General features: G+C 73.4%; 106 protein-coding genes and 1 pseudogene (1 of these 107 running past the window's edge). 57 read left to right on the top strand and 50 right to left on the bottom strand.

Features of this window, described 5'->3' with window-relative positions:
- Nucleotides 1-970: the 5' portion of an L-rhamnose isomerase gene (gene rhaI / locus ACF1AG_RS17215; protein WP_391809971.1), read on the bottom strand. The gene continues 191 nt to the left of window position 1, outside the view; the window shows 970 of its 1,161 coding nt (coding positions 1-970); the start codon lies at nt 968-970; its stop codon lies off the left edge, out of view.
- Between the two features lie 262 nt (nt 971-1,232).
- Between rhaI and ACF1AG_RS17210 the strand changes: the two genes are divergently transcribed.
- From ACF1AG_RS17210 to ACF1AG_RS17170, 9 genes are all read left to right on the top strand, one after another.
- Nucleotides 1,233-2,747 carry a sugar ABC transporter ATP-binding protein gene (locus tag ACF1AG_RS17210; protein WP_391809970.1) on the top strand — a complete coding sequence of 505 codons (1,515 nt, stop codon included), beginning with the start codon at nt 1,233-1,235 and terminating at the stop codon, nt 2,745-2,747.
- A 124-nt stretch (nt 2,748-2,871) separates the two neighbouring features.
- Entirely contained in the window at nt 2,872-3,912 is a 1,041-nt protein-coding gene (locus ACF1AG_RS17205; RefSeq protein WP_359600607.1) for an ABC transporter permease, read from the top strand.
- Complete coding sequence (locus ACF1AG_RS17200) at nt 3,905-4,915, top strand: ABC transporter permease (RefSeq protein WP_391809969.1); 1,011 nt, start codon at nt 3,905-3,907, stop codon at nt 4,913-4,915. The genes ACF1AG_RS17205 and ACF1AG_RS17200 overlap by 8 nt, the downstream gene beginning before the upstream one ends.
- Nucleotides 4,916-4,942: 27 nt before the next feature.
- On the top strand, nt 4,943-6,025 hold the full coding sequence (gene rhaS, locus ACF1AG_RS17195) for a rhamnose ABC transporter substrate-binding protein (protein WP_359600609.1): 1,083 nt from the start codon (nt 4,943-4,945) through the stop codon (nt 6,023-6,025).
- Between the two features lie 35 nt (nt 6,026-6,060).
- Nucleotides 6,061-6,381: an L-rhamnose mutarotase gene (locus ACF1AG_RS17190; protein WP_359600610.1), complete on the top strand. Its 321-nt coding sequence runs from the start codon at nt 6,061-6,063 to the stop codon at nt 6,379-6,381.
- 110 nt (nt 6,382-6,491) lie between these two features.
- Entirely contained in the window at nt 6,492-7,511 is a 1,020-nt protein-coding gene (locus tag ACF1AG_RS17185) for a LacI family DNA-binding transcriptional regulator (protein ID WP_359600611.1), read from the top strand.
- Nucleotides 7,512-7,625: 114 nt separating this feature from the next.
- On the top strand, nt 7,626-8,927 hold the full coding sequence (locus ACF1AG_RS17180; RefSeq protein ID WP_391809968.1) for an alpha/beta fold hydrolase: 1,302 nt from the start codon (nt 7,626-7,628) through the stop codon (nt 8,925-8,927).
- A gap of 63 nt (nt 8,928-8,990) precedes the next feature.
- The gene (locus ACF1AG_RS17175; protein ID WP_359600613.1) at nt 8,991-9,734 is read left to right on the top strand and encodes a PIG-L deacetylase family protein; all 744 of its coding nucleotides are present in this window, start codon (nt 8,991-8,993) and stop codon (nt 9,732-9,734) included.
- Between the two features lie 5 nt (nt 9,735-9,739).
- On the top strand, nt 9,740-10,633 hold the full coding sequence (locus ACF1AG_RS17170) for a sigma-70 family RNA polymerase sigma factor (protein ID WP_391809967.1): 894 nt from the start codon (nt 9,740-9,742) through the stop codon (nt 10,631-10,633).
- 178 nt (nt 10,634-10,811) lie between these two features.
- Here the strand turns inward: ACF1AG_RS17170 and ACF1AG_RS17165 are convergent, their stop codons facing one another.
- Entirely contained in the window at nt 10,812-12,335 is a 1,524-nt protein-coding gene (locus ACF1AG_RS17165) for a cytochrome P450 (protein ID WP_391809966.1), read from the bottom strand.
- Nucleotides 12,336-12,446: 111 nt separating this feature from the next.
- Between ACF1AG_RS17165 and ACF1AG_RS17160 the strand changes: the two genes are divergently transcribed.
- Both ACF1AG_RS17160 and ACF1AG_RS17155 read left to right on the top strand, forming a co-directional pair.
- Complete coding sequence (locus tag ACF1AG_RS17160; protein WP_359600616.1) at nt 12,447-13,055, top strand: TetR/AcrR family transcriptional regulator; 609 nt, start codon at nt 12,447-12,449, stop codon at nt 13,053-13,055.
- A 95-nt stretch (nt 13,056-13,150) separates the two neighbouring features.
- Nucleotides 13,151-13,879 carry a DUF2470 domain-containing protein gene (locus ACF1AG_RS17155; protein ID WP_387795182.1) on the top strand — a complete coding sequence of 243 codons (729 nt, stop codon included), beginning with the start codon at nt 13,151-13,153 and terminating at the stop codon, nt 13,877-13,879.
- Here the strand turns inward: ACF1AG_RS17155 and ACF1AG_RS17150 are convergent.
- The 3 genes from ACF1AG_RS17150 to ACF1AG_RS17140 all read right to left on the bottom strand — a co-directional run bounded on the left by ACF1AG_RS17150 (nt 13,847) and on the right by ACF1AG_RS17140 (nt 17,039).
- Complete coding sequence (locus tag ACF1AG_RS17150; RefSeq protein WP_359600618.1) at nt 13,847-15,049, bottom strand: lactonase family protein; 1,203 nt, start codon at nt 15,047-15,049, stop codon at nt 13,847-13,849. The genes ACF1AG_RS17155 and ACF1AG_RS17150 overlap by 33 nt on opposite strands.
- A gap of 130 nt (nt 15,050-15,179) precedes the next feature.
- Entirely contained in the window at nt 15,180-16,448 is a 1,269-nt protein-coding gene (locus ACF1AG_RS17145) for an aromatic acid exporter family protein (protein ID WP_359600619.1), read from the bottom strand.
- A gap of 102 nt (nt 16,449-16,550) precedes the next feature.
- Entirely contained in the window at nt 16,551-17,039 is a 489-nt protein-coding gene (locus ACF1AG_RS17140; protein ID WP_359600620.1) for an FBP domain-containing protein, read from the bottom strand.
- A 201-nt stretch (nt 17,040-17,240) separates the two neighbouring features.
- Between ACF1AG_RS17140 and ACF1AG_RS17135 the strand changes: the two genes are divergently transcribed.
- Together ACF1AG_RS17135 and ACF1AG_RS17130 are read left to right on the top strand one after the other, a co-directional pair.
- Nucleotides 17,241-18,236 carry a phosphotransferase family protein gene (locus ACF1AG_RS17135; protein ID WP_387795180.1) on the top strand — a complete coding sequence of 332 codons (996 nt, stop codon included), beginning with the start codon at nt 17,241-17,243 and terminating at the stop codon, nt 18,234-18,236.
- Nucleotides 18,237-18,318: 82 nt separating this feature from the next.
- Nucleotides 18,319-19,605: an ROK family protein gene (locus tag ACF1AG_RS17130; protein WP_359600622.1), complete on the top strand. Its 1,287-nt coding sequence runs from the start codon at nt 18,319-18,321 to the stop codon at nt 19,603-19,605.
- Between the two features lie 100 nt (nt 19,606-19,705).
- Here the strand turns inward: ACF1AG_RS17130 and ACF1AG_RS17125 are convergent, their stop codons facing one another.
- The 5 genes from ACF1AG_RS17125 to ACF1AG_RS17105 form a co-directional block, all read right to left on the bottom strand.
- A complete protein-coding gene (locus tag ACF1AG_RS17125; protein ID WP_359600623.1) occupies nt 19,706-19,978 on the bottom strand; it encodes a hypothetical protein in 273 nt (90 codons plus the stop codon).
- A 65-nt stretch (nt 19,979-20,043) separates the two neighbouring features.
- The gene (locus ACF1AG_RS17120; RefSeq protein ID WP_359600624.1) at nt 20,044-21,075 is read right to left on the bottom strand and encodes an SDR family oxidoreductase; all 1,032 of its coding nucleotides are present in this window, start codon (nt 21,073-21,075) and stop codon (nt 20,044-20,046) included.
- A gap of 351 nt (nt 21,076-21,426) precedes the next feature.
- Nucleotides 21,427-22,635: an aromatic acid exporter family protein gene (locus ACF1AG_RS17115; RefSeq protein WP_359600625.1), complete on the bottom strand. Its 1,209-nt coding sequence runs from the start codon at nt 22,633-22,635 to the stop codon at nt 21,427-21,429.
- 46 nt (nt 22,636-22,681) lie between these two features.
- On the bottom strand, nt 22,682-23,338 hold the full coding sequence (locus ACF1AG_RS17110; protein ID WP_391809965.1) for an HAD family hydrolase: 657 nt from the start codon (nt 23,336-23,338) through the stop codon (nt 22,682-22,684).
- Complete coding sequence (locus ACF1AG_RS17105) at nt 23,335-24,420, bottom strand: PHP domain-containing protein (RefSeq protein WP_359748964.1); 1,086 nt, start codon at nt 24,418-24,420, stop codon at nt 23,335-23,337. The genes ACF1AG_RS17110 and ACF1AG_RS17105 overlap by 4 nt, the downstream gene beginning before the upstream one ends.
- A 127-nt stretch (nt 24,421-24,547) precedes the next feature.
- Here ACF1AG_RS17105 and ACF1AG_RS17100 point away from each other — a divergent pair, with 127 nt between their 5' ends.
- Entirely contained in the window at nt 24,548-25,357 is an 810-nt protein-coding gene (locus tag ACF1AG_RS17100) for an SDR family oxidoreductase (protein ID WP_391809964.1), read from the top strand.
- Nucleotides 25,358-25,418: 61 nt separating this feature from the next.
- Nucleotides 25,419-25,694, top strand: coding sequence for a hypothetical protein (locus ACF1AG_RS17095; protein WP_033275308.1), 276 nt, complete (start codon nt 25,419-25,421; stop codon nt 25,692-25,694).
- A gap of 57 nt (nt 25,695-25,751) precedes the next feature.
- Here ACF1AG_RS17095 and ACF1AG_RS17090 read toward each other — a convergent pair whose 3' ends face one another.
- The 3 genes from ACF1AG_RS17090 to ACF1AG_RS17080 all read right to left on the bottom strand — a co-directional run bounded on the left by ACF1AG_RS17090 (nt 25,752) and on the right by ACF1AG_RS17080 (nt 27,463).
- Nucleotides 25,752-26,228, bottom strand: a complete 477-nt coding sequence (locus tag ACF1AG_RS17090) for a VanZ family protein (RefSeq protein WP_359600629.1) — start codon at nt 26,226-26,228, stop codon at nt 25,752-25,754.
- 70 nt (nt 26,229-26,298) lie between these two features.
- The gene (locus ACF1AG_RS17085) at nt 26,299-26,961 is read right to left on the bottom strand and encodes a DUF4230 domain-containing protein (protein ID WP_359748960.1); all 663 of its coding nucleotides are present in this window, start codon (nt 26,959-26,961) and stop codon (nt 26,299-26,301) included.
- A gap of 127 nt (nt 26,962-27,088) precedes the next feature.
- Nucleotides 27,089-27,463: an STAS domain-containing protein gene (locus ACF1AG_RS17080; RefSeq protein WP_387795176.1), complete on the bottom strand. Its 375-nt coding sequence runs from the start codon at nt 27,461-27,463 to the stop codon at nt 27,089-27,091.
- A 233-nt stretch (nt 27,464-27,696) separates the two neighbouring features.
- On the opposite strand from ACF1AG_RS17080, the gene ACF1AG_RS17075 reads away from it, so the two are divergent.
- Nucleotides 27,697-28,089 carry a VOC family protein gene (locus ACF1AG_RS17075; protein ID WP_359600632.1) on the top strand — a complete coding sequence of 131 codons (393 nt, stop codon included), beginning with the start codon at nt 27,697-27,699 and terminating at the stop codon, nt 28,087-28,089.
- A 132-nt stretch (nt 28,090-28,221) separates the two neighbouring features.
- Here ACF1AG_RS17075 and ACF1AG_RS17070 read toward each other — a convergent pair whose 3' ends face one another.
- Nucleotides 28,222-28,533 carry a DUF4235 domain-containing protein gene (locus ACF1AG_RS17070; RefSeq protein WP_359748956.1) on the bottom strand — a complete coding sequence of 104 codons (312 nt, stop codon included), beginning with the start codon at nt 28,531-28,533 and terminating at the stop codon, nt 28,222-28,224.
- A gap of 41 nt (nt 28,534-28,574) precedes the next feature.
- Nucleotides 28,575-29,603 (bottom strand): glutathione S-transferase family protein, encoded by a 1,029-nt coding sequence (locus ACF1AG_RS17065; RefSeq protein WP_391809963.1) that lies wholly within the window; start codon nt 29,601-29,603, stop codon nt 28,575-28,577.
- 73 nt (nt 29,604-29,676) lie between these two features.
- Here ACF1AG_RS17065 and ACF1AG_RS17060 point away from each other — a divergent pair, with 73 nt between their 5' ends.
- A complete protein-coding gene (locus ACF1AG_RS17060; RefSeq protein ID WP_359748952.1) occupies nt 29,677-30,657 on the top strand; it encodes a cation diffusion facilitator family transporter in 981 nt (326 codons plus the stop codon).
- Between the two features lie 89 nt (nt 30,658-30,746).
- Here the strand turns inward: ACF1AG_RS17060 and ACF1AG_RS17055 are convergent, their stop codons facing one another.
- A complete protein-coding gene (locus ACF1AG_RS17055) occupies nt 30,747-31,190 on the bottom strand; it encodes a nitroreductase family deazaflavin-dependent oxidoreductase (protein WP_359607183.1) in 444 nt (147 codons plus the stop codon).
- Between the two features lie 278 nt (nt 31,191-31,468).
- On the opposite strand from ACF1AG_RS17055, the gene ACF1AG_RS17050 reads away from it, so the two are divergent.
- The gene (locus ACF1AG_RS17050) at nt 31,469-33,199 is read left to right on the top strand and encodes a SpoIIE family protein phosphatase (RefSeq protein ID WP_359607181.1); all 1,731 of its coding nucleotides are present in this window, start codon (nt 31,469-31,471) and stop codon (nt 33,197-33,199) included.
- An 89-nt stretch (nt 33,200-33,288) separates the two neighbouring features.
- On the opposite strand, the gene ACF1AG_RS17045 is transcribed toward ACF1AG_RS17050, so the two are convergent.
- Complete coding sequence (locus ACF1AG_RS17045; RefSeq protein WP_391809962.1) at nt 33,289-33,927, bottom strand: LysE family transporter; 639 nt, start codon at nt 33,925-33,927, stop codon at nt 33,289-33,291.
- A 165-nt stretch (nt 33,928-34,092) separates the two neighbouring features.
- On the opposite strand from ACF1AG_RS17045, the gene ACF1AG_RS17040 reads away from it, so the two are divergent.
- Both ACF1AG_RS17040 and ACF1AG_RS17035 read left to right on the top strand, forming a co-directional pair.
- Nucleotides 34,093-34,617, top strand: coding sequence for a flavoprotein (locus ACF1AG_RS17040; RefSeq protein ID WP_359607178.1), 525 nt, complete (start codon nt 34,093-34,095; stop codon nt 34,615-34,617).
- A gap of 81 nt (nt 34,618-34,698) precedes the next feature.
- Nucleotides 34,699-35,667 carry an aldo/keto reductase gene (locus tag ACF1AG_RS17035; RefSeq protein ID WP_391809961.1) on the top strand — a complete coding sequence of 323 codons (969 nt, stop codon included), beginning with the start codon at nt 34,699-34,701 and terminating at the stop codon, nt 35,665-35,667.
- A gap of 53 nt (nt 35,668-35,720) precedes the next feature.
- Here ACF1AG_RS17035 and ACF1AG_RS17030 read toward each other — a convergent pair whose 3' ends face one another.
- The gene (locus tag ACF1AG_RS17030; RefSeq protein ID WP_359607174.1) at nt 35,721-38,099 is read right to left on the bottom strand and encodes a SpoIIE family protein phosphatase; all 2,379 of its coding nucleotides are present in this window, start codon (nt 38,097-38,099) and stop codon (nt 35,721-35,723) included.
- A 244-nt stretch (nt 38,100-38,343) separates the two neighbouring features.
- On the opposite strand from ACF1AG_RS17030, the gene ACF1AG_RS17025 reads away from it, so the two are divergent.
- The 4 genes from ACF1AG_RS17025 to ACF1AG_RS17010 all read left to right on the top strand — a co-directional run bounded on the left by ACF1AG_RS17025 (nt 38,344) and on the right by ACF1AG_RS17010 (nt 43,588).
- Nucleotides 38,344-40,587 carry a glycoside hydrolase family 9 protein gene (locus ACF1AG_RS17025; protein ID WP_391809960.1) on the top strand — a complete coding sequence of 748 codons (2,244 nt, stop codon included), beginning with the start codon at nt 38,344-38,346 and terminating at the stop codon, nt 40,585-40,587.
- A 129-nt stretch (nt 40,588-40,716) separates the two neighbouring features.
- The gene (locus ACF1AG_RS17020; protein WP_033275293.1) at nt 40,717-40,962 is read left to right on the top strand and encodes a hypothetical protein; all 246 of its coding nucleotides are present in this window, start codon (nt 40,717-40,719) and stop codon (nt 40,960-40,962) included.
- 3 nt (nt 40,963-40,965) lie between these two features.
- Nucleotides 40,966-41,343, top strand: a complete 378-nt coding sequence (locus ACF1AG_RS17015) for a toxin Doc (protein WP_391809959.1) — start codon at nt 40,966-40,968, stop codon at nt 41,341-41,343.
- Between the two features lie 598 nt (nt 41,344-41,941).
- A complete protein-coding gene (locus ACF1AG_RS17010; RefSeq protein WP_391809958.1) occupies nt 41,942-43,588 on the top strand; it encodes an RICIN domain-containing protein in 1,647 nt (548 codons plus the stop codon).
- A 45-nt stretch (nt 43,589-43,633) separates the two neighbouring features.
- On the opposite strand, the gene ACF1AG_RS17005 is transcribed toward ACF1AG_RS17010, so the two are convergent.
- Complete coding sequence (locus ACF1AG_RS17005; protein WP_359605583.1) at nt 43,634-44,803, bottom strand: lactate 2-monooxygenase; 1,170 nt, start codon at nt 44,801-44,803, stop codon at nt 43,634-43,636.
- A 456-nt stretch (nt 44,804-45,259) separates the two neighbouring features.
- Between ACF1AG_RS17005 and ACF1AG_RS17000 the strand changes: the two genes are divergently transcribed.
- A complete protein-coding gene (locus tag ACF1AG_RS17000; protein ID WP_391809957.1) occupies nt 45,260-45,694 on the top strand; it encodes a subtilase-type protease inhibitor in 435 nt (144 codons plus the stop codon).
- 151 nt (nt 45,695-45,845) lie between these two features.
- On the opposite strand, the gene ACF1AG_RS16995 is transcribed toward ACF1AG_RS17000, so the two are convergent.
- From ACF1AG_RS16995 to ACF1AG_RS16985, 3 genes are read right to left on the bottom strand one after another with little or no spacing between them, the layout of a single operon-like run.
- Nucleotides 45,846-46,088 (bottom strand): CDGSH iron-sulfur domain-containing protein, encoded by a 243-nt coding sequence (locus ACF1AG_RS16995; RefSeq protein WP_391809956.1) that lies wholly within the window; start codon nt 46,086-46,088, stop codon nt 45,846-45,848.
- Complete coding sequence (locus ACF1AG_RS16990) at nt 46,069-46,755, bottom strand: HemK2/MTQ2 family protein methyltransferase (protein WP_387795172.1); 687 nt, start codon at nt 46,753-46,755, stop codon at nt 46,069-46,071. Before ACF1AG_RS16990 ends, ACF1AG_RS16995 begins: the two co-directional genes overlap by 20 nt.
- Nucleotides 46,745-47,758, bottom strand: coding sequence for an iron-containing redox enzyme family protein (locus ACF1AG_RS16985; RefSeq protein WP_359748937.1), 1,014 nt, complete (start codon nt 47,756-47,758; stop codon nt 46,745-46,747). Before ACF1AG_RS16985 ends, ACF1AG_RS16990 begins: the two co-directional genes overlap by 11 nt.
- Before the next feature lie 68 nt (nt 47,759-47,826).
- Here ACF1AG_RS16985 and ACF1AG_RS16980 point away from each other — a divergent pair.
- Nucleotides 47,827-48,045, top strand: a pseudogene (locus ACF1AG_RS16980) (flavodoxin family protein); the annotation flags it as partial.
- 9 nt (nt 48,046-48,054) lie between these two features.
- Here the strand turns inward: ACF1AG_RS16980 and ACF1AG_RS16975 are convergent.
- Nucleotides 48,055-48,240, bottom strand: coding sequence for a hypothetical protein (locus ACF1AG_RS16975; RefSeq protein WP_359605578.1), 186 nt, complete (start codon nt 48,238-48,240; stop codon nt 48,055-48,057).
- A gap of 37 nt (nt 48,241-48,277) precedes the next feature.
- Nucleotides 48,278-49,288, bottom strand: a complete 1,011-nt coding sequence (locus ACF1AG_RS16970) for a Ppx/GppA family phosphatase (protein ID WP_391809955.1) — start codon at nt 49,286-49,288, stop codon at nt 48,278-48,280.
- A 127-nt stretch (nt 49,289-49,415) separates the two neighbouring features.
- Between ACF1AG_RS16970 and ACF1AG_RS16965 the strand changes: the two genes are divergently transcribed.
- Nucleotides 49,416-49,754 (top strand): ArsR/SmtB family transcription factor, encoded by a 339-nt coding sequence (locus ACF1AG_RS16965; protein WP_391809954.1) that lies wholly within the window; start codon nt 49,416-49,418, stop codon nt 49,752-49,754.
- Nucleotides 49,755-49,759: 5 nt separating this feature from the next.
- Nucleotides 49,760-50,290: an SRPBCC family protein gene (locus tag ACF1AG_RS16960; protein WP_359748932.1), complete on the top strand. Its 531-nt coding sequence runs from the start codon at nt 49,760-49,762 to the stop codon at nt 50,288-50,290.
- A gap of 4 nt (nt 50,291-50,294) precedes the next feature.
- Here the strand turns inward: ACF1AG_RS16960 and ACF1AG_RS16955 are convergent, their stop codons facing one another.
- From ACF1AG_RS16955 to ACF1AG_RS16940, 4 genes are all read right to left on the bottom strand, one after another.
- Nucleotides 50,295-53,120 carry an NHLP bacteriocin export ABC transporter permease/ATPase subunit gene (locus ACF1AG_RS16955; RefSeq protein ID WP_391809953.1) on the bottom strand — a complete coding sequence of 942 codons (2,826 nt, stop codon included), beginning with the start codon at nt 53,118-53,120 and terminating at the stop codon, nt 50,295-50,297.
- A gap of 1 nt (nt 53,121) precedes the next feature.
- Entirely contained in the window at nt 53,122-55,344 is a 2,223-nt protein-coding gene (locus tag ACF1AG_RS16950; RefSeq protein ID WP_387795167.1) for an NHLP family bacteriocin export ABC transporter peptidase/permease/ATPase subunit, read from the bottom strand.
- Nucleotides 55,341-56,147, bottom strand: a complete 807-nt coding sequence (locus ACF1AG_RS16945; protein ID WP_359605566.1) for an HlyD family efflux transporter periplasmic adaptor subunit — start codon at nt 56,145-56,147, stop codon at nt 55,341-55,343. The genes ACF1AG_RS16950 and ACF1AG_RS16945 overlap by 4 nt, the downstream gene beginning before the upstream one ends.
- 111 nt (nt 56,148-56,258) lie before the next feature.
- Nucleotides 56,259-56,474 carry a type A2 lantipeptide gene (locus ACF1AG_RS16940; protein WP_359748927.1) on the bottom strand — a complete coding sequence of 72 codons (216 nt, stop codon included), beginning with the start codon at nt 56,472-56,474 and terminating at the stop codon, nt 56,259-56,261.
- Nucleotides 56,475-57,045: 571 nt separating this feature from the next.
- On the opposite strand from ACF1AG_RS16940, the gene ACF1AG_RS16935 reads away from it, so the two are divergent.
- Nucleotides 57,046-58,419: a S1 family peptidase gene (locus ACF1AG_RS16935; RefSeq protein WP_391809952.1), complete on the top strand. Its 1,374-nt coding sequence runs from the start codon at nt 57,046-57,048 to the stop codon at nt 58,417-58,419.
- A gap of 367 nt (nt 58,420-58,786) precedes the next feature.
- Here ACF1AG_RS16935 and ACF1AG_RS16930 read toward each other — a convergent pair whose 3' ends face one another.
- On the bottom strand, nt 58,787-60,925 hold the full coding sequence (locus tag ACF1AG_RS16930) for a SpoIIE family protein phosphatase (protein WP_391809951.1): 2,139 nt from the start codon (nt 60,923-60,925) through the stop codon (nt 58,787-58,789).
- Between the two features lie 313 nt (nt 60,926-61,238).
- Between ACF1AG_RS16930 and ACF1AG_RS16925 the strand changes: the two genes are divergently transcribed.
- From ACF1AG_RS16925 to ACF1AG_RS16910, 4 genes are all read left to right on the top strand, one after another.
- Nucleotides 61,239-63,686 (top strand): SpoIIE family protein phosphatase, encoded by a 2,448-nt coding sequence (locus tag ACF1AG_RS16925; RefSeq protein ID WP_359603064.1) that lies wholly within the window; start codon nt 61,239-61,241, stop codon nt 63,684-63,686.
- Nucleotides 63,687-63,770: 84 nt separating this feature from the next.
- Nucleotides 63,771-64,190 (top strand): CBS domain-containing protein, encoded by a 420-nt coding sequence (locus ACF1AG_RS16920; protein ID WP_359603062.1) that lies wholly within the window; start codon nt 63,771-63,773, stop codon nt 64,188-64,190.
- Nucleotides 64,191-64,298: 108 nt separating this feature from the next.
- Nucleotides 64,299-64,478, top strand: a complete 180-nt coding sequence (locus tag ACF1AG_RS16915) for a hypothetical protein (RefSeq protein ID WP_359603060.1) — start codon at nt 64,299-64,301, stop codon at nt 64,476-64,478.
- Between the two features lie 90 nt (nt 64,479-64,568).
- Nucleotides 64,569-65,069: a metallophosphoesterase gene (locus ACF1AG_RS16910; protein WP_359603058.1), complete on the top strand. Its 501-nt coding sequence runs from the start codon at nt 64,569-64,571 to the stop codon at nt 65,067-65,069.
- A 121-nt stretch (nt 65,070-65,190) separates the two neighbouring features.
- Here the strand turns inward: ACF1AG_RS16910 and ACF1AG_RS16905 are convergent, their stop codons facing one another.
- From ACF1AG_RS16905 to ACF1AG_RS16875, 7 genes are read right to left on the bottom strand one after another with little or no spacing between them, the layout of a single operon-like run.
- Entirely contained in the window at nt 65,191-65,877 is a 687-nt protein-coding gene (locus tag ACF1AG_RS16905) for an SRPBCC family protein (RefSeq protein ID WP_391809950.1), read from the bottom strand.
- Nucleotides 65,878-65,890: 13 nt separating this feature from the next.
- Nucleotides 65,891-67,012 carry an XdhC family protein gene (locus ACF1AG_RS16900; protein WP_391810058.1) on the bottom strand — a complete coding sequence of 374 codons (1,122 nt, stop codon included), beginning with the start codon at nt 67,010-67,012 and terminating at the stop codon, nt 65,891-65,893.
- Entirely contained in the window at nt 67,005-68,171 is a 1,167-nt protein-coding gene (locus tag ACF1AG_RS16895) for a VWA domain-containing protein (RefSeq protein WP_391809949.1), read from the bottom strand. Before ACF1AG_RS16895 ends, ACF1AG_RS16900 begins: the two co-directional genes overlap by 8 nt.
- On the bottom strand, nt 68,168-69,022 hold the full coding sequence (locus ACF1AG_RS16890; protein WP_387795164.1) for an AAA family ATPase: 855 nt from the start codon (nt 69,020-69,022) through the stop codon (nt 68,168-68,170). The genes ACF1AG_RS16895 and ACF1AG_RS16890 overlap by 4 nt, the downstream gene beginning before the upstream one ends.
- 42 nt (nt 69,023-69,064) lie before the next feature.
- Nucleotides 69,065-69,919, bottom strand: coding sequence for an FAD binding domain-containing protein (locus ACF1AG_RS16885; protein ID WP_391809948.1), 855 nt, complete (start codon nt 69,917-69,919; stop codon nt 69,065-69,067).
- A complete protein-coding gene (locus ACF1AG_RS16880; protein ID WP_387795162.1) occupies nt 69,916-72,288 on the bottom strand; it encodes a xanthine dehydrogenase family protein molybdopterin-binding subunit in 2,373 nt (790 codons plus the stop codon). The genes ACF1AG_RS16885 and ACF1AG_RS16880 overlap by 4 nt, the downstream gene beginning before the upstream one ends.
- Entirely contained in the window at nt 72,285-72,758 is a 474-nt protein-coding gene (locus ACF1AG_RS16875; protein WP_359603050.1) for a (2Fe-2S)-binding protein, read from the bottom strand. The genes ACF1AG_RS16880 and ACF1AG_RS16875 overlap by 4 nt, the downstream gene beginning before the upstream one ends.
- A gap of 251 nt (nt 72,759-73,009) precedes the next feature.
- Between ACF1AG_RS16875 and ACF1AG_RS16870 the strand changes: the two genes are divergently transcribed.
- Nucleotides 73,010-74,998 (top strand): GTP-binding protein, encoded by a 1,989-nt coding sequence (locus ACF1AG_RS16870; protein WP_391809947.1) that lies wholly within the window; start codon nt 73,010-73,012, stop codon nt 74,996-74,998.
- On the opposite strand, the gene ACF1AG_RS16865 is transcribed toward ACF1AG_RS16870, so the two are convergent.
- Entirely contained in the window at nt 74,970-76,274 is a 1,305-nt protein-coding gene (locus ACF1AG_RS16865; protein ID WP_391809946.1) for a YncE family protein, read from the bottom strand. The two genes, ACF1AG_RS16870 and ACF1AG_RS16865, sit on opposite strands and share 29 nt — an antisense overlap.
- Before the next feature lie 171 nt (nt 76,275-76,445).
- Between ACF1AG_RS16865 and ACF1AG_RS16860 the strand changes: the two genes are divergently transcribed.
- On the top strand, nt 76,446-77,192 hold the full coding sequence (locus tag ACF1AG_RS16860) for a TetR/AcrR family transcriptional regulator (RefSeq protein ID WP_391809945.1): 747 nt from the start codon (nt 76,446-76,448) through the stop codon (nt 77,190-77,192).
- A gap of 47 nt (nt 77,193-77,239) precedes the next feature.
- Here the strand turns inward: ACF1AG_RS16860 and ACF1AG_RS16855 are convergent, their stop codons facing one another.
- The 3 genes from ACF1AG_RS16855 to ACF1AG_RS16845 are packed head-to-tail and all read right to left on the bottom strand — an operon-like array spanning nt 77,240 to nt 79,594.
- Complete coding sequence (locus ACF1AG_RS16855; RefSeq protein ID WP_190001997.1) at nt 77,240-77,614, bottom strand: nuclear transport factor 2 family protein; 375 nt, start codon at nt 77,612-77,614, stop codon at nt 77,240-77,242.
- Between the two features lie 23 nt (nt 77,615-77,637).
- The gene (locus tag ACF1AG_RS16850; RefSeq protein WP_391809944.1) at nt 77,638-78,543 is read right to left on the bottom strand and encodes an SDR family oxidoreductase; all 906 of its coding nucleotides are present in this window, start codon (nt 78,541-78,543) and stop codon (nt 77,638-77,640) included.
- Nucleotides 78,544-78,583: 40 nt separating this feature from the next.
- Entirely contained in the window at nt 78,584-79,594 is a 1,011-nt protein-coding gene (locus ACF1AG_RS16845; protein WP_391809943.1) for an alcohol dehydrogenase catalytic domain-containing protein, read from the bottom strand.
- Between the two features lie 157 nt (nt 79,595-79,751).
- Between ACF1AG_RS16845 and ACF1AG_RS16840 the strand changes: the two genes are divergently transcribed.
- On the top strand, nt 79,752-80,678 hold the full coding sequence (locus ACF1AG_RS16840; protein ID WP_359603041.1) for a LysR family transcriptional regulator: 927 nt from the start codon (nt 79,752-79,754) through the stop codon (nt 80,676-80,678).
- Here ACF1AG_RS16840 and ACF1AG_RS16835 read toward each other — a convergent pair.
- Together ACF1AG_RS16835 and ACF1AG_RS16830 are read right to left on the bottom strand one after the other, a co-directional pair.
- A complete protein-coding gene (locus ACF1AG_RS16835; protein ID WP_359603039.1) occupies nt 80,641-81,006 on the bottom strand; it encodes a nuclear transport factor 2 family protein in 366 nt (121 codons plus the stop codon). The two genes, ACF1AG_RS16840 and ACF1AG_RS16835, sit on opposite strands and share 38 nt — an antisense overlap.
- A 120-nt stretch (nt 81,007-81,126) precedes the next feature.
- Nucleotides 81,127-82,887 carry an ABC transporter ATP-binding protein gene (locus ACF1AG_RS16830; RefSeq protein ID WP_359748890.1) on the bottom strand — a complete coding sequence of 587 codons (1,761 nt, stop codon included), beginning with the start codon at nt 82,885-82,887 and terminating at the stop codon, nt 81,127-81,129.
- Nucleotides 82,888-83,030: 143 nt separating this feature from the next.
- On the opposite strand from ACF1AG_RS16830, the gene ACF1AG_RS16825 reads away from it, so the two are divergent.
- The 6 genes from ACF1AG_RS16825 (at nt 83,031) to ACF1AG_RS16800 (ending at nt 87,872) form a co-directional block, all read left to right on the top strand.
- Nucleotides 83,031-84,116, top strand: a complete 1,086-nt coding sequence (locus ACF1AG_RS16825; protein ID WP_387795158.1) for an S-(hydroxymethyl)mycothiol dehydrogenase — start codon at nt 83,031-83,033, stop codon at nt 84,114-84,116.
- Nucleotides 84,116-84,745, top strand: a complete 630-nt coding sequence (locus ACF1AG_RS16820) for an MBL fold metallo-hydrolase (protein WP_387795157.1) — start codon at nt 84,116-84,118, stop codon at nt 84,743-84,745. Before ACF1AG_RS16825 ends, ACF1AG_RS16820 begins: the two co-directional genes overlap by 1 nt.
- A gap of 149 nt (nt 84,746-84,894) precedes the next feature.
- Complete coding sequence (locus ACF1AG_RS16815) at nt 84,895-85,809, top strand: SDR family oxidoreductase (RefSeq protein WP_359603032.1); 915 nt, start codon at nt 84,895-84,897, stop codon at nt 85,807-85,809.
- A gap of 59 nt (nt 85,810-85,868) precedes the next feature.
- Nucleotides 85,869-86,666, top strand: a complete 798-nt coding sequence (locus ACF1AG_RS16810) for an SDR family NAD(P)-dependent oxidoreductase (RefSeq protein ID WP_391809942.1) — start codon at nt 85,869-85,871, stop codon at nt 86,664-86,666.
- Between the two features lie 167 nt (nt 86,667-86,833).
- Complete coding sequence (locus ACF1AG_RS16805) at nt 86,834-87,529, top strand: L,D-transpeptidase family protein (protein WP_359603029.1); 696 nt, start codon at nt 86,834-86,836, stop codon at nt 87,527-87,529.
- Between the two features lie 154 nt (nt 87,530-87,683).
- The gene (locus ACF1AG_RS16800) at nt 87,684-87,872 is read left to right on the top strand and encodes a hypothetical protein (protein WP_019527206.1); all 189 of its coding nucleotides are present in this window, start codon (nt 87,684-87,686) and stop codon (nt 87,870-87,872) included.
- Between the two features lie 57 nt (nt 87,873-87,929).
- On the opposite strand, the gene ACF1AG_RS16795 is transcribed toward ACF1AG_RS16800, so the two are convergent.
- Nucleotides 87,930-89,309: a S1 family peptidase gene (locus ACF1AG_RS16795; RefSeq protein WP_391809941.1), complete on the bottom strand. Its 1,380-nt coding sequence runs from the start codon at nt 89,307-89,309 to the stop codon at nt 87,930-87,932.
- A gap of 123 nt (nt 89,310-89,432) precedes the next feature.
- Nucleotides 89,433-90,455 (bottom strand): hypothetical protein, encoded by a 1,023-nt coding sequence (locus ACF1AG_RS16790; protein ID WP_391809940.1) that lies wholly within the window; start codon nt 90,453-90,455, stop codon nt 89,433-89,435.
- A 24-nt stretch (nt 90,456-90,479) separates the two neighbouring features.
- Here ACF1AG_RS16790 and ACF1AG_RS16785 point away from each other — a divergent pair, with 24 nt between their 5' ends.
- The 3 genes from ACF1AG_RS16785 to ACF1AG_RS16775 are packed head-to-tail and all read left to right on the top strand — an operon-like array spanning nt 90,480 to nt 92,828.
- On the top strand, nt 90,480-91,679 hold the full coding sequence (locus ACF1AG_RS16785) for an aminotransferase class I/II-fold pyridoxal phosphate-dependent enzyme (RefSeq protein WP_359603024.1): 1,200 nt from the start codon (nt 90,480-90,482) through the stop codon (nt 91,677-91,679).
- Nucleotides 91,672-92,397, top strand: a complete 726-nt coding sequence (locus tag ACF1AG_RS16780) for a class I SAM-dependent methyltransferase (RefSeq protein WP_359603023.1) — start codon at nt 91,672-91,674, stop codon at nt 92,395-92,397. The genes ACF1AG_RS16785 and ACF1AG_RS16780 overlap by 8 nt, the downstream gene beginning before the upstream one ends.
- Nucleotides 92,398-92,447: 50 nt before the next feature.
- A complete protein-coding gene (locus ACF1AG_RS16775) occupies nt 92,448-92,828 on the top strand; it encodes a PPOX class F420-dependent oxidoreductase (protein WP_359603021.1) in 381 nt (126 codons plus the stop codon).
- Nucleotides 92,829-92,859: 31 nt separating this feature from the next.
- Here ACF1AG_RS16775 and ACF1AG_RS16770 read toward each other — a convergent pair whose 3' ends face one another.
- Entirely contained in the window at nt 92,860-93,285 is a 426-nt protein-coding gene (locus ACF1AG_RS16770; RefSeq protein ID WP_359603020.1) for a zinc ribbon domain-containing protein, read from the bottom strand.
- A gap of 251 nt (nt 93,286-93,536) precedes the next feature.
- On the opposite strand from ACF1AG_RS16770, the gene ACF1AG_RS16765 reads away from it, so the two are divergent.
- The 8 genes from ACF1AG_RS16765 to ACF1AG_RS16730 all read left to right on the top strand — a co-directional run bounded on the left by ACF1AG_RS16765 (nt 93,537) and on the right by ACF1AG_RS16730 (nt 100,647).
- Nucleotides 93,537-93,704, top strand: a complete 168-nt coding sequence (locus ACF1AG_RS16765; protein WP_167338209.1) for a hypothetical protein — start codon at nt 93,537-93,539, stop codon at nt 93,702-93,704.
- 436 nt (nt 93,705-94,140) lie between these two features.
- Nucleotides 94,141-94,842, top strand: coding sequence for a two-component system response regulator CseB (cseB, locus tag ACF1AG_RS16760; protein WP_359607306.1), 702 nt, complete (start codon nt 94,141-94,143; stop codon nt 94,840-94,842).
- A gap of 14 nt (nt 94,843-94,856) precedes the next feature.
- Nucleotides 94,857-96,098, top strand: coding sequence for a HAMP domain-containing sensor histidine kinase (locus ACF1AG_RS16755; protein WP_359607304.1), 1,242 nt, complete (start codon nt 94,857-94,859; stop codon nt 96,096-96,098).
- A gap of 283 nt (nt 96,099-96,381) precedes the next feature.
- Nucleotides 96,382-97,326: a D-alanyl-D-alanine carboxypeptidase gene (locus ACF1AG_RS16750; RefSeq protein WP_359607302.1), complete on the top strand. Its 945-nt coding sequence runs from the start codon at nt 96,382-96,384 to the stop codon at nt 97,324-97,326.
- Nucleotides 97,327-97,332: 6 nt separating this feature from the next.
- Nucleotides 97,333-98,283, top strand: coding sequence for an endonuclease/exonuclease/phosphatase family protein (locus tag ACF1AG_RS16745; RefSeq protein WP_359607300.1), 951 nt, complete (start codon nt 97,333-97,335; stop codon nt 98,281-98,283).
- 123 nt (nt 98,284-98,406) lie between these two features.
- Nucleotides 98,407-98,982, top strand: coding sequence for a dihydrofolate reductase family protein (locus tag ACF1AG_RS16740; protein ID WP_359607298.1), 576 nt, complete (start codon nt 98,407-98,409; stop codon nt 98,980-98,982).
- Between the two features lie 75 nt (nt 98,983-99,057).
- Nucleotides 99,058-99,909 (top strand): hypothetical protein, encoded by an 852-nt coding sequence (locus tag ACF1AG_RS16735; protein WP_391809939.1) that lies wholly within the window; start codon nt 99,058-99,060, stop codon nt 99,907-99,909.
- A gap of 75 nt (nt 99,910-99,984) precedes the next feature.
- Nucleotides 99,985-100,647 carry a peptidoglycan-binding domain-containing protein gene (locus ACF1AG_RS16730; RefSeq protein ID WP_359607294.1) on the top strand — a complete coding sequence of 221 codons (663 nt, stop codon included), beginning with the start codon at nt 99,985-99,987 and terminating at the stop codon, nt 100,645-100,647.
- Between the two features lie 22 nt (nt 100,648-100,669).
- Here ACF1AG_RS16730 and ACF1AG_RS16725 read toward each other — a convergent pair whose 3' ends face one another.
- From ACF1AG_RS16725 to ACF1AG_RS16715, 3 genes are all read right to left on the bottom strand, one after another.
- Nucleotides 100,670-103,075 (bottom strand): SpoIIE family protein phosphatase, encoded by a 2,406-nt coding sequence (locus tag ACF1AG_RS16725; RefSeq protein WP_387795154.1) that lies wholly within the window; start codon nt 103,073-103,075, stop codon nt 100,670-100,672.
- A 229-nt stretch (nt 103,076-103,304) separates the two neighbouring features.
- On the bottom strand, nt 103,305-103,673 hold the full coding sequence (locus ACF1AG_RS16720; protein WP_048454875.1) for a hypothetical protein: 369 nt from the start codon (nt 103,671-103,673) through the stop codon (nt 103,305-103,307).
- Between the two features lie 444 nt (nt 103,674-104,117).
- Nucleotides 104,118-105,044, bottom strand: coding sequence for a MurR/RpiR family transcriptional regulator (locus tag ACF1AG_RS16715; RefSeq protein WP_359607031.1), 927 nt, complete (start codon nt 105,042-105,044; stop codon nt 104,118-104,120).
- 297 nt (nt 105,045-105,341) lie between these two features.
- On the opposite strand from ACF1AG_RS16715, the gene ACF1AG_RS16710 reads away from it, so the two are divergent.
- Nucleotides 105,342-105,503 carry a hypothetical protein gene (locus ACF1AG_RS16710; RefSeq protein ID WP_167338208.1) on the top strand — a complete coding sequence of 54 codons (162 nt, stop codon included), beginning with the start codon at nt 105,342-105,344 and terminating at the stop codon, nt 105,501-105,503.
- Between the two features lie 117 nt (nt 105,504-105,620).
- Nucleotides 105,621-106,034: a DUF3662 domain-containing protein gene (locus ACF1AG_RS16705; RefSeq protein WP_359607033.1), complete on the top strand. Its 414-nt coding sequence runs from the start codon at nt 105,621-105,623 to the stop codon at nt 106,032-106,034.
- Between the two features lie 27 nt (nt 106,035-106,061).
- Here ACF1AG_RS16705 and ACF1AG_RS16700 read toward each other — a convergent pair whose 3' ends face one another.
- Together ACF1AG_RS16700 and ACF1AG_RS16695 are read right to left on the bottom strand one after the other, a co-directional pair.
- The gene (locus tag ACF1AG_RS16700) at nt 106,062-107,666 is read right to left on the bottom strand and encodes an ArnT family glycosyltransferase (protein ID WP_387795153.1); all 1,605 of its coding nucleotides are present in this window, start codon (nt 107,664-107,666) and stop codon (nt 106,062-106,064) included.
- 100 nt (nt 107,667-107,766) lie between these two features.
- On the bottom strand, nt 107,767-108,414 hold the full coding sequence (locus ACF1AG_RS16695) for a nucleoside/nucleotide kinase family protein (protein WP_359607036.1): 648 nt from the start codon (nt 108,412-108,414) through the stop codon (nt 107,767-107,769).
- Nucleotides 108,415-108,506: 92 nt separating this feature from the next.
- Here ACF1AG_RS16695 and ACF1AG_RS16690 point away from each other — a divergent pair, with 92 nt between their 5' ends.
- Both ACF1AG_RS16690 and ACF1AG_RS16685 read left to right on the top strand, forming a co-directional pair.
- Nucleotides 108,507-109,244 carry a beta-phosphoglucomutase family hydrolase gene (locus tag ACF1AG_RS16690; protein ID WP_359607038.1) on the top strand — a complete coding sequence of 246 codons (738 nt, stop codon included), beginning with the start codon at nt 108,507-108,509 and terminating at the stop codon, nt 109,242-109,244.
- Complete coding sequence (locus tag ACF1AG_RS16685; protein WP_391809938.1) at nt 109,241-111,598, top strand: glycoside hydrolase family 65 protein; 2,358 nt, start codon at nt 109,241-109,243, stop codon at nt 111,596-111,598. Before ACF1AG_RS16690 ends, ACF1AG_RS16685 begins: the two co-directional genes overlap by 4 nt.
- The last annotated feature ends 114 nt before the right edge of the window (nt 111,599-111,712 follow it).

Raw genomic sequence — 111,712 nt, 5'->3', positions numbered from 1 at the left:
CGCGCTGCGCCTCATCCAGAGCCGACCGGTCCACCAGCAACGCCTTGGCGGTGGCCTCCTGCACGTTCATGACGGACCGGATGATCGCGGGAATCTTCGCTTCCACGTTGTGGCACTGATCCAGCATGAACGCCACGTCCCCGGACAGCCCGCCCCCGCGGACCACCTCGTACATGATCCGGAACAGCTGGAACGGGTCGGCCGCGCCGACCATCAGGTCGTCGTCGGCGTAGAACCGCGAGTTGAAGTCGAACCCCCCGAGCTTCCCCTCCCGCAGCAGCGTCGCCACGATAAACTCGATGTTCGTGCCCGGCGCGTGATGCCCCGTGTCCACCACCACCTGCGCCTTCGGCCCCAGCTTCAGGCAGTGCGCGTACGCCGTCCCCCAGTCGGGGACGTCCGTCGCGTAGAACGCCGGCTCGAACAGCTTGTACTCCAGGAGCATCCGCTGGTCGTCCCGGAGCCGCTCGTAGACCTCGGCGAGCGCCTCCGCCAGCCGGTCCTGCCGGGCCCGCAAGTCGTCCTGCCCGGGGTAGTTGGTGCCGTCCGCGAACCACAGCTTCAGGTCCTTCGACCCGGTCGCGTCCATGATGCCGACGCACTCCAGCAGATGGTCCACGGCCTTCCGGCGCACGGCCGCGTCGGGGTGGCAGACGGAGCCGAGCCGGTAGTCGTCGTCCTGGAACGTGTTGGAGTTGACCGCGCCGAGCCGCAGCCCGCGCTCCTCGGCGTGCCGGGCCAGCGCCGCGTAGTCGTCGACCCTGTCCCAGGGGATGTGCAGCGCCACGGTCGGCGCGACACCCGTGAACTCGTGCACCTTGGCCGCGTCGTCCAGCTTCTCCCGCGGATCGCGCGGGACGCCCTGCTGCGCGAACACCTTGAACCGGGTGCCCGAGTTGCCGTACGCCCACGACGGCGTCTCGACGGCCTGGGTCTTGAGAGCGGCTTTCACCGCGGCGCGCTCGGTCACGTCAGGGCTCCTGTGACATCGGGTCGTAACGACCATAGAGTGAAACGATTCAGGACGCGAGGCTAGGGGTCCCCCGAAGGGGTGTCAACCCCCTTGGTCACGGCCTTCCTACGTGACCTGGGTGTGATCCGAAGCGGTCGCAATCTTTTCGACCGAGACCCATTGACGTGACATGCGCGACGCGCCTAACGTCCCGGCAATCCAGTTGAAACCTTTCACGACGTCGTCAGGGTCGCACCGCCGACGTCGTCGAGGAGCCCTCATGACCCACCCGTCCGACACGGGTCCGGCCCCGGTCCTCGCGCTCAAGGGCATCTCGAAGTCCTTCGGCGCGGTCCGCGCGCTGCGGGACGTCTCCCTGGAGCTGTTCCCCGGGGAGGTGCACGCCCTGGCCGGAGAGAACGGAGCCGGCAAGTCCACGCTCATCAAGACGCTCGCCGGCGTGCACCGGCCGGACGCCGGCCAGGTGCTGCTCGACGGCGCGCCCGTCGTCTTCCACGGGCCCGGGGACGCCCGCGACGCCGGCATCGCCGTGATCTACCAGGAACCTACGCTCTTCCCCGACCTGTCGATCGCCGAGAACATCTTCATGGGCCGTCAGCCCCGCCGCGCCCTGCGCCGCATCGACCACCGGGCGACGCGTGACGCCACCACCGCCCTGATGAAGCGGCTCGGCGTCGGACTGGACCCGGACCGGCCCGCCCGCGGACTGTCCATCGCCGACCAGCAGATCGTCGAGATCGCCAAGGCGCTCTCCTTCGACGCCCGCGTCCTGATCATGGACGAGCCCACCGCCGCCCTCACCCACAGCGAGGTCGCCCGCCTCTTCGGCGTCGTCCGCGCGCTGCGTGACCAGGGCGCCGCCGTCCTTTTCATCTCGCACCGCCTGGAGGAGATCTTCGAGATCTGCCGACGCGTCACCACCCTGCGCGACGGCGCCTGGATCGCGAGCGAACCCCTCGACGCAATGACCGAGGACGACCTGGTCCGCCGCATGGTGGGCCGGGACCTGGCCGAGCTCTACCCCAAGCAGGACGTGACACCCGGCGAGGTCGCCCTGAGCGTGCGGCGCCTCACCCGCGAGGGCGTCTTCACCGACGTCTCCTTCGACGTGCGGCGCGGCGAGATCGTGGGACTCGCCGGACTGGTCGGCGCCGGACGCACCGAGGTGGCCCGCGCGGTGTTCGGCATCGACCGCCGGGACGCCGGCGAGGTCGAGGTCGACGGACGCAGGCTCACCGACGGAGCCCCGTCCACCGCGATGGCCGCCGGACTCGCCCTGGTCCCCGAGGACCGGCGCGCCCAGGGCCTGGTGATGGACATGTCCATCGAGCGCAACATCGGCCTCACCGGCCTCGGCGCCACCGTGAGGGCCGGGCTGATGGACCGGGGCGCCGAACGCAGCCGCTCACTCGACTGGGCCGTGAAACTCCGCGTCAAGTACGCCCGTATCGCCGACACGGTGAACACGCTGTCCGGCGGCAACCAGCAGAAGGTCGTCCTCGCCAAGTGGCTCGCCACGCGCCCCAAGGTGCTGATCGTGGACGAGCCCACGCGCGGCATAGACGTCGGCACCAAGGCCGAGGTGCACCGGCTGCTGTCGCAGCTCGCCGCCGACGGCGTGGCCGTCCTGATGATCTCCTCCGACCTGCCCGAGGTCCTCGGCATGGCCGACCGTGTGCTGGTCATGCACGAGGGCCGGCTCACCGCCGAGATCCCCCGCACCGACGCCACCGAGGAAACCGTGATGGCCGCAGCCACCGGGAGGGCCGCGTGAGAGGGAAGTACCGCCCACGCCCTTCAGGCCGTGGGGGAACACGCGCGGTCACCGGCCCGCGGACGTTCACGACGCCCGCACCTCCGCGCCGCACGGGCGGAGCAGCGAACGGAAGGGGCACGGCATGACGGTCACCGCCCCCGACGAAGCCCCCGTCACCGAGGTGCCGAAGGCAGGCGCCACCCGGCTGGTGGACCGCGTCTTCAAGATGCGCGAACTCGCCATCCTCGCCGTGCTGCTGGTGATGATCGCCGTCACCCAGGCCGGCAACAGCGAATTCCTGTCCGAGCAGGGCATCAAGGACCTGCTGCTGAACGCGACCATCCTGGTGCTGGTCGCCACCGGCCAGGCCCTGGTCGTCATCACCCGCAACGTCGACCTGTCCGTCGGCTCCACCCTCGGCATCAGCGCCTTCGCCGCCGGCCTCTACCTCCAGGACGGCGGCGACCCGGTCCTCGCCGTCGCCCTCGCCGTCCTGCTCGGCGTCGGCTTCGGCCTGCTCAACGGCCTGCTCGTCTCCCTCGGCCAGGTACCCGCCCTCGTCGTCACCCTCGGCACGCTGTACATCATCCGCGGCATCGACTCCATCTGGGTCGGCTCCCGCCAGATCACCGCGGCCGATCTCCCAGGCGGCTTCGTCGACTTCGGCTCCGGCGGCGTCTCCGCCGTGCCCTACCTGGCGCTGATCGCGCTCGCGGTACTGGTGGCCACGGCGTACTGCCTGCGGCACTTCGGCTGCGGGCGCGAGCTGTACGCGCTCGGCTCCAACCCGGAGGCGGCCCGGCTCGCGGGCATCCCGGTGCGCAGGCGGATCCTCGCCGCCTACACCTTCTGCGGCGCCCTCGCCGGGCTGGCCGGCGCGCTGTACCTCGCCCGTTTCGGCAACGTCGACTCCGGCACCGGCAGCGGCTACGAACTCACCGTCGTCAGCGCGGTCGTGGTCGGCGGCGTCGTCTTCACCGGCGGCTCCGGCAGCGTCTACGGCGCCGCCCTCGGCGCGCTGCTGCTCACCTCGATCAACAGTGTGCTGCCCGCGCTCGGGGTCAGCTCCGTGTGGGTGCTCGCCGTCAACGGCATCCTGCTCGTCCTCGCCATCGCGGTCGACCGGGTCGTCGCGCTGCGCGTGGCCTCCGCCCTAAAGAAGAGGAACGCCCGCCATGCCTGACTCCCTCACGCGCGCCGTTCGCTGGGACACGGTCGTCGGCGCCCTGCTCGTGGTCGTCCTGCTGCTGTCGTTCACCACCGTCGACGGCTTCGGCAACGCGCTCAACCTGTCGTTCCTCATTGGCAACACCCTGCCGATCGCGCTGATCGCCCTGCCCATGACGCTGCTCGTGGTGTCCGGCGAGATCGACCTGTCCGTGGCGTCCACGGCCGGGCTGTCCGGCGCGGTGATGGGCGCCCTGTGGAACCAGGGCATGGCCATCGAGACGATCATCCCGGTCTGCCTGCTCATCGGCGTCGTGTGCGGACTGGTCAACGGCCTGCTGGTGACCAGGCTCGGACTGCCTTCGCTCGCCGTCACCATCGGCACCCTCGCCGCCTACCGGGGCATCGCGCAGATCGTGCTCGGCTCCGACGCGGTCACCGACTTCCCCTCCGCCTACCTGGACTTCGCAGCCGGGCGCATCGGCGACACGTTCGTCCCGTACGCCTTCCTGCCCTTCCTGGTGCTGCTCGCGATCGCCGTCGTCTGCCTGCACGCCACCCCGTTCGGCCGGTCGCTGTTCGCGATCGGGGCCGGTGAGGAGGCCGCGCGGTTCGCCGGCATCCGCGTCAAGCGGCAGAAGCTGATCCTGTTCACGGTGACCGGCCTGATGTCGGCACTCACCGGCGTCTTCTGGGCGCTGCACTACGCCAGCGCCCGCTACGACAACGCCACCGGCCTCGAACTGTCCGTCGTCGCGGCCGTGCTGCTGGGCGGCATCGACTTCGACGGCGGCAGGGGCACCCTCGGCGGCGCGATCGCCGGCGTGTTCCTGCTGGGAGCCCTGCAGAACGTGATGAGCCTGAGGGACGTCTCCGCCCAGTCCCAGATCGTCGTCACCGGCGTGCTGCTCCTGCTGTCCGTCCTCGGCCCGCGCGTCGCCCGGCAGATCGCCGTGGCCCGCGCCGGACGAAGGACGGCCACCGCTCCGGACCGCAAGACGCCTGCACCGACCTCATGACCTCTCCTCGCCCTTAAGGAACCCGCCATGCGCACAGCTTCCCTCCGCCGTACCTGCGCGGCCCTCGCCGCCGTCACCTCCCTCGCCCTCGCCGCCACCGCGTGCGGCGGCACCACGAAGGAGGACGTCAAGAACGAGGGCGGCGCCGCCGCCTCCGCCGGCAAGGCCGACCCGGACGCGGCCACCAAGAAGGGCCTCACCGTCGGCTTCCTGCCCAAGCAGGTCAACAACCCCTACTTCACCTCCGCCGACAAGGGCGGCGAGAAGGCCGTCAAGGAGCTCGGCTCCACCTTCAAGGAGGTCGGCCCCACCAGCGCCACCGACACCGCCGGGCAGGTCTCCTACGTCAACACGCTGACCCAGCAGCAGGTCGACGCGATGGCCGTCTCCGCGCAGGACCCCGGCGCCCTGTGCACCGCGCTCAAGCAGGCCATGAGGAACGGCATCAAGGTCGTCACCTACGACTCCGACACCAAGGCCGACTGCCGCAACGCCTTCGTCTCCCAGGCGTCCGCCGAGGACCTGGGCCGCACCGAGGTGCAACTCCTCGCCGAACAGATCGGCTACAAGGGCGAGATCGCGATCCTGTCCGCCGCGCAGACCGCGACCAACCAGAACACCTGGATCGAGTTCATGAAGGACGAGCTCAAGGATCCCAAGTACAAGGACATGAAGCTGGTCAAGGTCGCCTACGGCAACGACGACGCCCAGCAGTCCTTCCAGCAGACCCAGGGCCTGCTCCAGGAGTACCCGAACCTCAAGGGGATCATCTCCCCGACCACGGTCGGCATCAAGGCCGCCGCCCAGTACCTGTCCGGCTCCAAGTACAAGGGCAAGGTCAAGCTGACCGGCCTCGGCACCCCCAACGACATGCGCAAGTACGTCAAGAACGGCACCGTCGAGGCGTTCGAGCTGTGGGACCCGGCCAAGCTCGGCGAGCTGGCCGCCCGCACCGCGATCGCGCTCGCCTCCGGCCAGATCACCGGCCAGGAGGGTGAGACCTTCACGGCCGGCGCGATGGGCGAGTACACGATCGGCAAGGACGGCGTGATCAACCTGGGCAAGCCCACCGAGTTCAACGCGGAGAACATCGACCAGTTCGACTTCTGACCCCCACGAGCTGCTTCACGGGAAGGCGGTACTCCGTGCGACGCGTCTGCTTCCTGCTCAAGGTCCGCCAGGACCGCATCGACGAGTACCGCGCACGCCACGCCGCCGTGTGGCCCGAGATGCGCGAGGCGCTCTCGGCCACCGGCTGGCACAACTACTCCCTCTTCCTGCGCGACGACGGCCTCCTCGTCGGCTACCTGGAGACCGACGACTTCGAGGCCGCCAAGGCCGGCATGGAGGCCACCGAGGTCAATGCCCGCTGGCAGGCCGAGATGGCGCCCTTCTTCGAGTCCCCCGACGGCTCCCGGCCCGACGAGGCGATGACCCCGCTCACCGAGGTCTTCCACCTCGGCTGACGGTCACGGGCCCGCCCGGCCCGTGACCGAAAAGGGCCGGACGTGCGGGTAGTGTGAGGGCCCGCCCGCGCCGCCCCCTGTCTCCCCGTATCCCTGGAGGTCCCTGCCCGATGGCCCAGTCGGTGGGTATCAAGGACGTCGCCCGCGTCGCCGGAGTCTCCGTCGGCACCGTCTCCAACGTGATCAACCGTCCGGACACGGTCGCCGCCGAGACCCGCGCCCGGGTGCTGTCCGCCATCGACCGGCTCGGCTACGTCCGCAGCGAGTCCGCCCGCCAGCTGCGCGCCGGACGCAGCCGCATCATGGGCCTGCTGGTCCTCGACATGGGCAACCCCTTCTTCGTCGACGTGGCGCGAGGCGCCGAGCGGGCCGCCCGCCAGGCCGGCCTCGGCGTCATGGTCTGCAACAGCGCCCAGAGCCCGAGCGAGGAGGCCGAGTACCTGTCCCTCTTCGCCGAACAGCGGGTACGCGGCGTGCTGCTCACCCCCGCCGACGCCAGCGGCCGCAACATCGAGGCGTTCAGACGCCACGGCATCCCCTTCGTGCTGGTCGACCGGGTCGCCGAGGGCACCACCGAGTGCTCCGTCTCCGTCGACGACGTCGCCGGCGGCGCCCTGGCCGTGCGGCACCTGGTCGACGCCGGACACCGCTCCGTCGCGTACGTCAGCGGCCCGCCCGGACTCAACCAGGTCCGGGACCGCCGCACCGGCGCGCTCGACGCCCTCGCCGAGGCCGGGCTCGGCCCCGACAGCCTGCACGAGCTGCCCACCGAGCGGCTCGACGTCGCCGCCGGACGCGACGCCGGCGCCCGTCTCCTCGGCCTGGCCCGCCGCCCCACCGCCGTGTTCTGCGCCAACGACCTGCTCGCCCTCGGTGTGCTCCAGGCGATGTACGCGGCCGGCGTCGGCGTCCCCGACGACCTCGCCATCGTCGGCTACGACGACATCGAGTTCGCCGCCGCGGCGGCCGTGCCGCTCACCTCCGTGCGGCAGCCCGCCGTCACCATGGGCGCGCTGGCCGCCGAGCTGCTGCTCGAGGAGACCGAGGACACCGGCGCCCCGCACGAGCACCGCCGTGTGGTGCTCGCCCCGGAGCTGGTCGTACGGCGCTCCAGCCTGTCCGCGCGCTGACCGACAGGATTGACCGGCATTCAGGAACTTTTTCATGATCCCGGGGTCGTTGGCCGCAGGAACATGTGCTGAACTGGGTCGCGGCCCGACAATCCGTTCGTCCCGGGAGTCCCGTTGACCGACACCTACCACCAGCCCGGAGTGGTCCTCACCGACCGCCGGTTCACCGTGCCCCTCGATCACGACAACCCCTCGGGGGAGACGATCGAGCTGTACGCGCGCGAGGTCGTCGCCCGGGACAAGGCGGACCGGGACCTGCCCTGGCTGCTGTACCTCCAGGGCGGCCCGGGCTTCGGGGCGAACCGTTTCGTCGGCAAGCCGGCCTGGCTCGGCCGCGCCCTGGACGACTACCGGGTCCTCCTCCTCGACCAGCGCGGCACCGGCGCCTCCACCCCCGCCAACCGGCAGACGCTCCCGCTGCGCGGCGGCGCCGCCGGGCAGGCCGACTACCTCACCCACTTCCGCTCCGACGCGATCGTCCGCGACTGCGAGGCCATCCGCCCGCAGGTCACCGGCGGCGCCCGCTGGACCGTGCTCGGCCAGAGCTTCGGCGGCTTCTGCACCGTCACCTACCTGTCCATGGCCCCCGAAGGACTGGACACCGCCCTGATCACCGGCGGCCTGCCCTCCCTCGACGCGCACGCCGACGACGTCTACCGGGCCGCCTACCCGCGCATCGAGCGCAAGGTCGCGGCCCACTACGCCCGCTACCCGCAGGACGTCGAGCGCGCCCGCCGCATCGCCGACCACCTCCTCACCCACGACGTGGTCCTGCCGAACGGCTACCGGTTCACCGTCGAGGCGTTCCAGTCCCTCGGCCTGATGCTCGGCGGCGGCGACGGCAGCCACCGCCTGCACTTCCTCCTCGAGGACGCCTTCGTCCCGACCCCTTCCGGCCCCGCGCTCTCGGACGCCTTCCAGGAGGAGGTGCAGGGCCTGCTGTCGTTCGCCGGACACCCCCTCTACGCGCTGATCCACGAGGCGATCTACGCCCAGGACGCCCGCCCCACCGCCTGGTCCGCCGAGCGGGTCCGGTCCGAGTTCCCGCAGTTCGACGCGGCCAAGGCGCTCGCAGGCGACCAGCCCGTGCTGTTCACCGGCGAGACGGTCCACCCCTGGACGTTCGACTGCGACCCGGCGCTGCGTCCCCTGCGGGAGACCGCGGAACTCCTCGCCGCCCGCACCGACTGGACCTCGCTGTACGACCCGGCGCGCCTGGCCGCCAACGAGGTCCCGGCCGCTGCCGCCGTCTACCACGACGACATGTACGTCGACACCGCGCACTCCCTGGCCACCGCCCGGACGGTCCGCGGCCTGCGCACCTGGGTGACCGACGAGTTCGAGCACGACGGCGTCCGCACCGGAGGCCCCCGCGTCCTGGACCGCCTGCTCGCCCTCGCCCGCGGGGACGCCTGACCGCGAGGAGGTCCGACCGCGCGCCCCCGTGCACTGTCGGTGGCGGGGGTTAACCTGCGGAACATGACCGAGCCGACGATCAGTCAACTCCAGCCCATGCCCGACGACTGGCAGCGCGCTCTGGCCGTGGTCGCCCACCCCGACGACCTGGAGTACGGCTGCGCGGCGGCCGTCGCCGCCTGGACCGACGCGGGCCGCGAGGTCTCCTACGTGCTGGCGACCCGCGGCGAGGCGGGCATCGACACGCTGGAACCGGCCAGGTGCGGACCGCTCCGGGAGCTCGAACAGCGGGCGAGCGCGGCCGTGGTGGGCGTGACCGAGGTCGCCTTCCTGGACCACGCGGACGGTGTGATCGAGTACGGTCCCGGCCTGCGCCGGGACATCGCGGCGGCGATCCGGCGCCACCGGCCCGAGCTGGTCGTCACGCTGAACCACCGGGACACCTGGGGCGGCACCGCCTGGAACACCCCGGACCACGTGGCCGTCGGCCGCGCCACGCTCGACGCGGCCGGCGACGCCGGCAACCGCTGGATCTTCCCGGAGCTGACCGAGCAGGGGCTGGAGCCCTGGGACGGCGTGCGCTGGGTGGCGGTCGCCGGTTCGAGCTCGCCCACCCACGCGGTGGACGCGACGGCCGGCCTGGAGCGGGCGGTGCGCTCCCTGCTGGAGCACCGCACCTACATCGAGGCGCTCACCGACGAGGACCCGGAGACGTACGCGCGCACGCTTCTGAGCGGCTTCGCCGAGGAGACGGGAAAGCGGTTCGGGAGCCGCCCGGCGGTCGCCTTCGAGCTGTTCCCGAGGTGAGCGCCGTGGGGGAGGAGGAGCTGCTCGCGCGGAGCTTCGAGGAGCACCGCGCCCACCTCAAGGCAGTCGCCTACCGCATGCTCGGCTCGTTCGCCGAGGCGGAGGACGCCGTGCAGGAGGCGTGGCTTCGGCTGGGCCGCGTGGAGCCCGGCGGGATCGACAACCTGGGTGGCTGGCTCACCACCGTGACCGGCCGCATCTGCCTGGACCTGCTGCGCTCGCGCACGGCGCGCCGGGAGCAGCCGATGGACGACACGTTCGTCCCGGACCCGGTGCTCCGGCCGCTGGCCCGGGTCGACCCGGAGCAGGAGGCGCTGGAGGCCGACTCGGTCGGCATCGCCCTGCTGGTCGTGATGGAGGCCCTCGGTCCCGACGAGCGGCTGGCGTTCGTGCTGCACGACATGTTCGCCGTGCCCTTCGACGACATCGCCCCGGTGGTGGAGCGCACCCCGGCCGCGACCCGTCAGCTCGCCGGCCGGGCCCGGCGCCGCGTCCGCGACTCGGCCCCGCCGTCCGACCCGGACGCGGCGCGCCAGCGGCAGGCCCTCGACGCCTTCCGCGCCGCCGCGCGCCTGGGCGACTTCGAGGCGCTGCTCGCGGTGCTGCACCCGGACGTGGTGCTGCGCGCCGACGCGGGCGCCCTGGTCCAGGGCGTGGCGGGATCCAAGCGGCTCCGGGGCGCCCGGCGCGTCGCCGAGTCGGCGATGCTGTTCTCCCGTTACAACGCGACCGCCCGCATGGTCCTGGTCAACGGCGCCCCGGGTCTGGTCGGCGTGGTCGACGGCCGCGTCGGCTCGGTCCTGACGGTCACGGTCCACGAGGGCCGCATCACGGCCCTCTACATCCTGGCGGACCCGGAGCGGCTGGAAGGGCTGGTGCTGCCGGACGACGCGGTCTGACGCGCGGCGCGGGCGCCTCCGTGGACGCGCGGGTGGTGGCCGCCTACGGCCTCAGGCGGAGGCACCGTCGGCGGAACGGCGCCGCGACGAGCACGAGTACGGCGAAGGCGGTGACTGGTGTGGCGCGTCCGTCCGAGCACGTCGGTGACCGTCCCGTCCGGCGGCGACGCCCGTCGGTTCAGCCCCGCGGGCGTCGCTCACCGCGCTCCGGTCCCGGGTTGACGCTGTCCGTCCGCTGCGCGGGGAGGTCGGCGCGTACCGCACTTCGCCGGACCGGACGCAGTCGCAGTTCCTCCGGCATGAAGGTGAGCCGTTCCGTCACGCGGAGGCGGTACGCCGGGTCGGGGCGCAGGTCGTAGCGGCGGAGGAGCAGGCCCAGGATCAGCGTGGCCTCGTGCAGGGCGAACTGGCGGCCGATGCAGGCGCGGGCGCCCGTGCCGAAGGGCTTGTAGGCGTGGGGTGGGCGGGAGCGTACCGCCGCCGGCTCGAAGCGGTCCGGGTCGAAGCGGTCGGCGTCGGCGCCCCACACCTCGGGGTCCCGGTGCAGCATCGGGATCAGCACCATCGTCCACGCGCCCCGCCGCATCGGATGCTCGTCCGCCAGCACCGTGTCCTGCGTCGCCTCACGCGAGTACGCGGGCGCCGTCGGCCACAGGCGCAGCGATTCGTCGAGGACACGGCGGACGTACCGGAGGCGGGCGACCTGCTCGTAGGCGGGCGTGTCCGTGTCGCCCCAGACGCGGTCCACCTCGGCGCGGGCGCGGTCCGCCACGTCCGGACAGAGGGACAGGTAGTGGAGGGCGAAGGACAGGGCGCCGGATGTGGTCTCGTGACCGGCCACCAGGAAGGTGATCACCTGGCGGCGCACGTTCTCCGCGGACAGCCGCTCCCCGGTCTCCGGGTGGGCCGTCTCCAGCATGCGGTCGAGCAGGTCGCCCTCCGCGTGCCCGTCGGCGCGCCGCCGGCGGACCACCTCGTCGACGATGCGGCCGAGCCGCGCGATGTCCTCGGCGTTGCGCCGGTTCGCCCTGCGCAGCAGCAGCGGGGCCAGCGGCGGCGGCACGTTGTTCAGCCGCTGCGCGTGCGAGAGCGTACCGACCATCGCCGTGACGAACGGGTGCGGGCGGGACCGTTCGAACGAGCCGAAGTCGTGTCCGAACCCGGTGCGCGCGATCGTCTCCAGCGTCAGCTTGGTCATGTCGCCGGGCACGTCCACCCACCGGCCGTCCGCCGCCGCCCGGTCCCAGTGCTCGGTCAGGCGTGCCGCCACCGACAGCATCATCGGGTGGTACCCGGCCATCGCCTCGCGGCTGAACCCGGGCGCCAGCACGTCGTGCGCCAGCTGCCAGTTGGGTTCGTGGTTGTACGCGGTGAACAGCCCGTCGCCCGCGAGCGGGCGGAGGTTGGCCACGCCCAGCCCCACGTGCTTGGCGAACCGCGACTCGTCGGCCAGGTCGGCCACCAGCCGGGCGCCCCAGGTGAACACGAACTCCCGGCCGAAGGCCCGGCGCCGGAAGACGGGGCCCAGCTGCCGGGCCATGCGCACCGAGTCCTGTACGGGCGTGCTTCTGCTGGACCCGAGGACGTCGCCCAGCAGCGGCAGCCGGTGCGGCGGGTGCGGAATGCGGTGCAGTGCGGGCCAGCCCTGCTCCGCGCTGCGGAACCCCTTCGGCACAGCGGCCCGTGCCGTCGTCTCCGCCATGACGCGGTCTCCTTCGGTCCGGCGAGCGAGTGGCGGCGTGTTGCACATGAGTTCAATAACGCGGTCACAGTCTGGTCCGGCCACCGAACCGGCGTCAACTACAGTGCGGGAATGGCCGTGGACCAGGGCGGGCGCGCGCGCCGCCGGCTCAGCACCGAGGAGCGCCGGGAGCAACTGCTCGCCGTGGGTGCGCGGTTGTTCTCGGAGAGCCCCTACGACGACGTGTGGATCGAGCAGGTCGCCGAGATCGCCGGGGTGTCGCGCGGACTTCTCTACCACTACTTCCCGGCCAAACGGGACTTCTTCGCGGCCGTGGTGGAGCGCGAGAGCGAGCGGATGCTCCGGATGACGGCGCCCGTGCCGGGTGTCCCGGTGCGGGCGCAGCTCGCCGCCGGGCTCGACGCCTATCTCGAGTACGTCGAGTCCCACGCGCACGGCTACCGCGCCTTCCACCGTGCCGACGCGGCGGGGGACCAGGCGGTGCGGCGGGTCTACCGGCGGGCGCTGGCCGCGCAGGAGCGGCAGATCCTCGCCGCGCTCGCCGCCGACCCCGAGTTCGGTCCCGTGCTGGAGAACCGGCCGGACACCCGGCTCGCGGTGCGCGGCTGGCTGGCGTTCACCACGGCGGTCTGTCTGGAGTGGCTGCGCGGGGCGCAGCTGGGGCGCGACCAGGTACGCGACCTGTGTGCGCGCGCTCTGCTGGGCCTCCTCGCACCCTGACTGCGCTGAAAGGTTCCGAAAAGATCACCTGGGCCGGTTGGCGCACGCCCCGATCCCCGATAGGTTAGGCAAGGCTTACCTAATAGGAGGTTGGGATGGGTGACCACACGCACGGCTGGGCCGCCGCGCCCGGCGCGGCCGAGCGGGCCCGCTCCGTGCTCGCCGCCGCATGGTCCTGCACGGTGACCGCGGAGGGCACCCGCGAGGAGCTGGTCGGTGCGCACACCGTCACGGACGACGGCCGGGTGCTGCTGGACGTGCCCGACGACGGCGCGCTGCTGGCCGCGGCGATCTGCGCGCCGCGCGGAGAGCCGTCCGCCGTGCTGGAGTTCGCCGACGTGGCGCCCGTCCCCGTGCGCAACCGCGTCCGCTCCCGGGTGTGGCTCGCCGGATGGTTCTCCGTCGAGGGCGGCCGGCTCGCGCTGCGGCCCAGCCGCGTGGTCCTCCGCAGGCCCTCCGGCGCGCTGATGGTCGGCGCCGACGAGTTCACCGCAGCCGTGCCCGACCCGCTGGCCGGCGCCGAGGCGCGGCTGCTGACCCACCTCGCGGACTGCCACGCCGACGCCGTCGACCGGCTCACCCGTCTCGTGGACCCGGAGAGCCTCCAGGGCGCGGTCCGGGTGCGGCCGCTCGCCGTCGACCGCCACGGACTGACCCTGCGGGTCGAACGCGCCCGCACCGACGGCGACGTACGGCTGCCGTTCCACGCGCCCGCCGACGACGTATCGCAGCTCACCGAGCGCATGCACGTGCTGCTCTCCCAGGCGGCCGCCGCATCCCGTCCCCAGCCGCTACAGCGGCAGCGCGCAGACGGCGACGGGTGACGCGAACGGCTCGCCCACCGGGCTCAGTTCACCGCTGGCCGCGTCCACCTGGAACACGCTGACGTCGCCCGACCTCTGGTTCGCCGTGAACAGCAGCCCCCCGTCGGGGGAGAGGGCGACGTGGCGCGGGAAGTCGCCACCCACCGGCACCGTGCCGAGCAGCCGCAGCCGGGCCCCGTCCTCCTCCACGGCGTACCGTGCGAGGCTGTTGTGACCCCGGTTGGCCAAGTACGCGTGCCGTCCGTCGCCGGTGACGACGAGCTGTGCCGGGTAGTTGGTGCCCGCTTCAGGGGCCGAGCCCGTCGGCTGCGGATCCCCGATCGTCAGCCGCCCCGACACCGGATCGTAGGCGCACACCGTCACCGTGTCGTCCAGCTCGTCGGCGAGGTACGCGTACCGCCCGCCGGGGTGGAACGTCAGATGGCGGGGTCCCGCACCGGCCCGCGCCGTCGCCCGCGACACCTCGGTGAGCGTGCCCGCCTTCTCGTCGAGGCGGTACGTGTACACGGTGTCCGTGCCCAGGTCCACGGCGAGGACGTGACCGCCGTCCGGGGCGGTGACGAACTGGTGCGCGTGGGGGCCCTGCTGACCCGGGCCGGGAGCCGGCTCGGAGTGGGTGACCAGGTCCGTGCGATCGCTCAGCGCGCCCGACGCCTCGATCCGGTGCACGGCGACCGTGCCCGAGCCGTAGTCGGCGCTCAGCAGGAACCGCCCGCCCGGATGCACCGACAGATGGCACGGCGAGGACCCACCGGTGGGGCTGCTGCCCAGCACCTCCCGGTCGGACAGCCGTACGGCGGTCACCGCGCCGTCCTCCCGCTCGTTCACCGCGTACAGCGTCCGGCCGTCCGGGTGCACCGCCAGGAACGAGGGGTCGCCCACCCCGCCGATGACCTCCCCGCCGCTGATCCGCCCCGTCGCCGGGTCGTACGTCGCGGTCCCGATGCCCTCGCCGCCGCCGTCGACCGAGGTGTACGTGCCCAGGTACAGCGGGCGCGGACCCGAGGGGGTCGCGCTCGGTGTGTCCGGGCCGGTCATCGTGGCCGGGGCGAGTGGGGTCGGGGCGTCGGACGGCGGGGAGCCGTCGTCGCAGGCGGGCAGCGACATCCCGGCGGCCGTCCCCGCGAACGCGCCCACGAAGCGGCGCCTGCTCAAGCCGGCCCTGTTCATCACACGCACCTTCGGTCGTCTCCCGTCCCGCTCGCCTCGGGGCAACCTTGGCGTCGATCACCCGTCGAACGCAAGGGAACCCCGCCCGCACGGGCGGGTCGCCGCCGGCCCTTCCGGGAGACCGCCCTTCTCAGCGACGCCCCGCCGGCTTGTCCTCCCGGTCGCGGCGGAAGAGGGCCCGGAGGCGGGCCGGCAGACCGGACAGCCGGTCCCGCATGCGGGTGAGCCGGGGGAGCCGTTCCCGCTGCTCCCGCGAGTGACGGTCCAGCTCCTCGAACAGCCGCCGGGTGCGGTGCTCGGTGTCCATCTCGTCGAGGATGCGGTTGACCTCGGTCAGCAGGGCGCCCAGCAACTGCCACCGCCTCGGGTCGCGACGGGCCTCCTCGAACAGCAGCTCCGCCAGTCTGTCGCGGGTGCCGGCCGCCTGCCGCAGCTGCGAGGCGAGCCGCTCCTCCGCCGACTCGGCGTTGGCGCTCACGCTCGTGGTGACCAGCACCGCGAAGCTCACCACGGCGTCCGCGATCTCCGCCAGCTGCTGCTCGAAGACCTGCCCCGTCTCTTCCGAGAAGAGACGTTCCGGCTCCCGCTCCTTCGCCAGGTCGGTCAGCGTGCGGGCCAGTACCCGCAGCACCACCGTGCAGATCTCCAGCGTGTCCAGGCCGGTGCGCAGCACCACCCGGTGCAGCAGCCCCTCCCGGACGCGCGGGTTGAGGCGCAGGCTCTCCTCCGCCTGCCGCAGGTCGGCGTCCACTTCGCTGATGTCGTGGTCGAGGCGGCGGGCCTCGTGCAGCCGGGCCGCCGCGCGTGCCGCGGGCGGACGGCCCGCGGCCTCCTCACCGATCCGCAGCATCAGCTGCCGCACCCGGCGGGCCAGCTCCTCGATGGACTCGCCGGCCTGCTCCACCCATACGGGCGGCGCCAGCAGCAGGTTGAACGCCATCCCGACGATGGCGCCGATCAGCGTCTCCACGATGCGCGCCCAGGCGGTGTCGCCGTGCGTGGTCACGCCGAGCACCAGCATGGCGCTGATCGCCACCTCGGGCACGAACTCGCCCGCCCGCACCAGATGGCCGGTGACCAGCGCCGCGAGGATCAGCAGACCGAGGCTCCACCAGGTCAGACCCACCAGCAGACTGAACAGGATCGCCAGCACCACGCCGGTCACCACGGAGTTCACCCGGCGCAGACCGGTCGTCAGGGTCGAGTACAGGGTGACCTGGACGACGAGCAGCGCCGTCAGGGGAGCGGTGAGCGGCGCGGCCTCGGGGCTCAGCCGCACGGCGATGACGTAGGCGAGCGTCGCCGCGGTCGCCGACCGCACCGTCTGCACGGTCAGCGGATCACGGTGCTCCTTGAAGAACCGGACGGCAGGCGCTGTCATCTGGCGTACGACGTGCATCCTCGGACGGTTCCCCCTCCCCGCGTGTGACGAACGTGTTCAGGTGTGACGGCAGTCGCCCGGGGGACGGGCAACGGGAGCACACCCCGTAGCCCGGTCAGGTCACAGCTTGCCGATGAAGGCGAAGAGATTGCTCCGGGTGCGCTCGATCTGCTCCTCCAGGGTGAGGCTCTCCTCGAACCGAGCCCCGGTATCCGGCACCTTCAGCCCGCGCAGATACAGGGAGCAGGCCAGGTCGGTGCACATGTAGGCGCCGACCGAGTTGCCCTCCCGGCCCGCCGGGCCGGACTTCCGGGCGGTCATCAGCGCCACACCGCCGCGCGGATGGGTCGTCAGGCACAGGGAGCACATGCTGCGGTGGAGGAAGCCGCGCTGGGCGGGCTGGAAGCGCATGGCCACACCGACGAGCCGGTCCTGCCGCTCGACGACCAGATAACTGCGGTCGGGCGCGCCCGGATCCCCCCAGCCCAGGAAGTCGAGGTCGTCCCACGGCCGCGCTTCGAGGTCGCGGGGCACGGTCAGCCGCTTCGCCTCACCCTTGGAGCAGTTGATGAACGAACTGCGGATGTCCTTCTCGGTGAGTGCCCTCATGGCTCGTCTCCTGTGGTGCTCCGTCAAACCTAGGGGGTCTAGGTTTCGGCGTTCAGCGTAGGGACCCGCCCCGTGCCGGGGCCAACGCTTTTCCGCCGCGCCGCGCCGTGACCCGCCGCTCACCGCACACCGCCCCTGCACCCCGCACCCGGGCGCGCCGTACTCTGTACCGCAGTCGCCGAGGGGGAGGGGCAAGGTCCGATGGGGGACTCCTGGGAACGGGCCCGCCGGGTGCTCGCGGACGCCGGCCTGCCGTCCGGCGCCCTGGCCGGGGTGCGCCCGCTGGCAGGCGGCACCTACAACACCGTCGAGGAGATCCTCCTGTCCGACGGTACCCGGTACGTCCTGAAGGTCCCGCCCCCGCCCACCGTGCCCGGACTGCGCCACGAGCGGCGGCTGCTGGTCGCGGAGGCCGGCTTCTGCGCCGGGGCGGAGCAGGCCGAGGTGCCCGCGCCGCGCGCCGTGTCCCTCGCCCCGGAGCACGTCGAACCGCACCTGCTGCTCACCGCGTGCCCGGGCGTGCCCTGGCCCGAGGCGGCGCCCGCAGGCGAGGAGCGCGAGGCCCTGCGCGGGGAACTGGGCCGCCAGGTGGCGCGGCTGCACCGGGTCACCGGAACCGCCTTCGGCTACCCCACGGGCGCCCTCGGGCCGCTCGCCCCCGACTGGCGGACCGCGTTCACCGCGATGACCGACGCCGTGCTCGCCGACGCCCGCGACCACCGGCCCTGGCTGCCCCTTCCCGTCGACGAGGTGGCCGCCGTGTTCCACGCCGCCGCTCCCGCCCTGGACGCCGTCACCGTGCCGGTGCTGGTCCACTTCGACCTGTGGCCCGGGAACATCCTGGTGGACCGGGCCGGGCCGGACGGATCCGCCCGGATCGGCGGACTGATCGACGGGGAGCGGATGTTCTGGGGCGACCCGCTCGCCGACTTCGTCTCCCTGGCGCTGCTCGACGACATCCGGCGGGACGACGCCTTCCTCGCCGGCTACGCGGAGGAGGGCGGCCCCGCGGTCCTCGACGAGGACGGTTGCCTGCGCCTCGCCCTGTACCGCGCCTACCTCGACCTGATCATGCTCACGGAGACGGTGCCGCGGGCGGTGGGCGCCGAGGACGCGCGCCGGGTCCGGGAGCGGGTCGGCCCGCACCTCGTGGCGACGCTGGAGGAGATCGCCGAGGGGAGTAAGTTCACATCGTGAACTAAGGAGGAGGGGAAGTCGCGCCGGGCCGTCGACCGAGGGTATGTTGCAGGTCGGGCCGGGTGCATGGGAGGGGAGCCACATGGCGGGGAACGGGCGCACGGTGCGCGACCTCAGACGGGCCAACCGCACGGTCGTACTGCAGCGGCTGTACTTCGACGGCCCCCTCAGCCGCTTCGAGCTCGGGCCCGCGACCGGCCTCAGCTCCGGCTCCGTGAGCAACGTCGTCGCCGACCTGATCGCCGACGGGCTGGTCGAGGAGGCAGGCAGCGTCGACTCCGACGGCGGCCGCCCCCGCACCCTGCTGCGCGTGGCCCCGACGAGCGGTCACATGATCGGCGTCGACGTCGGCGAGACCCGCGTCCGCGTCGAGCTCTTCGACCTCGCCCTCACCGAGCTGGCCCGCACCGAACGCCCGCTGGAGCAGCAGCGGTACGAGGTCGAGGTCATCGTGGACCACATCCGCTCCGGAATCGACGAGGTGCTGGCCGCCGCGGACCTGGCGCCCGAGCGGCTCCTCGGCGTCGGCATCGGCGTCCCCGGCATCGTCGAGCGCACGGCCGACCGGGGCGCGGTGGTGCATGGGCAGACCATCGGCTGGGACGCGGTCCCGCTGGAGTCCCTGCTCCGCGACGGCTTCCCGCTGCCCGACGGCGTGCCCTGCTTCATCGACAACGGCGCCCGCACGCTCGGCCAGGCCGAGATGTGGTTCGGCGCCGGACGCGGTGCGGGCAACGCCCTCGTCGTCCTCTTCGGCTCCGGTGTCGGCGCGTGCCTGGTCACCCCCGAGGTGCGGCACGGCCGGGCGGTGGAGTGGGGGCACCTGACCGTACGGGTCCGGGGCCGCCGCTGCCGGTGCGGCGCACTGGGCTGCCTGGAGGCGTACGCGGGCGCGGAGTCGCTGCTCGCCCGCTGGCGCGAGGAGGGCGGCCGGGTCCCGGAGGACACCGACGAGGAGACGGCGCTCACCACGATGCTCGCCGCCGCCTACCCGGCCGGCGGCGCCGACCCCGACCCCGTCGCCCTGGCGGTGCTGGAGGAGACCGCCGAATACCTGGGCGCGGGCCTGTCCGACCTGATCAACCTCTTCCAGCCGGAACGTATCCTCGTGGGCGGCTGGGCCGGCCTCCAGCTCGGCTCCCGCTTCCTTCCGGCCGTACGCCGCCACGCCCTGTCGTACGCGCTGCGCCATCCGGCGGAGCGGGTCACGATCGAACTCGGCAGACTCGGCCCGGACGCGGTGACGGTCGGCGCGGCGATCCTGCCGCTGGCGGACTTCTTCGACCGGGGCGGCCGCCGCCCCGACCCGGACCCGGCCGTCCCCGCACCCGCCTGGCGCACGGCCCTCCGGGACCGCGTCCCACGCTGAACCGGCCGGGCCGCGGTCATCCCGATGCTCGCGAGTCGCCTACGAGGCGTGCGGGCGTCGAGGACCGCGTCCCGCCGCCGGCTCGCCGGCGGCGGCGACGTCAGCCCGTCGACTCGTCCGGTACCGGCGCTTCCGGGTAGGACGCCGCCGAGTGAGGGGCGCCCTGGCGGCCTGTTCCTGCCTCGTCCGTGTCGGGGACGTCCTCCTCGGTCTCAGAGGCCTCCGACTCCTCGGCCTTGCGCTCGCTCTCCCGCTCGGCGGCGGCCGGCGCGACCTCCCAGGGGTCCTCGTCGGGGCCGGCCTGCTGGTCGGGCAGGTCCCGGGGGACACCCACGCCGTTCTCACCGGGGCCCTCGAGGCGATGGTCGGTCACGACGCTCTCCCTTCATCCGTACGGCCCTCGCGGGTACCCCGCGCGGCCCCGTACAACCGTGCCGCTCAGCCGACCGCGCTGCCGTGCAGCGGCGCCGTGTTCTCCCCGGCACCCTGCCGCATGCCCAGCAGGAACTCCTCCACCACCTGCGTCGCCGTGCGCGTCGGCGCCCAGCCCAGCTCCACCCGCGCCCGCGTGCAGTCCATCAACGGCAGCCGCAGCACCGCGTCGAACAGGTGCGGGGAGGCCGGCAGCAGCCGCAGCCCCCACGCCGCCGCGACCGCCGACCGGGCCGCGGCACGCGGCAGCCGCACCCGGCGCGTGCCGAACATCCCGCCCAGCAGCTCCGCGTCCACCGTCGGCTCCGCCGCCAGGTTGTACGGCCCCCGTGCCCCACCGGACAGCACCGCCAGCCGGTACGCCTGCGCCGCGTCGTCCGTGTGCAGCACCTGCATCCGCAGCCCGGGGATGTCCGGCAGGAACGGCAGCAGGTCGGGACGGGCCAGCTGCCCCGGCAGATGGCGCCCGCCGAAGATGCGCCGCTGCTCGCTCGCCGACTCACGCTTGAAGAGGAACGCCGGCCGCATCCGCACCACCCGGAGGGCGGTCCGGTCGCGCTCCAGTATGTCCAGGGCCCGCTCCAGGTACGCCTTCTCCCGGCAGTACGCGGCGTCCGGCCAGCCGTGCGTCGGCCACGACTCGTCCACGGCGTGATCCTTGGGGCCGGGGGAGTACGCCCCGACCGACGAGGCGTGCACCAGCGTCGGCACTTCGGCCCGGGCCACCGCGTCGAACACCCGCATGCTGCCCAGCACGTTGCTGCGCCAGGTGGTCGCCGGGTCGTGCGTGGGCTGGAACGCCCAGGCCAGATGGATCACCGCGTCGGCGCCCGCGAACTCCCGCACCAGGTCGAACCGGTCCGAAGCCAGGTCCACGGCCGCCCACTCGGTCTTCGGCGGCGACCAGTCGGGGATCCGCCGCGCCAGCCCTCGTACGGAACCCACCTCAGGTTCCTCCGCGAGGGCCCGCACCACGCTGGTCCCGACGTTCCCCGTGGCGCCGGTGACGACGACCCTGAGTCCCACTGCGCTGCTCACGTTCCGCTCCCTCCGGCCGCACCGCTCCGCCGAGCGGTCCGGGTACCCCACGCACGGGACGGCTCACGCGGGCCGTGCGGGCGCACGAGAGGCGCGGAGGCATGAAAAAGAGCCCCGGCCGCGACGGGGGAATCACGGCCGGGGCGGCAAGCAGGTGGGTGCGCATGGCGGTCGCCTCTCGGCGAAAGGCTCCACAGGGCTTCAGCCGAACGATCGTCCCTGTGGGCGAATGGTGAGGCCCGGGGACACTGTCCCATCCGCACCCACGGTCTGTTCAACGGGCAACAGCCTCGCGGTGTTCCGCCCGCCTCCCTGATCCGCGGTGACGTGCGTCACCACGCCGGAGGCAGCTCAGTGGGCCCGCGCCTCAGGGTTCAGGTCCGCCCACAGATTCTCCGCCTGGAGCACCAGCGTGCCCAGCACCGCCGTACGGGCCGCGCCCTGGCCCGCCTCCTTCGTCAGGCCCTCCTGGAGCGTGGTGTGCAGATCCCGCATCGCCGCCTCGGTGCGTTCGTCCAGCAGCGGGTCGCCGGGGTCCTCCTCACCCAGCAGTCGGGCGGCCTCCGCGCGGCAGCTGTCCGCGAGCAGCTCCAGCAGCTTCCCGTAGGAGCCCAGCACCTCGGGGTCCGGGGAGGCGGGGGAGCGCTCCTCGTCCGCGGCGACGGCCAGGCTGCGGGTCAGCGCCGTGACATGGCCGGTGATCCGGCCGAGCCGCTCGTCCTCGTCCTCCGGGGGCAGCGCCTCCGTAGGCGCCCGGTGCAGCTTGCGCAGCATCCCGGACGTCAGCCGCAGGCTCTCCCTGCTCCAGCCGCGCGCCGAGCGCAGCGCGTCCAGCCGCTCCTGGAGCCGTTTCGCCGCGTTCAGCCGGCCGACGGCCGTCTGCGCGTCCCACTCGCCCTCGCGCAGGTCCCCGGCGACCGCGCTCAGCACCTCGCCCGCCTCCCTGGCCAGCGCCGCCAGGTTCTCCCGCACGTCCCGCAGGTGCACCGGCGGCAGGACCAGCGCGTTCACCGCCACGCCGATGACCGCGCCGAGCGCCGCCTGCCCCAGCCGGTGCCCCACCGCGTCCACGCTCACCGTGCCCGACGCGATGGTGAACACGGCCGTGGTCGCCGCGTAGATGCCCTGGTCGCCGAAGCGCGACCAGTTCGACAGCAGCACCAGGACCGGCACCGACAGGGCGAGCGCGCCCGTGGTGTCGTCGGTGACCGCCTGCGCCCCCGACGCCACCAGCGCGCCGATGCAGATCGCGGCGAACTGCCGCGCCCCCGTCACCAGCGAGCTGTACACGGTGGCCTGCACCAGCACCAGCGCGACCCACGGCGCCATCAGCGCCATCGGGTCGTTCAGCCACACCTGCGCCACCATCCAGGCCAGCAGCGCTGCGAGCGCCGCCTTCAGCGACTGGACCAGCAGATCCCTCTCCCGGCCCGGCCCGCGGACCACGGCACGCGCCGCCCGCCCCACCGAACGCGTCTCCCAGCGCACCGCGTCCACGGCCCGGGCCAGCCGGCCCGCCGTGGCTCTGTCGTTCCCAGTCCCGTCGGTCACCCGCGTCATGGGCCTGCGGTTTCCCTGTCGCACCGGTGGGCAAGCGTGCGCAATCTCACGCCAAGGGGGAGTCTGCCAGCGACGCCAGCAGGTGCGCCGGATCGTCGTACACCACGTCCGCGCCCGCCTCGGTCAGGTCGGCGCGCGGGATGCCGCCGCACAGCAGGCCCACACAGCGCACCCCGGCCCGGGTGCCCGCCCGCATGTCCCACACCGTGTCGCCCACGAACACCGCGCGCCCGGCGGGCGCCCCGGCCAGCTCCAGCGCGTGCTCGACGGGCTCCGGTGCCGGCTTGCCCTCGTCCACGTCGTCGGCGCTCGCCGTCGCGGAGATCGCCCGGTCCGCGTCGATCGCGCGGCGCAGCGCGCCCAGTTCCGCCCCGCCGGCCGAGGTGGCGAGCACCACCGTCCAGCCGTCGTCGTGCAGCCGCTCCAGCAGCCGCCCGGCGTCGGGAAGCGCGGGCAGCCGGTCGAAGTACTGCCCGTACAGCGTCTTGTGCGCGGCGCTCAGCTCCGCGTCGCGGGAGGCGTCCCGGTCCTCGCCGAGGACGTGCGCGATCAGGTCGGTGGAGGGCAGCCCCACGGCCCGGTGGACGGCGTGCATGGGCACCTGGTGCCCGGCCTGCCGGAACGCCTCCCACCAGGCCGTGACGTGCAGATGGTTGGTGTCGGCCAGAGTGCCGTCGACGTCGAAGACCGCCGCCCGTGTCATGAAGGTCCTTCCTCTCCTCGCGGACCGGTACGGGTACCGCCGCCACCGCCCGTCACTCCGGCCGGCGTCCTGCGCTCCCGCGCCCAGTCGAGCAGCTCCTCCAGCGACCAGGTGGTGATCACCCGCTCGGGCGGCACTCGGCACTCCTCGGCGCGGGCACACCCGAGGATCTGCCAGTCCAGCTGCCCGGGCGCGTGCGCGTCCGTGTCCACCGAGAACAGCACCCCCGCCTCCACCGCCCGCCGCAGCAGCCGCCGGGGCGGGTCGAGCCGCTCCGGCCGGCTGTTGATCTCCACGGCGGTGCCGGTCTCCGCGCACGCCGCGAAGACCTCGTCCGCGTCGAACTCCGACTCGGGCCGTCCCCGCCCGCTCAGCAGACGCCCGGTGCAGTGCCCGAGGACGTCGGAGTGCGGGTCGCGCACGGCGGCCACCATCCGGCGGGTCATCGACCGGGCATCCATCCGCAGCTTGGAGTGCACGGACACCACGACCACGTCCAGCCGCTCCAGCAGCTCCGGCTCCTGGTCGAGGGAGCCGTCCTCGAGGATGTCGCACTCGATGCCGGTGAGCAGCCGGAACGGCGCCCACGTCTCGTTCAGCCCCGCGACCACGTCCAGCTGCTCCCGCAGCCGTTCGGGCGACAGACCGCGCGCCACGGTCAGCCGGGGGGAGTGGTCCGTCAGCACCGCCCACTCGTGGCCGAGACCGGCGGCGGTGCGGCCCATCTCCTCGATCGGGCTGCCCCCGTCCGACCAGTCCGAGTGCAGATGGCAGTCCCCGCGCAGCAACGCCCGCAGCTCTTGGCCGGCCCGGTCCGCGGGCTCCTGCTCCGCTTCCTCGCGCAGCTTGCGCAGGTACCCGGGGACCTGTCCGTCCAGCGCCTCCACCGCCACCTGCGCGGTCTTCGGCCCGACGCCCTTGAGCCGCTCCAGGGTCCCGGCGGCCGCCCGCTCGCGCACCTCGTCCGGGCCAAGCTCCGCCAGCGTCCGCGCCGCGGTGCGGAAGGCACGGACGCGGTACGTCGGAGCCAGCGCCCGCTCCAGCAGGAAGGCGATGTCCTCCAGCGCCTCGACGGGGTCCATGGTCACCTCCTCGCTCCAGGGTTCCCCAGGGCGCCCGGAGCCGCACGCCGCGTCCGGAGGAGGTTGGCCCGCGCCGGCACGGGTACTGCGACCCGGCACCCCGGACACCGACGACGAGGAGGCCCGCATGTCCCTCTCCACCCCCGTCAACGGCAAGGTCGCCGTGATCACCGGCGCGGATTCCGGCATCGGCCGGGCCACCGCCGTACGGCTCGCCGCCGCCGGCATGGACGTGGGCATCACGTACCACAGCGACCGGGAGGGGGCCGAGGAGACCGCCGAGGAGGTGCGCTCGCACGGCTGCCGCGCCGAAGTCGCCCATCTGGACCTGACCGCGCTGCCCGGCGCCGCGGACACGGTGGACGCGCTGTGCGAACGGCTGGGACGTGTCGACGTGCTGGTCAACAACGCCGGCACCGGCACCATGACGCCGTTCCTCGACCTGGAGCCCGAGAGGGTGCGCGAGGTCCTGGACGTCGACCTGCTCGGCCCGTTCCTCTGCTCGCAGAAGGCGGCGCGGCACATGGTCCGGCAGGGCGACGGCGGCCGGATCGTCAACGTGACCTCCGTGCACGAACACCAGCCACGGGTGGGCGCCGCACCCTACTGCGCGGCCAAGGGCGGCCTCGGGCTGCTCACCCAGGTGATGGCGCTGGAGCTGGCCGAGCACGGCATCACGGTGAACGCGGTCGCCCCCGGCGAGATCGCCACCCCCATGACCGGCCAGGAGGACACCGACCCGCACGGTGAGAGCCGCCCCGGCATCCCTCTCGGCCGCCCCGGTGACGCCCGGGAGGTCGCCGCGGTGATCGCCTTCCTCGCCGGTCCCGACGCCTCGTACGTCACCGGCGCCTCGTGGAGCGTGGACGGCGGGATGCTCCGCATGGGGCCACAGGCCGGCTCGCACCTGACGAGCCACGACTGGCGCCGCCCCTGAGCACCCCCGCCCTTCATGCCTGGAAAGCCGCGATCATCCCGTTTGGGGCTACTCTCGAGGCATGACCGAAAGCGCGAGTCCGTACATGTCGCAGCCGCGGATCACGGTGCTCGGGGTACAGCCCGGACCTCCGCCGTTCCGGATCGTGGAGATCGACGGACAGGTCGTCGGTGAGGCCAGGGACATCACCGACGTGCTGCAGGCAGCCGCCGCGTACGGCATCAGGGTGCACGATCTGGACGACCCCGACACGGTCCGCTGGGTGGGCGGGGACAAGTTCACCTGGTCCTCGCGCCAGGCCCCCCGGGTCCGCGAGGAGCAGAAGGAGCAGCCCTAGACGCGGTACGCCTCTGTCCGCGAGGGACGGAGGCGTACCGCGCGCCGGGCCGCGGGTTCACTCCTTCCGGCGGCGCGCGTGCACCGCCCGGCTCATCCGACGGCCGACGAGCAGATAACCGAGCAGCGCCCCCGTGGTGTTGAGGATGACGTCGTCGATGTCGAAGGCGCGGCCGGTGACCAGTGACCCCTGCGCCACCTCGACCAGCAGCATCACCACGGCCGTCAGGAAGAGGATCCGCAGGAAGCCCCGGGTGCGCGGCGCGACGACCGGTGCGAGCACCCCGAAGGGAACACCCAGCAGGATGTTGCCGCCGATCTGCTTGAAGGCGTCACGCAGCGCCGGCTGGTCCAGATAGGCCTGCAGGGAGCGGCCCGGGTGCAGGTTGGTGTGCGTCAGGGCTTCCGAGGCGGGGGACGGCTGGAGCGTGAGCCGGGCCAGCACCACCGCGAAGACCACCATGAAGGCGAAGGCGCACAGGAGCACCAGCAGCCTGAGGGGCAGCGGAAGCGGTCGGGGGGCGGCGCGGGCCATCGGAAGTCCTCCAGTCGTCAAGGTGCTTGAGTGCTACGGCGGTTACCCCCGGGCTGACCGGACAGTCCGGTCAGCCCGTGAAGGTGATCCGCACCCGTTCGAAGCCCAGGGAGCGCAGCAGACCCTGGAGCATCTCCCGGGTGTTGGACTCCGCCCGTGCGGTCAGTTCGCTCTCCTCGGCCGCCTTCCGGATGTGCCGCACGGCGAGCTTCTGCACGGCCTGTTCGCTGTTGGGGTTGTCCGAGAACAGATCCCCGAGCCGGTCGAGCAGGCCGCGCTGCTTGGAGACGGCGTAGGAGCGGTCCACGTCCAGCGCGGGGGTGCCGAGACGGGCGCGGGGCAGCCGCAGGACGGCGGAGGTGCGGTCCTCGTCCACGCGGACGTCGCCCTCCTTCAGCCCGCCGAGGTCCACGTAGGCGTCCACGGTGCCCGCGCCCACGTACAGGGTGCGGCTGCCGCGGACCGCGTCCGGCAGGAACTTGGTGTCCTTCTCCAGGTCCACCACCACCTGGAAGTTGCCCGAGGCGGCGTCGTAACGGCTGATGTCCTGGATGGACTCCAGCAGCGCGGGCCCCGAGCGGTCGCGGGTCTCCGTGCCGAACAGGTCCTTCAAACCCGGCAGTACGCTCAGCCGGATCCCGGCGAACAGCACGGCCAGCACCACCACCGTCGCGCCCAGCGCCTTCACCCAGCCGGGCACGCGCGCAGTCGGTCGCTTCACCGGAGTCGTCATGGCGGGGGCCCTCCTTCCCTTCCGTCCGCATGCCCGTCATCTCACGGAACAGACAGGGCAGTTGGGGGGGCGAGCCCAGGCGCCGGGAGCACGGAGGGGGCGCACGGGCGGGCGGACCCGGCGGGCGCTACGCCGGCCCGGACCTCGACCCGGGTGCGGTCAGCGCCGAGTCCAGGGAGGGCCACGGCGGCAGCAGCCGGGTCAGGCCGGTGATCCGCAGCATTCGCAGGGTCGGCGGATGGACGCACACCAACCGCAGGCGCCCGTCGGCGAGCCGGTGCCGGGCCCGGTGGAGCAGACGCAGTCCGGAGAGGTCGAAGAACGTGATGTGGGTCAGGTCGATGACGACTCGGGCGTCCTGATCGGCGGTGGCCGCATCGAGGTGCGGCGTGATCTCCGCGGCGGCCGCGATGTCGATCTCACCGTGGAACTCCAGCACGGTGCAGTCCCGGTCGCGGTGCACGCGCAGATGCCGCGTCAGCGGCGGGGGTTCGAACCGCACGACGCCATCGCCTCCAGCCTGCTCCGAGCTCCCGGGAGGGCCGCCGGTTCCAACACCGTTGCCCCGTAAGCAAGTTACTCGCGGACGACTGCATTTGAGCATGTTCGAATGACATATGTCTTCGCTCTGTGACCGAGTTTTTCGCCACTGTGATCGATGAGTGAAAACGGTGAGCGCGGACAGGTGTCTCCGGAGGGGGCGGAGCGCCCCGCATCCGAGGCCGCGGAGGAGACATGGCACTGGTGACCACGGGCGTGGTGGTGCTCGACTGCGCCGAACCCGAGAAACTCGCCGAGTTCTACAAGGAGTTGCTGGAGGCCGAACACGTCGACGCGAGCGCCAACCGGGTGGAGGTCCGCACCGCCGACGGCTTCCGCCTCGCCCTGCGCCGCGACGTGAACGCGACCGCCCCGAGCTGGCCACGCCCGGAGAACTCCCTCCAGGCGCACCTGGAGTTCGTCGCGGAGGACCTGGACGGGGTGGAACGCAAGATCGTGAGCTTGGGCGGCCGCCCGACGGAGAGCGGGGATCCGTCCGGCGCGGCCGAGGAACGCGGGTACGCCGACCCGGCGGGTCACTCCTTCACCGTGCGGAGGGGTGTGCCTACGGCACCGAAGCAGGGGTGAGCGTATCGGGGGCTGCGGCCCCCGCCCCGCGTCGGCCCTGGCGGGACTCGTCCTCGAACGCCGGACGGGCCGAGGTCGGCCCGTCCGGCGTCCGAGGAGCGGAGTCCGGGGCGGAGCCCCGGGACGGTCGGGTCAGTCGCGGCCACCCTGGTCGGGAACCGGCCACGTCCCCGTGGACCGCTCGATCGCCTTCGCCCCGGCGCGGTCCACCGCGCTCCGCACCACCGCGAAGATCGCCCCCTGGATCGCCGCGGCCAGCAGAATCTCGCCCCAGCCACGGTCGCGGTCCAGCGCGTCCGGCGCGTTGTCCTCCTTCCTGATCACCTTCCAGGTCTTCTGGAAGGCCATGCCCGCCACGGTGCCGCTGGTCCAGCCCAGCGCGAAGCCGATCGGCTTGTACGCCAGCGGCATCTTCTTCTTCGCCTTCTTGCTCTTCTTCGCCACGTCGCTTCTCCTAGGTCGGCTCGGTCGTCAGGAACGGTCGGTCAGGGGCGGCCCCGCGCCGGGATCTCCTCACCGGGCGGCACCGGACCGGGCGGGGTGCCGTCGCCGAAGGGCCGGCCGCCCAGCTCCTCGCGGTGATGGGGAGCCGTCCAGCCGGACAGGTCGGGCCCGAGGGGGACGATGCCGGACGGGTTGATGCCGGTGTGCACCTGGTAGTAGTGCCGCTTGATGTGGTCGAAGTCGACGGTGTCGCCGAACCCCGGCGTCTGGTACAGGTCGCGGACGTACGCCCACAGCACCCGGCTCTCCGTCAGCTTCCACAGGTTGCACTTGAAGTGGCCGTGATAGACGGGGTCGAACCGCACCAGCGTGGTGAACAGCCGGATGTCCGCCTCGGTGACGGTGTCGCCGACCAGGTACCGCTGCCGCTCCAGCCGCCGCTCCAGCCACTCCAGACGCCGGAACAGCCGCGTGAAGGCGGCCTCGTACTCCTCCTGCCCGGTGGCGAAACCCGCCCGGTACACCCCGTTGTTGACGTCCCGGAAGACGTCGTCCATCACCACGTCGATCTCGTCGCGCAGCTTCTCCGGGTACAGGTCGGGCGCCCCCTCGCGGTGCAGGGCCGTCCACTCGGTGGCGAAGTCCAGGGTGATCTGCTGGTAGTCGTTGGTGACCAGCTTCCCGCTGGGCACGTCCACGACCGCCGGCACGCTCACCCCGCCCGGGTAGTCCGTCTCCCGACGGTCGTACGCCTCGCTGAGATAGCGGATGCCCAGTACCGGGTCACGGCCGTCCGGATCGAGGGTGAAGCGCCAGCTGCGGTCGTCCTGGACCGGGTCCGCGACGGCCAGGGACACCGCGTCCTCCAGCCCCAGCAGCCGCCGCGACACCAGCGCCCGGCTCGCCCAGGGACAGGCGCGGCTCACCACCAGCCGGTAACGCCCGGCCTCCACCGGCCACCCGTCCCGCCCGTCGGCGGTGATCCGGTCCTGGAAGTGCGCCCGGGACCGCTTGAACGCCTTCCTGCCGTACGAGCTGTTGCCGCCGCCCGAGTCGTCGCGGCCGCCCATGGTGGTCTCCCTCTGTCGTCGGAACTGAGTCGTCCCTGTCACCGCGTTCCCCGTTTTCCCCCGACCGCACGGTATGAGCTGGGCCGACCGGGGCAATCGCCCGTTCGTGACTACACGATCGGATCGCAGAACACGGCTCACCGTCCTGGTGGCGCTCGCGGCCAACCTGGTGATCGCCGCCGCCAAGGCCGTAGGCGGCCTGGTCGCGTCCTCCCCCGCGCTGCTGTCGGAGGCCGCGCACTCGGTGGCGGACAGCGTGAACGAGATCTTCCTGCTCGCCGCCCTGCGCCGCAGCCGCCGCCCGGCCGACAGCCGTCACCCCTTCGGCTACGGCAAGGAACGCTTCTTCTGGTCGCTGCTCGCGGCCGTCGGCATCTTCGTGATGGGCGGCTGCTTCTCCTTCTACCAGGGGATCGACGCCCTGCGGAACGGGGGAGAGGAGCACCTCAGCGGGTACGTCGCCGGGCTGGTCGTGCTCGGCGTGGCCCTCCTCGCCGAGGGCGGCTCCCTGCTGCGCGCCCTGTACCAGGTACGCCGTCAGGGCGGCGGACTGGGCGATCCGGCGCTGCGCACCGTCATCGCCGAGGACGGCACCGCGGTCGTCGGCGTCACCCTCGCCATGGCCGGCATGGCGCTTCACATGATCACCGGGCAGGTGGTGTGGGAGGCGTCCGCCTCGCTCGCCATCGGGCTGCTGCTCGGATACGTGGCCTACCGGCTCGGCCGCGAGGCCCGCGATCAGCTCATCGGCGAGGCCGCCGACCCGCGGGCCAGCGACCGGATCCGGGAACTGCTGCGCGCCCAGCCCGAGATCGACAGCGTCGAGGCGCTGTTCACCATGAAGACCGGACTCGACACCGCCCTGGTGGCCGCGCGGGTCGACCTGGTGCCGGGACTGGACAGCGAGCGGGTGGAAGAGGTCGCCGTGCGCATCAAGCGGTCCATCGTCCGGGTGGTCCCCGAGGCGGCCCAGGTCTTCCTGGACGTCACCGAGCGCGGGGCGGCGGAGGCATGGGAGGGCCCCGCCGCGACGGGGGAACGCGGCGGGGCCTGACGCTCGTGTGCCCGGCGGCCGGGGCTTCATGCGCGGCCGGTCCGGGAATCTTTCCCGGACCGGCCGCACCGGTCCCGAGAGCCCTGGCCTCAGCCCTCGGCGGAGCGCTCCAGCACGAAGACCGGGATCTCCCGGCTGGTCTTCTTCTGGTACTCCTCGTACTGCGGGAACGCCTCGACCGCGCGTTTCCACCACTCGGCCTTCTCGTCTCCGGTGACCTCACGGGCCGTCATGTCCCGCCTGGCCGGACCGTCCTGGAGCTCCACCTGCGGATGGGCCTTCAGGTTGAAGTACCAGACCGGGTGCTTCGGCGCGCCGCCCAGCGAGGCGACCACCGCGTACCTGCCGTCGTGCTCCACCCGCATCACGGGTGTCTTGCGCAGCTTGCCGCTCTTCGCGCCCCGGCTGGTGAGCACGACGACCGGCTTGCCCTGCAGCGTCGTCCCCTCCGTGCCGCCGGACCGCTCGATCAGATCAACCTGTTCCCGCACCCAGGCCGTCGGGCTGGGCTCGTACTCGCCTTCGAGAGGCATGGCATCCGTCCCATCGTTCTCGCGTCGTGCGGCCGGGTCGATCATCGGTCCCCACCCGCCGCACCGGGCACTCGTCCGTGGCCGGGCGTGTCCCGGCCCTGGTGGACCAGTGCCCAGGAAACACCGTCCGACCCCGCCGCGCGGGCAGGACGGGCGGGCGAGTTGCGAGGGGCGGCACGACCCCGTTTCCATGGACGCAGGCCCCTCCGCGCCCCGCGGCCGTCATTTCGGCGGTCCGAGGTGCGGCACGGGTGCGACCGACACCGGGAGGCTGGATCGTGGCAGCACCGGACCCGCAACCGCCCGGCCCGGCGGATCTGCTCGGGGGCGCCGCCGGACCCGTCCTGAGGTCCCTGCTCACGCACGCGGGCCTCGGGCTCGCCGTGTGGGACACGGAGCTGCGCTGCGTCTGGGCCAACGACGTCCTCACCCGGTACGACGGCATCCCCCGCGAGCGGCGGCTCGGCCTGCCTCCCCGAGCCTCGCTGGCCGGGGACGCCGACGACCTCGAGGAGACCCTCCGCGGGGTGCTCGAGACCGGCATCTGCGTCATCGGCCGCCCCTACCGCGTCCCCGTGGGCCGGGGTGACCGGCGGCCCCGCTTCCTCGCCGCCACGGCGCTGCGCCTGGACGCCCCCGACGACCGCCCGCTGGGCGTGGCCCTGCTGGTGGTGGACGTGCGCAGCGGACGCGCGGTGCAGGACCGCCTCGCGGTGGTCAGCGAGGCCGGCGCCCGCATCGGCACCACCCTCGACATCGCGCGCACCGCGCAGGAACTGGCCGACTTCACCGTGCCCCTGCTCGCCGACTACGTCACCGTCGACCTGACCGAGGCGGTACGGCTCGGCGGGGAGCCGCTGGAGCGGCTCGGCACCGCCGACGGACGCGTCCCCACCTTCCGCCGCGCCGGCGTCGCCTCCGTCCACGACGGCGCCCCCGAGTCCCTGTGGTCGTCCGGCGACGCGGTGTTCGTCCCCGAGAAGTCGCCGTTCATGCAGGTGCTGCACACGGGCCGGCCCCTGCTCGAGCCGCACCTCGACACTTCGCCCGGCACCTGGCTGGACCAGGACCCGGCGCGCGCCCGGCAGATCCGCCGGTACGGCATGCACTCGCTGCTGATCGTCCCCCTCCAGGCACGCGGCCTGCTCATGGGCGTGGTGGTCCTCGTCCGCTCGGACAACCCGGCGCCCTTCGACGACGGTGACCGGCTGCTCGCCGAGGAGATCGCCGACCGCGCCGCGCTCAGCCTCGACAACGCCCGCCGCTACACCCGCGAGCGCACCGCCGCACTCACCCTCCAGCGCAGTCTGCTGCCGCGCCGGGTGGACGGGGGCGACGCCATGGAGGTGGCCGCCCACTACGTGCCCGCCGACGCCGAGTACAGCGCCGGAGGGGACTGGTTCGACGTCTTCGGCCTGCCCGGCGGACGGCTCGCGCTGGTCGTGGGCGACGTGGTGGGCCACGGCATCGCCGCCGCGGCCGCGATGGGGCGGCTGCGCACGGCCATCCGCACCCTCGCCGACCTCGACCTCCCCCCGGCGGACCTGCTGACCCGGCTGGACGCGACCTCAGTCCACCTCGTGGAGGCCGACGAGGCGAGCGACGCGGAGTGCTGCTCGATCGGCGCGACCTGCGCCTACGCTGTGTACGACCCCGCCGCCCGCACCTGTACGGTCGCCCTGGCCGGACACCCGCCGCCCGCCGTCACCGGCCCGGACGGCACCCTCACCTTCCCCGACCTGCCGCACGGCACGCCGCTCGGCTACGGCCTGCCGCCCTGCGAGGCTGCGGTCCTCGACCTCCCTCCGGGCGGACTGATCGCCCTCTACACGGACGGTCTCGTCGAGAACCGCCACCACGACATCGGCGTCGGCATGGAGCGTGTACGCGGCGCCCTGGCCCGGGCCGGCGGCGACGCCTCCCTGGCGGAGCTGTGCACGGCGGTCGTCGGCACGCTTCCGAAGGCCCCGGAGGACGATGTCACGCTGCTGCTGGCGCGAGCGCGGTGAGGGTCCGGCACGGGACGTCCGCCCCCGCCGCCCCTTCCCGTACCCGACGGAGGGCCTGCCCGGACCCTGCTCCTGGAGTGCCGGAGGGGCTAGGCGCGGCCCGGTGTCAGGGCCATCCGCAGCGCCAGTGCCGTCATCACCCCGCTCGCCACCAGCGCCGTCGCCAGCCGGCCCCGGTGGCCGGTCGGGGCCCGGCCCAGCAGGGCGCCGCCGCCCGCCAGCAGGACCTGCCAGCTCGCCGAGGCCGCGAAGGCCGCCGTCACGAAGACGGTCCGCTCCGCCGCGCCGGCCGCCGACCCGCTCTGGGAGCCGAGGACCAGCGCCGCGAAGTAGATCACCGTGGCCGGGTTGAGCAAGGTGATGCCGAGCAGCGTCAGGTAGGCCCGCAGGGCGCTCTGGGGTGCGGGTGCGGCCCGTGTGGCGAGCCGGCGGCCGCGGTACTGCCGTACGGCGCCTGCCGCGCCCCAGGAGGCCAGCGCGGCCAGGACGAGGACGCACACCCAGCGCAGCGGGCCCAGAGCGGGACGCAGCGCCGAGGCGAGGGCGGAGCCGCCGAGGACCGCGGCGAGCGCGTACAGGCCGTCGGCAGTGGCGACGCCCAGCGCCGCGGACACACCGGTGCGCAGCGACGTACGGGCGGAGAGGGAGACGAGGTAGGTGCCGACGGCGCCCACGGGGATCGCGATGCCGTACCCGGCCAGCAGCCCCGCGAGCAGCGCGGCGATCACCGGCGCGGGGGAGTCGTGCCTTCCCGGGCGCCGGACTGCTGCTGTCGGCCCGCGACGACGGCGAGGGCAGACGGGGGCAGCGGGAACATGTGCGTGGACATGGGCAGGATCCTGAGGCCTGCCACCCGGTACCGGCAAACGGTTTTGCCTGGCTAGGGTGCCGGGGTGACCGACAAGCCATTCCTCTACGTCGTCGTCTGCGCCGCCGGCGTCGCCGCGGACGTCAGCAAGCTGATCACCGCCGCGCAGGAGCGGGACTGGGAGGTCGGTGTCATCGCCACCCCGGCGGCGATGAACGGCTTCTTCGACGCCGCCGCCGTGGAGGCACAGACCGGCCGCCCGATCCGCTCCGCCTGGCGCCGCCCGGGCGACCCGCGCCCCTTCCCGGCGCCCGACGCCGTGGTGGTCGCCCCGGCGACCTTCAACACCGTCAACAAGTGGGCGGCGGGCATCGCCGACACCCTCGCCGTCGGCACCCTGTGCGAGACGGCCGGGTTCGGCGTGCCGATCGCCGTCCTGCCCTGCGTCGCCGACGCGCTCGCCGCCCACCCCGCCTACCGGGACGCCGTGGCCCGGCTGCGCGGCATGGGCGTCCGCTTCGCCGACCCCTACGCGGGGGAGGGCGAACGGGACGGCGAGCGAGGGGAGTTCGGCTGGGAGCGGGCCCTGGACCTTCTGCGGAGCGGCTGAGCGGCAACCCCTTCGAGTACGCGCGAACACGTACGCTCGCTCCTACGACAGCAACCGTTCCCGACGGCAGGAGCAGCAACGATGCAGTACGTGAAGCTCGGTTCGACGGGCCTGGAGGTCTCGCGCGTCTGCCTGGGCTGCATGACCTACGGCGACCCCGGCCGCGGCAACCACGAGTGGACCCTCGACGAGGAGGCGTCCCGGCCGCTGATCCGGCAGGCGCTGGAAGCGGGGATCACCTTCTTCGACACCGCGAACGTGTACTCGGACGGCACCAGCGAGGAGATCGTCGGCAGGGCGCTGCGCGACTTCGCCCGCCGCGACGACGTCGTGCTGGCCACCAAGGTGCACGGCCGGATGCGGCCCGGACCCAACGGCGCGGGACTCTCCCGCAAGGCGATCATGACCGAGCTGGACCACAGTCTGCGCCGCCTCGGCACCGACTACGTCGACCTGTACCAGATCCACCGCTGGGACCCGCACACCCCCGTCGAGGAGACGATGGAGGCGCTGCACGACGTCGTCAAGGCGGGCAAGGTCCGCTACATCGGCGCCAGTTCGATGTACGCCTGGCAGTTCTCCAAGGCGCAGTACACCGCCGAGCTGCGCGGCTGGACGACATTCGCTTCCATGCAGAACCACTACAACCTGCTCTACCGCGAGGAGGAGAGGGAGATGCTGCCGCTCTGCGCCGACCAGGGCGTCGGCGTGCTGCCGTGGAGCCCGCTCGCCCGCGGCCGCCTCACCCGCGACTGGGGCGTCACCACGGAGCGCAGTGCCACGGACCGGTTCGGCAGCACCCTCTACCCGGAGGGCGACCGCGCGATCGTCGAGGCGGTCGCCCGCGTCGCCGAGGCCGGCGGCGTGCCCCGCGCCCAGGTCGGCCTCGCCTGGCTGCTCCACCAGAACACGGTCACCGCGCCCATCGTGGGCGCGGCGAAGCCGTCCCACATCGAGGACGCCGTGGCGGCGGTCGACCTGACCCTGACGGACAAGGAACTCGAGGAACTCGCCGAGCCGTACACGCCCCACCCGGTGGCGGGTCACTGAGGCACCCGGCCCTTGCGGGGGCCGCCCATGTGCGTGGAGCGGCCCCGCCGGGGTCACCCCATGTCCGCCAGGACCAGTTCCGCCCAGATCGTCTTGCCCTCCGTCGTGTGGCGGGTGCCCCACCGCTGGGTGAGCTGCGCGACCAGGAGGAGACCGCGGCCTCCCTCGTCCCAGGTCTTGGCACGGCGCAGGTGCGGAGCCGTGTGGTTGGTGTCGGAGACCTCGCAGATCAGGGTCGCCGCGTCATGGATCAGCCGCAGCCGGATCGGAGGGGCGCCGTAGCGGATGGCGTTGGTGACCAGCTCGCTCACCACCAGCTCCGCCGTGAACGAGGCTTCGGTGAGCTCCCACGCGGCGAGCTGGTCGAGAACCTGCTTGCGGATGGGGGCGACCAGCGCCGGATCTGCCGGGATGTCCCAGGTGGCGACCTGGGAGGACGGCAGCCCCCGCAGACGGGCCAGCAGCAGCGCCACGTCGTCCGTCGCGCCGCCGGGCACCAGCACGCTGTTCAGCACCCGGTCGCACGTCTCGTCCAGCGGGCCCGACGCACCGGACAGCGCCTCGAGCAGCAGCGCCTCGCCCTGGCCGGTGTCCCGCTCCCGCGACGTGACCAGCCCGTCGGTGTAGAACGCCAGGACGCTGTCGTCGGCCAGCTCGAACTCGGCCGACTCGAACGGCAGTCCGCCGAGCCCCAGCGGCGGCCCCGACGGCAGTTCGAGATGCTGCGCGGGCCCGTTCGGCGGGATCACCACGGGCGGCGGATGACCCGCCCGGGACAGCGTGCAGCGCCGCGACACCGGGTCGTACACCGCGTACAGACAGGTCGCGCCGACCTCCCCGGGACCGGAGTCGCCGCCCGCCTCCTCGGACAGGTGCAGCACCAGGTCGTCGAGGTGGGTGAGCAACTCGTCGGGGGCGAGATCGATGTCGGCGAGGGTGCGCACGGCCGTGCGCAGCCGGCCCATCGTCGCCGACGCCTGGATCCCGTGCCCCACGACGTCCCCGACGACCATGGCGACCCGCATCCCGGACAGCGGGATGACATCGAACCAGTCGCCGCCCACCCCGGAGCGCGCGGCCGGCAGATAGCGGGTGGCCGCCTCCAGGGCCGCCGTCCGCGGCAGGGACCGGGGCAGCAGGCTCCGCTGGAGGGTGAGCGTGGTCTCCCGCTCCCGCGAGTAGCGGCGGGCGTTGTCGATGCAGACGGCGGCGCGCGCCGTGACCTCCTCGGCCAGCAGCACGTCGTCGTGGGTGAACGCCTCCGGCTGGCTGAAGCGGGCGAAGGCGGCCACCCCGAGGGTGGTGCCGCGGGCCTGGAGCGGCACGGACAGGATCGCGTGCACGCCGAACCTCTCGATCCGCCGGGCCTGCGTCTCGTCCTCCGACAGCCAGGAGTCCAGGTCGCCGGACGGCACGGAGGCGACGATGCTGTGGCCTGCGGCCAGCGAGTCCGCCTGCGGCGAGTTCTCCGGGTAGACGACCAGCTCGCCCACGGGGGCGGTGTCCGTCTGGGTGTCGTGGGGCAGTGCCTGCTGGGCGACCCGGCGCAGCGACACCGGCGGGGACAGCCGGCCGGCAGTCTCGCCGCCGCCCTCCTCCGGCTCCAGCAGTTCCACCGAGACGAAGTCGGCGAGCGCGGGCACGCAGACGTCCGCGAGCTCCTGCGCCGTCCGGGTGACGTCCAGGGTGGTGCCGATGCGTGAGCTGGCCTCGTTGACCAGCAGGAGCCGCTCCCGGGCCCGGAACTGCTCGGTGAAGTCGTGGGCGGTCACGCAGACGCCCCGCACCCGCCCCGACCGGTCGGTGAGCGGCGCCAGCCGGGCCAGCCAGGCGTGCGCGTGGCTCTCGGCCCTGGCCTTCATATGGGTCTGCATGTCGTGCGGCCGCCCGGTGCGCAGCACGTGCCGCAGCTGCCGCTCCAGCTCGCTGTGCTGCGGGCGGCCCCCGATGTCGGTGGGCCGCAGCCCGCGCAGATGGTCGGCCGGCAGCCCGAGGAGCCGGGCCATCGCGTCGTTGACCCCGCGCAGCCGCAGCGCCTGGTCGAAGACCATCGTGGCGCACGGCGACTGGAAGACGGCCCGTCTGACCAGCGGGTCGTCGGGCAGGTCGTGGTCGGTGGCCTCCAGCGGGGTGACCGCGAGCCACTCGCCCGGACCGTCGCCGGAGGGCTGCCGGTGGTGGGCGAGCACCCACACGCTCACCGTGCCGCCGTCGCGGTGGCGCAGCACCAGCGTGCCGCTCCAGCGGTCCTCGGGCAGTGGCAGCGGTCCCGCGCTGTCGGCCAGCAGCTCGGCGGCCGGGCGGCCGACGACCTCCTGGGGTCGGTGTCCCAGCAGCAGGCGCGCTCCCTCGCTCCACTGCGTGAGCGTGCCGTCGGCGGCGATGACGGCCCGGGCCGTCACCGCATCGTCGAACGGGTCGTCCGGCCTCATCGTCGCCACTCCATCGCGCACACTCACCGTTAACCGGTGTATCGCCAGAGTCCCAGCCTAGTGCGTCCGCGCCCGGCGTGAACGGGAACCGGTGCCGCCGCCTCCGTACCACCCCGAAACGCTCTCTTCGTGTCACGACCGTTGACGGGGTGTCACATCTGCCACAACCATGGGCGGCGCACGGAGTTGGGAGCGCTCCCATTCGCGCCCCTGTACCCCCGTACCTCCGCAGAGGAGCCCAGACGTGAAACGACGCAGAACCGCGCTGCTGACCCTCACGGGTCTGCTGGCGACCGCGCTCACCGCGATGCCCGCGGCCCCGGCCGGGGCGGACGAGGTCGAGCAGATCCGCAACGGCACGTTCGACGACGGCACCGACCCATGGTGGGCCTCCGAGGGCGTCACCGCGAGCGCCTCCGACGGCCGCCTGTGCGCCGACGTGCCCGGCGGCACCGCCAACCGCTGGGACGCGATCGTGGGCCACAACGACATCGCCCTGCAGGAGGGGGAGACGTACCGCTTCTCCTTCAGCGCGACCGGCTCGCCCGCCGGCCACGTGGTCCGGGCGATCGTCGGCCTCCAGGTGGACCCGTACGACACCTACCACGAGGTGTCGCCGCAGCTCAGCGTGTCCGGCGACGCGTACTCATACACCTTCACCGCACCGGTGAGCACGGACCAGGCGCAGGTCGGCTTCCAGCTCGGCGGCAGCCCCGACCCCTGGCGGTTCTGCGTGGACGACGTGTCGCTGCTCGGCGGCGTCGCCCCCGAGCCGTACGAGCCGGACACCGGGCCGCGCGTCCGGGTGAACCAGGTGGGCTACCTGCCCGCCGGGCCCAAGAACGCCACGATCGTCACCGACGCCACCGAGAAGCTGGCCTGGCACCTCAAGGACGGCCGAGGCCGGGTCGTCCGCACCGGATGGACCGTGCCGCGCGGCGTCGACGCCTCCTCCGGGCAGAACGTCCACTCCGTCGACTTCGGCTCCTACCGGGGACACGGCACCGGCTTCACCCTGACGGCGGACGGCGAGACCGGCCACCCCTTCGACATCGACGCGAAGATCTACGAGCGGCTGCGGCTGGACTCGGCGAAGTACTACTACACCCAGCGCAGCGGCGTGGAGATCCGCGAGGACCTGCGCCCCGGCTACGGCCGCCCGGCCGGCCACGTGGACGTCGCCCCCAACCAGGGTGACGGCGCGGTGCCCTGCCGGCCCGGGGAGTGCGACTACACCCTCGACGTCACCGGCGGCTGGTACGACGCGGGCGACCACGGCAAGTACGTCGTCAACGGCGGCATCAGCACCTGGGAGGTGCTCAGCACCTACGAGCGCGCCAAGCACGCCCGCACCGGCAAGCCGCACAAGCTGGGCGACCGCACCCTGAACATCCCGGAGAGCGGCAACAAGGTTCCCGACATCCTCGACGAGGCCCGCTGGGAGCTGGAGTTCCTGCTGAAGATGCAGGTGCCCGACGGCGAGCCGCTGGCCGGAATGGCCCACCACAAGATCCACGACGAGCAGTGGACCGGGCTGCCCCTGCTGCCCAGCGACGACCCGCAGAAGCGTGAGCTGCACCCGCCGACCACCGCCGCGACCCTGAACCTCGCCGCCACGGCGGCCCAGGCGGCCCGGCTGTACCGCCCCTACGACAAGAAGTTCGCGGACCGCGCCCTGGCGGCGGCGCGCAAGGCCTGGGCGGCCGCGCTGACCCACCCCGACCGCTTCGCCGACCCGGACGACGGCATCGGCGGCGGCGCCTACCCCGACGACACCGTGTCCGACGAGTTCTACTGGGCGGCCGCCGAGCTCTACCTCACCACCGGTGAGCGCCCGTTCAAGGACCACGTGCTGAAGTCCCCGGTGCACACCCAGGACATCTTCGGCCCGATCGGTTTCGACTGGGCGCGCACCGCCGCGGCCGGCCGGTTCGACCTCGCCACCGTGCCGAACAAGCTGCCCGGCCTCGACCGGGTCCGCCGCTCCGTGATCGAGGGCGCCGACCGCTACCTGGCCACCCTGAGGGAGCACCCGTACGGGATGCCGTACGCGCCGCAGGGCAACGTCTACGACTGGGGCTCCAGCCACCAGATCCTCAACAACGCCGTCGTCCTCGCCACCGCCTACGACCTCACGGGCGCGGCGAAGTACCGGGACGGCGCGCTGCAGAGCATGGACTACATCCTCGGCCGCAACGCGCTGAACATGTCCTACGTCACCGGCTACGGCGAGGTGCACGCCAAGAACCAGCACAGCCGGTGGTACGCCCGCCAGCTCGACCCGAACCTGCCCAACCCGCCCGCGGGCACCCTGTCCGGCGGACCCAACTCCAGCATCCAGGACCCGTTCGCCCAGTCGAAGCTGCAGGGCTGCGTCGGACAGTTCTGCTTCATCGACGACATCCAGTCCTGGTCGACCAACGAGCACACCATCAACTGGAACGCCGCCCTGACCCGCATGGCCGCCTTCGTGGCCGACCAGGGCTGACCGGCTTCCTTCCCGCGCGGGCCGGTGACCACCTGGTCACCGGCCCGCGCCCGTATCCCCGGTACCTCAGCGCACTCGCCCCGACCTGCGGATATTTACTGTTCAGTACCCGAGCGGTACCGTAATCCCATGCCAGCTCTCAACGTGGAGTTCAGCGACCGCGAGCTCGAGGACCTGCGGCAGATCGCCAAGGAACGCGGTACGTCCATGAAGGCGCTCGTACGGGAGGCGGCGGCGGCGGACATCGCCCGTCACCGCGCCCTTCAGGAGGGCGCCGAGGCCTTCCGCCGCTTCTTCGCCACGCACGCCGACGAGTTCGCGGCCGCGTTCCCCGACGACGAACCGCCCGTCAAGGGCGCGGGGCGGGCCGCCTGACCGATGCCGCCCGTACTGCACATCGACGTGCCCTGGCTGCTCCAGCGGCACGAGGAGGTCCTCCCGGACCAGCCCTCCGTCAACGACTTCTCCGCGCTCGTCGCGGCCGTCGCCCGGCACCGCGTCGACCCGCCCCGGCTCGGCGTGGACTCGGACGCCGCCTGGCGGGCCGCCGCCCTGCTGCACACCCTCGCCGTGCTCCGCCCGCTGCCCTCGGCCAACGCCCGCTTCGCCTGCGCCACGGCCGTCGCCTACATGTACGTCAGCGGGGCCGGCATCGACCCGCCCTACGGCGCCCTGGTCGACCTCGCGCGCGACCTGATCTCCGGCGCGACCGACGTGTACGGCGCCGCCGACCGGCTGCGGTCCTGGCAGATCTGACACCCGCCCCGGAGCAGGCGCCTTCCCGTGGCCGCCGGCCGAGGGGCGGGAGGGAGCGGGCCGGCGGCCGGGCGCGCGGGCGGTGCCGCCGTCGCCGCGCGTGACCTACGAGAAGGGCCCCTCCAGTGCACCGCGCCGCGGTGCGCTCCGGCAGCGTGCGCGGCCCGGCGGTGCGGACGCGCCGTTCACACGGGGTGCGCGCCGTGGAAAAGGCACGCCGGGGAGTGGCGTACGCCTTCACATCACACCTTGGCCACACCTTCCCGTCACCTCTTTTCAGAGAACCCCGCGGCCTCCGGGAAAAGGCGCCGCGAATGCCGGAAGTCGGTTCACGGAGCAGCTTCTCTTTTTGACTTTCTGTCAACGCGGGGATGTTGCCCGACCGCCTTGTTGGCCGCGCACGGGTTGTGCGAGAGTGAGCCACCCGCGAGGGGGTAAAGGCCGGGGGCGCTCGCGAGTTGGCGAAACGGGTCGGAAGCGCCGCCGGACAATTCCCGCCCTCCGCGCCACACCCAAGAGGTATGCACCAATCCTGCGTCCCTTTTCGGTGTCGGAAACGCTCGAATGTCACATGCGCTGTGGGAAGGAACCAATCTCAGTGCACACCCCCCACCCCCCTCGTCCTCCCTATCCCCCGCCGGGCGGTGATCCCGGGGAATCCGACGAGGCGCTGGCCGCGCGGCTGCGGGGCCGTCCGGAGGCGGAAGCCGCGCGCTCCGTCGCCCTGCTGACGGCGCGCCACTGGCACGCCGTGCACGACTACGCGACCGTGTGCCTCGCCGCCGGCGGGCGGACCGCCGCCATGGTCACCGGGGCCGCCCTGCACCGTGTGCTCGACCGGGTCGCGCTCGGCGAGTCCGCCGTGGCCCTCCGTCCCGTCCTTCTCGTGGGGGTGCGGGACACCGTCCGCGAGTGGGCCGCCGACGACCGTGTGGCCGAGGTGCTGCCGGGGCTGCTGAAGCCGGCGGGCGGACGGGGCATGCGCGCGGCGACGACCATGACGCCGGAGAACCGCACCCTCGCCCTGCGGGCGTTCCGGTCCCTGCCCGCGCTCGCTCGCTGCCTGCTCTGGCACGTCGAGGTCGAGGCCGAGCCGATATCCGTGCCCGCCGGGCTGCTCGGCACGGACGTCGACCTCGCGTCGGGGGCGCTCGACCAGGCCCGCGACAAGTTCCGCCAGGGTCTCGTCCGCGCCCACCAGGAACTGGCGCCGACCCAGGAGTGCCGCTTCCACAACCGGTTGCTGGACGTGCCCATCCGCCGGGGCGGTGAGCTGCTGCCCGACGTGCGCCGGCACATGGCCGAGTGCCGCTACTGCCGCAACGCGGCCGAGCAGCTCGGCCACTTCGAGTCCGGACTGGGCACGCTCCTCGCGGAGGCGGTGCTGGGGTGGGGTGCCCGCCGCTACCTCGACTCGCGACCGGGCCGCGCCGTGGCCGGCCCGCGCTCGGGACGGAGCGGACGCCGCCGTCGCCGCGCCGACGGGGACGGCCGGGCCGGCGTCCGCCACCGGCTGCTCTCCCGGCTCCCGGTGCCCGACCGGCTCGCCATGGCGCTGCCCGACCCGGTGCGCTCCACCCGCACCCTGCTCACCGGCCTCGGCGCGGTGTCCGCCGGCGTGCTGGTCAGCGTGCTCATCGCCGGATCGTCCGGTCCCGACGGGGGTTCCGCCGATCCGACCGGCGCCACCGGCGCGGGCGGCCGGGCCGCCGTGCCGTCCGCCTCCCCGCCCGGCGCGGCCGGACTGCCCTCGGCGCCCGACCGCACCCGGCTGCGCAACGTCGCCTCCGGCCTGTGCCTGGACACCCGCGACGAACCGCAGGACGGCTCCGGTACCCGGCTGGCGAAGTGCTCCTCGGCGTGGACCCAGCAGTGGACGTACGAGGAGGACGGACTGCTGCGCAGTGTGGCCGATCCGGGGCTGTGCCTGGACTCGCACAAGGACGCCGGCGTGGTCGTCCTCGGCGCCTGCGCCGACTCCGGCGACCGGACCGCCGACGACGTGCGGTACGACCTCACGGTGCAGGGCGAGCTGGTGCCGCGCTGGGACGTGCAGCTGGCGCTCACCCCGTCAACCCCTGACGCGAACGCCGACATCGTCGTCAAGGTGCGCGACCGGACCGTGGAGCAGCGCTGGGCCGCCGAACCGGTCCGCTCCGCCGACGCGTCCAGCGAGTCCCTCTCCGTCACCCTCCCGGCGGCCCCGTCCGCCCGGCACGCCGGCCTGACCGGACCGGTGAGCTGAGCCGCGCGACTCCGGGGCGGCCCGGCGGCCGCCCCGGACGGGACGTCAGACCGCCGCCTCGGCGAGGTCGCCGGGACCCACCGTGCCCGGACCCGAGTGGCCCGACAGGGCGAGGGTGAGGTCGAGTTCGGCGAGCAGGCAGCGGATCACGTGCTCCACGCCCGCCTGCCCGTCCAGGCCGAGCCCGTAGACGTACGGACGGCCCACCAGCACTGCCCGGGCGCCCAGCGCGAGCGCCTTGAAGACGTCGTCGCCGGTGCGCACCCCGCTGTCGAACAGCACGGTGAGCCGGTCGCCGACGGCCCGCACCACACCGGGCAGGGCGTCCGCGGCGGCGACCGCGCCCGCCACCTGCCGGCCGCCGTGGTTGGACACCACCACGCCGTCCATGCCCGCATCGGCCGCGAGGCGGGCGTCGTCGGGGTGGCACACACCCTTCAGGACGATCGGGCCGTCCCAGTTCTCCCGCAGGAACGCCAGATCCGGCCAGGTCTTCGCCGGGTCGGCGAACATGCCCACGAAGTGCATCACCGCCGCGTTCGGGTCCTCGTGCACCGGCTTGGCGAGCCCCGCTCGGAACGCCGGGTCGGAGAAGTAGTTGGCGGTGCCCACGCCGTGCAGGAACGGCAGGTACGCCTGGTCGAGGTCGCGCGGCCGCCAGGACAGCAGAGGTGTGTCCAGCGTGACGACCAGCGCCGTGTACCCGGCCGCCTTCGCCCGGTTCAGGAAGGACCGCGCCACCTCCACGTCCTTCGGCCAGTACAGCTGGAACCAGCGCTCCGCGTCCCCCATCGCCTCCGCCACCTGCTCCATCGGCGTGCTCGACGCGGACGACAGCACGAACGGCACGCCCTGCGCGGCCGCGGCGCGCGCGGCCGCCGGCTCGGCGTCCGGATGCATGATCGACAGCACCCCGACCGGCGCGAGGGCGAGCGGCGCGGGCAGCTGACGGCCCAGCACCTCCACCGACAGGTCGCGCTCGTGGACGTCCCGCAGCATGCGCGGCACGATCCGGCGGCGGTCCAGGGCGGCCCGGTTGGCGCGGGCGGTGCTGCCGTCACCCGCGCTGCCGGCGACGTAGCCGACCGGGCCGGGGCCGAGGCGCCGCTCCGTCAGTTCCTCCAGCCGGGTCAGGTCGGTCGGCAGCCGCGGCACGGCCCCCGTCATCCCGTTCAGGTAGATCTCGTACTGGAAGTCGGCCCAGTGCTTCGCCATCCGTCCCGCCCTGTCTCGTGGTGCCTCGGGGTGCCTCGTGGTCCCGACGCATACTGGCCGGTATGCGCCGGTCGCGTCCAGCGTCCGGTGACAGGACGCTCCCTCCGCCTCGGGTGACGCGCGGCGTGCTCGGAGATGACCGAGGAGCGTCCCTTTCATGACCGCAAGGGGTTTCTATTCGCCCTGCGCACGACGAAATCGGAATGTTTCAGGCCGATTAACGGGCGGCGGGAATTCGGCCATCTGGCAACTTCGCTTCTGTGGAGGCCGTGCGTTTACCGGGTCGACGCGTGTGCACTTGGTCACTTCGCGCCACTGATTCAATACGCAATGTTACTGAAATGCATGGGGTCGAGGTGAGTTTCCGCCGGGGACTCGGCAGACTCCGGCACGCCGGTTCGGCACCAACCGAGCACGGGCCGGCAACCGAAGAAACGAAGCGGAAGGATGCACACGATGCGGAACACCGCGCGCTGGGCCGTCACCCTCGGTCTCACGGCCACAGCCGTCTGCGCCCCCCTCTCCGGGGCCGCGTTCGCCGCCCCGGGAGATGCCCCGTCCGCGCTCTACGCCCCCTCTGCCCTGGTGCTCACCGTCGGCAAGGGCGTCAGCGCGACGACCGCCACACCGGAACGCGCGGTCACCCTGACCTGTGCCCCGGGCCCCTCAGGCACCCACCCGGCCGCCGGGTCGGCCTGCGCCGAACTGGCCGTAGTCGGCGGCGACCTGAGCGCGCTGACCCGGACCGAGGACGCCATGTGCCCGATGGTGTACGACCCGGTGCTGGTCACCGTGGACGGCGTCTGGCAGGGCAAGAGGGTCTCGTACGAGCGCGTCTTCTCCAACGACTGCGAGATGAACGCGCACGGCTCGAGCGTCTTCGCCTTCTAGAGACCGGGATCGCACGGTTCCCGTGACCGCGTGGCGGCCCGCGGACTGGGGAGTACGGGGCACCGCGCGGGCAGTGCGATCCCATGGGAGGCCGGCGGGCGGAGTGGGGCCGCCCGCCGGCCTCCGGGCTTTTCACCGGGGTGCCGTGAGGTCAGGCGCGGTCGCGGTGGCTGGTGTCGCACCAGGGGTAGCGGCGGCTGCGCCGGCAGGTGCACAGGGCCACCTGGAAGCGGTCGGAGGACACCACCGAACCGTCCTCCATCTCCACCTCCACCGGACCCTCCACCAGCATCGGCCCCTTGCGGCTCATGACGACCCGGCGGGCCTCGCCGGACGCGGCCTCCGAAGCGCCGGCGCCGGCCGGCCGCACGGGATCAGACGGGCTGTTCGGCACGGACCACCACCAGCTCCTCGTCGTTCTCGTCCGGTGACAGCAGCCCGCACTCCCGCAGCCACTCCACCCGGGTCCGCAGCACCGGGCCGAAATCGATGCGCTGCCGCTGCGTCACCGCCGACTTCAGTCCCGCGGACCGCAGACAGTCCACGGTCGCACCGGGGTCGCTGAGCGCCGACTGCACCAGCAGCAGCACCCCGCCCGGCCGCAGCAGATCCGGAGCCTCCAGGCAGATGCGGTCGAGCACGAGCCGCCCGTCACCGCCCGCGTCCCAGGCGCGGGCCGGGCCGCGCGGCGGCCGGTGCGCACCGGGGGCGGGCACGTACGGGGGATTGGCGAGGACCAGGTCGAACGACCGTCCCCGCACCGGTTCGAACAGGTTGCCCCGTACGACCTCGAGGGGAAGGCCCGCCCGCAGCGCGTTCAGCCGGGCCGCGTACACGGCCCGCCGTGACACGTCGACCGCGGTCACCCGGGCGCCACGCCGGGCGGCGGTCAGGGCCAGGGCACCGGAACCGGTGCCGACGTCGAGGACGGCCGCGCCCGGCGCCACCGGCTCGTCGGCCAGGGCCGCCGCCAGCAGCGCGGTGTCCTCCTGCGGGGCGTACACGCCCGGGAGTACCAGACTTTTCACAGGCGGCCGAGTACCCCGTTGCTCAAGAGCCATGGGTAACCTCCTGTGACAGGGGAGTACGCAGCGCGGAGCGGCCCTCGCTCCAGTCGGCGAGCAGCCGGTCGCCGAGCCGGTCCTCCGTGAACACCGTGGCCGCCACACCGAACGCGACGTCCGGCGCCAGCTCCGGCTCGTCCTCCAGCAGACCGCCGATGACGTCCTTGCGGACCACCTGCTCGTGCACCGCGTCCGCCTCCACGTGCTCGTCGTAGAAGTGCTCGGCGGCTGGGCCCGCGCCCGTGCGGCGCATGGCCTCGGCGAGCCGCCGGGACCCCGGCGAGGACGTGATCTCGACCGTCGCGAAGTGGCCCACCAGGGCGCCCCGCAGTGTGCGGTGCAGGCCGAACAGCGACATCAGGTTGACCGTGGCCAGCAGCTCCGCGCCGGCCGCCTCGAGATGGCGGCCGTACGTCGTGTCCAGGCCCAGGTCCGTCATCAGGTCGGCCCACAGCCGGGCGTGCACCCGGTCGGCGCGCCCGCCGCCGAACTCGTCGAACTCGACGGCCGCCATCGCCGCCTTGGCTCGGCCGCGCAGCCGTGGCAGCACCCAGGCGTGCGGGTCGGCCTCCTTCAGGTGGTACAGGGAGCGCAGGGCCGCGTACTCGCGCAGCTGCCACAGCTCGCCCTTGTCGCGCAGGAAGTGGCTGACGCCCGTGCCGTCCACCGGCTCGACCAGGATCCCGGCGAGCGCGTCGTCCACGCTGTCGTGGTGCGGGGCGTCCTCGCGGAGCGCGGCGAGGAAGCGCCGCTCCATGGCGGCCCGGGTCCGCAGCAGGTCCGGGTCCCACTCCAGGGTGGGCGCCACGTCCGCGAAGCCGCGGTAGTGCAGTTCGTAGCAGAGGTAGAGGGCCAGCTGGAGGTCCTCGCCGTACACCGGGGCGGCGGCGGCCTCCGCCTCGGAGGGCAGCGGGCCTGAGCCCCGCAGATACGTCGTCACGGCGCGGCTGAGCGGCCCGCGCGGGGCGGGCAGCAGAGGTTCGTCTCGGGGGTCGTCCATGTGCCCCGAGTACCCGGACGGCGGACACGAACGCCCGGCAGCGTGGCGGGGCGTCCGTGCGGGGTACTGTGATCAGCCAGATCACCGGCGGGCTCCAGGACATCGGCTACACCATCCCCGGCCAGGCGTGGACGTACTGGAACCAGGGCCCGGGGCCCGGCCCCAGCTTCCTCGAGGGCGGCAGCGGGCAGGACTGGTCCCGCAGTACGGGCCGTGCGATGGCCGCGAACCTGCTGGGCGTCGCCCGCGCCCTCGCCGTCCGCCCTCTCGGGGCGCCGCCGCAGTAGGGCGGAGGGTTACGACTGCTCGCCCTCCGACTCCTCCTGGGCCTGGGTGTTCGGCGTGACCGCCTCTCCCGCCTCGCCGTGGTGGCGGCGGTCCTCGTCGGACTCCTGGGTGCGGCGCTCGGCCTCCTCCACCTCGCGCAGCACCTCGTCGAGGGCCGACTCGGACGGCTTCGGGGTGTCGTCGTGCTCGGACAACGGGGTCTCCTCACATCGTGCTGGTCGTGTTCGTACCTCAGTGCCGGGCGGCGGCGATGCGCAGCGGCACCGGGCCCGCGCCGTCCGACTCCTTCTCGCTGCGCCGGGCGATCTCCGCCCACCAGGCCGGGCCGTCCTCCGAATGGCGCAGCAGCACCCCCTCGCGCAGGGCCCAGGGGCAGATCGTCACCGTCGCCAGGCCGGTCAGCTTCATCGCGGTGTGCGCCACCACGGCGCCCGCCAGGCTCTGCGTCGCGCGGGGCGCGGAGATGCCGGGCAGCCGGGCACGTTCGGCGGCGGGCAGGGCTGCCAGCCGGTCGACGGCCCCGCGCAGGTCGGCGGCGGACAGCACCCGCTCCACGAACGGGCCGTGCCGTCCTGGCGCGGCCCCGCACAGCCGGCCGAGCTGCTGGAAGGTGCGGGAGGTGGCGACCGCCGTGCGCGGGCCCTCCCAGCGGATCCGGGCCGCCGCGTCGCGCAGCTGGTGACGCACCCGCCGGCGCAGGGCGCGCACCCGGTCCGGCGAGGGCGGGTCCTCGTCCTCGAAGTACTCGTGGGTCAGCCGCGCCGCGCCCAGCGGCAGCGAGGCGGCGAAGTCGGGCAGCCGGCCGCGCCCGAAGGCGACCTCCAGCGAGCCGCCGCCGATGTCCAGCATGGCGAGCGGCCCGCAGCGCCAGCCCATCCAGCGGCGCGCCGCGAGGAAGGTGAGCTCCGCCTCGACCTCGCCGGGCAGGGTGCACAGCTCGACGCCGGTCCGTTCCCGCACCGTGCGCAGCACCTCCTGCCGGTTGGGGGCACCGCGCACCACGGCCGTGGCGAACGCCAGGGGACCGGCGGCACCCCACAGCGTGGCGGCCCGGTCCGCCGCCGCGACAGCGTCGACCAGGTCCTCCACGGCGCGGTCCGGCACCGGTCCGCCGGGCGTGACCTGCTCGGACAGCCGCAGCCGCCACTTGGCGGTGTGCACGGGCAGGGGCGCACCGCCCTCCGTGTCCGACACGACGAGCCGGACGGTCTTCGACCCGACATCCACCACGCTGGTCCGCATGGCCCGTGGGTACCCACTTCCCGCCCCGGCCAACGGGCGGCCCGCACGGAAGGACGGATACACGCCACGGCGGACCCGGACTTACATTCCTTGACGGGAATATAACCGTGGAGGAATAATCGGAGCCATGTCCGACTCCGCCCTCTGGAGCGCCCTCGCCGACCCGCACCGGCGGGCCGTCGTCGCGCTGCTGCGGACCGGCCCCCGGACCGTGGGGGAGATCGCGCAGGCGTGCGAGCTGAGCCAGCCCAGCGCCTCCAAGCACCTCAAGGTGCTGCGCGAGGCCGGTCTGGTCCGGGTCCGGCGGGAGGCGCAGCGCCGCGTGCACACCCTCGACCCCGCCCCGCTCGCCGCACTCGACGCCTGGCTGGCGCCGTACCGGAAGCTGTGGGGCGAGAGCCTCGACGCGCTGGGCCGCCGCCTGGACGCGCGGCCGGACACCACCGAACCGACCCAGAAGGACTGATCGCCATGGCCGCCCAGCCCACCGGCACCTTCCTCACCCTGGACGACGGCCGCCCCGCCGTCCGCTTCGTCCGCGAGTACGACCACCCCGTCGACCGGGTCTGGAGGTTCGTCACCGACGCCGACGAACTCGTCCACTGGTTCCCCTCCCGCGCCGAGATCGACCTGCGTCCCGGCGGCGCCGTCGTCTTCGGCGGCGACCCCGCCCTGGAGGACTCCACCGGCCGGGTCGTCGCGGTCGACCCGCCCCGCCACCTCTCCTTCACCTGGGAGGAGGACGAGATCCACTTCGACCTGGAGGAGCTGGGGGAGAAGCGCACCCGCTTCACCCTCACCAACGTGCTGGGCACCGAGAACACCGCCGCCCGCAACAGCGCCGGCTGGGACGTGTGCCTCTCCGCGCTGGACGCTCGGGCGCGCGGCGAGCGCTTCGAAGGACCGCACGCAGGCCCGGAGGCGCCCGCCCGGGCGCTGTACGAGGCCTACGTCGCGGCCGGGACGCCCTCGGGCGCGCCCTACCCGGGCGCGGACGACTGACGGCTCAGGCGAGCTGCCGGCGCACCAGCTCGTGCAGACGCCCCTGCGTGTCGGCGAGCAGCTCGGAGGGCGTGCCCTGCTGGACCACCTTCCCGGCCTCCATCACCACCACCCGGTCCGCGTCCAGCACCGTCGACAGACGGTGCGCGATGACGATGCGGGTCGCCCGCAGCGCCTTGGTGCTCTCGATGACCGCGCGCTGCGTCTCGTTGTCCAGGGCGCTGGTCGCCTCGTCGAAGAAGAGGATCCGCGGCCGGCGGATCAGCGCCTGGGCGATCATCAGCCGCTGCCGCTGACCGCCCGAGACCGCTCCGCTGCCGGACACGATGGTGTGCAGCCCCATCGGCATCCGCCGGATGTCCTCCGCGAGGCCCGCCATCTCCGCCGCCGCCATCGCCTCCTCCGGCGTGTACGGCTCGCTCCCGCAGATCACGTCCAGGATCGACCCGGTGAACGGCTGGGCGTGCTGAAGCACCACACCGCACTGCCGGCGCACCGCCGACTGGTCGAGCGCCGCGAGGTCCTGACCGTCGTACAGCACGCTGCCGGACTGCGGGCGGTCGAAGCCGATGAGCAGCCGCAGCAGTGTCGACTTGCCGCAGCCGCTCGGCCCGACCACCGCCACGAACTCGCCCGGCCGCGCCTCGAACGACACGTCGTCCAGCACGAGCGGGCCGTCGTCGGAGTAGCGGAACGACACCCGCCGTGCCTCGATCGCACCGGTCAGCGGCCCCGGCCGGGTGCTCGCCGCGCGCACCTCGGGCGTCGCGTCCAGCACCGGCCGGATCTGCTCGAACAGCGGCAGCGCGGCGACCGCCGAGACGAACGAGCCGGTCAGCTGGGTCACCGACGTCAGCACCATCGTCACCGACGTGTTGAAGGTGAGGAACTCCGCCGCCGTCATCGACCCGCGCGCCGGACCCGCCAGCAGCATGAACATCCCCAGCGTGCACAGCGGCAGATACACCGCGCCCAGCACCGCCGTCAGATTCTTGATCCGCCCGGCCTTCTGCTGGAGCTCACGGCTGCGCGCGAACTGCGACGCCCACGCCGCGTACGCGTAGTTCTCCGCCGCCGCCACCCGCAGCTTCGGCAGGCCGCGCAGCGTCTGGAACGCCTGGTTGTTCAGCTTGTTGCCGAGCACCACCAGCCTCCGCTGCCAGCGCACCTGCCACAGTCCAAGACCCAGGAACACGCCCGCGATCACCACCAGCATGCCCATCGCGGCCAGCGCCATCGGCACGCTGAACCACAGCAGCAGCGCCAGGTTCACCGCGCCCACCGTGACCGACTGGGTCACCGTGGGCCCGACGCCGGCCAGCATCCGGCGGATCGCGCTGATGCCCATCGCCGCGCTCGCCAGCTCACCCGTGGACCGCTCCGTGAAGAACCGGGTCGGCAGCCTGAGCAGCCTGTCCCACACCGCCGGCTGGAGCGTGGCCTCCACCCGGCCCTCCAGCCGCAGCAGCGTGAGGTTCTGCAGCAGCATGAAAGCGGCCGCCACCACACTGCTGAGGATCACCGCCAGACACACCTGCACGATCAGGTCCGTCTGCGCCTTCGGCACGTACTCGCCGAGAATCCGGCCCGTCGCCAGCGGCACCAGCGCCCCCAGCACCACCGTCACCAGACCGCTCAGCAGCAGCCCCGTCAGGTCGCCCCGGGTGCCGCCCATGCAGAACCGCATCAGCCGCAGCGGGCTCAGCCGCCGTTCGGGCAGCGGACGGTAGAACATCACCGCGCGCGGCTCGAACTCCTCGGCGTTCGCCTTCTCCACCGGCGTCTCGCGCCCGGTCGACGGATGAACGGCCACATAACCGCCGCGCCGCCACAGCAGCGCCACCGGCGCCCCCGACAGGGCGCGGTGACCCACCAGCGGCCCCACGTCGTCGCGCCACCACCGGCCCTCGAGACGCACCACCCGGGTGCGCAGCCGCGAGGCCAGCGCCACCTGTTCCACCGGATCCAGCCGGTCGGCGCCGGTCCCGGACTGCGCCGGCGGGGCCAGGGTGATCCCGGCCGCCCGCGCCACCAGCTCGCACGCCGCGTACGTGGCGTCCGCGTCCGCGGCCGTCGTAGGCCGGCCCGACCGCTTCCCGATCGACGCGAGCAGCGTCCGGTCGGCCTGTGCCCGCACCGCCTCACCGGCGGCGATGCCCTGCGCCGTGCGCGACTCGTGCGTCTCCTCCAGCTGCTCGATCCACCGGTCCAGCGTGGTCATCAGCCGGTACTGCTGGTCGACCATGCTCTGCCACAGGGACGGGTCCATCAGCAGGTCGGCCGCGGCCTCCGCACCGTACACGGAGCCGTACTGCACGCTGCCCGGCGGCACCTGCATCCAGAACACGTCGTCGTCCGTGGGCGCCGCCGCCCGCTCCGTCGCCATCGGCGCCTGGAACAGCACGGCGAGGCTGCGGCCCACGCCCAGCGCGAGCGCGTACTCCAGCGGGCTCGTCGTCGGCGGCACGTACTGCGGGTTGCCGTACTCGTCGTACGACCAGGTCTGGGTGTGGGCCTCCTGGTACAACTCGCGCAGCGCGATGCGGTGCACCACGCAGTCCCGCAGCGGCCGCGCCACCAGCGTGTGCGCCGGACCCGCCACCGGGCCCAGCACCAGCGAGCCCGCCTCCAGACGGCCCAGGTGGTGCCAGTGCCCCTGCTGCTCCGCGTCCACCGCGAACAGGTCCACAGCGCCGGACGCGATCAGCCACAGCACCTGCGGCCCCTCCAGGTCCAGCCGCCCGGACCCGGAGCAGTCGATCGGGGTGCCCAGCGCGCCGAGCGCGCCCAGGACGACGTCGCCGCCCTGCCCCTCGTACACGGCAGTCATCTCATCGCTCCCTGACCAGCGCCGCGTACGCCCCGCCGCGCGCCACCAGCTCCTCGTGCCGCCCGCGCTCCACGACCGTGCCCTGGTCCAGCACGACGATCTCGTCGCTGTCGCGGACCGTGGACAGCCGGTGCGCGATCACCACGCACGCGCAGCCGCGGCGGCGCAGGTTGTCCATCACCACCAGCTCCGTCTCGGCGTCCAGCGCGCTGGTCACCTCGTCGAGCACCAGGATGCTGGGCCGCCGCACCAGCGCCCGTGCGATCTCCAGACGCTGGCGCTGACCGCCGGAGAAGTTCCGGCCGTCCTGCTCGACCGGGCTGTGGATGCCGCCCGGACGGCGCACGATCACGTCGTACAGCGCCGCGTCCTTCAGCGCCTCCACCACCGCCTCGTCCGGGATCGACGGGTCCCACAGCGCCACGTTGTCCCGCACCGTCCCGTCGAACAGGAACACGTCCTGGTCGACGAAGGAGACGGAAGCGGCCAGCGCCCCGCGCGGGATGTCCTCGATGCGCTGCCCGTCGATCCGGATCACGCCCTCCCACGGGGTGTACAGCCCCGAGATCAGCCGTGACACGGTCGACTTGCCGCTGCCCGAGCCGCCCACCAGCGCCACCTGCTGCCCCGGACCGACCGTCAGGTCGAAGCCGGTCAACAGCGGCTTGTCCAGCGGGTTGTAGCCGAAGGTGAGGTTCTGCAGCTCCACATGGCCGTGCAGCCGCCGGGTCGACTCACCCGCGCCCGGACGCCCGTACAGCGGGTCCGTCCGGAAGTTCTCGACGTCCTTCAGCCGGGCCACGTCGGCGGCGAAGTCCTGGATACGGCCCGCCACCCCGTTCAGCCGGGTCAGCGGCGCCGTGAACCGGGCGACCAGCGCCTGGAAGGCGACCAGCAGACCGACCGAGATGTGCCCCTCGACCGCCCGCATGCCGCCGATCCACAGGATCAGCGCGCTGTTCAGCGTGGCCAGCGTCGGCGCGACGATGCCGAGCCACGCGCTCGGAATCCCGAGCCGCTGCTGCTCCTCCAGCGTGGTGGCGTGCTGCCCGGCCCACTTGCGGAAGTAGCCGTCCTCGCCGCCCGTCGCCTTCAGCGTCTCGATCAGCTGGAGTCCCGTGTACGCGGTGTTGGTGAGCCGTGCCGTGTCCGCGCGCAGCTTCGCCGTACGGGTGGCGCGCAGCCGGATCACGATCCGCATCGCCAGGATGTTCAGCAGCGCCACCCCGATGCCCACGAACGTGAGCTGCGGGTCGTACGTGTACAGCAGCACCGCGTACAGCACGACCACGACCGCGTCGACGCCCGCCGCCGACAGGTCACGGGCCAGCGTCTCGGCCACCGCGTCGTTGGACTGGAGGCGCTGCACCAGGTCGGCGGGGCTGCGCTGGGAGAAGAACGTCACCGGCAGCCGCAGCAGATGGCGTAGGAAGCGCGCACTGGAGAGCGTCGACGAGATGATCCGGCCGCGCAGGAGGTTGGCCTGCTGGAGCCAGGTCAGCAGCAGCGTCAGCAGGACGCAGGCGCCCATCGACGCGAAGAGCACGTCGAGCATCGACGTCTGCTGCCCGATCAGGAACTCGTCGATGAAGGTGCGGCTCAGACCGGGCAGCGCCGCGCCCACCGCCACCAGCAGCAGACTGGTCAGCACCACGGCGGGCATCGTGCCCGCGGTGCCGCGCAGCCGCGCCGGCATGGCGCCGAGCACACCGGGCTTGCGGCCGCCCCGGGTGAAGTCGTCGCCGGGCTCCATCACCAGCACCACGCCGGTGAAGCTTCCGTCGAACTCCTCCAGCGGCACGAACCGGCGGCCCTTGGCGGGGTCGTTGACGTACACCCCGCGACGGCCGAAGCGGCGGCCCATGCCGTCGTAGACGACGTAGTGGTTGAACTCCCAGAACAGGATGGCCGGCGCCGTCACCTCGGCGAGGGCGGCCAGGTCCATCTGCATGCCCTTGGCGGTCAGCCCGTAGCTGCGGGCCGCCTTCAGCAGGTTGCTGGCGCGCGAGCCGTCCCGCGATACGCCGCACGCGATGCGCAGCTCCTCCAGCGGGACGTGACGGCCGTAGTGGCCCAGCACCATCGCGAGCGAGGCGGCGCCGCACTCCACGGCCTCCATCTGGAGCACGGTGGGCGTACGGACCGTCTTGACGCGGGACTTGGGCACCTTGCGGCGCGGCGGTGCGGCGCGGCGTCTGCCGCGGGTCTCCTGTGCGGTGCTCACGGCAGCAGCCAATCCACGGGACGCTGGTCGGACAGCCGGATGGAACCGCTGGCCAGGGTCATCGACGTCAGCTCGAACGGCGGGCCGTCGGCCGAGGACCAGGCGTAGCCGCTCTCCGTGCTGTCGGAACGCTTCAGCTTCACGGTGACCGCCACCGGCCTGCCGTCCCGGGTGAACTCCTCGCCGAGCTGGGTGTCGCCGAGGAACGCGGCGATCTGGCGCGGGGACTGGGCGGAGCGGTCCACCTCCGTCACCTCGCCGCGCAGCACGCCGTACTCCTGGCTCGGCACCGACTGCACCGTCAGGTCGACGGAGGCGTGCGCGGGGATGCCGGCGGCCTTCTGCGCGGGCACGTACACCGTGGCGTACAGGGGGGCCTTCGCGCGGCTCACCTTCTCCACCGCGGCGACGTCCGCGCCGGTCGCGATGATCTGCCCGGCGCTGGCGGCGAGCGCGGTGATCCGGCCCGCCTGAAGGGTGCGCACGACCTCGTCCCCCTCCGGGGTGCGGACCTTGAGCACCGGGGAGCCGGCCGGGAGCCGCTCGCCCTCGCGCGCGAGCACGGCGGTGACCTGACCGGCGAAGGGGCTCTGCAGGATGTAACTGCCCTGCCCGTACGTGAGGACGGCGGGCGCCTGGACCGTGGAGGTGACCGAGCCGGTCAGCGCCCACACGGACGCGGCGGCCATCGCGATCAGGGTGACGGACAGCACCAGCCAGCCCTGCGGGCGGGCGAAACGCACCGGGAGGTCGAGATCCTCCGGTGACTGGAGCTTGGCGAGGGCCTGTTGGCGGAATTGCACGGGTCTTCCCTCACCTGGGTGAACTGTGCGACGTGACGGAAGGACTGCGGACGCACCACAGAGTCCCGGAGCCGGGGTACGGCTCCGGGACTCGGCGGAACGAGGACGCGATCAGAGACCGGCGACCAGGTTGGTGACCGGGGCCGTGTTCAGGCCGGTGGCACCCTCGACGGTGCCGACGACCGTGTCGACCAGGCCGGAAACCGGGGCGATGCTGTCCAGGGCGCCGGTGAGGGTGTTCACGGCGTTGACGGACAGACCGCCGGAGACGGCGTCGAGCTCGGCGTCGGCGATCTCGACGGTCTCGACCTGGGGGGTGGAGTTCATGATGGAACTTCCCTTCGTATGGACTTTCACAAGGGGGGAGCGGCCCCCCTCTGGGGACAGATGAAGGCCGCGACCGCGGGCGCTCCGAGCGCCCGTCGCCGGGAGCCCGGAACGGCCTTGCGGTGCGATGGATCAAAGCACGCGGCAACCGGCCGCTTCCAATTCCTCACACGCCCCACCAGGCAACTTGCGCCCAGGTGGCACCCAACGGTGCAGACGAGGGCACGGCTCGGCGGCGACTTCTTCACACGGGCCACGGCATCGACGCATCGGGCCACTTGCGCCCCGTTGCCGGAAAGCGACACACCGGCCGCAAAGGCGTGTGCCGGGTACGCGCCCTGTGAACGGACGGCGGGTCAGGTGACCGGGTTGGGCATTCGATGTGCAGATTCGCCGAAGCCGGGATTCGGCCGGGGGACGGACACCGAGCGTCCGTGGCCGGTGGCGGACGGTGATCGTCCGCCGCGCGTTGAACACCCCTCAACTCCCTTGCGTACCAACGACCGTCCAGGCGCCCCGAACAGCCGTCGGACGGCGGCACGACTCCGGTCCCCCCAGGAGGTCGAGAAGTTTGAGTCACAAGCGAATCCCGAAGCGCAAGGCCGCGATGGCCGTGGGAGGTGTGGTGGCCCTCGGTGCCGCCGCGATCCTGCTCCCCAACGCCAACGCGTCCCAGGGCGGTGCGTCGGACGGCGTCGCGGCCGCGCCGAGGACACTGAAGGCCGGTGACGCCTCGGACCTCGCCACCCGGCTCGCCGGAACGCTCGGCGACGCCTACGCGGGCGCCTGGTACGACGGCGAGGACAAGCAGCTCGTCGTCAACGTGGTGCGCGGCGAGGACACCATGGCCCTCGAGGTCCGCAGCGCGGGCGCGAAGGTCCGCTGGGTCGACAACAGCATGTCCGAACTCGAGTCCGGGGCGGGGACGCTGAAGTCGGAGGCGACCATCCCGGGCACCTCCTGGGCGGTCGACCCGCGCACCAACAGGATCGTCGTCACCGCGGACAGCACGGTCACCGGCGACGAGTGGGAACAGCTGGAGTCCACCGTCGACAACCTCGGCTCCGGCATGGCCACCCTCAAGAAGTCCGCGGGCACCTTCCGTACCTTTGCGTCCGGCGGCGACGCCATCTTCGCGGGCGGGGCACGCTGTTCGCTCGGCTTTAACGTCACCGCGGGCGACGGCAGCCCGGCGTTCCTCACCGCCGGACACTGCGCCGCCGCCGGCGACGAGTGGTCCGACCAGCAGGGCGGCCCGCCGATCGCCACGGTCGACCAGGCGCTGTTCCCCGGCGCGGGCGACTTCGCGCTCGTCACCTACGACGACCCGGCCACCGAGGCGCCGAGCGAGGTGAACGTCGGCGGCCAGACGGTCCCGGTCCTCCAGGCCGCCGAGGCCACCGTCGGCCAGCAGGTGTTCCGCATGGGCAGCACCACGGGCCTCGCCGACGGCCAGGTGCTCGGCCTGAACGCCACCGTGAACTACCCCGAGGGCACGGTCACCGGGCTCATCCAGACCGACGTGTGCGCGGAGCCCGGCGACAGCGGCGGCTCCCTCTTCACCCAGGACGGTCTGGCCATCGGCCTGACCTCCGGCGGCAGCGGCGACTGCACCGTGGGCGGCGAGACGTTCTTCCAGCCCGTCACCACCGCCCTCGAGGCCGTCGGCGCGACCCTCGACGCCGGCGGTGCGGGCGCCGGCGACCAGGCCGGCGACCAGGCGGGCGGCCAGGAGCAGGGTGCGGGCCAGGAGGCCGGCGACGGCCAGGCCGGTGCGGAGGACCAAGCGGGCGCCGGCGACCAGGCAGGCGCCGGTGACCGGGCCGGCGGCGAGGACGCCGGTGCCGGGCAGGACGGCGCGGCCGGCCAGGACATGCAGGACGGGACCGGTGCCGGTACCGGCCGTCACTCCGGTCAGGACTCCGGGCTGTCCCGGACACACTGACCCGCGCGTGCCGCAGCCGTGTGCGTGAGGCGCCCCCGGCCGTGTACGGGCCGGGGGCGCGCCCCTGTGGCGGGCCGGCCACGGCCCCAGCCGCGGGCAGTCGTGCCGCTTGGGGCGATCGGCGTGGGCGCAGTGGCACCGTTTCGACGCCGGGTGGCGGTGGTCCGTGGCTGGTCGCGCAGTTCCCCGCGCCCCTGGGGCGTGCTTCCGCCACGGCTGCTGAAAGCGTCCCGTTGCCGTTGGGGGCCGGCCGTCGCCCTAGCTGCGGGCAGTCGTGCCGCTTGGGGCGATGGGGGTGGGCGCAGTGGCACCGTCTCGACGCCGGGTGCCGGTGGTCCGTGGCTGGTCGCGCAGTTCCCCGCGCCCCTCAGGGGGCGCGGGGCAGGGACCTCAGCAGCAGCACCGCCGTGTCGTCCAGCCGGTCCGCCGAGTGCGGGCCGTGCCGCATCAGCGCGTCCGCCAGGTCGTCCAGCGGCAGGTCGCCGAGCTCGGTGAGCCGGCGGCACAGATCGGCGAGGGCGTCCTCGAAGTCGACGCCCGGCGACTCCACCAGACCGTCCGTGTACATGACCAGAAGCGATCCGGGCGGCAGCGCCACCTCCGTCGACGGATAGACCGCCGTGCCGTCGATGCCCAGCAGCGGCCCGCCGGCCAGGTCGAGCACGCGCACCCGCCCGTCCGGGCGGCGCAACAGCGGCGGCGGATGCCCCGCACGCGACATCACCGCCCGCCCCCGCACCGCGTCGAGCCGCAGATACAGACAGCTCGCGAACAGCTCCGCGCCCAGGTCCAGCAGCAGCCGGTTGGTGCTGCGCATCACCTCGTCCGGCGCCTGCCCCACCGCCGTGTACGCCCGCACCGCCGTACGGACCTGGCCCATCAGCCCGGCCGCCGTCACGTTGTGCCCCTGCACGTCCCCGATCACCGCCGCCGCCACCCCGTCGACCGGCACCAGGTCGTAGAAGTCGCCGCCGATCTCCATGCCCTGTGTGGCGGGCAGGTACCGGGCGGCGGCCTCGATCCCCTTCAGCGCGGGGAGGGTGTGCGGCAGCAGCGCCTCCTGAAGCCCGTGCGCCAGCCGGTGCTTCACGTCGTAGAGCATCGCCCGCTCCAGCGCCTGGGCGATCAGCCCCGCCAGACTCGTCAGCACCGCCCGCTCCTCCGTCGCGAACCGGTGCGGCGTCCCGTACGACAGCACACATGTCCCCACCGGGCGGCCCGAGGCGATCAGCGGCAGGTACGCCCACGCCGAGAACTCCGACGGATGCGTCTGCAGCGCCGGGTACAGCCGCTCCAGGTCCTCCCGCGACTCGAAGAAGGCAGGCACTCCGGTGCGCAGCACCTGACCGCCCGGCGTCGGCTCGGACAGCGGCAGGCCGTCGAACCGCTCCACCACCAGCGGGTCCGCGTACCCGCGGTGCCCGAGCACGCGCAGCCGTCCCGCACGGGAGCCGAGAACCACCAGCCCCTGGCCGCCCACCGCCGGCACGATCTCGTCCGCGACCAGCTGCACCACGTCCTGCACCCCGACCGCCTCGGTCAGCGCCCCGGCCAGGCTGAGCACCTGGGTGATGGTCACCAGCCGGTCCGTGCCCGCGCCCGCCTGCGGCGGCGCCTCACGGTTCATCTCCGTCACCGCGCGGGCCCGGCTGACCCGCATGCTGATACCGGTCGTGCTCGGGTACAGCCGGAAGGACAGCCAGATGTCGGGCGGCCGCAGCGCCACGAACGACGTGACGTCCTGGCTGAACAGCGCCGCCCGGTACCGGTCCTCGTACACCGGGTCGTTCAGCCACGGCACCGCCGCCCACAGATGCGCGCCAGGCAGCCGGTCCGGCGCCACGCCGAGCAGGTCGGACGCGGCGGCGTTGGCGAACGCGACCCGTCCGTGCAGATCGAGCGAGCACAGCCCGTACGGCAGCCGGGACACCATCCGGGCCGCCTCCACCGTGCCCAGCGAGCCGGCCACCCCGCCCACCACCGGCGCGGCCAGCAGGTCCGGCTCGTGCGCGAGGGGCAGGCTGTTCTCGACGGCCCGCTCCAGCCGCGCCGCGAGCCGGTCGCAGGCGGCGGTGAGATGCTCGCGCTCCCGGTCCGACAGCTCCGGAGAGTGCGACCCGGGCCAGGTGACGAAGACCGCGCCGTACGTCTTCGCCGCCGTCGCCACCGGGAGCGCGGCCAGGGAGAAGGGGTAGGGGAGGACCATGGCGATCCGGGGGTAGCGACGGGCCATCTCCTCCCCGCCGCCCACCCACACCAGCCGGCGTTCGCGCACCGCGTCGGAGACGGGGATCGGCGCGCTCAGCCCGACCCGCTCCCACGGTGCGGCGAAGGCGCGGGGCATCCCCGCCATCACGGCCATCTCCAGCACGGGCTGGTCGGGGGAGAGGAGATACACGGCACCGGAGTGGGCGTGCACCTCGTCCATCAGCGCGGCCAGCGTCAACGACAGCAGCGGACGCCCCACGGGGGCGTGCGACCGCGCGGACGCCTGGCCCTCGGACACGCCGACCACCTCCTCGCACGGCCCGCACCCAATCTCCCCCGCGGGAGGGCGTCCCGCACGGCGAGCGGCACGCTCCGGGCGCGCGCATCCGTGCGGATACCCCGTTGCGTCGCGGTAAGACGGAATCAGCCACTCCGGCCTTTGGGGGAGCGGGGTCCCGGGCGGAGCCCCCGCGGGTCTCCGGGCGGCCCGGACCACGCGCAGTGGGGGCACGGGAACCGCGAGCCGGGCGCGTTCCCGCGTGGAAGCCGGCGCGGCCCTGGCGGGTGCCGTTCGCGCACAGGGGCTGCGTTTGTGTCCCTTTAGCGCTGTAATGGCCAACGTGGTCGGTGAGGGCGCTGCGGGACGCAGCACGGGAACGCTGCGCGCCGAAGGCGCACTGAGCGCGCTCGCGGCCGACCCCCACGCGGCCGACCGGCTGCGCCGCGTCCTGGAACAGGCCCTCGTCTTCGCCGGGGCCGCCTTCGCCGGCTTCTACACCCTCGGCGAGGACGGTGAGCTGCTGTGCCTGGCGGAGACCGCCGGGGTGCCGCGCACCCTGTGCGGAGTGCGCGACTGCTACTCCGCCGCCGGCCGCTCCCCGGTCGCCGAGGCGCACCGGGGACGCACGGTGTGGCTCGGCCCGAGGGACCTGGCCGCCCAGTCGCAGTCGCGCCGCACGCCCCGCCGCGAGTTCCACCTCGCCGCCCTGCCCGTGCGCCACGACGGCGGCGGCTGTCTGCTCGCGGTGAGCGAGCGGCCCGGCGGGTTCGACGCCGACGACCGGGCGTGCCTCGCCCTCGTCGCCGACGCCGTCGCCCTCCCCGTGCCGCCCGTCACCGCCGAGGGCGCGGACCTGCCGCCGGGCGGTTTCAGCCTCGCCATGGACACCGGCCGGCTCCGCGTGCACGACGACGTCCTGGACCTGTTCGGCCTCGACCCGGACGACTTCGACGGGCGGGTGGAGACCCTGCTGGGCCTGGCCGTCCCCGAGGACCTGCCCTCGCTGATGTCCGTGGTGGAGGCCGACCACATGACGATCGGCGACCGCGAGCTGGAGTTCCGGGTGCTCCAGCCCGCCGGCCCGCCCCGGTGGCTGCGGCTGCGCGGCCGGCTGGAGCACAGCGGCGAGGGGCGCCCGGCCCGTCTCGTCGGCACTGTCGCCGACGCCTCCTCGCTGCGCGCCGACGTCACCGACGTGGCTCGGGTGCAGCGCCTGGCCGCCGCCCTGTCCACCGCCGTCACCGTGCGGGACGTCGGCAAGGCCGTGGTGGCCGCGCTGCGCCGCCCGCTGCGCGCCGACCGGATCGCGCTCGCCGAGCTGGAGAGCGACCGGCTCGTCGTCACCGTCCTCGACCCGCCGGAGCCGGAGGCCTGGCCGGAGGTGTGGCGGTCGGAGTGGCGCACCGAGTGGCCCGACGCGCCTGTGCGCACCATGCCGACCCTGGCCGCCGCGCTGCGTGAGGGCCGCCTCGCGACATGGCCGGCCGGCTCCCCGCTGGAGCCGGCCCTCGCCGAGGTCGGTCCCGGCGGACTCGCCGTGCTGCCGCTGCCCGCGGGCAACCGCATGGCGGGCGCCTGCCTCGTCGGCTGGGACGCCCCGCACGACATCGGGGCGGACGAGCGCACCCTTCTCACCGCCGCCGCGAACCTGGCCGGGCAGGCCCTGACACGGGCCCGGGCCCTCGACGCCGAGCACGAACTGGTCGGCATGCTCCAGCGCCAGCTGCTGCCGCGCCGCCTGCCCCGGCTGCCGGGCGCGGTCGCCGTCGCCCGCTACCTGCCCAGCACCGCCGGGCTGGAACTCGGCGGCGACTGGTACGACGTCATCCCGCTGCCCGACAACCACGTGGCCCTCGTCATCGGCGACGTGCAGGGCCACAGCGCCGGTGCCGCCACGCTCATGGGGCAGATGCGCACCGCCCTGCGCGCGTACGCCGTCGAGGGCCACCCTCCGGACGTGGTGGTCTCGCACGCCAACCGGCTCCTCGTCGACCTGGAAACCGACCTCTTCGCCACCTGCTGCTACGTCGACGTCGACATGGAGGCGGGGAGCGCCTGGTGCGTACGCGCCGGGCATCTGCCGCCGGTGCTGCGCCATCCGGACGGGCGCACCGAGATCGCGGAGGCGGAGGGCGGCCCGCCGCTCGGGGTGGTGCGGCAGTGCGACTTCCCCATGAGCCCGCTGCGGCTCCAGCCCGGCACGCTGGTCGCCCTCACCACGGACGGTCTGGTCGAGTCGCCCGACTCCGACATCGACACGGGCATGGAGCGGTTCGCCCGGCAGGTGGCCGCCGCCGACCCGGCCGACCTCGGGCCGGTCGCGGACGAGCTGCTCGGCAAGGCGCTCCGCAGCGACGACGTCGCGCTGCTGCTGATGCGCTACGACGGCATGGAGACGCGCCCGCTGCGGGAGAGCTGGACGGTGTGGCGGGTGCCGCAGGCGGTCGGTCACGCCCGCCGCTTCACCCGGCGCACCCTGCGCTCCTGGGGCGTCACGGAGGAGATCGACGCGTCGCTGCTCGCCGTGTCCGAGCTGGTCACCAACGCCCTGGTGCACACCGACGGCAAGGTCCGCCTCGACCTCACCCTGATCGGCGACCGGCTGCGCCTCGCGGTCGCGGACGCCTCGCCGCGCTCGCCGGTCAGGCCGACCAGCATCGGCTGGGAGGCCACCGGGGGCCGCGGCATCCTCCTCGTCGAGGCGGTGTCGGCGGCCTGGGGCACCCTGCCGGTCAGCGGCGGCAAACAGGTCTGGGCGGAGTTCACCGTACGGCACTGACGGTGCCGCCGGCCGCGTGGCGGGTACCCGCCCCCTTCCTGGTCCGGCCGAGGAAGCCGGACGGGCCGAGGGAAGGAGAGCGCCATGGCCCAGTACGTCCGCGACATCATGACCGCCGCACCGGTGACCGTCGGACCGCACACCTCGGTGGCACAGGTCGCCCGCATCATGAGGGACCGCGACCTCGGCGCCGTGCTGGTCACCGACGGGGGGCGGCTGCGGGGACTGGTCACCGACCGGGACCTCGTGGTGCGCCCGCTCGCCGCGGGCGTCGACCCCGAGGAGACCACCGTGGCCCGCGCGTGCAGCGAGGAGCTGGTGACCGTACGGCCCGACGACGCGCTGGACCTCGCGGTGCGGCTGATGCGTGAGCACGCCGTGCGGCGGGTCCCGGTGGTCGAGGACGAACACGCCGTCGGTGTCCTGTCCTTGGGGGACGTCGCCCTGGAACGCGACCCGGACTCCGCGCTCGCCGACATCGCCGTCGCCCGCCCGCACACGTGAACTCCCCGCATACGTACCGAAGTGGTGCGATTTCCCGCACGTCGGGTTTGACCGGTACGGCATCGGGGACCCGGCCCGCCGGTGACCGCAGAAGGAAGATGATGTGACGTGATCACGGAGAAGACGGACAAGCCCCGGGCCCGGCGTCCGGAGACCGGGTGGGCGCGCGCACGGCGCCTGCGCGACCAGGAACCGCTGCGGACCTGCCTCCCCGCGGTCGACCGGGAGCCCGTACCGGCCGGCCCGGTCGTCCGGGCCGAAGGCAACATCGTGCGCGGCGAGGACTGACCTCCGCCGTCACCGGGCCCGCATCCCAGGATGCGCGGCCCGGCGGCGTGTACGCGTGCCCCACCGCTCCCGACGCCTAGGCTGCCCACCGTGCGTCTGCTCCTGATGTCCGACACCCATCTGCCGAAGCGCGCCAAGAGGCTTCCCGAGCCGCTTCTCGAGGAGATCCCGCGTGCCGACGTCGTCGTGCACGCGGGGGACTGGGTCGACACCGACACCCTCGACCTGCTGGAGAGCCGCAGCCGCAGGCTCCTCGCCGTGTACGGCAACAACGACGGCCCCGCGCTGCGCGCCCGGATCCCCGAGGTGGCCCGCGCGGAACTCGGCGGGCTGCGCTTCGGGGTCGTCCATGAGACCGGTCCTGCGCAGGGGCGGGAGAAACGGTGCGCGGAGCGCTTCCCGGATCTCGACGTGCTCGTCTTCGGACACAGTCACATCCCGTGGGACACCACGGCTCCCACGGGACTTCGCTTGCTCAATCCGGGGTCCCCGACGGACCGCCGCCGGCAGCCCCACTGCACCTACATGACCGCCGCTGTCGGTGACGGCCGGCTCTCGGAGGTGGCCCTCCACCGGCTGCCGCCGCGCTGACGGTCCGGGCCGCTTCGCCTCGGTGGAAACGGCCCGGGCGCTGCGAATGGATGCGACTCTTCCACGGACCCCCTTCCATCGATCGGAGGTGATACGTGGCGACTACCCCCGGCCGTGCGGCTCACACACCCCCGGCGGGTTTCCTCCGTGCGCTCCGGCGCCGTCGTATCCGCAGCACGGACGCGGCCACCACCACGACCGCCGCCAGTGCCCCGGCGGCGCGCGCGACGACCGGCACCCCGGCCGTGCGCAGCAGGTCGAGCGGCCCCTCCGCGGGCGCCGCCCGCTCCGGAGCCCTGACGTCCGCGGACGCCCGCTCACCGGAGGCCGTTGGCGCCTCGCGGGCTTCGTCCCGCCCGTCCGCAGGTTCCGTCAGCCGCTGAGCGAGGCACGCGGCGAACCGGCCGATGATGCGCTCACCCACCTCGCTCATCACGCCCCGCCCGAACTGCGCGGGCCGCCCCGTCACCGTCAGATCGGTATGGACGGTTACCGCCGTCCCCCCGTCCCGCTCACCTAGCGTGCCGGTCACCGTGGCGCGTGCCGTGCCCTGCCCCCGCGCGTCCCGGCCGCCCGCCACCAGCACCACCCTGCGCGCCTCCTCGTCCCGCTCCTCGAAGACGGCCGTGCCCTTGTAGGTGACGGTCACCGGGCCCACCTTGACGCGCACCGACCCGGTCACCGTCCTGCCGTCGTACTCCTCCACGGTCGCACCCGGCAGACAGGGCGCGATCCGTTCGATGTCGAGGAGGGCCCTCCAGACGTCGTCGACCGGGACGGGCACGGTGAACTCGTGACGCAGTTCCATGACTTCCTCCAGATCAGCGGGCGGGACCGGCGGACGGCCGAAGCGGGTGGACCGCCCCCCGGGTCGCGGTGAGCGGCGCGCCCGAGCCGCCCCAGCGCAGGGCGACGATCTCGGCGGCCACCGACACGGCCACCTCCTCGGGCGTACGGGCACCGAGGTCAAGACCCACGGGGGAGCGCAGCCGGGACAGCTCCGCCTCCGTGAGCCCGGCCTCCCTCAGACGCGCGGCACGGTCCTCGTGGGTGCGGCGGCTGCCCATCGCGCCGATGTACGCGGCCGGACGGCGCAGCGCCTCGGTCAGCAGCGGCACGTCGAACTTCGGGTCGTGGGTGAGGACGCAGATCACCGTGCGGTCGTCGGTGTCCGTGTCCGCCAGATAGCGGTGCGGCCACTCCACGACCACCTCCGCCTCCCCGGGGAAGCGCCGGGCCGTGGCGAACACCGGGCGGGCGTCGCACACGGTCACCCGGTAGCCGAGGAACACACCGATCCGGGCGACGGAGGCCGCGTAGTCGATCGCGCCGAAGACGAGCATGCGCGGCGGCGGGGCGAAGCTCTGCAGGAACACCTCCACCGCGTCCTCACGCCGCTGCCCCTCGCGGCCGTAGTGACGCAGCCCGGTGGCGCCCAGGGCCAGTTCCCCGCGCGCGTCCGCCGTGACCGCCACGTCGAGGCCCTCCGTCCCGAGGCCGCCGGCGACCCGGTCGGGCCATACGGCGAGCGTGGCGCCGCGCCGGGCCGGCCCCCCGGTGACCGTCGCCACCGTCACCGGCTCGCCCGACCCCACCGACGCGGCGACCTCACCGAACGCCGGATCCAGCTCCCGCGTCACCGGCCGCACCAGCAGGGTGATCTCGCCGCCGCAGGTCAGCCCGACCGCGAAGGCGTCCTCGTCGCTGTAGCCGAACGTCTCGAGCCGCGCCTCACCGTCGGCGACCACCTCCCGCGCCAGCTCGAACACGGCGCCCTCCACGCAACCGCCGGAGACGCTGCCCACCACCTCGTCGTCCGGGCCGACCGCCATCGCCGCGCCGGGGTCGCGCGGCGCGCTGCGGCTCACCCCGACGACCGTGGCCAGCCCGAACGGGGCCCCCGCCGCGTACCAGAGGCCGAGCACCGGCAGAACGTCACGCACCATCCGCTCCTTCCCGGGGTGTCCCCTCCGGCGGGTGGCCTCCCCGCACCACCTCCGCCAGCCGCTCCAGCGCGGCGAGGCTGTGCCCCTCGACGAACGCGTCCACGCTCGGCAGCGCCGCCGCCATCCCGGCCGCCAGGGGCGCGTAACCGGGCCGCGCCTTCAGCGGATTGGCCCAGATCACGCGGTGCGCGAGCCGGTGCAAGCGTCGCATCCCCTCGGCGAGCGGCTCCGGATCGCCACGCTCCCACCCGTCCGACATCACCACCACGACCGCCCCGCGGGCCGTCCCGCGACGCCCCCAGCGGTCCAGGAACTCCTTCAGCAGCTCACCCAGCCGGGTCCCGCCCCGCCAGTCGGGCACCGCCTGAGCCACGGCCGCCATCGCCGCGTCCGGGTCCCAATGCGCCATCGCGCGGGTGACCCGGGTGAGCCGGGTGCCCACGGTGAACACCTCGGTGTGCCGGTCGCGCGCCGCCGCGTGCGCGAACCGCAGCAGCGCGTCCGCGTACGGCGCCATCGACCCGCTGACGTCCACCAGGAGCACCACGCGGCGCGGCCGCTCGGCCCGCACCCGGTGCCGCAGACGTGCCGGCTCGCCCCCGTTGCGCAGCATGGCCCGTACCGTCCGGCGCGGGTCCGTCTCCCCGCGCCGGGCCGGCCGCCGCCGCGCGGTGCGCCGCACGGGGCCGCGCAGCGCGAACGCGGCCAGCAGCCGCCGCACCTGTTCCCGCTCGGCCGGGCTCAGCTCCGCCACGTCCCGGTGGCGCAGCACGTCGGTGGAGGCGGCCAGCGCGGGCAGCCGGGGCGACCGCTCCTCGGGCGCGCCCGGCCTGCCGGTGGGGACGGCCGCGTTCCGCGGGATCGGACGCAGACGCGGCGCCGCGGTCGGGGGGCGGGGGACGACACGCTCTTCGGTGCCGAACCACGCAGCGAACTCCCGGTCGTAACGCGCCAGGTCGTCGGGGCCGGCGCACAGGGTGAGCCGGCCCGCCCAGTACACGTCCGTCCGCGCCCACGGCCCCAGCGCCTGAGCCGCGCGCAGGAACGCCCGCACCCGCTCCCCGCTCACCTCCGCGCCGGCCGCGCGCAACCGCCGGGCGAACCCGAGGAGCAGCGCGGCCGGATCAGGGGCGGCCCCGGACACCACACCCGTCACCCCCGCCCCGCCAGCACCGCCGCGAAGTCCAGGTCCCGCGCGCGGTCCGCGTCCTCGCGGTACTTCAGCACCGAGCCCAGCGTGGCCGCCGCCAGGGGCGGGTCCACCTCGCTCGCGCCGAGCGCGTCGAGCGCCCGAACCCAGTCGATGGTCTCCGCCACCCCGGGAGGCTTCACCAGATCCTGCCGACGCAACTCCTGCACCAGCGCCGTCACCTGTTCCGCGAGCCGAGCCGTGACCGCCGGCAGCCTCCGCCGCACGATGGCGAGTTCACGGCCGAAGTCCGGGTGGTCGAACCAGTGGTACAGGCAGCGCCGCTTCAGCGCGTCGTGCACCTCACGGGTGCGGTTGGAGGTCAGCACCACCAGCGGCGGCACCTCCGCCCGCACCGTGCCCAGCTCGGGGATCGTCACCGCGAAGTCCGACAGCAGCTCCAGCAGGACCGCCTCGAACTCGTCGTCCGCACGGTCGATCTCGTCCACCAGCAGCACGCACGGGGCGCTCTCCAGCGCCCGCAGCAGCGGCCGGGCGAGCAGATAGCGCCGGTCGTACAGCGCGCCCTCCAGCTTCTCCGGGTCGGTGACCCCGGCCGCCTCGGACGCCCGCAGCCGCAGCAGCTGGCGCGGGAAGTCCCAGTCGTACAGCGCCTGGGAGGCGTCGATGCCCTCGTGGCACTGCAACCGGACCATCGGCGCGTCCAGCACCTCCGCGAGGGCGGAGGCGAGCGCGGTCTTGCCCGTGCCCGCGTCACCCTCGCAGAAGACCGGGCGACGCAGCCGCAGTGCCAGGAAGCACGCGATCGCCAGCCCTTCGTCGACGAGGTAACCCGTCTCCTCCAGGGCGGCCCGCACCTGCTCCGGGCCGCCCGGCCACTCCTCGGCGGTGATGGGCCCTCACCCCATTCCGGCGGCGGCGAGCACCGCCCGCCCGGTCAGCACCCGCGCCAGGTGCGCCCGGTACCCGGGCGACGCCGACGTGTCCCGTGACGGCCGGGTGCCCTCGGCCGCCGCCCCGGCCGCCCGCTTCACGGCCGCCGCGTCGCCCGCTCCCGCGAGTGCCTCCTCGGCGGCCGGGGCGCGCAGCGGTGTCGAGCCCATGTTGGTCAGCCCCACCCGCGCCTCGGCGATGCTCCCGTTGTCCCGGCGGACCAGCGCGGCCACGCCGACGATCGCGTAGGCCTGCGCCACCCGCTGGAACTTCTCGTAGTGGAAGCCCCAGCCGTCGGTGGACGGCAGCCGCACCTCCACGAGCAGCTCGTCCGGCGCCAGCGCGGTCTCCAGGTAGTCGGTGAAGAAGTCGCGGGCGGGGATCGTCCGCCGCCCGCGCGGCCCCACCGCGACCAGCTCGCCCTCCAGCGCCAGCACCACGGCCGGCAGATCGGCGGCCGGGTCGGCGTGCGCGAGCGACCCGCCGAGGGTGCCCCGGTGCCGTACGGCCGGGTCGGCGACCGTCGCGGTGGCGGCGGCCAGCAGGCCGGCGTGCCGGCGCACCAGCGCGTCGCGCACCACGTCGTGATGCGTGGTCATGGCGCCGACGACGAGCGTGTCGCCCTCCATGCGGCTGCCCCGCAGCCCGGGGATACGGCCGGTGTCGACGAGCAGCTGCGGGAACGCCATCCGCAGCCGTATCAGCGGCAGCAGGCTCTGCCCGCCGGCCAGCACCTTCGCGTCCTCGCCGCCGTCGGCGAGGGCCCGCACCGCCTCCTCGACGGTGTGCGGCCGGACGTAGTCGAATGCCGCGGGAATCATGCCGGGTCCTCCTCGCCGCCGTGGATCGCCCGCCACACCCGCTCCGGGGTGCACGGCATGGGCACGTCCGTCACGCCCAGCGGCCTCAGCGCGTCCACGACCGCGCCGACCACCGCCGGGGTGGAGGCGATCGTCCCCGCCTCCCCGACGCCCTTCACACCGAGCGGGTTCGACTCGGCGGGCGTCTCCGTCCGGTCCGTCACGAAGTCCGGCAGGTCCACCGCCGACGGCACCAGGTAGTCGGCCATCGTGCCGGACAGCAGGTTGCCGTCGTCGTCGTACACGGCCTCCTCGTACAGCGCCTGGGCGATGCCCTGCGCGAGTCCGCCGTGCACCTGGCCCTCGACGATCATCGGGTTGACCACCCGGCCCACGTCGTCGACGCACACGTACGAGCGGATGCGGGTCATCCCCGTCTCGGTGTCCACCTCCACGGCACACAGGTGGGTGCCGTGCGGGTAGGAGAAGTTCTCCGGGTCGAGGACGTGCTCGGCGTTGATGGTCGGTTCCATTCCGTCGGGCAGGTCGTGCGAGGTGAACGCCTCGAACGCCACCTCCTGGATGGTCTTCCGCGCCTCCGGCGAGCCCTTCACCGAGAACGCCCCGCCGGTGAACTCCAGGTCCCGCTCGCTCGCCTCCAGCAGATGCGCGGCGATCTTCCGCGCCTTGTCGACCACCTTGCGGGCCGCGTGGTGCACCGCCGCGCCGCCCACCACCAGTGAGCGCGAGCCGTAGGTGTCCATGCCCTGCGGGGCCGACCGGGTGTCGCCGTGCACCACCTCGACGTCCTCGAACGGCACGCCGAGCACGTCCGCCGCGATCTGGCTCCACGACGTCACATGGCCCTGCCCGTGCGGGCTGGTGCCGGTGACCACCTCGACCTTGCCGGTGGGCAGCATGCGGATGCTCGCCGCCTCCCAGCCGCCCGCCGCGTACCGCAGGTCGCGCAGCACCCGGCTCGGGGCGAGCCCGCACATCTCGGTGTACGTCGACACCCCGATGCCGAGCCGCACGGTGTCCCCGCGCTCGTTGCGCTTGCGCTGCTCCTCGCGCAGCCCGTCGTAGCCGAACAGGGCGAGCGCCTTGTCGGTGGCCGCCTCGTAGTTGCCGCTGTCGTAGGTGAGCCCCGCGATCGAGTCGTACGGGAACTCCTCGTGGCGGATCCAGTTGCGGCGGCGCAACTCGACCGGGTCCATGCCGAGTTCGGCGGCCAGCTCGTCCATGATGCGCTCGATGGCGTACGTCGCCTCGGGCCGTCCCGCGCCCCGGTAGGCGTCGGTGGGGGTGCGGGTGGTGAACACGCCCGTGCAGCGGAACTCGTAGGAGTCCATCTTGTAGATCGCCGGGTACATGAACGCGCCGAGGATCGGCACGCCCGGGGTGACCAGCATCAGATAGGCGCCCATGTCGGCCAGCAGGTCCACCTTCAGGCCGCGCAGCCTGCCGTCCCGGTCGGCGGCGATCTCGACGTCCTGGATCATGCCGCGGCCGTGGTGGGTGGCGAGGTACCCCTCGGAGCGGGACTCGGTCCACTTCACGGGGCGGCCGAGACGCCGCGCGACCGTCAGGGCGATCGCCTCCTCGCCGTACACCTGGAGTTTGGAGCCGAAACCGCCGCCCACGTCGGGCGCGACGACCCGCAGTTTGTGCTCGGGTGTTCCGGTCACCATGGCGAGCATCACCCGCAGGATGTGCGGGATCTGCGTGGCCGAGTACACCGTGTACTCGCCGGACGCGGCGAGCGGAGTGACCACCACCGAGCGCGGCTCCATCGCGTTGGGGATCAGCCGCTGCTGGTGGTAACGGCGCCGGAGGACCACCTCGGCGCGGTCCCGGACCGCCGCGTAGTCCTCGCCGGCCTTGAGCGGCCAGTCGTAACAGCGGTTGGTGCCCTTGTCGGAGTGGACCAGCGGCGCGTCCTCGGCGAGCGCGGCCTCCAGGTCGAGCACCGCCGGCAGCGGCTCGTACTCGACCTCGACCGCCTCCAGTGCGTCCGCCGCCGCGTACCGGTCGCGGGCCACGACGACCGCCACCGGGTCACCGGCGTGCCGCACCTCGTCCACGGCGAGCGGCGGATGGTCAGGGTGCACCATGTCCTCGGTCACCGGCCACGCGCACGGCAGCGATCCCGTCCCCTCCGCGAGATCGCTTCCCGTGAACGCGGCCACCACGCCCGGGAGTTCCAGGGCGTGGGAGACATCGACCCGCTCGACGCGCGCGTGCGCCATGGGGCTGCGCAGGATCGCCAGGTGCAGCATCCCGGCGGCCTGGATGTTGTCGGTCCAGTTCGTCTGGCCGGTGAGCAGCCGGGCGTCCTCCTTGCGCAGCCGCGCCCGCCCCACCTCGGCCTCGACGGCGCCCTCGGTCATGACCGCGCCTCCTCGTCGGAAGCGGCGGCCAGCACCGCGCGCACGATGTTCTGGTAGCCGGTGCAGCGGCACAGGTTGCCCTCCAGGGCGTGCCGCACCTCGTCCGCCGTGGGGCGGGGGTTCTCCTTCAGCAGGTCCCGGGCCGCCATCAGCATGCCGGGCGTACAGTAGCCGCACTGGAGCGCGTGCCGCTCGTGGAAGGCCCGCTGCAGGCCGGTCCACTCGCCGTCGGCGCCCAGGCCCTGCACGGTCGTCACCGTGCAGCCGTCGGCCTGGACGGCCAGGACCGAGCAGCTCTTGACGCTCTCACCGTCCAGATCGACGGTGCAGGCCCCGCAGTTGGAGGTGTCGCACCCGACGGGCGTCCCCGTCAGGCCCAGCCGGTCGCGCAAATGGTGGACCAGGAGCAGACGGGGCTCCACCTCGTCCTCGTACGTCGTGCCGTCCACCTTCACCGAGATACGGGTCATGTGCCCTCCCAGAAGCGTGCGAGGGATACCGGTCGGTCGCCGGACGTGATGCGCGTCACTCTAAGGCGACGGTTCGTGACGGGGCGAGAGTCGAGACGGCGGTTTTTGTTGAGCATTAATCCGTTGTGGGTCCGGTGCCCGTCTGGTCCACTGCCGGAAGACCGACCCGAGAAGCGAGGAGCAGCCAGTGCGCGCACCGTTCATGTCCCCCCAGGAAGGAACACCCCACTCTCCGAAGGACATGACGCTTCGTGCACGTGCTCAATCTGGGAATCCTCGCCCATGTCGACGCCGGTAAGACCAGCCTGACCGAGCGGCTCCTGCACACCGCGGGGGTGATCGACGAGGTCGGCAGCGTGGACACCGGCAGCACCACCACCGACACCCTCGCGCTGGAGCGCCGGCGCGGCATCACCATCAAGTCCGCCGTCGTCTCGTTCCCGCTCGACGACATCACCGTCAACCTGCTGGACACCCCCGGCCACCCGGACTTCGTCGCCGAGGTGGAGCGGGTGCTCGGCGTGCTGGACGGCGCCGTGCTGGTGCTCTCCGCCGTCGAGGGTGTCCAGGCGCGGACCAGGGTGCTGATGCGCGTCCTGCGCCGGCTGTCTGTGCCCACCCTGCTCTTCGTCAACAAGATCGACCGCCGCGGGGCGCGCGAGACGGATCTGCTCCGCGAGGTCGCGGTGCGCCTCACCCCGTCGCTCGTGCCCATGGGCACCACCGAGCGGCTCGGTACCCGCGACGCCCGCTTCGTGCCCGGCCCGGTGCCGTCCGCCCTGGACGTCCTCGCCGACCACGACGACGGCCTGCTCGCCGCGTACGTGGACGGCACGCTCACCCCGGCGCGGCTGCGGGAGGCCGTGGCCGAGCAGACCCGCCGGGCCCTCGTCCACCCGGTGTTCTACGGCTCCGCCGTCACCGGCGCGGGAGTCGGCGAACTGCTCCGGGGCGTGCGGGAGCTGCTGCCTCCCTCCGGCGGCTCACCCGACGGGCCCCTGTCCGGCACGGTGTTCAAGGTGGAGCGGGGACCCGCGGGGGAGAAGATCGCCTACGCACGCCTGTTCTCCGGCACCCTGCGCACCCGCGACCGGATCCCGTTCGGCGCCGGGCAGGTCACGGAGGGCCGGGTCTCGGAGGGCCGGGTCACCGGGCTCAGCGTCTTCGGCCACGGCGCCGACAGCCGCGCGGACGCCGTGCAGTCGGGCCGGATCGCACGGCTGTGGGGTCTGACGGACGTCCGCATCGGCGACGCGATCGGCGAACCGCCGCCTCAACAACGGCAGTTCTTCTCCCCACCCACCCTGGAGACCGTCGTGGTGCCCGGCGCGGGCGTCGACCCCGGTGAGCTGCACCTGGCCCTCACCCAGCTCGCCGAGCAGGACCCGCTGATCGGCCTGCGCCACGACGAACGGCGGTGCGAGACCTCCGTGTCGCTCTACGGCGAGGTGCAGAAGGAGGTCCTCCAGGCCACCCTCGCCGAGGAGTACGGCCTCGACGTCACCTTCCGCGGCACCACCCCGCTCTGCGTCGAACGGCCCGCCGGCACCGGATCGGCCGCCGAGTTCATCCGGCAGGACGGCAACCCCTTCCTCGCCACGGTCGGCCTGCGCGTCGATCCCGCGCCGCCCGGTGCCGGCGTGGCGTTCCGCCTCGGTGTCGAACTGGGCGCCATGCCGTACGCCTTCTTCAAGGCGGTGGAGGACACCGTGCGGGCCACGCTCGCGCAAGGGCTGCGCGGCTGGCGGGTCACCGACTGCGCGGTCACCATGACCCACTCCGGGTACTGGCCCCGCCAGAGCCACGCCCACCAGCGCTTCGACAAGAGCATGTCCAGCACCGGAGCCGACTTCCGGGGCCTCACTCCGCTGGTCCTGACGGACGCGCTGCGGCGGGCGGGCACCGTGGTGCACGAGCCCGTCCACCGCTTCCGGATCGAGGCCCCGGCGGACACCCTGGGCACCCTGCTGCCGGTGCTGGTCGGTCTCGGCGCGCTGCCGAGGACCACGGACACGCTCGGCGCGCTGTGTGTGCTGGAGGGCACGGTGCCGGCGGGGCGGGTGCGGGAGCTGGAGCAGCGGCTCCCCGGGCCGACCCGGGGCGAGGGCGAGCTGGAGAGCCGCTTCGGCCACTACGCGCCCGTCACCCACGGCCCCGTGCCGTCCCGCCCCCGCACCGGCCACAACCCGTTGGACCGCAGGGAGTACCTGCTCAACGTGACGCGACGGCTCGGGAGCTGAGGCGAACCTCACGGGCCTGGGTCAGCCCGCCCGACGGGCCGGTCCAGCCCTCCCGCACCTGCCCGAGCCGCACACGCTGCGGGTGGTCGCCGACCGGGACGGACACGGTCTTCTCGCCCGTCGCGAAGTCGATCGCGGTGACCTGGTCGGCGCCGCTCTCCGACACCACGCAGGACTCCCCGTCGCCGCTGACCGTCGCCCAGTACGGCTTGGAGACGGGGACCAGCGGGCCGTGCTCGAAGGTGTCGCGGTCGACCACGGTCGCGTAGTCGTCCATGGTGCCCGCCACGCACAGCTTGGCCCCGTCGGGCTTCATGGTGATGCCGTGGTGGCGCGAGTCGTTCACCCAGGTGGTGCGGTCCTCACTGGTGGCCGGGTTCTTCGGCAGGGTCTTGATGCGGCTGATCCGGTCGGTGGCGACGTCGTACTCGAAGAAGCCGTTGAAGAACGACACCTGGAAGTACAGCTTCGACTCGTCGGGGGAGAAGGCGGCGGGGCGGACCGCGTCCGAGTACTCCCGGAATCCGGCCGCGTCCAGCCGCTCCCGCATGTCGATCACCCTGACCTGCTCGAACGTCCGGGCGTCGGCGACCGTGATCTTGCGGTCGCCCTTCGTGAAGTCCAGCCAGGGCGCGTCCAGATCGGTGTTCACCTCGCCGATGGACATGTTCCAGATGTAACGCCCGTCCCGGCTGAAGACGTTCTCGTGCGGCTTGTCGCCCGTCTTGAACCTCCCGACCTCCTCGCCGGTCCCGATGTCCAGGACGTGCACCGTGTTGGACGTCGAGGCGGAGACGGCGACGCGCGTGCCGTCGGGGGAGACCGCCATGTGGTCGGAGCGGTAACCCGACACCGGGAAGCGCCAGTTGACGCGTCCGGTGGCCAGGTCGAGGGAGACGACGTCGGCGAAGCTGGGGCGGGAGACCACCACCGAGGTGCCGTCCGGGGTGGAGTACATGTCGTCGACGTACTGGTCGTGGCCCTCGCCGACGGTGTTGCGGATGGCCATGAAGTAGATCCAGCGGATCGGGTTGGCGTTGATCTCGGCCATCCGCTGGTCCTTGTCGGGGATCACGTTGATCCGGCCGACCCGCCCGAAGTCACCGCCCGACGCGAGGACGTCGGCGGTGCCGTCCCAGTTGTTGCCCACGAACAGCACCTCCCGCAGGTCCGCGGAGGGAGCCTGTCCGGCGGCGCTCGCGACGGCGCCGGGGGCGGTGAGGGTCAGGGCGACGGCGGCGGCGAGGGTGCACAGATGCCTGCTGCGGATCGGCATGGCGGGGTCTCCTCTGCGGGTGGGGGCGCCATGATCGGGACATGCCAAATGGAGGGTGAATCTGAACAGATGTGCTTTCAGAATGAACTTACTGAAAAGTAGGTACGGTCAGGGGTTCTCCACAAGACCGCGGACACGACAAACTTGCCGGGCGCGGGGAGAGGAGGACCGGTGGCGGGCAGACTGAGCGCACCGAGCGGCCGGTACGCCGGGAAGTCCGCCGAGGAGCGGAAGGCCGAGCGACGCCGGCGCTTCCTCGACGCGGCCCTCGGACTCTTCGGCGGCGGGCCCGGCTACCGCAACACCACCGTCGCCGCCCTCAGCGAGGCCGCCGGACTGTCCACCCGCCAGTTCTACGAGGAGTTCCGCACCCTCGAGGACGTCCTCGCCGCCCTGCACCTGCAGGTCAACGACTGGGCCGAGACGGCGGTGCTCGCCGCGGCGGCCCGGACGGCCGACGCGCCGCTCGCCGAGCGCGCCGCCGCGATCTTCCGCGCCTACGCCGCCGACGTCACCCGCGACCCTCGGCGCATCCGCATCGCCTTCGTCGAGATCATCGGGGTGAGCCCGCGACTGGAGGAGCAGCGGCTGGCCCGCCGCGCCCGCTGGGTCGACCTGATCTGCGCCGAGGCGGACGCGGCCGTCGCCCGCGGCGAGGCCGCGCCCCGCGACCACCGCCTCGCCGCGACCGGCTTCATCGGCAGCGTCAACGGGCTGCTGCACGACTGGAACGCGGGGTGGGTCGAGGCCACCCTCGACGAGGTCGTCGACGAACTGGTCCGCCAGCTGCTGGCGATCCTCCGTCCACCGGAGGCACCGGAGGCACCGGGGAGACCGACTGCGCCGGATGCGCCAGGACCGTCGGACGCGCCGGACGCGCCGAGCCCACCGGACGTGCCGGCGCCGCCGACCGCTTGACGGAGCGTCAACCGGTCGGCGTCAAGTGCCCCGGCAGGACGACGGAGTCAGGCGGTCGGCGCGAGGTCCCCAGCGAAGACGATCATCTGGTCGATCAGTCCCCGCCGCAGGTGGACGACGTCGGTCCCGGCGAGCCGCGGGCCGCCGTCCGGAGTGGTGAACACCCACTGGTACCGCGCCCACTCGTCCGGCATGTCCACCCCCGAACAGCGGACCATCGTGCCCGGTCCGGCCGGGTGCCGCCGGATGTCCAGCACGAACCGCTCCACCGCCTCGATGCCCTCGCTGCGGCCGAGCGGACCCCAGAGAACCACGTCCGAGGTGAGCGCCTGGGACAGCAGCGAGGTCACGTAGGCGTCGTCGGAGGCGTTGAACGCCGAGATGAACGTGTCGATGGCCGACTGGGCGGTGTCTGCATGCATGCACCCAGTCATACCAGCCTGCCTCACCCCTCGGCCGGGGTCCGGGTGGCGAGGAGGTCGGAGAAGCCGATGCGGTCGTAGAAGTCGGTGCGGATCCGGTCGGCGACGTCGCTGACCTGTTCCGAGCCGTCGTCCGCGGGGTCGATCGTCACCCGGAACGGGCGCTCGCCCCTCGGCGCGTCCACGACCGCCACGATCGTGCGGGCGACCTCGCCGACGTCCGCGTCCGGCGGCGAGAGAGCCGCGAGGCGCTTGCCGACGTCGTCCATCAGCCCTTCGTACAGCTCGTCGTACGCCTCGGCCGTCGCCGTGTCCGCGGGGTGCATGGCGTGCGCGAAGTGGTTCGTGCCGGAGGTGAAGGAACCGGGCACCACGATCGACGTGTCGATGCCGAACCGCGACAGCTCGACGGCGTAGCTCTTCGCCAGGTGGTCCATCGCCGCCTTGGCGCCGAAGTACGGGGCGAGGTACGGGGGCGTCCCGCCGTAGGTGCTGGTGGAGCCGACCCACACCAGCAGACCGTCCCGGCGCTCCCTCATCTGCGGCAGCACCGCGCGGTTGACCCGCTGCGTGGACAGCACGTTGGTGTCGTAGATCTCCGCGAGCTGCTCAGGGGTGAACGACTCGGCGGGGCCCAGCACCATGTGCCCGGCGTTGTGCACGACCACCTCGACGCGGCCCGCCTCCTCGGTGACCGAGGCGACGGCCGCGTCCACCGAGTCCTGCCGGGAGACGTCGAGTTCGACGGTGCGCAGGTCGACCTCGTGCTCCTCCGCGTACGCGCGGGCCTCGGACACCGCAGCCGCGTTGCGCCCGGCGGTGTGCCGCATTCCGGCGTAGACGGTGTGCCCGGCGTCGGCAAGGGCGCGGGCGGTCAGCGCGCCGAAACCGCTGGACGCGCCGGTGATCAGAATGACGTGAGCGGACATGATGTGCTCCTGGGAGACGAGCGAGGGCGGGGGAGCGGGGTCAGAGGACGATGACGCTGCGGCAGCGTGCGGTGCCCGCGTCCATCGCCTCCAGCACGGCCGGGGCCTCCTCTAGGCCGATCGGCGTGACGTCCGGGAGGATGTCGTGGGAGGCCGAGAAGGCCAGCGTGTCGCGCAGGTCGTGCGGCGAGCCGGACGGGGAGGCGCCCACCCGCAGCCGGTTGAGGATCATCGGCTGCGTCGGCAGGACCAGCGGCTCGGGACCGTACCCGCACAGCATCAGCATGCCGTCCGGGGCGAGCCCGCCCAGCGTCGCCGTGGCCGCCTCGGTCGACGGGGAGGCGTTCAGCACGAGGTCCGCGCCGCCGTCCCAGTCCTTGAGCGCCCTCGCCGGGTCCGACTCCTGCGCCGCGACGAAGAGTTCCGCGCCGAGCGCCTTGGCCGCGTCCTCGCCGCGCCGGGACCTGCCGATCACGGCGACCCGTGCCCCCATGGCGACGGCGTACCGCACGGCCAGCGCGCCCACGCCCCCGGCGCCCACCACGGCGACGCGGGACCCGGCCCGGACACCGCCCTGGCGCAGCCCGTTGAACGCGGTCAGTCCGGCGCACATCAGCGGCGCCGCGGCCACCGGGTCGAGTCCGTCCGGCAGCGGGGTGACGAAGCCGGCCTTCATCAGCACGTACGGGGCGTAGCCGCCGTCGGCGACGATGCCGGTGATCACCTTCCGGGGGCAGAGGATCTGGTCGGCGCGGACGCAGTAGTCGCAGTGACCGCACGAGTCGTACAGGAACTGCCCGCCCACGGCGGCGCCGACCTCCGGGAAGCCGACACCGGGGCCGACGGCCGCGACCACGCCGGTGATCTCGTGGCCCGGCACGACCGGGAAACGGGCGAACGGATAGTGGCCGCGCAGCAGGTTCAGGTCGGTGAAGCAGACCCCGCACGCGGTGACCTTGACGAGCACCTCGCCCGGACCCGGTTCGGGCACCTCCAGGTCCTGCAGGGCGAGCGGGGCGTTCGCCCCGGCGGCGACAGCGGCACGCATCATGACGAACACTCCAGGAGAGGGGGGAGGGGCGGGCGGAGGATTCTGCCGCCCGTGTCACGCAACCAGCGTGACCTGGGGTTTCCCGGAGGTCCAATGCTTCCTTCGGTGCCTACGATGACGTCAGGGCATCGGCGCAGGCAGCAGGGGAGAGGGCGGCATGGACGGCGGACGGACGGACCTGGACCTGCGCCGGCTGCGCTCCTTCGTCGCCGTCGCCGAGCGTCTGCACTTCGGGCAGGCCGCGGCCGCCCTGCACGTCACCCAGCCCGCGCTGTCGCGACAGATCCAGCAGCTGGAGCACGACCTCGGCGTGACCCTGTTCCGCCGCAGCAGCCGGGAGGTCGCCCTCACTCCCGCGGGAGAGCAGTTCCTCCACGACTCCAGGGAACTGCTGGCAGCCGCCCGCGCCGCGCGGAACCGCGCCCGGCGGATCGCCGCGGGCCAGGCCGTGCTCAAGGTCGGCTTCATGCTCGGCTCCGACATCACCGCGCCGCTGCACGCGTTCTCCGCACGGGAGCCGCAGGTGCGGATCGAACTGGTCCGGCTGCGGTGGTGGAGCCAGTCCGCCGACCTGCTCGACGGCACCGCCGACGTCGGCTTCGTGCGCCTGCCCGTCGACACGGAGCGCCTGCGGGTGCTGCCGCTGTACCAGGAGAGGCTCTGCGTGGTCCTTCCCGCACGGCACCCCCTGGCCGGCGAGGACACGGTCGGGCTGCGCGCCCTCGCCGACGCACCTCTGCTGCGTTACGCGGGCGCGTCCCCGGCGTGGTCCGCCGTCTGGAACACCGACCCGCGCCCCGACGGCGCGCTGTGGCCGCACGGTCCGGACGTGCACGACATGGAGGAGATCCTGGCGTACGTCCGGGCCGGCGGCGGCGTGGTGATGGTGCCGGAGCCGGTCGCGGCGGTCTTCCCGCGCCCCGACATCGCCTACGTCCCGCTCGCCGACGCACCGCCCGGCACGGTCGCGCTCGCCTGGGACGACGACCGCCCTTCCCCGGTCGTCGAGACCTTCGTCGACGCGACGAGGACGACGGCCGTCGATGTCACTCGTCCCACGCCTGGATCAGCACCTGCCCCGTGATCCTGCCGTCGCGCAGCGTCAGCATGGACTCCGAGAGCACCCGCACGCCGTCCGGGTAACGGCAGCTCTCGCAGTAGGCGGCGTGATCGCCCTGCACGACGCACGCCTCCAGCGCGTGCGTCATGTCGCGGCTGTAGACGTCGTCCAGCATCGAGGCGATCTCGTCCTTGCCGTGCAGCACCTTGGGGTGGCTCGGCCCGCTGACGTGATCCACGACGCGCAGCTCCGCGTCGTCCGCGTAGAGGGACTTCAGCATGTCCGGCGTGTCCGCCTCGATGCCCCGCCTCAGCGTCTCGGTACCGAACACGGGCTGTGCCGCGGTCGTCATGATGACCCACCTCCTCAGGAGGCCCCGGGCCCGCAACCAGGCCACGAGGGCCTCACCTATGAGCCTCCTCCCCGAAACGCCACCGGGCAAGCGAGACGCCTGGCCGGCGGCCCCTCCCCCTCAGCCCGCCGTGGCCAGGAACTGCGTGGCCGCCAGCTCGCCGTACAGCGGGTCCGACGTGACCAGTTCTCTGTGGGTCCCCACCGCACGGACCCGGCCCGCGTCCATCACCACGATCCGGTCCGCCGCCGTCACCGTGGAGAGGCGGTGGGCCACCACCAGTACCGTCGTGGTGCGGGCTACGTCCGCGACCGTGTCGCGCAGGGCCGCCTCGTTCACCGCGTCCAGCTGGGACGTCGCCTCGTCGAGGAGGAGCAGGCGCGGGCGGCGGAGCAGGGCGCGGGCGATGGCGACCCGCTGGCGCTCGCCGCCTGACAGCTTGGTGCCGCGGTGGCCGACGAGGGTGTCGAGACCCTGGGGCAGGCGGGAGACCAGCCCGTCCAGCCGGGTCGTCTTCAGCACCCGCGTCAGCGTGTCCTCGCCCGCGTCCGGGTTGCCCAGCAGCAGGTTGTCCCGCAGGGAACCCGACAGCACGGGCGCGTCCTGCTCGACGTACCCGATCGCCGCCCGCAGCTCCGCCAGATCCCACTCCGCGAGGTCACGGCCGTCGACGGTGATCACACCGGACTCGGGGTCGTAGAACCGCTCGATGAGGGAGAACACCGTCGTCTTGCCCGCCCCGGACGGGCCGACGAAGGCCGTCAGTCCCTGCGGGGGCACGGCGAACGTCACCCCGTGGTGGACGTACGGCAGGTCGTCGGCGTAGCGGAACCGCACGTCCTCGAAGGCGACGGCCGCCGGCGCGGCGCCGGGGGAGGGCAACGAGGCGGGAGGCGCGGCCGGTTCGGCGGGCAGGCGCAGCGCCTCCTGGATGCGGGCGAGCGCGGCGCTGCCCGCCTGGTACTGGGTGACCGCGCCCACGACCTGCGAGATCGGCGCCATCAGGTAGAACACGAACAGCAGGAACGCCACCAGCGTCCCGATGTCGATCGCGCCGGTCGCCACCCGCGCCCCGCCCACCGCGAGCACCGTGATGAACGCGAGCTGCATCGCCAGCCCCGCGGTGTTGCCCGCCGCGGCCGACCACTTGGCGGCCCGCACGCTCATCCGCCACGACTCGCGCGCCGCGTCGTGCAGCGTCCGCTCCTCCCGCGGCTCGGCGCCGGACGCCTTCACCGTGCGCAGCGCGCCCAGCACCCGCTCCAGCGACGCCCCCATCACGCCCACCGCGTCCTGCGCCTGCTTCGACGCCCGCTGGATCCGCGGCACGACCACCCCGAGCAGCGTCCCCGCCAGCGCGAGCACGCCCAGCGTGACCGCGAGCAGCACCGGCTCCACGTACCCCATCAGCGCCACGGTGGCGAGCAGCGTGAGCCCGCCCGTGCCCAGCCCGATCAGCGAGTCGGTGGTCACCTCGCGCAGCAGCGTGGTGTCGGAGGTGATCCGCGCCATCAGGTCGCCCGGCTCGGTCCGGTCCACGGCGGCGATCCGCAGCCGCAGCAGGTACGAGGACAGCGTGCGCCGCGCCCCCAGCACCACCGACTCCGCCGCACGCCGCAGCACGTACGAACCCACCGCGCCCAGCACCGTGTTGCCGATCACCAGCGCCGACATCAGCAGCAGAGCCCAGGTGACGGCCCGGTCGTGCGCGAGGTCGTCGATCAGTTCCCGCGCCACCAGCGGCAGCGCCAGCCCCGTCGCGCCCGTCACCAGCGACAGCAGGGCGCCGCCAAGCAGCGCCCAGCGGTGCGGCCGTACGTACGACAGCAGCAGCCGCCAGGCCGGCGGACCGGACGTACCCTCTGTGACGGTGGTGCTCACATGCCCCCCTCGGCGTCGGACGGATGTTCAGGCTACGTCGGCCGGGCGGACGCACCGCACGGTGGGCGGCGGAGCCGATCATTCCCGCGTAGGGTCGGGGAACGACGGGGGAGACGGACCCGGCCCACGAAGGAGTCAGCAGCATGGCGCAGGAAGTACGCGGCGTGATCGCACCCGGCAAGGACGAGCAGGTACGGATCGAGACGATCGTCGTGCCCGACCCGGGACCCGGTGAGGCGGTCGTACGCGTCCAGGCCTGCGGGGTGTGCCACACGGACCTGCACTACAAACAGGGCGGCATCAACGACGACTTCCCCTTCCTCCTCGGCCACGAGGCCGCGGGCGTCGTCGAGTCGGTGGGCGACGACGTCACCGACGTGGCGCCCGGAGACTTCGTCATCCTCAACTGGCGTGCGGTGTGCGGCAACTGCCGCGCCTGTCTGCGGGGTCGCCCCTGGTACTGCTTCGACACGCACAACGCGAAGCAGAAGATGACCCTCACCGACGGCACCGAACTCTCCCCGGCGCTCGGCATCGGCGCCTTCGCGGAGAAGACCCTGGTCGCCGCCGGACAGTGCACCAAGGTCGACCCGGCCGTCGCCCCCCAGGTCGCCGGACTGCTCGGCTGCGGCGTGATGGCCGGCATCGGCGCCGCGATCAACACCGGCAACGTGGGACGCGGCGACTCGGTCGCCGTCATCGGCTGCGGCGGCGTCGGCGACGCGGCGATCGCCGGGTCCCGGCTGGCCGGCGCGGCGAAGATCATCGCCGTGGACATCGACGACCGCAAGCTGGAGACCGCCCGCTCCATGGGCGCCACCCACACCGTCAACTCCCGTACGACCGACCCCGTCGAGGCGATCCGCGACCTCACCGGCGGCTTCGGCGCCGACGTCGTCATCGAGGCCGTCGGCCGCCCCGAGACCTACCGGCAGGCGTTCTACGCCCGCGACCTGGCCGGCACGGTCGTCCTGGTCGGCGTGCCCACCCCGGAGATGAAGATCGAACTGCCGCTGCTGGACGTCTTCGGCCGCGGCGGCTCCCTCAAGTCCTCCTGGTACGGCGACTGCCTGCCGTCCCGCGACTTCCCGATGCTGATCGACCTGCACCTCCAGGGCCGCCTGGACCTCGGCGCGTTCGTCACCGAGACCATCGCCCTGGACGAGGTGGAGAAGGCCTTCGACCGGATGCACCGCGGCGACGTGCTGCGCTCGGTGGTGGTGCTGTGATGACCGCCCGCATCGAACGCCTCGTCACCTCCGGCCAGTTCAGCCTCGACGGCGGCACCTGGGACGTCGACAACAACGTGTGGATCGTCGGCGACGACCACGAGGCCGTCGTCATCGACGCCGCCCACGACGCCGACGCCATCGCAGAGGCGGTGGGCGGCCGGCGCCTGACCGCCATCGTGTGCACCCACGCGCACAACGACCACATCGACGCCGCCCCCGCCCTCGCCGAGCGCACCGGCGCCACGATCTGGCTGCACCCCGACGACCTCCCGCTGTGGAAGCAGACCCACCCGGACCGCGACCCCGACGCCTGGCTGGCCGACGGGCAGGTCATCGAGGCCGGCGGCGCCGACCTCACCGTGCTGCACACCCCGGGCCACGCACCGGGCGCGGTCTGCCTGTACGACCCGGGGCTGGGCGCCGTGTTCACCGGCGACACCCTCTTCCAGGGCGGTCCCGGCGCCACCGGCCGTTCCTTCTCGCACTTCCCGACGATCATCGACTCCATCCGGGACCGGCTGCTCGCCCTGCCCCCGGAGACCAAGGTGCTCACCGGGCACGGCGACCCGACCACCATCGGCGCCGAGGCCCCGCACCTGGACGAGTGGATCGCCCGGGGCCACTGACGCACGCGGCCGGCGAGCCACGGGGTCACCCGGACGTACCGGCGTCCGGGTGACCCCGAGGCCGCGACTTCGCAAAAGGCGACAGAGGATGTCCGGCTTACCCGTCAGGCTCGTCGTCGTACGACAGATCGAGACACGGGAGGCCGTGAATGACACAGCCGTTGCGGGACAAGGTCGCGCTGGTGGCCGGGGCGACCCGGGGAGCGGGACGGGGAATCGCCTTGGAGCTGGGAGCGGCGGGCGCCACGGTGTACGTCACCGGCCGCACCACCCGCGCCCGCCGCTCCGAGTACGACCGGCCCGAGACCATCGAGGACACCGCCGACCTCGTCACCGAGGCGGGCGGCAGAGGCATCGCCGTGCCCACCGACCACCTCGAACCGGCCCAGGTGAAGGCGCTCGTCGACAGGATCGCAGCCGAACAGGGACGTCTCGACGTCCTCGTCAACGACATCTGGGGCGGGGAGACCCTCTTCGACTGGGAGGCGCCCGTCTGGGAGCACGACCTCGACAAGGGACTGCGGCTGCTGCGTCTCGCCGTGGAGACACACGCGATCACCAGCCACCACGCCCTGCCGCTGCTGCTGCGCCACCCGGGCGGACTGGTCGTCGAGGTCACCGACGGCACGGCGGACTACAACCGCGACCACTACCGGGTCTCCTTCTTCTACGACCTCGCCAAGTCCTCCGTGCTGCGCATGGCGTTCGCCCTCGGCCACGAACTCGGCCCGCGGGGCGCGACCGCGGTCGCCCTCACCCCGGGCTGGCTGCGCTCGGAGATCATGCTCGACCACTTCGGGGTGCGGGAGGACAACTGGCGTGACGCGCTGGAGAAGGAGCCGCACTTCGCCATCTCCGAGACCCCGCGCTACGTGGGCCGCGCGGTCGCCGCGCTCGCCGGCGATCCCGACGTGGCCCGCTTCAACGGCGCCTCCCTGTCCAGCGGCGGACTCGCCCAGGAGTACGGCTTCACCGATCTCGACGGCAGCCGTCCCGACTCCTGGCGCTACCTGGTCGAGGTGCAGGACCCGGGCCGTCCGGCCGACGTCACCGGCTACCGCTGACGCTCCGGACACCGGGAAAAGCCGGGCGCGGTGATCGACGGAGCCGCTACCGTCCCCCCATGACGACGGACACAGGGCGCTTCGCGGGGTACGGGGTTCTCATCACCGGGGCGGCGCGCGGCATCGGCGCCGCCACCGCGACACGGTTCGCCGAGGAGGGCGCGCGCGTCCTGATCGCCGACGCCGACCCGGAGGCGGGGGAGCGCACGGCGGCGGCGCTCCGCGACCGAGGACTCACGGTGGAGGCCGTCGCCTGCGACGTGGGGGACCAGGCGTCCGTCGAGGCGGCGGTGGCCCGCGCCGTCCGCGCCTTCGGCTCGCTGGACGTCCTGGTGAACAACGCCGCTCACTGCACCCCCGACACGGCCCGCTTCGAGGACCAGGCGGAGGAGGAGTGGGCGGCGGACCTGGACGTCACCCTCACCGGCGCCTACCGCTGCTGTCGCGCGGCCCTGGCGCACCTGGAGGCGTCCGGCCGGGGCGCGATCGTCACCGTCGGCTCGGTCAACGGGCTCCAGGACTTCGGCAACCACGCCTACAGCGCCGCCAAGGCCGGCCTGATCTCCCTCACCCGCACCCTCGCCGGTCACGCGGGACCCCGGGGCGTCCGGGTGAACCTCGTGGCGCCCGGCACGGTCCGCACGCGCGCCTGGGACGGCCGCTCCGAGGACCTCGCGGCGGTCTCCCAGGTCTACCCGCTGCGCCGGATCGGCGAGCCCGAGGACATCGCGGCGGCCGTGACCTTCCTCGCCTCCCGGGACGCGGCCTGGATCACCGGCACCACCCTGGCCGTCGACGGGGGCATCACGGCCGTCAACCACGGCTTCCACCGGGCCATGGACCACACCGGGCGGTGACCGTCCCCGCACCCCGCGTGGTCCCGCGTGACACGACTCATACCGAAGCGTCCGCCGTCACGGACATAACGGTCCGGTCGCGCGTACAACCGATTTCCCCCGTTCGCCGTCTACCTGGCAGAGTGCGCGGTCCAGCGCACGTTCCCGCGGGAGAGGCATAACGGACCATGGGGGACTTGAGAAGACGGGGTGTCGTCGCCCTGGGGGTCACCGCTCTGGTGGCTCCGCTCACGCTCGCGATCGGTGCGACGCCGGCCCAGGCCGCCAGTTGCACCACGTCGGCGGGGCCGTACCAGAAGAAGGTCGAGAAGTTCCTCGGCCGCCCGGTCGACGGCAAGCAGTCCGCCGCCGACTGCAAGGCCGTCCGGGCCTTCCAGAACAAGCACGGCATCAGGCCCAACATCGGGTACGCCGGCCCCGTGACCTGGGGCGTGATGAACCTGATGAACAAGCAGAAGGCCGTCGGGAAGAACCCGAACAAGGCGGGCAGATGCCCCACCAACAAGGGGCGCATCGCCTGCGTCGACCTCACCCTGCAGCTGAGCTGGATCCAGGACGGCAAGAAGCTCGTCTACGGGCCGGTCCCCGTGCGAACCGGACGCGACGGGTACGAGACCCGCACCGGCCTCAAGAAGGTCTACTGGCGGAACAAGAACCACGTCTCGACGATCTACGACGTGCCGATGCCGTACAGCCAGTTCTTCGACGGCGGCCAGGCGTTCCACTCCGTCGGCGTCAGCATGTGGAACCCGCCCGGTTCCCACGGCTGCGTCAACATGACCAGGACCGCCGCCAAGAAGTACTGGTCGCTGCTGAAGAAGGGCGACGACGTCTACGTGTACGGCCGCAAGCCGGGCACCTGACGACCCCCGGCGCCCGGCCGCCGGGCCGGGCGTCCCCGCATGCCCGAGGGTGTGAACTCGCCCACCTTGCAGGGCAGATGGACGTGATCAGCGACACGTCCGAATTGCCCGATCAGCGTGCGATTACTCACAGCGTCTTCACCTCGGGGGACGTATGCTTCACGGTATGTCCACCACTGTTGAACCCTCCTCCGAGCGATCGGCTGCCGAGGTCAACGAGGAGATCCGGGCCCTGTGGCTCCGGTCGGGCGGGACACTCAGCGTCGAACAGCGCGAGGAGTACCAGCGCCTGGTCCAGGAGTGGGCCTCGGCCCTCCCGCAGGCGGCCGCAGAGGCGGCCTGACGGCCGGCCTCGGCATCACGATCGGGCACCCGTGACCACACGGGTGCCCTTCCCTTCTCACCCCCACAGCGCCGAGTACTGCCTCCGGTACGCCTTGCGGTCCTGTTCGGCCCTGATCCACCGCGAGGCCACCAGCGCCACCAGACTCCCGCCCATCACCAGCAGCCCCGGCCCCACGTTCCGCGGGTCGGCCAGCCGTGACACCAGCGTCGACGGGTCCGGCAGGATGCCCCGCACCGACGTCGACGACCCCGGCGTCGCCGAGTCCGGCGCCGCCACACCCTGCGCCTGCGACGGCTCGGGGGCAGGGCTCCCGCCGTCCGCCCCGGGAGCCACGATCAGCTTCAGGTCCAGGTCCGCCAGCGCCTTCGTCAACGGCTGGAAGTACGTGATGCCGCCCGCGCGGCAGTCGCCGCTGCCGCCCGACGTCACGCCGAGCGCGATCCCCTCGGAGAACATCGGCCCGCCGCTGTCCCCGGGCTCCGCGCACACGTCCGACTCGATCAGCCCGCCGACCGTTCCCTCCGGGTAGTTGACCGTCACGTCGAGCGCGGTCACCTCCCCGTCGCGCAACCCGCTGGTGCTGCCGCTGCGGAAGATCCGCTGCCCCACCGTCGGATCGGCCACCCCGGTGATCCGCACGCCCTTGCCGCCGCCCACCGCGACCACCCCGGCGTTCTCACCGGCCCTGCCGCCCTCGTACGCGATCAGCGAGTAGTCGTCGCCGGGGAAGCTGCCGCCGACGGTCGTGCCGACCTTCTTCCGGTCCCCGCCGTCGGAGAACCACACCGACCCCTGCGGCCCGCAGTGCCCGGCGGTGAGGATGAACTCCCGCCGCCCGTCGGTGACGTTGAAGCCGGCCGAGCAGCGGCCCGCCGTCGACAGCACGGGCAGCCCGCCGGCCAGGCGGGTGGCGAAGGTGCCCCCGACCCGCTCCATGCGGACGAAGTCACCGATGCCGTCGGCCACTTCGGTGAGCGACGACCAGTCGTCCTCGGACACCGTGCTGTCACCGCGCACCACCACCCGGTTCGACCGGTAGTCCTTCATCCAGGCCGTGCCGGGCACCCGCGGCGCCGAACTCAGCGTTTCCGTCGCGGAGTCGAAGTCGTCCATGCTGTGCCGCACCATCCGCGGCTCGGCGCCCGCCGCCCGCACCTCGGCCGCCGCCTGCTCGTCGGTGACCGCGACGACCGTCCTGCCGTTCTCGTCGACCCAGCTGCCCGCCGTACGGGACGTGCCGAGCCGCTGGACCAGATCGGCAGCCGGACCGGACGCGTCCGCGTCCGCGGGGGACGCTGTGGAGAACGGGACGGCGTCGGGCGTGCCGGGCTCACTCGCCACGGCATGCGTGACCATCGTGCCGCCCAGCAGGAGTCCGCCGACAGCCGCCAGCCGTGTCACTCGCCGGACCACCCGTCGTCGTGCGTGCCTCATGCATGGCTCCAGAACCTCGACAGCGCGGTGCGCGCACCGCGGGGGCCTCCCTCGAGCAGAGCGCCCCTCGTCCATACGGCTGCGGAGCCCGTCGTGTTCAGTACGGGCGAGGCGATGGCCGTCTCAGTTCCGCCCGCACACCGAGGAGTTGGGCGCGGACAGGCCCAGCGCGGCAGCGGTGCCGCCGTCGCCCCACGCGGACGCCGGGTCGACATAGGGACGCAGCAGCGCGACGAGCCCCGGATCGCCGTTGCCGCGCAGGGCGTCGCCGGCCGACTTGCGGGCGATCCCCGCGAGGAAGTCCGCCAGCTGCACCCGCGGGTCGTCCCGCGCGACCACCAGCCGCAGCTCCGTCAGGGCGACGCCGGACCGCCGTGCGGTCTCCTCGACCCACGCGATGCGCTCGGGCGTCAACAGATTCTGCCGGTCGTGCACCAGCCGCACCGGCCGCCGTTCCGGCCCGCTCCAGTACGCGGCCGTGGCGACGATCGCCGGGAGCAGCGGGTTGAGGACCGGGACACGCACCGCCGCGCCGTCCAGGAGCCCCGCCCGGTAGGCCTCGGCCCGCCCGCGCCCCGCCGCCAGCTGCTCCAGCGCCGGAGCCGCGTCCGTACCCGCGTGCGTCCGGCACAGCTCGTCCAGGGTCTCGAAGAACAGCGGTACCGAGGACCCCGGCTCGGCCCCGTTGCGGGTGCGCAGCAGCCGGTTCGCCACGGACAGGAACCGCTGCCCGTCCTCCGCGCCCAGGCCCTCCCTCACCGTGCGGTACAGCTCCGCCGCCGCGCCCGGGTCGTCGAGCAGCACACCGGCCAGCCGGTCCACCACGAAGAAGGACTTCTCGGTGAGGTGAACGCGCGCCGCGCCGTGCAGCGGCCCGCCCGGCGTGAGGAACCACTCCAGCACCGCCCGGTGCTTCTCCCGCAGCAGATGGGTCGCCTTGTACTCGGTGGCCGGGGAGCGGATCCGGTCACGGATCTCCCGCAGCGCCCCGGCCGCGTCCGCGACCGGGACCTGGACGCCGGCGTGCGCGAACACGTCGGTGTTCCCGCCGGTCGGGTTCTCGCCGTCCGACCCCGACTCGTCACAGGCGACCTCCCGTACCGCCCCGTCGCCGGGCGGCGCACCGGAATCCGGATGTGGGCCCACACCACGCCCCCTATCGTGTGCTCCATGACCAGGATCCCGCACGATACGTCCGGTGAACCGAATCCCCTCAAGGCCTTCTCCCTGGATCAGCTGCGCCGCCGCACCAGCATGAAGTGGCGTACCTACCCCGAGGACGTCCTTCCGGTGTGGGTGGCCGAGATGGACGTGGCGCCGCCCGGCCCGGTCGTGCGGGCGGTCACCGACGCGATGGAGTCCGGCGACACCGGCTATCCCGCCGGGACCGCCTACGCCGAGGCGCTGGCCGCCTTCGCCGACAAGCGGTGGAACTGGCCCGGCCTCGCCGTGGAACGCACCGCGATCGTGCCGGACGTGATGCTGGGCGTGGTCGAGATGCTCCGGCTGGTCACCGGGCCCGGCGACCCCGTCGTGGTGAACCCGCCGGTCTACCCGCCCTTCCACGACTTCGCGCGGCACGCGGACCGCCGGGTCGTCGAGGCGCCGCTCGGCGACGACGGGCGGCTCGACCTCCACGTCCTGGAACGCGCCTTCCGCGCGGCGACCGAGGGCGGCGGCCGGGCCGCGTACCTGCTGTGCAGCCCTCACAACCCCACCGGCACGGTGCACACCGCCGAGGAGCTGACCGCGGTGGCCGCGCTCGCCGAGCGCCACGGTGTGCGGGTCGTCGCCGACGAGATCCACGCGCCCCTGGTGTTCGGCGGCGCCCGCTTCGTGCCGTACCTGAGCGTGCCCGGCGGTGAACGCGGTCTGTCGCTGATGTCGGCGTCCAAGGCGTGGAACCTGGCCGGGCTCAAGGCGGCCCTCGCGATCGCGGGGTCCGGCGCGGGCGACGACCTGGCCCGGATGCCGGAGGTGGTCGGTCACGGCCCGAGCCACGTCGGCATCCTCGCCCACACCGCCGCCCTGCGGGACGGCACCGGCTGGCTGGACGCCCTGCTCGACGGCCTCGACGCCAACCGCCGGCTGCTCGCCGGCCTCCTCGCCGAGCACCTGCCGGCCGTCCGGTACCGCCCGGGCGACGCCACCTACCTCGCCTGGCTGGACTGCCGGGACCTCGGCCTGGGCGACGACCCCGCCGAGGTGTTCCTCGAGCACGGCCGGGTGGCGCTCACCGGCGGTCTGCCCTTCGGCACGGGCGGTGCGGGCCACGCCCGGCTGAACCTCGCCACCTCGCCCGAGGTGCTCACGGAGGCGGTGCGGCGCATGGCGGCCGCCGTACGCGCGACGGGCGGCGCCCGTGGCTGACGCCGCCTTCGCCAACCCCCGCCTCGCCGCCCTCTACGACCCGCTCGACCCCGACCGCAGCGACCTCGACGCCTACCTGGGCATGGCGCGGGAGTTCGGCGCCCGCCGGGTGCTGGACATCGGCTGCGGCACGGGCGTCTTCGCACTGATGCTCGCGGACGCGGGGATCGACGTCGTGGGGGTCGACCCGGCCGGCGCCTCCCTCGACGTCGCCCGCGCCAAGCCGGGCGCCGGGCGCGTCCGCTGGATCGAGGGCGACGCGACGGACCTGCCGCCACTCACGGCCGACCTGGCCACCATGACCGCGAACGTCGCCCAGGCGATCGCCCACCCCGGCGCCTGGCACGCCACCCTGCGCGGCGCCCACGCGGCCCTGCGTCCCGGCGGCCGCCTGATCTTCGAGACCCGCGACCCGGCCCGGCGCGCCTGGGAGTCCTGGACCCGTGCACAGTCGTACGCCCGCGCCGACGTGCCAGGCGTCGGCACGGTGGAGAGCTGGCACGAAGTGACCGCCGTAGAAGGCCCGTTGGTCTCGTTCCGAACGACGTACGTGTTCCCGTCGGGCGGCGAGGCGCTGACCTCCGACTCGACCCTGCGGTTCCGGGACCGCGAGGAGGTCGGGACGGACCTCACGGACCACGGCTACGCGCTGGAGGACGTGCGGGACGCGCCCGACCGCCCCGGCCGGGAGTTCGTGTTCGTGGCCCGCCGCCTGTAGGGCGCGGACAACTCCCGGCGGCATCCGCCGAGTAGGCCTAGACTTGACGCATGGACGACGCGTTGCGGGACCGGCTCGGGGCGGGGAAGTACCTTCTGCTCACCAGCTACCGGAAGAACGGCACTCCCGTCGCCACCCCGGTGTGGGTGGTGCGCGACGGCGACGCTCTCGGTGTGTGGACCGCCGCCGACTCGTGGAAGGTCAAGCGGATCCGCGCCCGCGGGGACGTCCTCGTGGGACCCTGCGACGTGCGCGGCAATCCGACCGGTGACCAGGTCCCGGCCACCGCGGAGGTCTGCGACGCGGCCACGACCGCCCGCTACCGGCAGCTGATCGCCCGGAAGTACGGGCTGATGGGCCGCCTCACCCTGCTGGGCAGCCGCCTGCGCCGGGGCGTGGACGGCACGGTGGGCATCCGCGTCACGTCCTGAACCCGGCCTCCTGCGTGGTGGGTTGCGGCTTTCAGGTCCAGGCCCGCAGCGGCTCGTCGACGAGCTGGAACACCGGCTCGCCGCGCACCGGGTCCTCGGCCGTCGACAGCCGCACCCGGTCGCCGCTGTGGACGCCGATCGGCGGGCCCATGACCCGGCCGCGCACCACGAACCCCTCGGCCATCTCTATCAGCGAGACGTTGCGCGCCGCCGGGGTGTTGCGGTGCAGCACCGTCGAGTGGCGTACCGTGCCGAAGCCCGCGCTGCGTTCCGTGCGCAGGTCGCTGCCCTGGCAGACCGGGCACAGCAGCCGGTGGTACATCGCCGTGCCGCACCAGGTGCAGCGCTGGAAGAGCATGGCGTCCTGGTCGGTGGCGCGTCCTTCGATGCCTTGCGCTTCGAGCAGGCGCGTGGAGCCGGCTGCCTGCTGAGCGACGCTCCCTGAGAAGTGGTACACGCTGGTCAACTCCCTGCAATCGGCCGGACTTCCGTGTGCCCGGTCGCCCGGACACACGCCTGCCCGGTGGCCGTGCCACCGCGCACGGCCACAGAGTATGGCACTGAGTGCCACGAGTAAAGGCACTCAGTACCCTCTTCTGTGGGGCGAGGGCCGCTTCCCGGGACCTCCGGCACCTGTCCGCGAACTGACGTGTCTGCGCACGCGAAGGCCGGGCATACGGGCAACACCCCTACGGAAGGAGCTCGTTCATGCTCGGCATAGTGGCGGCGGTGCTGTTCTTCATCGCCTTCCTGATCAACGCGGCGGACATCGCGACCAACGACGTGTTCTCCTCGGTGAACGTGATGCTGCTGGGGCTGACCGCCCTGGCCCTGCACGTCGCCGGCATCGGGGCGGGCCGGCCCGGCAGACGCTGACCCGTCCCCGGAACGGGGCCCGGCGGCGGGCGCACGCCGCCGGGCCCCGCTGCGTCACCACGCACACCCGGTCGTCGCCCTCCGCGCAGCCGCTCACGCCTCCTGACAGCCGGCCGTGGCGGCCGACGCGCTCGGCACGCACACGGCGGCGGGCGGCAGGAGGCCGATCCGAGCGATCGCCCCCTCACGCGCACGCCAGTTGAAGATCATCCGGCTGGTGACAGAAGCGGACTCCGCTCCCCAGGGCGGCCCCGTCGGCCATGTCCGCCGACTGCGGCGATGTCGTACCGGCGACCGCGCGACTGTGCATCGGCTGTGTATCCGCCCTGCATCACCGCAGGCCGGACGGGCGGCGCAGATTCCTCCGCCGGAGGGATCATCCGCGCGGCGAGGCATCATGGAGAGCCTGCCCCGCCGCCTACCCGACCGGAAGCACATGTCTGACACCTCCGCCGTCACCGTTCTGCTCGTCGAGGACGACGAGGTGATCCGCCGCTCCGTCGCCCTGGCCCTGGAACGCTACGGCTACCGGGTCACCACGGCCGCCGACGGGCTCGACGGACTGGAGCGGTTCCGGGACGACCGCCCCGACCTGCTGCTTCTCGACGTGATGCTGCCCGGCCTGGACGGTATCGGCCTGTGCCGCCGGATCCGGGAGACCAGCACGGCCCCCGTCCTGATGATGTCGGCCCGCGGCGACTCCCTCGACGTGGTGTCCGGCCTCGAGGCCGGCGCCGACGACTACGTGGTCAAACCGGTGGACACCGCCGTCCTCGTGGCCCGGATCCGCTCCCTCCTGCGTCGCGCCACCTTCGCGCCGGCGCAGCAGCAGGAGCAGGGCGCGGGGGCGGCGGACCGGCTCGTCTTCGGCGACCTGGCCGTCGACCCGGCCGCACTGGAGGTGTACCGGGACGGCGAGGAGATCGCCCTCGCCCCGACCGAACTGCGGCTGCTCCTCGAGTTCGCCGAGCACCCCGGCATCGTGCTGGACCGCCAGACCCTGCTGCGCAACGTGTGGGACTACGGCTGGGACGGCGACTCCCGCGTGGTCGACCTGTGCGTACAGCGCCTGCGCAAGAAGATCGGCGCCGACCGCATCGAGACCGTCCGCGGTTTCGGCTACAAACTGCGCCGATGACCCGGAGCACCGGCATGCCGATCGTACGAGCGCTGCTCAACCTGCGTTCCCTGCACTGGAAGATCATCCTCCTGGTGTCCACCGCCTGCGCCGCGATGGCCCTCACGGTGGGCGTGCTGGTGCACGAGTCGACGCTGCGCCGGTCCATGCACGAGGGCGCGGTCAGGGCCGTCGAGCAGCTCGACCTGGCACAGCGGGACGCCCGTCGCACCGGCGGTCCCGCGCCCCTCGCGGTCCCGGCCGAGCTCCCCGACGCCCTGCTGCGCCAGGTCGAGCGGCACGGGCGGGGCACGTACTACGAGGACGGCCCGCCCGCCCCCGTCTACTGGGCGGCCGAGCAGAAGGACGGGCAGCTCCTCGCCGTCCGTACGGACATGACGGCGGACCTGCTCACCCGGCAGGCCCTGGACCGGCACCTGTGGAAGTACTCCCTGGTCACCCTCGCCGTGGTCATACCGGCGACGGCCCTCGCCACGGAGCTGCCCGCCCGCCGCCTGCGCCGGGTGGCCCGCACGGCACGCCGCATCACCGCGGGCGATCTCGAGGCGCGCACCGGGATGGGCCGCCGCGGCGGCGACGAGATCACCGAGATCGCGGCGACGGTCGACGTGATGGCCGACAGCCTGCGCGACCGTCTGGCCGGCGAACAGCGCTTCACCGCGGACGTCGCCCACGAACTGCGCACCCCGCTGATGGGCCTGGTCACCTCGGCGGGCCTGTTGCCCGAGGGCGAGGCGACCGACCTGGTCCGGGACCGGGTGCGGGTGCTGCGCGACCTCGTCGAGGACCTGCTGGAGATCTCCCGCCTCGACGCGGGCGCGGAACGGGTCGAACCCCGGCGGGTGCCCCTGGCCGAGCTGGTCGAGGAGTCGGTGGCCCGCACCGGCCTCCCGGCCGTTGTCACCGCGACCGGCGACCCGGTGGCCGAGACGGACCCGCGCCGGCTGGACCGCATCGTCACCAATCTGGTGGTCAACGCCCACCGGCACGGCGCGACGCCCGTGGAGGTCGGCGTGTCCGGCCCGACGGTCACTGTGCGCGACCACGGACCCGGCTTCCCGCCGGACCTGCTGGCCCACGGCCCGCAGCGGTTCCGCACGGGTACGGAGCAGCGAGGCCGGGGCCACGGACTGGGCCTGACGATCGCCCAGGGCCAGGCGAAGGTGATCGGCGCACGGCTCGCCTTCCGCAACCACCCGGACGACGGGGGAGCGGTGGCGGAACTGCGGCTGCCTCCTGGATGCAACGACCGCTGAGCAGGGCGCCCTGCATGCACCGGGCCCTGCGAGCACTGTGCCTGCGCACCGAGCCGTGTGGGCACCACACCCTTCGTGCACCGGGCCCTTCGTGCACCGTGCCTGCGCACCGAGCCGTGTGGGCACCACGCCCTGCCTGCACCACGCCCTTCGTGCACCGGGCCCTGATACACAACCGATGCCCCGCCGAGCGCCGCCCGCGCCCCGGGGCCCGCCGTGCGGACGCACCGCCCCCGCAGCCTTGCTGCCGTACTCGACGTGCGTCAGCCCGGAGGTGGCCCCCATGTTCTCCCTGCCCTCAGTCCCACGCCGTATCTGGACGGCCGTGGGCGCCCTGCTGCTTCTGGCCGCCCTCACCGCCCTGGTGGCCCTGCCCCGGTCCGACCGGGACACGTCCGCCCGACAGGACGGCGCCCCGACGGAGATCACCGACGACGGCGACATCCCGTGGCCGGAGGAGGGACAGGCCGCCGTGACCCTGGAGGGATCCGGCCAGGTGCTCACGCACGGCGCGCAACGGCCCGTACCGATCGCCAGCCTGACGAAGGTGATGACCGCGTACGTCGTCCTCACCGGACACCCCCTGCGCCCCGGCGAGGAGGGCCCGCGGATCGAGGTGGACCCGCAGGCCGCCCACGAGGCCGGCGTGGGCGGGGAGTCGACCGTCGTCGTCACCCCCGGCGACCACCGCACCGAGCGCGAACTCCTGCACCTGCTGCTGCTCCCTTCGGCGAACAACATCGCCCGCCTGCTGGCCCGCTGGGACGCCGGCAGCGAGGAGGCGTTCGTGCGGAAGATGCAGCGCGCCGCGCACGACCTGGGCATGCGCGACACGACGTACACGGACGCCAGCGGCATCGAGCCCACGACCACCAGCACGGCCGCCGACCAGCTGAAACTCGCCCGCGAGGCGATGCGGCTCCCCGTCCTGAGGGACATCGTGGCGACCCGTGAGGCCACCGTGCCGGGCGTCGGCCGGGTGGCCAACAGCAACACCCTCCTCGGCACGTCGGGCGTCGTCGGCCTCAAGACCGGCTCCAGCACCCCGGCGGGCGGCAACCTGCTGTGGGCGGCGAGGACCGACGGCACGCGCCTGCTCCTCGGGGCGGTGCTGCACCAGCGGGCGGACACGACACCGGCCGAGGGCCTGACGGCCGCGCTGGAGGCGAGCCGCACCCTGATCGACGGCCTCCGCGCCCGCCCGCGGTCAACGGGCTCCGAGGGCTGACCGGCGATGACGACGACGCCCGACCCCGCAGCCGTCCCGGTTCTGCGGCCCCGCGGCATCCTGACCACCCTCTGCGCCGTCCTGCTCGCCGCGGTCCTCGCACTCCCCGGCTGGATCCCGACGGCCCCCGGCCACCTGGGCAGCCTCACGGACACGATGCTCCCCTGGACGGCGCTCGCCCTCCCGGTCCTGCTCGCGGCCGCCCTGCTGCGCCGCTCCCGCACCGCCCTGGCAGCCGTCGCCCTGCCCCTCGCCCTGTGGCTGACGGCCTTCGGCGGCGCCCTCACCGACAAGTCGGCCCCCGGCGGCGACCTCACCGTCGTCAGCCACAACGTCAACCAGGACAGCACCGACCCGCGGGACACCGCGCGCAGGCTGCTCGCCGCGCACCCGGACATCCTGGCCCTGGAGGAACTGAGCCCCGAGACGGCACCGGCGTACGAGCGGGCCCTGGCGCCCGCCTACCGCCACCACTTCCACCAGGGGACGGTCGGCGTCTGGAGCGTCTATCCGCTGCGCGACGCGCGCAGCCTGCCGATCATGCCGTGGTCGCGAGCCCTGCGCGCCACGGCCGAGACACCGCACGGCCCTCTGACCGTCTACGTCGCCCACCTCCCGTCGGTACGGGTGCATCCCACGGCCGGCTTCACGACAGCGGCCCGCGACGAGGCACTGCGCCGCCTCATGACCCACATACGGGCGGAGAACGCCCCCCGCTCGCTGCTGGTGGGCGACCTCAACGGCTCCGCCGACGACCGCGCGCTGCGCCCGCTCACCTCCCGTTTCGCCTCGGCGCAGGAGACGGCGGGCGCAGGGTTCGGGTTCACCTGGCCGTCGGGCTTCCCGGTGGTCCGCATCGACCAGATCCTCGTCGAGGGCGTACGCGCCACGTCGGCCTGGACCCTGCCGGCCACCAGCAGCGACCATCTTCCGGTGGCGGCGACGATCACCTTCTGACGTGCGAGGAAGGACGACGTGGGGAACGGTGGCGGGCAGAGCGATGAACTTCGCACGGCGACGGGGTCCTCCCTTCAGGCCGACCGCCGGGCCGGCCCCGCCGCACCCTTCGAGGAGATCCGCATGACCGCGACCTACACCTTCGACGTCTTCTCCAGCCTCGACGGCTACGGCGCCGCGAGCGGCGACTGGACCGGCTACTGGGGCAAACAGGGCCCACAGCTCCTCGACCACCGGCTCGCCCAGCACGCGGGGGAGCAGCGCATGGTCTTCGGCGCGAACACCTACCGGGCCTTCGCCCGGATGCTGGCCGAGAGCGCCGACGAGTCGGACGTCCGCGACCCCTGGGTCACCCGCATGCGCAACCTTCCGACGATCGTCGTCTCGAACACGCTCCGGGAACCCCTGGACTGGCCGGACGCCACGCTCGTCAAGGGCGACGCGGTCGACGTGGTGGCCCGCATCAAGGAGGAGTCGGACGTACCCCTGCGCTCGCACGGCAGCCTGTCGATGAACCGTGCCCTGATGGCGGCCGGCCTGGTCGACCGCCTCCAGGTGACGGTCTTCCCGGTCGTCACCGGCCGCACCGGTCAGGACCGCATCTTCGAGGGCGCGGCCGACTTCGACCTGGAACTCCTGGAACACCGCACCCTGGACGACCGCATCCAGGAACTGGTCTACCGGCCCACGCCGCACTGACGGCAGGCTGCCTCCGGCCGCTCCGCACACCCGTGTCATCCTCACGGGCGTACGCAGTCGCCCCGAGGAGCCCTCATGCCCGCCGCCCGCCCCCGCATCCTGTACGTCACCGATCTGGCCTACCCGGCCCGCGGGCGGCGGTACTGCGACGAGGACGTCTTCCTCACCGCCCGGCTGCGCGAGGAGTTCGACCTCGCTCTGTGCCATCCGCGGGACGCCGCCGCGCTGATGGGTGCGTTCGACGCGGTCGTCGTGCGCAACAGCGGGCCCGTGCTGGGTCACCTCGACGCGTACGAGGACTTCCGCGCGCGGGCCCTCGCCACCGGTGTGCCCGTCTACAACCCGCTCACCGGGCGTGGGGACATGGCCGGAAAGCAGTACCTGCTGGACCTGACCGACGCCGGAATGCCGGTCATCCCCACCGTCGGCCGGCCCGAGGACCTGCACCGGCTGCCCCGCGCGGACCGGTACGTCGTCAAGCCGCGGCTCGGCGCCGACTCGCACGGGCTGCGGATCGTCCCCGTCGCCGAGGCGTCGGCGCCGGCCGACGGCGACGTCCTGGTGCAGCCGTACGTCGACTTCGCCTACGAGGTCTCGTTCTACTTCGTCGACCAGGACTTCCAGTACGCCCTCCACGCCCCCGACCCGGCCGCGCGCTGGCGGCTGGAGCCCTACCTGCCCACCCCCGGTGACCTGGACTTCGCCCGGCGTTTCGTCGAGTGGAACACTCTCGCCCACGGCATCCAGCGGGTCGACGCCTGCCGGGCGCCGGGCGGGGAGCTGCTGCTGGTCGAGCTGGAGGACCTCAACCCCTACCTGCCGCTCGACGCCCTCGACGACACGACCCGGGACGCGTTCGTCGCCGCGACGACGGCCTCCTTGCACCGATTCCTGCGGGAGAGCGGCGTGACCCGCGCCCGCGGCTGAACCGGCCGGGCCCCGGTCACGTATCTCACGCCGTAGGCGGCTCAACTCCCGCGTCAGGCACGGAAGGAGAGCGATGTGACCAGTCCACCGGGGTCCGGGCCCACCGAGGGGCCGCCCCTCGAACCCGTCCGCGTGCTGCGCGCACGCCGCACCGACGCGCTCGCGGAGCTGTTCCGGGACGTCGAGCGGGGCGGCGGGGAGCGGGAGGAGGTGCCGCCGGAACGGCCCCCGGCCGGGGCGGACGACGTCACGCAGGAGCTTCCACCCGTGCCGGGCGGCCCACCGCCGCAGTTCGCCCGGCCGTCACGGCTGCGCCGGGCCGCGCCGGTCCTCGTGGTGGCCGTCGCCGCGCTGGCCGGATTCGGCGGGGCGCTGCTGTTCACGGAACGCCCTGCCGACGGCCGCGCCACCGCCCCGGCCCCGCCGCCGACGACCGCCGCCCCCGAGCCGCCACGCGTGGAGCCGCCGGTCACGGCCGCCCCCGCCGAGGACGGCTTCCTGCGCGAGGGCGACTCGGGCCCAGAGGTGGCCGTCCTCCAGGAACGCCTGCTCCGTGTCCCCGACGTCTACCGCGACGGCAGGACCGACGGCCGCTACGACGCGACCCTCCGCGAGGCGGTCGCCCGCTTCCAGCTCTGGTACGGCATCCGCGGCGACGAGACGGGCGTGTACGGCGACGACACCCGCCGGGCCCTGGAGTCGCACACGGGCGGGCCGGGGCGTGAGGGCGCGACGTAGGCGGAGTCCCGTCCGCCGCCCGTCACGGCTCCCGCGGCACCCGGATGTCCAGCACGCACACGTCGTCGCGCCGCTCGTCCTCCAGCATCACGTCCAGGAGGGTGCCGAGGGAGCCGGGGGCGTCCTCGGGGTGGGCCATGGCCGCGTCGGCGAGGCGGGCGAGGCCCACGTCGATGTTCTCCGGGGCGCGTTCGACGAGGCCGTCGGTGTAGAGGAGGATCCGGTCGCCCGGTTCGAGGTGGTGTTCGGTCTCCTCGAAGTACGGGGCCGAGGTCGCGCCCAGCAGCATGCCCGGGGGCCGCGGCAGGTACGTCGCCTCGCCGTCGCGCAGCAACAGCGGCGGCGGGTGACCGGCCTGTGCCCACACCAGCCGGCGGTCCGCCGCGTGGTAGCGGGCGAGAACCATCGTCGCGGTGCCGTGCGCGTCCCGGGTGTGCAGCAGCAGCGAGTTCAGCCGGGACAGCGCGCCCGTCAGCGACGAGCCGGTGCTGACCATGCCCTTCGCGGTGAAGCGCAGCTGCGCCATCGTGGCGACCGCGTCCACGCCGTGACCGGCCACGTCCCCGATGACGAACAGGGAGTCCCCGTCGGGCAGCTCCACCGCGCTGAACCAGTCCCCGCCGACATGGATGCCGGCCTGCGCGGGCAGGTACGCGACCTCGACGCGCAGCCCGGACAGGCCGATCACCTTGTCGGGCAGCGGCAGCAGCGCGTGCTGGAGCCGGGCCACCAGGACCCGCTCCGACTGGAGCACGTCGTGCTGGGTGAGGATCGCCCGCTCGCTCTCCACCAGCGCCAGTTCCGCCCGGCGCCGCGCGGTCAGGTCCTGCACGACCCCGTGCACCTCGAACGGCGTGCCGTGGGAGTCGGTCACCACCTCGGCGACCAGTCGCAGATGCCGTACGCCGCGTCCGCCGCGGATCCGGAACGGCGCGTCGACCGGCAGGCCCTCGTGCAGCAGCGCCTCGACGGCGGCCCGCAGCGCGGCCCGGTCCTCGGGCAGCGCGAGACCGGGCAGGCCGTCGAGCCGCACCGGGCCGTCCGCCGGGTCCCGGTCGAGGGTCGCGAAGACCTGCGCCGACCAGGACGCCTCGTCCCGCGGCAGGTTCCAGTTGGCCCAGCCGATGTTGCCCAGCCGCTGCAGCTCGGCCAGCCGCTGCTCCTGCCGGTCCGAGGAGGCGTGGCGCAGCCAGGCGACGACCAGCGCGTCCTCCAGGCGGGTCACCCGCACCGAGTAGGTGGCCAGCTCCAGGACTCCGTCCACGGTCTCCTGGTGCGCGAACGGCTCGCTCTCGTACGGCCCGCCGCCCGTCAGGGCGTCCAGGCAGCCCTGCCACACCGGCAGGTCCGTGAGGTCCGCCCGCACCTCCCGCAGCCGCCGCCCCGTCGGGTTGCCGGAGGAGCCGCCGAGGAGTTCGGCCGCCTGGGCGGTGGCCGCGTCGACGCGGAAGTCCTCCACGTCGCCGGAGGACGAGACGACGGGCGTCAGCAGCATCGCCGGGACGGGGAGCGCCGCGAACAGCGACTGGACGGCGTCCGCCTCGGCCTCGCGGACCGGCACCGCGACGGAGGTGAAACTGCGCAGGCGTCCCGCGCACAGCCGGACGACGCCCCGCAGATGCGCGCGCTCGCGCGGGGTGAAGACGCCCCCGCGTCCGCGCAGCACGCCGATGCACACGTCGGAGCCGTCCCCGCCGCGCAGCGGCAGCCAGACTCGGGACTGCCACCGCTCGGGCGGCTCACCGATCAGCAGGTAGCGCGTGCTGTCCCGGGAGAAGTCCTCCAGCCAGCAGGGCTCACCGGAGCGCAGGGCCTCCATGACGGCCATCCCGCTGAACGGGGGCACATGGCGCCAGCGGGCTGCCAGCCCGTCGTCGATGCCCGCGTGGCCGGCGAGCTCCAGGCCGCCGCCGGACCGGCGGACGTAGATCATCACCGACTCCGCGTCCATGTCCGGGGCGAGATGATCCAGCAGGCACTGGGCGAGGGTCTGGTGCGTGTCCACGTGGACCAGGGCGCGGCCGAGGCGGCTCAGGGCGCCGGCGACGTCGTCGGGCGCGGAGAAGGGCTCCGGCGCGTTCACCGTCGATCCGTCGTCGCCCTTCGGGCGGGGTGCGGTCGCATCGTCGCACGGACGGACGGGTGTCAGCTCACCCAGTGTGATCCAGCACTCCTCCAGCGGGGTGCGGCGGGCGGCCTTGGCCCGGGCGTGCAGCATCTCCTCGGCGGCGTCCGCGGTGGAGCCGTCCAGGGCCATGACGACGCCTTTGGCGCGCTCCATGACGACCGACGCGGCGGCCTGTTCGCGCAGCCGGTCCATCTCGGCCCGCTGCCGGGCGACGACCCTGGCCAGTTCCACCACGTCAGGGACCGTGCCGGACCCGACCGGGGCAACGCGATCGCTCTTCACGCACCGAGCATTGCACATCTGCACGTATTCGTTGACCGGCTTGTTCTTCCCGGTTCCCGGTCCGGACCGGGGCGCGGGGGCGCGGGCGCGCCCACGCGGGAGCGGCCCGCGCCGTACGGGGTCGACAGGGGGCCGGGCGGGTCCGTGCACAGGGTGTACGGGTCGTGCGTGCTCCCCGCGCGGACCCTCCCGGTGCCCGCGCGCGGGCACGGTTAGGGCGGGGAACGGGGCGGCCGGGCCGGGCCGGTCAGCGGGCGCTCTCGCCCAGGGCCTGGGTGACCGCCCGCACGCTCCGCGCGATGTGCTGGAGCTGCATCAGTTCGGCCGCGTACAGCTTGATCGTGTGCTCGATGGCGCCCTCGTGCAGACCGAGGCGGGGCAGGTCCGCGCGGGCGGTCTGCAGCGCGGTGCGCGCCACCCGGATCTCGTGCTCGACCTGGATCTGGGCGTGCCGGGCCAGCAGCACGGGGTGCCGGACGAATGCCGGGTAGCTCGCGTAGCGCGCCGGGACCAGCTCGCGCAGCCACTTGGCGGCCGACCGTTCCCAGTCGTAGCTCCCGGGGGTCTTCACCTGGCGGGGCCAGTCGGGTCCGAGGCGCGTGGACGTCAGAGGCATGATCTTCGCTTCCGGGTGTACGGCGTCGCCGGCACGGGCGACGGGGTGGGGCGGCCCCGGTCTAGGGGATGACCGGGACCGCCACGGTTGGCCGGGCAGGGGAAGCCCGGCCGAACACCCTGGCCGCCGGAGCGGGTGGAGACCGACGGCCGGGGGGTTCGTGCGGGTGCCCGGAGGGGGCCGGTGCGGGGGGCCGTGGCGACACCAGGGTGTGGCGCATGGCAAGCCCTCGGTCTTCCGGGCGGGCGGGTGCGGTGGGTGGAGCGCGGTCCGGAGCGGTCAGGGCCGCGATCCGTGAGCAGTATTTATATATGCCGTCTGCTTGGCAAGACGCATGAAAACATTCATGCCTTATTCAAAGTGCGCGAAGCCCCGCGAGAGGCCCCTGACCGGCGGTAACCGGAAGTGCGGTGGCCGAAGGTGCGGGGACCGAGGCCCCGGGACTCAGTCCCGGAGGAAGAAGTGGTGCTCGTCGGCGACCTGCTCGTAGTCCTCGAGCCGGGCCTGCGTGCGTTCCGGATCGGCGTCCGTCATGGCCTGCAGCAGCGCCGCGCACATCACGCCGGGCGCCGCGTACGAGTCGAAGACCAGGCGGGAGCCGGTGCCGGTGGCGAAGGTCACGTCCGCCTCGTCGACCAGCGGCCCCAGCGCCAGGTCCGTGATCAGCGCGACCTTCAGCCCCGCGCTGCGCGCCACCCGCACCGCCGTCAGCGTCTCCTGGGCGTGCCGGGGCATGGAGAACGCAAGCACCCACGTCCCGCCCGCCTCCCGCGACTGCAGCAGCGCGTCGTACGCCACGCTGCCGCCGAGCGTCACCAGCCGCACGTCCGGGTGGATACGGCGGGCGGCGTACGCGAAGTACTCGGCGAGCGACACGGAGATGCGCAGGCCCAGCACGGTGAGCGGGGCGGAGGCGGACAGGGCGCGGCCCACCTCGATGACGCGGTCGGTGTCGGCGAGGTCGCGACGCAGGTTCTCCAGGTTCTCGATCTCGGCGTCGACCGCCGCCTGCAGTTCGTTGCCCCGGGGCTCCTCGGCCGGACCGGCGCCGACGCCCGACCGGGTGCCGAGGGTGATCGACTGGAGCTTCTCCCGCAGCGCCGGGTAGCCGCTGAAACCGACCGCGGACGCGAACCGGGTCACCGAGGGCTGGCTCACCCCGACCCGGTCCGCGAGATCGGTGATCGACAGGAACGCCGCCTCGGCGATGTGCTCGATCAGGTACTGCGCGATGCGCCGCTGGCCGGGGGAGAGCCGCGGCCGGTCGAAGAGGGCGCGGAGCTGGGCCGTGGGGGACAGCTCCGACTCCGGACCCGCCTTGGCCGAGGTGATCGCAGATGCCTGTGCGCGTGCCTGCTGCGGCGATGGCACCGGTGCGCCTCCCTTGTGTCCCACGAGGGTTCAACATAGCCCAACCCCTCGCTCCACCAGCGCGGTCACCGTCGGGGACCGGCCACGGAACGCGACAGCCGCGACCGGCACGCCACGCCTGGAAACCGCTCCCGGGAGCGCCCGGCGAAGACCGCTCCCGACCCATGAGGGATATCCCCGCCCGCTCAGGGAACCCGGCGTCCGAGCGCCGCACGGCGACACCGTGCCACCACGGACCGCCGCCACGGCCGCGCAGCGACATCGCAACCCCCCTGCAAGACGAGGAGCACCGCGGACATGACCGTCCCCGAGGAGAACCGGCCGAAGACGCACGACACCGACGAGACTCTCGAGTCGCGGCGCGAGGGCGACGCGCAGGCGCAGGGCGGCACCGGCCGGACCATGCGCGAGGCGCTGGAGGAGGCCGAGATCAAGCCCGACGACTACGAGGAGCGGTAGGACCTGACCTTCGGACCATGCCGCGGGGCCGTCCCGGCCGCGCGGCCCGGTCCGAACGCCATGCCCGCCGCCCCACCCGCCCACGTCCCGACGCGACCGCATTCGGCAGGTGACAGCATGAGCGCACTCAGCGCGCTGGAAACGGCAATGGAGAACCGATGGGAGGCCCTCCGGGCGCGGATGTCCGGGCGTGATCCGCTCGAACTCGTCGAAGCCCTGCGGCGCGAGTGCGACAGCAACGCGGTGGTGTGCCGGGCGGGAAGGGTGATGGTTCCCAACGCCTACGACGTCGAACTGTCCGCTCCCGTGCACGAGGAGCTGACCCGGCGCGGCGACAGCGTGGGACAGGTGCTCACCGACCGGCTGGCCCGGCACGCCGCCCGCAACGGCTACGAGTGGGCGGGCCCGCTCACCGTGCACGTCCGCCGCTCAGCCGAGGTGCCCAACGGCCGCTACCGCGTGGCCAGTACGGTGATGCGGCACGTGAGCGCGATGGGCTTCCGGCGCGCGGCCCAGCCGGTCGACGGCTGACGTGGCGCGTGTCGCGGTGCGGCCGGCTCACCTCCGGTAGATCGTGATCGAGTGCCCCACCTGGTCGATCCGCCTGCTGCCGGAGACGAGTTCGGCCAGCCGCCCGGTCGCCTTGGCCGCCGCGGAGTCCGACACCACCAGCACGCCGTGCACCGCGCCGGGCGGTACCCGCCGCGGATCGCGAGCGTCGATCCCGTAGTACGCGGGCACGCCCGCCCCCTTGTACACCAGCCAGATCCGCTCGCCCCGGTACCGCTCGTCCAGCCGGTCGGCGAGCCGCCCTAGGTCCTGGCCCCAGTCGACGTTGGAGTCGTGGAGCCGGTAGCGGGTCCGCTCCGGACCGCCGAACGCCTCGTTGGAGTACGGCAGATGGAAGGGGAACGCCCGCAGCGAGCTGACGGCGACGAACGCCACCAGCGCGCCCGTCACCACCGGCGCCCACCGCCACCGCACCAGCACCACGCACCCGGCGGCGACCGCGAGGAACATCGGCAGGAACACCGCGTACCGGGTGCCGAAGTCACGCGAGCCGTACATGGCCGCGGCGAGCAGGACCGCAGGCGCCGCCAGCAGATACGGGGCCGCCGGCCGCAGCGGGCGCAGGGCGACCACCGTCACCGCGCCCGCCGTCCAGAGCGCCAGGGCGCCCAGCGGCGTCTTCACCAGCAGCGCGGCCGGCAGGTAGTACCAGAGCGACCCCGTGTACAGCTTCCCGAAGAGGAAGCCCTGCCAGGGCCGGTTCTCCAGGCCGAACTGGAGCCGCATGCCGTCCCGGAACGGTTCGGGCAGCGGCAGCAACTGGACGGCGAGGCCGCGCAGTCCGCCGACCGCGGGGATGTGCTGCGGCGGCCCCCACCGGAGCCGCGGATCGACGGCCAGATACGCCACCCACACGGCGGCGCACGCGGTCAGCGCGAACACCGCGGCCCCGGCGACCGCCCGCGCCACCCGGCGTGATCCGGCGCACCACACCGACACCGCGGCGACGGCCACCAGCACCGGCAGCGCGGGCAGCACGCTCATCTTCGTGGCCAGCGCCGCCCCGAAGACCCCGCCTGCCAGGGGTACGTACAGGCGCGGCCGCGTCCGGGCCCGCCACAGCAGCCACGCCGACGTCAGCACCAGACCGGCGGCCGGAACGTCCAGCGTGGCCAGCGATCCGTGCGCGATCACGTCGGGGGAGAGGCAGTAGAGCGCGAGCGCCGGCAACCCACCCGCGCGGCCCGCCAGTTCGCGCGTGAACGCGTACACCACCAGTCCGAACGCGAGCGTCAGCACGATCACCGGCAGGCGGGCCCAGAACATCACGCGCCACGGGTCGTTGCCCGACTCGTACAGCAGTCGACGCCCCAACTCCGTCTGGCCGCCGTCGAATCCGGACTCCAGGTGGGGGTCGGCGACCAGTAGTCCGGTGGCGATCACCAGCTTGCCGAGCGGCGGATGCTCGGGGTTGAAGCGGAGGCTGTGCTCGTCCAGGTAGACCGCGGCCGTCCCCACGTACACCGGTTCGTCGATCGTCGGTGTCTGCCGCAGGGCGGCCGTGACCATCGCCAAGGCCATCTGCCCCAGCAGCAGGACGACCAGGACGGGCACCGCCCACCTCCGTGCCCACACCGTCGCCCGACGCCTCATGCGCCCCACTCTCGCACCGACGCATCCCCGGCGTGCGTCACCGTGGCGTTCCCGTGAAGCGCGGTACTCCCACGGCCGGTTGCTCCGGCGCGCAGCGCCGTCAGGCCAGATCCTCCACCGGCACCACCAGATCCGCGCGGTCACGGGTCGCCGCCACCAGGGCCGCGTTGCGCTCGTCGGAGCGCTCCACCCAGGCGACCGCCTCCTCGTGCGACTTGCCGAACCTTTCGTGACGGGCGATCAGCCGCCGCACCCGCCGCTCCTCGTCCGCCGCGCAGAACCACACCTCGTCCAGCAGCGGGCGTACCCGCGTCCACGCCCCGGTGTCGAGCAGCAGGTAGTTGCCCTCCGTGACCACGAACCGCGCGGCCGGGGGCACGGGGACCGCCCCGGCCAGCGGCTGCTCCAGCTCGCGTTCGAAGGCGGGGGCGTACACCACCTCACCCGCCTCGGACTCGTCCCGCAGCCGTCGCAGCAGCGCCGCGTACCCGGCCGCGTCGAAGGTGTCGGGGGCGCCCTTGCGGTCCCGGCGGCCCAGCCGCTCCAGTTCCGCGTCGGCCAGGTGGAAGCCGTCCATGGGCACGTACGCCACCCACGGCTCGCCCGTGCCGTTCAGCTCGCGTACCAGGCGTTCCGCGAGCGTGGACTTGCCCGCGCCGGGACTTCCGGCGATGCCGAGGATCGCGCGCCGCCCGTCCCGGGGCAGGGAGCGGGCGCGGCGGAGGAGGTCGTCGAAGGTCAGCGCCACACGGCAGAGTCTGTCACCCGGGAAGCCGCACCCCGCCACCCGTGTGGCCCGCGCCACTCAATGTCCCGGCCCGTACGGGGAACCGTGACGGTATGACGGATCTGGGTCTGCCCGAAGACATCGAGGCGTGCCTCTTCGACCTCGACGGCGTGGTCACGAGGACGGCCGTGGTGCACGCCGCCGCGTGGAAGGAGATGTTCGACGCCTTCCTGCGCGAACGGGACGGCGAGGGCTTCGCGCCCTTCACCGCCGCCGACTACGACGCGTACGTGGACGGCAGGCCGCGCGCCGACGGGGTGCGCACCTTCCTCGCCTCCCGGGGCATCGAGCTGCCCGAGGGCGGCCCTGACGACCCGCCCGCCGCAGCCACCGTGCACGGGCTGGGCAACCGCAAGAACGAGCTGCTGCTCGCCAGGATCCGCACCGACGGTGTGGAGCCCTACGACAGCACCCTGGCGTATCTGCACGCCGTCCGCGCCCGCGGCCTGCGCACCGCGATCGTCTCCTCCAGCGCCAACTGCCGTGACGTACTGCGCTCCATCGACGCCGAGGACCTCTTCGACGTACGGATCGACGGGGAGGTCGCCGCGGAGCGGGGTCTGCCGGGGAAACCCTCGCCCGACACCTTCCTCGCCGCCGCCCGTGAGCTGCGGGTGGAGCCCGCGCGGGCCGCGGTGTTCGAGGACGCGCTGGCCGGCATGGACGCCGGACGCGCCGGGAAGTTCGGGTACGTCGTCGGCGTGGACCGCGTCGGACAGGCGGACGCCCTGTACGCGCACGGCGCCGACACGGTCGTCACGGACCTGTCCGAGCTCGGGGGTGACGCGTGACCCGGGGCGACCGCCGGTACGACATCGACCCCTGGACCGTGCGGGAACGTGGTCTGGACCCGGAGCGGCTGCCGCAGAGCGAGTCGGTGTTCGCGCTGTCCAACGGCCACGTCGGCTGGCGCGGCAACCTCGACGAGGGCGAGCCGCACGGCCTGCCGGGCTCCTACCTCAACGGCGTCCACGAACTCCACCCGCTGCCCTACGCCGAGGCGGGCTACGGCTACCCCGAGTCCGGGCAGACCGTCATCGACGTCACCAACGGCAAGGTGATCCGGCTCCTCGTCGACGACGAGCCGTTCGACCTGCGTTACGGGCGGCTCGTCCACCACGAACGCACCCTCGACCTGCGCCGGGGCGTGCTGACCCGGGTCTGCGAGTGGACCTCGCCCGCCGGCTCCACCGTCCGGGTGCGCTCCACCCGGCTGGTTTCCCTCACCCAGCGGGCCGTCGCCGCCGTCGCCTACGAGGTGGAGCCCGTCGACAGCCGCACCCGGGTCGTGGTGCAGTCCGAACTCGTCGCCAACGAGTCCCTGCCCGGACCCGACGGCGACCCGCGTGCCGCCCGCGCCCTGCGCTCCCCGCTGGAGCACGAGGAGGACTTCGCCCGGGGCGGCCGGCTGCGGCTGGTGCACCGGACCCGGCGCAGCGGCCTGCGGGTCGCCGTCGCCGCCGACCACGTCGTCGACGGACCCGGACGGACCGTCACCGACAGCGAGAGCGACGTCGACACGGCCCGGCTGACGGTCACCTCCGTGCTGGAGCCGGGCGAGCGGCTGCGGGTGGAGAAGTTCGTCGCCCACGGCTGGTCCGGCGTCCGCTCCCGGCCCGCGATGAGCGACCAGGTGGAGGCGGCGCTGGCGGCCGCCGCGCACAGCGGCTGGCAGGGCCTCCTCGACGAACAGCGCGACTACCTGGACACCTTCTGGAGCCGCGCCGACGTGGAGGTCGACGGCGACGAGGAGATCCAGCAGGCCGTGCGCTTCGCCCTGTTCCACGTCCTCCAGGCCGGCGCCCGCGCCGAGCGGCGCGCGATACCCGCCAAGGGCCTCACCGGCTCCGGCTACGACGGGCACGCCTTCTGGGACACCGAGGTGTTCGTGCTGCCCCTGCTGATCTGCACGGTGCCGCAGGCCGCCGCCGAGGCGCTGCGCTGGCGGCAGAGCACCCTGCCCGTCGCCCGTGAGCGCGCCGCCCAGCTCGGCCTGCGCGGCGCCGCGTTCCCCTGGCGCACCATCGAGGGCCCGGAGGGCTCCGCGTACTGGCCCGCAGGCACCGCCGCCTTCCACGTCAACGCGGGCATCGCCGACGCCGTCGTGCGGTACGTCCAGGCCACCGGCGACGAGCGCTTCGAACGCGACACGGGTGTGGAGCTGCTGGTGGAGACCGCCCGGCTGTGGCGCTCCCTGGGCCACCACGACGACCGGGGCGTCTTCCACATCGACGGGGTCACCGGACCGGACGAGTACAGCGCCGTCGCCGACGACAACACGTACACCAACCTCATGGCCCGCGCGAACCTGCTCGCCGCCGCCGACGTGTGCAAGCGTCACCCCGACCGGGCGGCCGAGCTGGACGTCGACGAGGAGGAGAGCGCGAGCTGGCGGGACGCCGCAGAAGCGGTGCACCTGCCGTACAACGAGGAGCTCGGCGTGCACGAGCAGCACGCGGGCTTCACCCGTCACCAGCGCTGGGACTTCGCCTCCACCCGCGCCGAGCACTACCCGCTGATGCTGAACTTCCCGTACTTCGACCTCTACCGCAAACAGGTGATCAAACAAGCCGATCTCGTGCTCGCGATGCACACCCGCGCCGACTGGTTCGAGGAGCGCCACGACGAGGAGCAGATCGCCCGCAACTTCGCCTACTACGAGCCGCTGACCGTCCGCGACTCCTCCTTGTCCGCCTGCGTCCAGGCCGTGATGGCCGCCCGTACCGGTCACCTGGAGCTGGCGTACGCGTACACCGCCGAGGCCGCGCTGATGGACCTCGCGGACCTGGAGCACAACACCCGCGACGGACTCCATATCGCCTCCCTGGCGGGGGCATGGACCGCGCTGGTCGCCGGCTTCGGCGGCATGCGCTGGGACGACGACGGCCTCCGCTTCGCACCTCGCCTGCCTCCCGGACTGCGCCGGCTCGCCTTCACCCTCGGCCACCGCGACCGGTGCCTGCACGTGGAGATCACCGCGGAGCGCACCACGTACCGGCTGCGCTCGGGACCGCCGCTGACCATTCGTCACCACGGCAAGGAGCTGACCGTCGGCGTGGACGCGCCCGTGGAGGGCCGGGTGCCGGTGCCGGCTCCGCGAAGGTCGCCCGAACAGCCCCCGCACCGCCGCCCCCACGCGCGCTGACGAGGCGTTCAGACGATTCCCGGCCGTGTACCGCCTGCGCGGCCGACCGGTCCGGGTTAGCTTTGGCCGTGATCCCCTCATATCCGGCTTCCTCGAGATGTGGGGCCCATGAGG

The sequence above is a fragment of the Streptomyces sp. NPDC014764 genome, from assembly GCF_043082785.1.
GTDB lineage: Bacteria > Actinomycetota > Actinomycetes > Streptomycetales > Streptomycetaceae > Streptomyces > Streptomyces althioticus.
This window is presented reverse-complemented; position numbering and strand designations above follow the sequence as displayed.

Coding starts and splice junctions, on each gene's coding strand:
- ACF1AG_RS17210 (WP_391809970.1), top strand. CDS start 1,233: ATGACCCACCCGTCCGACACGGGTCCGGCCCCGGTCCTCGCGCTCAAG.
- ACF1AG_RS17205 (WP_359600607.1), top strand. CDS start 2,872: ATGACGGTCACCGCCCCCGACGAAGCCCCCGTCACCGAGGTGCCGAAG.
- ACF1AG_RS17200 (WP_391809969.1), top strand. CDS start 3,905: ATGCCTGACTCCCTCACGCGCGCCGTTCGCTGGGACACGGTCGTCGGC.
- rhaS (WP_359600609.1), top strand. CDS start 4,943: ATGCGCACAGCTTCCCTCCGCCGTACCTGCGCGGCCCTCGCCGCCGTC.
- ACF1AG_RS17185 (WP_359600611.1), top strand. CDS start 6,492: ATGGCCCAGTCGGTGGGTATCAAGGACGTCGCCCGCGTCGCCGGAGTC.
- ACF1AG_RS17175 (WP_359600613.1), top strand. CDS start 8,991: ATGACCGAGCCGACGATCAGTCAACTCCAGCCCATGCCCGACGACTGG.
- ACF1AG_RS17165 (WP_391809966.1), bottom strand. CDS start 12,335: ATGGCGGAGACGACGGCACGGGCCGCTGTGCCGAAGGGGTTCCGCAGC.
- ACF1AG_RS17160 (WP_359600616.1), top strand. CDS start 12,447: ATGGCCGTGGACCAGGGCGGGCGCGCGCGCCGCCGGCTCAGCACCGAG.
- ACF1AG_RS17155 (WP_387795182.1), top strand. CDS start 13,151: ATGGGTGACCACACGCACGGCTGGGCCGCCGCGCCCGGCGCGGCCGAG.
- ACF1AG_RS17150 (WP_359600618.1), bottom strand. CDS start 15,049: ATGAACAGGGCCGGCTTGAGCAGGCGCCGCTTCGTGGGCGCGTTCGCG.
- ACF1AG_RS17145 (WP_359600619.1), bottom strand. CDS start 16,448: ATGCACGTCGTACGCCAGATGACAGCGCCTGCCGTCCGGTTCTTCAAG.
- ACF1AG_RS17140 (WP_359600620.1), bottom strand. CDS start 17,039: ATGAGGGCACTCACCGAGAAGGACATCCGCAGTTCGTTCATCAACTGC.
- ACF1AG_RS17135 (WP_387795180.1), top strand. CDS start 17,241: ATGGGGGACTCCTGGGAACGGGCCCGCCGGGTGCTCGCGGACGCCGGC.
- ACF1AG_RS17130 (WP_359600622.1), top strand. CDS start 18,319: ATGGCGGGGAACGGGCGCACGGTGCGCGACCTCAGACGGGCCAACCGC.
- ACF1AG_RS17115 (WP_359600625.1), bottom strand. CDS start 22,635: ATGACGCGGGTGACCGACGGGACTGGGAACGACAGAGCCACGGCGGGC.
- ACF1AG_RS17110 (WP_391809965.1), bottom strand. CDS start 23,338: ATGACACGGGCGGCGGTCTTCGACGTCGACGGCACTCTGGCCGACACC.
- ACF1AG_RS17105 (WP_359748964.1), bottom strand. CDS start 24,420: ATGGACCCCGTCGAGGCGCTGGAGGACATCGCCTTCCTGCTGGAGCGG.
- ACF1AG_RS17100 (WP_391809964.1), top strand. CDS start 24,548: ATGTCCCTCTCCACCCCCGTCAACGGCAAGGTCGCCGTGATCACCGGC.
- ACF1AG_RS17095 (WP_033275308.1), top strand. CDS start 25,419: ATGACCGAAAGCGCGAGTCCGTACATGTCGCAGCCGCGGATCACGGTG.
- ACF1AG_RS17090 (WP_359600629.1), bottom strand. CDS start 26,228: ATGGCCCGCGCCGCCCCCCGACCGCTTCCGCTGCCCCTCAGGCTGCTG.
- ACF1AG_RS17085 (WP_359748960.1), bottom strand. CDS start 26,961: ATGACGACTCCGGTGAAGCGACCGACTGCGCGCGTGCCCGGCTGGGTG.
- ACF1AG_RS17075 (WP_359600632.1), top strand. CDS start 27,697: ATGGCACTGGTGACCACGGGCGTGGTGGTGCTCGACTGCGCCGAACCC.
- ACF1AG_RS17065 (WP_391809963.1), bottom strand. CDS start 29,603: ATGGGCGGCCGCGACGACTCGGGCGGCGGCAACAGCTCGTACGGCAGG.
- ACF1AG_RS17060 (WP_359748952.1), top strand. CDS start 29,677: ATGAGCTGGGCCGACCGGGGCAATCGCCCGTTCGTGACTACACGATCG.
- ACF1AG_RS17055 (WP_359607183.1), bottom strand. CDS start 31,190: ATGCCTCTCGAAGGCGAGTACGAGCCCAGCCCGACGGCCTGGGTGCGG.
- ACF1AG_RS17035 (WP_391809961.1), top strand. CDS start 34,699: ATGCAGTACGTGAAGCTCGGTTCGACGGGCCTGGAGGTCTCGCGCGTC.
- ACF1AG_RS17030 (WP_359607174.1), bottom strand. CDS start 38,099: ATGAGGCCGGACGACCCGTTCGACGATGCGGTGACGGCCCGGGCCGTC.
- ACF1AG_RS17020 (WP_033275293.1), top strand. CDS start 40,717: ATGCCAGCTCTCAACGTGGAGTTCAGCGACCGCGAGCTCGAGGACCTG.
- ACF1AG_RS17015 (WP_391809959.1), top strand. CDS start 40,966: ATGCCGCCCGTACTGCACATCGACGTGCCCTGGCTGCTCCAGCGGCAC.
- ACF1AG_RS17005 (WP_359605583.1), bottom strand. CDS start 44,803: ATGGCGAAGCACTGGGCCGACTTCCAGTACGAGATCTACCTGAACGGG.
- ACF1AG_RS17000 (WP_391809957.1), top strand. CDS start 45,260: ATGCGGAACACCGCGCGCTGGGCCGTCACCCTCGGTCTCACGGCCACA.
- ACF1AG_RS16990 (WP_387795172.1), bottom strand. CDS start 46,755: ATGGCTCTTGAGCAACGGGGTACTCGGCCGCCTGTGAAAAGTCTGGTA.
- ACF1AG_RS16985 (WP_359748937.1), bottom strand. CDS start 47,758: ATGGACGACCCCCGAGACGAACCTCTGCTGCCCGCCCCGCGCGGGCCG.
- ACF1AG_RS16970 (WP_391809955.1), bottom strand. CDS start 49,288: ATGCGGACCAGCGTGGTGGATGTCGGGTCGAAGACCGTCCGGCTCGTC.
- ACF1AG_RS16965 (WP_391809954.1), top strand. CDS start 49,416: ATGTCCGACTCCGCCCTCTGGAGCGCCCTCGCCGACCCGCACCGGCGG.
- ACF1AG_RS16960 (WP_359748932.1), top strand. CDS start 49,760: ATGGCCGCCCAGCCCACCGGCACCTTCCTCACCCTGGACGACGGCCGC.
- ACF1AG_RS16955 (WP_391809953.1), bottom strand. CDS start 53,120: ATGACTGCCGTGTACGAGGGGCAGGGCGGCGACGTCGTCCTGGGCGCG.
- ACF1AG_RS16940 (WP_359748927.1), bottom strand. CDS start 56,474: ATGAACTCCACCCCCCAGGTCGAGACCGTCGAGATCGCCGACGCCGAG.
- ACF1AG_RS16925 (WP_359603064.1), top strand. CDS start 61,239: ATGGCCAACGTGGTCGGTGAGGGCGCTGCGGGACGCAGCACGGGAACG.
- ACF1AG_RS16920 (WP_359603062.1), top strand. CDS start 63,771: ATGGCCCAGTACGTCCGCGACATCATGACCGCCGCACCGGTGACCGTC.
- ACF1AG_RS16905 (WP_391809950.1), bottom strand. CDS start 65,877: ATGGAACTGCGTCACGAGTTCACCGTGCCCGTCCCGGTCGACGACGTC.
- ACF1AG_RS16885 (WP_391809948.1), bottom strand. CDS start 69,919: ATGATTCCCGCGGCATTCGACTACGTCCGGCCGCACACCGTCGAGGAG.
- ACF1AG_RS16880 (WP_387795162.1), bottom strand. CDS start 72,288: ATGACCGAGGGCGCCGTCGAGGCCGAGGTGGGGCGGGCGCGGCTGCGC.
- ACF1AG_RS16875 (WP_359603050.1), bottom strand. CDS start 72,758: ATGACCCGTATCTCGGTGAAGGTGGACGGCACGACGTACGAGGACGAG.
- ACF1AG_RS16865 (WP_391809946.1), bottom strand. CDS start 76,274: ATGCCGATCCGCAGCAGGCATCTGTGCACCCTCGCCGCCGCCGTCGCC.
- ACF1AG_RS16855 (WP_190001997.1), bottom strand. CDS start 77,614: ATGCATGCAGACACCGCCCAGTCGGCCATCGACACGTTCATCTCGGCG.
- ACF1AG_RS16850 (WP_391809944.1), bottom strand. CDS start 78,543: ATGTCCGCTCACGTCATTCTGATCACCGGCGCGTCCAGCGGTTTCGGC.
- ACF1AG_RS16845 (WP_391809943.1), bottom strand. CDS start 79,594: ATGATGCGTGCCGCTGTCGCCGCCGGGGCGAACGCCCCGCTCGCCCTG.
- ACF1AG_RS16840 (WP_359603041.1), top strand. CDS start 79,752: ATGGACGGCGGACGGACGGACCTGGACCTGCGCCGGCTGCGCTCCTTC.
- ACF1AG_RS16835 (WP_359603039.1), bottom strand. CDS start 81,006: ATGACGACCGCGGCACAGCCCGTGTTCGGTACCGAGACGCTGAGGCGG.
- ACF1AG_RS16825 (WP_387795158.1), top strand. CDS start 83,031: ATGGCGCAGGAAGTACGCGGCGTGATCGCACCCGGCAAGGACGAGCAG.
- ACF1AG_RS16820 (WP_387795157.1), top strand. CDS start 84,116: ATGACCGCCCGCATCGAACGCCTCGTCACCTCCGGCCAGTTCAGCCTC.
- ACF1AG_RS16815 (WP_359603032.1), top strand. CDS start 84,895: ATGACACAGCCGTTGCGGGACAAGGTCGCGCTGGTGGCCGGGGCGACC.
- ACF1AG_RS16810 (WP_391809942.1), top strand. CDS start 85,869: ATGACGACGGACACAGGGCGCTTCGCGGGGTACGGGGTTCTCATCACC.
- ACF1AG_RS16805 (WP_359603029.1), top strand. CDS start 86,834: ATGGGGGACTTGAGAAGACGGGGTGTCGTCGCCCTGGGGGTCACCGCT.
- ACF1AG_RS16800 (WP_019527206.1), top strand. CDS start 87,684: ATGCTTCACGGTATGTCCACCACTGTTGAACCCTCCTCCGAGCGATCG.
- ACF1AG_RS16795 (WP_391809941.1), bottom strand. CDS start 89,309: ATGAGGCACGCACGACGACGGGTGGTCCGGCGAGTGACACGGCTGGCG.
- ACF1AG_RS16785 (WP_359603024.1), top strand. CDS start 90,480: ATGACCAGGATCCCGCACGATACGTCCGGTGAACCGAATCCCCTCAAG.
- ACF1AG_RS16775 (WP_359603021.1), top strand. CDS start 92,448: ATGGACGACGCGTTGCGGGACCGGCTCGGGGCGGGGAAGTACCTTCTG.
- ACF1AG_RS16765 (WP_167338209.1), top strand. CDS start 93,537: ATGCTCGGCATAGTGGCGGCGGTGCTGTTCTTCATCGCCTTCCTGATC.
- cseB (WP_359607306.1), top strand. CDS start 94,141: ATGTCTGACACCTCCGCCGTCACCGTTCTGCTCGTCGAGGACGACGAG.
- ACF1AG_RS16755 (WP_359607304.1), top strand. CDS start 94,857: ATGCCGATCGTACGAGCGCTGCTCAACCTGCGTTCCCTGCACTGGAAG.
- ACF1AG_RS16750 (WP_359607302.1), top strand. CDS start 96,382: ATGTTCTCCCTGCCCTCAGTCCCACGCCGTATCTGGACGGCCGTGGGC.
- ACF1AG_RS16745 (WP_359607300.1), top strand. CDS start 97,333: ATGACGACGACGCCCGACCCCGCAGCCGTCCCGGTTCTGCGGCCCCGC.
- ACF1AG_RS16740 (WP_359607298.1), top strand. CDS start 98,407: ATGACCGCGACCTACACCTTCGACGTCTTCTCCAGCCTCGACGGCTAC.
- ACF1AG_RS16735 (WP_391809939.1), top strand. CDS start 99,058: ATGCCCGCCGCCCGCCCCCGCATCCTGTACGTCACCGATCTGGCCTAC.
- ACF1AG_RS16725 (WP_387795154.1), bottom strand. CDS start 103,075: ATGTGCAATGCTCGGTGCGTGAAGAGCGATCGCGTTGCCCCGGTCGGG.
- ACF1AG_RS16720 (WP_048454875.1), bottom strand. CDS start 103,673: ATGCCTCTGACGTCCACGCGCCTCGGACCCGACTGGCCCCGCCAGGTG.
- ACF1AG_RS16710 (WP_167338208.1), top strand. CDS start 105,342: ATGACCGTCCCCGAGGAGAACCGGCCGAAGACGCACGACACCGACGAG.
- ACF1AG_RS16705 (WP_359607033.1), top strand. CDS start 105,621: ATGAGCGCACTCAGCGCGCTGGAAACGGCAATGGAGAACCGATGGGAG.
- ACF1AG_RS16700 (WP_387795153.1), bottom strand. CDS start 107,666: ATGAGGCGTCGGGCGACGGTGTGGGCACGGAGGTGGGCGGTGCCCGTC.
- ACF1AG_RS16690 (WP_359607038.1), top strand. CDS start 108,507: ATGACGGATCTGGGTCTGCCCGAAGACATCGAGGCGTGCCTCTTCGAC.